We start from the raw sequence: 93,620 nt of genomic DNA, 5'->3' as shown, positions 1-93,620 counted from the left end.
GAGCATTTGCAACGCGGAGGGCGCCCGTTTCCTGGGATCACCCGCAGGGCTTGGGTCCCTGGGGGCGCATGCCGTCGTTGCCGCCTCGTTGTGTGCAGTGAGCACACCGCCTCGGCGGCGCCTCGGCCTGCGCCCCCAGGGATCCAAGCGTGAGGCTCCAAATAGCGTTAACAGGCCCTAGCCGCCTACACCAGCGCCGCGAACTCGGTGTCCAGCCGCTCCCGCTTGGGCGGCACCCAGCGCCGGACCCAGGCGCCGAACTGCTCGTGGGGCATGGGCTGCGCGATGAAGAAGCCTTGCGCCTCGTCGCAGCGCAGGCCTTCGAGCAGGGTCCAGGCCTTGGCGTTCTCCACGCCCTCGGCCACGACGGACAGGCCCAGGTTGTGCGCCAGGTCCACGGTGGAGCGCACGATCTTCGCGTCGTCGAGGTCGCGCTCCATGCTGAGCACGAAGCTCTTGTCGATCTTCAGCTCGTCCACCGGCAGGCGCTTCAGGTAGGCCAGCGACGAATAGCCGGTGCCGAAGTCGTCGATCGACAGCTTGAGGCCGATGCCATGCAGGCGCTCCAGCGTGGCCAGGGCGCGCTGCGGGTCGTCCATGATGGCGCTCTCGGTGATCTCCAGGCACAGCATCGACGGGTCCATGCTGTGCTGGCGCAGCGTCTGCTCGAGCTTGGGCGGCAGGTCCTGGTCGAGCAGGTCGCGCGTGGAGAGGTTGATCGACAGCTTGAGCTTGCGGCCTTCGGCGTGCAGCTGGTGCAGCGCCGCGGCGCCGCGCTCGATCATCCAGCCGGTGAGCACGCGGATGAAGCCGGTGCGCTCGGCAAACGGAATGAACGACAGCGGCGCCACCAGGCCGCGCGTAGGGTGCTGCCAGCGCACCAGCGCCTCGGCGCCCACCACCTCGCCGGTCTGCAGCGCCACCTTGGGCTGCAGGTACAGGCGCAGCTGCTCGCGGTCCACCGCGCGGCGCAGCTCCGACAGCAGCGACAGCGACTCGTCGCTGGCGGAGTCGAGCGCCGGCTCGTACACCACGATGCCGGCCTGGCGGGACTTGGCCGAGTACATCGCGATCTCGGCACGGCTCATCAGCAGGTCGGCCTCGATGCCGTGCGAAGGGCAGCTCGCAATGCCGATGCCGGTGCCCAGGTCCACCGTGTGGTCGTCGAGCTTGAGCGGCGTGTCGAACACCCGCAGCACCCTTTCGGCCACCCGCCGCGCCGCCTTGGCGTCGGCCTCGTTGAGCAGCACCGCGAACTCGTCGCCGCCCAGCCGGGCCACGACGTCGGGGCCGCGCTGCGCCTCTTCGGCCAGGCGCAGCGCCACCTGGCACAGCAGGCGGTCGCCGAAGCGGTGGCCCAGCACGTCGTTGACGTGCTTGAAGCGGTCGAGGTCGAGCATCAGGATCGAGCAGGGGATGCCATGGCGGTTGGCGCGCACGATGGCCTCCCGCAGGTCGGCGCGGAACTGCTCCCGGTTGGGCAGGTGCGTCAGCGTGTCGCGGAACGCGAGGCGGCGGATCTCGCCTTCGCGTTCGCGCATGGCCAGGCGCATGTGCTCGAAGGCCCGGGCCAGCTCGCCGAGCTCGTCGGCCGACTTCACCTGGACCGCGGCGTCGTAGTCGCCCTTGCCGAGCCGCCAGGCCGAGCGCGTGAGCGCAGACAGCGGCGTGGTGATGCGGCGCGCCGCGAGCACGCTGCCCAGCGCGAACAGCAGCACGCCAGCCAACGAAAGCCCCAGCAGGGTCCATTGCAGGCGTCGGGAGGGTGCCACCGCGGCGTCCACCGACTGCAGCAGCAGCGCGCTCGTCTGCTGCGCGCCGTCGTCGGGCAGGGCCACCAGGCGGCCGTCGAAGGCTTCGGGGCCGAGCGGCATCGGCTCCGGCAGGGCTCCGCTGGCCGGCAGGGCGGGCGCCGCATCGCTGAGGAGGCGGCGTTGCAAGGCGTCCGCCTGGGCGGCATCGAGGCTGTGCCCGGTCACCTGCCAGCGGCTCGCGTGCCGGCCGTCCACCGTGCGCACCAGCAGGGCCACATGCAAGCGCAGCATCGTGCGCAGGTCCTGCAGCTCGCTTCTCTCGCGCCGGCGCGCCGCGTCCGTCGCCAGCAAGCGCAGCAGCAGGGGCTCAGCGGCGGCCAACTCCTGGCGGATGGCGGCACGGACGCTGCGCTCGACGCTGCTGCCGATGAGCACGAAGCTCGCGATCTGCACCAGCAGCAGGAGCCCGAGGGACAGCGCGACGAATCGGAACTGGAGGCTGCGCGACAGCAGTTGCCAGAACGACGCGCCCGGGAGCGCCCGGCCGTCCTGACCCTGCCTGCTGGTACCACTGGGGCCACTGGTGCCACTGGTGCCACTGGTGCTGTTGTTGTTCATCGCCCGTCCCACCGCATCCGAGTGAAGGAGAGCCGCGCCGCCGCCTGTCGATCCAGGCGCGACACGGGGCTCGTTCACCGGTTTTCGGCCGTTCCGGCGGACAGATGAAGCCCGGCGCGCGTGACCTGCAGCACGCTCAGGCGGGTCGATCGGTGCGATGGACGGCTCGGCTGTCGGTGGGCGCCTGCTCACGTTCGTGCAGGCCGTAGTCGCGCTGCACCTCTGCCACCCGCAGGCGGTAGTCGGCGAACAGGCCGCCGCGGCCGGCACCTTGCGCCTGACGGTGCAGCGCCAGGTTGCGCCATTGCTGCACCGCAGCCTCGTCGCGCCAGAACGACAGCGACAGCAGCTTGCCCGGCTCGCTCAGGCTTTCGAACCGCTCCACCGAGATGAAGCCGTCGATGCGCTGCAGTTCGTCGCGCAGGCGGGCGGCCCACTGGAAGTAGGCGTCGCGGCCCTCGGCAGTGGGGCGGACTTCGAAGATGACGGCGATCATGATGAGGCGTGCTCCTGGGCGGGTGAAAAGCGGGCGATGCGGGCGTTGGGCAGCGGGTACCAGTGCCGGGCCGGGCCGGTGCGGCGCGGGTCGAGCCCGGCGTCCAGCAGGCCCTGCACGGCTGACGCCGCCAGGCTGCGTGCGAGCGTTGCGCCGGGGCAGGCATGGCCGCCCAGCCCGAAGGCGAACGACACCGGTGCGGCACGCGCCGGGTCGAAACGTTCTGGCGACGGGTTCACCGCCGCATCGTGGCTGGCTGCGCCCAGCAGCACCAGCACCGCGTCACCGGCGCGCAGCGTGTGCCCCAGGAGCTGCGCCTCCTCGGCGAACCAGCGTCGGGTGTTCTGTATCGGCGCGTCGAAGCGCAGCACCTCGTCCAGCAGGTACGGCAAGGGCACCGAGCCGCGCCGGACCGCCTCGCCCAGGCCGGCATCCACGGCCAGACGGTGCAGCGTGTTGGCAACGAGGCCGGCGGTGGCGTCCTGCGTCTGCACCAGCAGGCTCAGCGAATTGGCCGACAACACGGCGGCGTCGACCCCGGCGCTGCGGGCCGCGCTGGCCAGCAGCGTCTGCATCGGCGTGGCCTGAGCCTGCTGCCAATGCTGCTGCAGGGTGCGGGCAGCCGCGTCGCCTCGCTCACGTTGCGCGGCGTCCGCCCGGGGCGAAATGGCGGCCACCACCGCTTGCACCTCGTGGGCCACCGCCTCGGCCGGCGCGAGCCCGAGCAGCTGCGCCATCGCCCGCACCGGCCAGCCGAGCACGAAGGCGTCGAGCGCGGCCGGGCCTTCCAACGCCTGCCGGCAAGCCTCGCCGGCAGGCTGCCAGCGCGGCGCCGGCAACGCGCCGAGCGCGCCTTGCAGCATCGGCTTGACCGCGGCATGTGCGCTGCCGTCGTTCATGCGGGCCCAGCGGCCGAACATCGCACCGACCGCCGAGCCCGCCAGCGGCGCCGGCACCGGCTCCAGAGGCGGCCGCACGCGTGCTGCGGGATGGGCCAGTACCGCGCGCACCGCTTCGGCACTGGCGGCCACCCACAGGCCCAGTTCGGCATCGAACACGAGCGGCGCTCGTGCCACACGCTCGCGATACCAGGGGTAGGGGTCGGGATGCACCACCGCGTCGAGCGCGTGGCGGGGTGGGGGCAGAGGTCGTGGTGTGAGGTCCATGCCTCGCAGCATGCCCCGCCCGCGGCCGCGACACTTCGGTGTGGCCCGAAGTGTGGACGCGAGCCTGGCCCAGAATGGCGCGATGACCGACCCCGACACCCGTCTTGCGCAGCTGGCCGCGGCCGTGGCCGAGCCGGCCCGCGCCCGCATGCTGTGCGCGCTGCTCGACGGCCGCGCCCGCACCGCCACCGAGCTGGCCGCTGCGGCGGACATCGCGGCCTCCACTGCCAGCACCCACATCGCACGACTCGAGGCCAGCGGCCTCGTCCACGTGGTGCGGCAGGGCAAGCACCGCTACGCGCAGCTGGCCGGCCCCGCGGTGGCGAGGGCGCTCGAATCGCTGCTGGTGGTGGCCGGCGTGCCGCGCGCCGCCGGCTTCGAGCCCAGCACGCCGCAGGCCTTGCGCCATGCCCGCAGCTGCTACGACCATGCGGCCGGCGAGCTGGGCGTGGCGCTGCACGACCGCCTGCTGGCGCTGCGCTGGCTGCATGGCGAGCGCGACGAGGGCGACTACACACTCACGCCGGCCGGCAGCACCGCGCTGCAGGCGCTGGGGCTCGACATGGCCGGCCTGTCGCGCACCCGCCGCCGCCTGGCCTGCGCCTGCCTCGACTGGAGCGAGCGGCGCGCCCACCTGGGCGGCGCACTGGGCGCGGCCCTGCTCGAGCTGCTGCTCGCGCGGCGCTGGCTGCAGCGCGACCTCGACAGCCGCGCGCTGCGGCTCACGCCGGCCGGCAAGCGGCTGCTGCGGGAACGCCTGGGGTTGGAGCTCGGCGCCCCGTGATTGGCACGCTCAGGCTCCCAGCACCAGCTTGAGCCCGCCGCCGCTGCGTGCGCCGGCAGGGGCGGCGGTCTGCTCGGCGAGCATGAGCGCCAGGCGCTTCAAGCCTTCCCACGGGTCGACCGGCCAGGCCGGGTGCCGCAGGCCCTTGACGAGGCCGTCGCACACCTGCGCGGCGTCGACCAGGTGGGCCAGCGCCGACTCGCTGAGCAGCGGCACCACGCGCTCGAACAGCCGCTCCTTCACGCCCCACACGCGGCTTTCGCGCAGCGCCATGGGCAAGGGCTTGCCGGCGGCCACCGCGTCCTTCACCCGCTTGAGCGCGCGGATGTCCTCGGCCAGCGTCCAGTGCACCAGCACCGCCGCCTCGCCTTCGGACTGCAGGCCGTCGAGCATGCGCAGCACGCGCGACACCTGGCCGGCCAGCACCGCTTCGCTGAGCTTGAAGACGTCGTAGCGCGCCACGTTCAGCACCGCGGCCTCGACCTCCTCGAAACCGAGCTCGCCCTGCGGATGCAGCAGGCCGAGCTTGGTGATCTCCTGGTGCGCGGCCAGCAGGTTGCCTTCGACCCGGTCGGCAAAGAAGGCCAGCGTGCGCTGGCCTTCCTCGCCTTCGCGCACGCGCTGGCCCTGGGCGGCCAGGCGCTGCGCGATCCACTGCGGCAGCGCGCGGCGCTCGATGGGATCGAGCTTGATGGTGGCGCCGGCGCCGTCGAGGGCGGTGAACCAGGCGCTGGAGAGCTGCGTGCGGTCCAGCCGCGGCAAGGCGACCAGCGTGATGACGTCGTCGCTCAGGCTGTCGCAGTAGCGCTGGATGGCTTCGGAACCGTCCTTGCCCGGCTTGCCCGACGGGATGCGGATCTCGATGAGCTGCTTGTCCGCGAACAGGCTCATCGCCTGCGAGGCACCCAGCAGGCTGCTCCAGTCGAAATGCGCGCCGGCCACGGTGTGCACCTGGCGTTCGGTGTGGCCGGCCGCGCGCGCGGCGGCCCGTATTGCATCGGCGGCTTCCTGCGCCAGCAGGGGTTCGTCGCCGTGGAGCGTGTAGATGGGACGCAGGCCCTGCTTCAGGTGGGCAGCGAGTTGTTCGGCGCGCAGCTGCATCGAGCGTCCGGACTCAGAGCCTGACGGCCGCCAGGCGCCGCATCACCTGGGCCACCACGTCGCTTTGCATCGAGCGGTACAGCATCTCGGACTCCTGCTCCTTGGCCAGCGCGCTGGTTTCGCTGTAGCTCATGTCGCGGCTGAGCAGCAGCTCGGTCGGCCCGATGAGTTCGCGGCCGGACGGCGCGGTGAGCTGGAACCTGAAGCGCAGGCGCAAGGTCAGTTCGCGCACCTGGCCCGCGGCGGTCTGCGCGGCGATGACCTGTTCGCGCTTGTCGCCCAGGGACTCGAGCACGGCCTCGGCCTGCGGCGTGGTTTCGACCACCTGGGTGCCGCCGGACTGCAGCGTGCGCCGGAGTTCGTCAGCCAGGGGCGAACGCTTCTCGAAGCCCTTGAGCATGACCCGCTTGAGCTGCAGCTCGGGCGGACGGCGCAGCTCGAAGCCGCAGGCGGCGAGCAGGGCCGCCGATGCTGCGGCCAGCCAGGCGCGACGCGGGTGGGTCATCAGACCACCACGTTGACCAGGCGCCCCGGCACCACGATCACCTTCTTGGCCGGCTTGCCTTCGCCGAACCTGGCGAACTCCTCGGTGGCCAGGGCAGCCGCTTCGATGGCCGCCTTGTCCGCCGAGGCAGGCACCCGGATGGCGCCACGCAGCTTGCCGTTGACCTGCAGCATCAGCTCGAGCTCGTCCTGCACCAGCGCGGCTTCGTCCACCTGCGGCCAGTGCGCGTCCAGCAGGTCGCCCAGGCGAGCGGCATAACCGAGCTGGGACCACAGCCCGTGGGTGATGTGCGGGCAGGCCGGGTAGAGCACGCGCAGCAGCACCGAATACGCCTCGCGCAGCGCGGCGTTCGAGCCGGCGCTGCCGTCGCCCTTGTAGCCTTCGAGCGCGTTGAGCAGCTTCATCGCACCGGAAACCACGGTGTTGTACTGCATGCGTTCGTAGTCGTAGCTCACCTGCTTGAGCACGCTGTGCACCTCGAAGCGCAGCGCCTTCGCATCGGCGTTCAGGCCGCTGCCCACGTCCTGGGCCGACTGGATGGCGTCGGCATGCTTCTGGCCGAAGCCCCAGACGCGGCGCAGGAAGCGATGCGCACCCTCGACGCCGGAGTCGCTCCATTCGAGCGTCTGTTCCGGGGGCGAGGCGAACATCACGAACAGGCGCGCCGTGTCGGCGCCGTACTGGTCGATCAGGTCCTGCGGGTCGACGCCGTTGTTCTTCGACTTCGACATCGTGGTCATCTCGTGCTCGAGCGGCGTGCCGTCGGCCTTCAGGCGCGCACCGGCGATCTGGCCCTGCTCGTTGGTGACGATGTCGACCTCGTGTTCCCAGTAGTAGTGCTTGCCGCCGCCTTCGGGCTTGTGGAAGAAGGCGTCCTTCAGGACCATGCCCTGCGTCAGCAGGCGGGTGAACGGCTCGTCCACCTTCACCATGCCCAGGTCGCGCATCACCTTGGTCCAGAAGCGGGCGTACAGCAGGTGCAGGATGGCGTGCTCGATGCCGCCGATGTACTGGTCCATCGGCATCCAGTACTGCGTGCCGGCGCCCACCATGGCGCGGTCGTTGCGTGCGTCGCAGTAGCGCATGAAGTACCACGACGAATCGACGAAGGTGTCCATCGTGTCGGTCTCGCGCCGCGCCGGCTTGCCGCACTTGGGGCAGTCGACCTTCAGGAAGGCCTCGCACTTGTTGAGCGGGTTGCCGGAGCCGTCGGGAATGAGGTCTTCGGGCAGCACCACCGGCAGGTCCTTCTCGGGCACCGGCACCGAGCCGCAGCTGTCGCAATGGATGATGGGGATCGGCGTGCCCCAGTAACGCTGGCGGCTGATGCCCCAGTCGCGCAGGCGCCAGGTGGTCTTCTTCTCGCCCAGGCCCTTGTCGGCCAGCGCCGAGGCGATGGCATCGACCGCCGCCTGGTACGACAGGCCGCTGTAGTTGCCCGAGTTGATGGTCACGCCGCGCTGCTTGTCGGCATACCACTCCTGCCAGTGGTCGGTGGTGTAGTGCTCGCCGTCCACCGTGACGACCTGCAGGATGGGCAGGTGGTACTTCTTGGCGAAGGCGAAGTCGCGCTCGTCGTGCGCCGGCACGCCCATCACGGCGCCGTCGCCGTAACTCATGAGCACGTAGTTGCCGACCCACACCTCGACCTTCTCGCCGGTGAGCGGGTGCGTCACGTACAGGCCGGTGGGCAGGCCTTCCTTTTCCTTGGTGGCAAGCTCGGCCTCGGTGGTGCCGCCCTGCTTGCAGGCCTCGATGAAGGCGGCCAGCTTGGGGTTGCCCTGCGCCGCATGGGCGGCCAGCGGATGCTCGGGCGCGACCGCGCAGAAGCTCACACCCATGATGGTGTCGGCACGGGTGGTGAAGACGTACAGCCTGCCGTCCTGGATGGGCTTGCCGTCGGCGCCCTGGATGTCGTGGGTGAAGGCAAAGCGCACGCCTTCGCTCTTGCCGATCCAGTTCTCCTGCATCAGCCGCACGCGCTCGGGCCAGCCGGGCAGCTTGTGCTGCACGTGGTCGAGCAGCTCTTCGGCGTATTTGGTGATGTTGAGGTAGTAGCCCGGGATCTCGCGCTTTTCGACCACGGCGCCCGAGCGCCAGCCGCGCCCGTCGATCACCTGCTCGTTGGCCAGCACGGTCTGGTCGACCGGGTCCCAGTTGACCACCTGGGTGCGGCGCTCGGCGATGCCTGCCTCGAGCATGCGCAGGAACAGCCACTGGTTCCAGTGGTAGTAGTCGGGCGAGCAGGTGGCGACCTCGCGGCTCCAGTCGATGGCCAGGCCCATCGCCAGCATCTGCTTCTTCATGTAGGCGATGTTGTCGTAGGTCCACCTGGCCGGCGGCACCTTGTTCTTCATCGCCGCGTTCTCGGCGGGCAGGCCGAAGGCGTCCCACCCCATGGGCATGAGCACGTTGTAGCCCTTCATGCGCAGCTGCCGGGTCAACATGTCGTTGATGGTGTAGTTGCGCACGTGGCCCATGTGCAGCTTGCCGCTAGGGTAGGGCAGCATCGAGCAGGCGTAGAACTTGGGACGGCTCGCGTCTTCGACGACACGGTAGGCGTCCTTGGCGTGCCAGTGCGCCTGGGCTTGTGCTTCGACCGCGCGATGGTCGTACTGGGTGTTTGAAGTGCTCATGCGGGTGGGCCGGCGCGCGGCAAGGCGGCGCCTCAAGGGATCGGGCGATTATAGGAAGCGACCCCGCGCGAAGGCGCGTGTTCAGCGGGTCGCGGGGCCAGGGTCGGCCACGAAGGCGATGCGGTTGAGCCCGGCCTTCTGGAGGCGGCCGATCAGTTCGGCCACACGGCCGTAGGGCACGCTGCGGTCGGCCCGCAGCTGCACCTCGATGTCGGGCGCACGCCTTGCCGCTTCGGCCACGCGGGCGTCGAAGGTTTCGGCGTCGAGCTTTTCATCGGACAGGTAGAGCGCACCGTCGGGTGTGAGCGCCACCGCGAGCGCTTCGGGAGAGGTGCCGCCCGCCTGCGCAGCATCGCTTTTCGGCAGGTCGAGCTTCAGGCTCGACGTCATGAGGGGCGCGGTGATCATGAAGATCACCAGCAGCACCAGCATCACGTCGATCAGCGGCGTCATGTTGATGTCGCTCATCGGCTGCGGGCCGGTGGTGCGTTCGAGGCGGCCGAAGGCCATGGTCCTGCCCCGCCTTGCTACTCGGCGCGCGGTGCCGCGCCGTGGATGTCGAGCACCATCTCGCGCAGGTCGTGCGCGAAGCCCTCGAGTTCGGCCTCGCAGGCGCCCACCCACTTGCCGAACAGGTTGTAGGCCAGCACCGCCGGTATGGCCACCGCCAGCCCGGCGGCGGTCATGATGAGCGCCTCGCCCACCGGGCCGGACACCTTGTCGATGGACATGCTGCCGCTGGCCGAGATGCCCACCAGCGCGTGATAGATGCCCCACACCGTGCCGAACAGCCCGATGAAGGGGGCCGTCGAGCCGATCGACGCCAGCAGCACCTGGCCGAACTGCAGGTGGTGCAGCACCGCATGAAGCGCATCGCGCAGGCGGCGGGTGAGCTGGGAAGCGAGCTGGCCGGACGCTTCGAGGGTGCGGGGGGTGGCCGTCTGCGTGGCGGCTTCCAGCAGCGGCGCGACGATGCGCTCGCGGTCGAAGGCCGCCAGCTGGGTGCGGCCGGTGTCGATGTCCGGAGCGGCCCAGAAGGCCGGCACGGCACGGGCGATGTCCTTGCGGGCGCGACGCAGCAGCCAGGCCTTCCAGAAGATCACCACCCAGGCGCTCACCGACATGGCCAGCAGCAGCAGCGCCACCGCCTGCGTGATGGCGTCGCCCTCGGACCAGAACTTTCCCAGGCCGGCCATGTCGGGTCAGGCCAGGCCCAGCACGTCGTCCATGCCGAACAGGCCCTTGGACTGCCCGGCCAGGAAACGCACCGCGCGCAGGCTGCCCTGGGCGAAGGTGGCGCGGCTCGACGCCTTGTGCGAGATCTCGATGCGTTCGCCGATGCCGGCGAACAGCACGGTGTGGTCGCCCACCACGTCGCCGCCGCGGATGGTGGCAAAGCCAATGGTGGACGGGTCGCGCTCGCCCGTGACGCCTTCGCGGCCGTAGACCGCGCAGCTCTTGAGATCGCGGCCGAGCGCCTGCGCCACCACCTCGCCCATCTTGAGCGCGGTGCCGCTGGGGGCGTCGACCTTGTGGCGGTGATGCGCCTCGATGATCTCGATGTCGTAGCCCTCGGCCAGCGCGCGCGCGGCCTGCTGCAGCAGCTTGAGCACCACGTTGACGCCCACGCTCATGTTGGGCGCCATCATGACGGCGGTGTCCTTCGCGGCTTCGGCGATCTGCGCCTTCTGCGCGTCGGAAAAGCCGGTCGTGCCGATGACCACCTTCACGCCCAGTTCGCGGCATACCGCCAGGTGCGCCAGCGTGCCCTCGGGGCGGGTGAAGTCGATGAGGAACTGCGAGTTGGCAAGGCCCGCCCGCAGGTCGCTCGTGATGGCCACGCCGCTGGTCCTGCCGAGGAACGCGGTGGCGTCCTGGCCGAGCGCGGGGCTGCCGGCGATGTCGAGTGCGCCGGCCAGCTGGCAGTCGGGCGAGGCGGCAATGGCCTCGATCAGCATGTGCCCCATGCGGCCGGAAGCGCCGGCCACCGCGATGCGCAAGGGCTGGCTCACTTGGTGCGCTCCAGCGGCGGGTAGCTGCGCGCCGGCCCTTGCGGCGCGGCGTCGGCCAGCGTGGCCTCGGGCTTGGGCGGCACCGGCAGGGCCTTGATCTGTTCCTCGGTCAGCTCCAGCACCGGCACCCGGCCGGTCTTGGCCACGTCGATGGAATTGACGAAATCACGCTCGGACGGCAGTTCGGCGGCTTCGAACTTGCTGACCTTGTCTTCCTGGAACAGCACCATCACGTTGCGCTGCTGCGGCTCGGCGCCACGGCGGCGGATGGTGAAGACATAGTCCCAGCGATCGGCGTGGAAGATGTCGGTCAGCAGGGGCGAGCCGAGGACATCACGCACCTGGGCGCGGCTCATGCCGGGCTTGATGAGCGCGGCCTGCTCCTTGGTGACCACGTTGCCCTGCACCACCTCGACGCGGTAGGGCGTGATGACGCCGAGGAAGTTGTCCGAAGACTGCAGCGAACTGCACGCTCCGAGCGACAGGGGGAGAAGCGCCGCCAGCAGCGGCCGCAGGAGAGAGTGCGTCATGAGCGGAGGATTGGGCGGCGTGGCGGCCCAACTCGATATGATGGAAAGATTCTAGCGGGGGCACCTGCCTCCCCCGTTCCTGGAAGCCTCAGGTGGAATCCCCATGTCAAATGCTGAAGACCTCAAGAGCAGCGGCCTCAAGGCCACGCTGCCCCGCATCAAGATCCTGGAAGTCTTCCAGCGCTCCAGCGTGCGCCACCTCACCGCCGAAGACGTGTTCAAGGCCCTGCTGACCGAGGGCTCCGACATCGGGCTGGCAACCGTGTACCGCGTGCTGATGCAGTTCGAGCAGGCGGGCATCCTCTCACGCAACCATTTCGAGTCGGGCAAGGCGGTCTTCGAGCTCAACGAGGGCAAGCACCACGACCACCTCGTATGCGTGGTCTGCGGCCGCGTCGAGGAGTTCTACGACCCGGAGATCGAGCGGCGCCAGCAGGAGATCGCCAAGGAACGTGGCTACGACCTGCAGGACCACTCCCTGGCGCTCTACGTGGTGTGCCGGCGCGAGGGCTGCAAGGGAAAGGGGCAGTGACTGGGTCACCGCTCACTATTTCTCCCCTTGCTCCATCGCCTTGCGGTGGCGCTCGATGAATTCCTTGTAGGTGTCGATGCCGCGCAGTTGCAGCACGGTGTTGCGCACGGCGGCTTCCACCAGCACGGCCAGGTTGCGGCCGGCGTCCACCGCGATGACCGCCTTGCGAACCTTCACGCCCAGCACCTCCTCGTACAGCGGCTCGTAGGGCAGCCGCTCGAACTCGCGCTCCATCGTTTCCTTGCGCACCAGGTGCACGATCAGGCGCAGCCGCATCTTCCGCCGCACCGCCGTCTCGCCGAAGATGGCCTTGATGTCGAGCAGGCCGATGCCGCGCACCTCGAGCAGGTTGATGAGCAGCGGGGGGCAGCGACCCTCGATCGATGTCTGCGACACCCGGTACAGGTCCACCGCATCATCGGCCACGAGGCCATGCCCGCGTGAAATGAGCTCGAGGCCGAGTTCGCTCTTGCCCAGCCCCGACTCGCCGGTGAGCAGCACGCCCACGCCCAGGATGTCCATGAACACGCCATGGCGGGTGAGCCGCTCGGCGAAATGCTGGGCCAGGTGGCTGCGCATCACGTCGATCACATGGCCGGCCGATTCCTGCGTCACGAACAGCGGAATCTCCGCGCGGCCGCAGATGGCGACCAGCTTTTCCGGCGGCGTCTGGCCATCGGCCACCACGATCACCGGCGGCTCCAGGGTCACGATGCGCGAGATGCGCCGCTCCTGGTCTTCGACCACCGCGTCGGAGAGGTAACGCACCTCGCGACGGCCGACGATCTGGACCCGGTAGGGGTGGATGTAGTTGAGATAGCCGACAAGGTCGGCGGCCGACTGGGCGTCGCGCACGGCCACTTCGTCGAAGCGGCGCTCCGGGTGGGCATGGCCGGCGATCCATTCCCACCGCAGCGAATCGCGGTGAGCCTCGAATAGCGCCTCGGCGCTGATGACGGTGGGCTTCATGGGGCCGGTTTTTACCAGCCTGGCCGCTGGTTCAGGCCACCGACTTGAGCGGCTCCCAGTTCGAGATCAGCTCGTGGACCTTGGCAGCTTCGGGCTCGGTCTTCAGGCGCTCGCGCAGTTCACGGTCACTCAGCAGCTCGGCGATCTCGGAAAGGATTTCCAGGTGGCGCTGGGTGGCAGCCTCGGGCACCAGCAGGAAGATCAGCAGCGACACCGGCTCGTCGTCGGGAGCGTCGAACGGGATGGCGGCCTGCACGCGCAGCACGGCGGCCAGCGGGTTCTTCAGCCCCTTGATGCGGCCGTGCGGGATCGCCACCCCATGGCCGAGGCCGGTGGAGCCGAGGCGCTCGCGGGCAAACAGGTTGTCCGTGACCGTGGCACGCGCGATGGCGTGCTGGTTCTCGAACATCAGCCCGGCGTGCTCGAACGCGCGCTTTTTGCTGGTGGCATCCACATCCACCAGCACGTTGGCGACAGGCAGGATGGCGGCAAGACGGTTCATTAGCTCACAGCGTCGGTTTCGGCCGGGCAGGACCTTGGCGGACGCACTTCCAAATGAAGCGGCGGATTATAGGAATCGCCCCCTGAACCAGAAGCGTATACCCAACGCCAGTCGAACAATTGTGCACATCCTGCTGCAACGCAACAAGATGTGCTGAATGCCGCAGATAACGGCGGGCGCCAAAAGCAAAAAGCGGCCCGGGTGGGCCGCTCTTGACGGTTGGCTTGGGTGGCAAGCCGGGAATTCACGGCGCCTCTGTCGCGCCGTTGCGCTTGGGCGAATCGTGGTGGTGATCGTGCAGGCGGTCCTTGTGGCGGCAGACCTGACGGTCGAGTTTGTCCATGAGCTGATCGATTGCTGCGTAGAGGTCCTCGTGGGATTGTTCGACGAAGATGTCACGACCCTTGACGTGCAGATTCACCTCGGCTTTCTGGCGGCGCTCCTTTTCCTTCTGCTTCTCGACGGTGAGCAGCACGTTAATGTCCACCACCTGGTCGAAATGACGTGTCACCCGGTCCAGCTTCGTTAGCACGTACTCGCGCAGAGCCGGCGTCACTTCAAGGTGGTGTCCACTGATCGTCAGATTCATAAGACCTCCTTTCGAGAGGGGTTACGGCAAAGTCCCAAATGCAGGAGTGCCACGCCCACGCGCGGAGCCCTCCTCGCCGAACCAGTTTGCGCCTCGACCGTCGGCATGACAAGCCGATGACAGCCATCGGACTGGCCCGCGTGGAAAAGGCCCCCGCGGCTGGGAAATCGGTTCACAATCCGCGAGGCGACGAAGGGCTCCAGGCTGCTGGCCGGGAGCCCTTTCTTGTGTGTGCGCTGCCTCTGCCTTCCCTGGACTCCCGGAGCATTCGGGTTGCTGCATCGCAAGGCCGAATGACATAATTTTCGTTTTCATCAGCGGAGCATCACTTGGACAGCAGTCACCCTCGGTGACCGTCCACTCCAACCGCAGGGCCTGCGTTAGCAGCAGGTGCCGGGTTCTGGGGTGAGGCGGTACCGGTTCCCCACCCCCAGTTCCTCGCCAGGCCAAGTCACGGCGCGTTGCCGTGATGTTTGTTGGAGCCTCCATGTTGAATGTGTTCACGTTGGCCAGCGGCCGGCTGTTTCAGGAAGAGATCGAAAGCGCCGAGGCTCTGGCGCATGTGAAGCCGGTCTGGGTGGATCTGGAAGCGCCGACGCCCGAGGAAAAGGGCTGGCTCGCCGGCCGCTTCGGCCTGTCGATCCCGGACAACATCGTCGACGACGACCTCGAGGAGTCCGCCCGCTTCTACGAGGAAGACAGCGGCGAACTGCACATCCGCACCGACTTCCTGATCGACGATGAGGAGCGCGGCTCGCGCAACGTGCGGGTGGCCTTCATCCTGCACGACAACGTGCTGTTCTCGATTCACACCGAGGACCTGCCGGTTTTCCGGCTGCTGCGCATGCGCGCGCGCCGCATCCCGGCACTGATCGAGGACGCGAAGGACGTGCTGCTCAAGCTCTACGACGCCGACGCAGAGTACTCGGCCGACTCGCTCGAAGGCATCTACGACGCGCTGGAGATGGTGTCGGCCCGCGTGCTGAAGGAAGAAGTGAACGACCAGGCCGCCGGCGAGGCCCTGGCCGCCATCGCCCGCCAGGAGGACTTGAACGGCCGCATCCGCCGCAACGTGATGGACACGCGCCGCGCGGTCAGCTTCATGATGCGTTCGCGGCTGCTCAATGCCGAGCAGTTCGAAGAAGCTCGCCAGATCCTGCGCGACATCGACTCGCTCGATTCGCACACGGCGTTCCTGTTCGACAAGATCAACTTCCTGATGGACGCCGTGGTCGGCTTCATCAACATCAACCAGAACAAGATCATCAAGATCTTCTCGGTGGCCAGTGTGGCCCTGCTGCCGCCCACGCTGATCGCGAGCATCTACGGCATGAACTTCAAGGCCATGCCGGAGCTGGACTGGTCGCTGGGCTACCCGTTCGCGCTGGCGCTGATGCTCGCGTCGGTGGCCGCACCTTTCATCTACTTCCGCCGCAAGGGCTGGCTCAAGTAGAGGCCAGCACCCGCTCGGCCAACGCCCGGCCGCTCGAGACGGCCCGCTCCACGTCGTTCTCGCCGGCTGCGCCGGACCAGGCGTCGCCGCAGGCGCCCAGTCGCAGTCCGGGGCTCCAGCCGCAGGCGTCGGCCAGGGGCTGCAGCACCCTGGCCTGGCGCCACAGGTGGGCCGCAGCGTACGCAGGCCTCGCCAGGCGCCGTCCGGCCGCCTTGCCGAACGCATCGAGCAGGTGCCGCATCACTTGCGCGGCCGGCACGTCCAGGTTGTTGGCGCTCCAGTAGGGGGTGGCCTGCAGCACCCAGCGGCTCGCGTAGCCGGCGACACGGCCGCTGCCCGGGCTGCGTTCTTCTTCGCGCACCTGGCGCAGCGGGGCATCGCAAACCACCGCCTCCGGTTTCAGGCCGAGCGGCGCAGCCCAGGCTGACACGACGCACCAGCAGGGTTCGCTGCGCACGCCGCGCAAGGCGGCCGACAGTTCACCGGCGGGCTGCAGCAGCACGGCAGCCGGCTCGGGCGGCGTCGCGACGATCACTGCATCGAAAGGACCCTCGGGCGCCCGCCCGGCATGGAAGCGCAGGCGCCAGCGCTCATCGCCCGCCGGCTCGATGGCCGCCACCTCGTGCCGCAGAGACAGCCTGGCAGCCAATGCCCGGACTTGTTCGTCGAAAGCCTCGGCGTGCCCCGCAAACCCGGCCGCCCCGTGATGGAACTGGCCTGCAGGCGTGGACAGGCTTGCGCAACGCCCGCCCGGCCGCTCGCCCTGGTCGAACACTGAGACCTCCACCCCGCAAGCTTGCAGGTGCGATGCACACGCCACGCCGGCCACGCCCGCGCCGACGACCGCAACCCGGCGGGCCGTCATGCGTTCACGCGCCGCTTGAGCCAGCGCATCAGGGCGCCCAGCAGCGGCAGCTTCTCGTACAGCTCTTCAGCGGCGTCCCAGTAGTCGCGATGCATCACCACCCGCCCGTCGGCGGCGAACCGCAAATGGGTGCTGCCGCGCACGATCTGCCCGGCTTGCGAGCGGCCCTTGAACCGGAACAGGAAATCCCACACCAGAAAGCACTCGTCACCCTCTGCCACCGCCGCCTTGACGACGAAGCGGGGCTCATGGACCTGCACGAACATGTGGTCGAACACGCGCTGCACGGCCTGCAGGCCGCGCACGTCGTTGAACGGGTCCTTGAAGGTCGCGTCGTCGCTGTAGTGATCACCCAGGTGCGGCACGTCGGCCCGCTGAAGCGACTCGAACAGGCGGACGACTCGTGCGACACGCGGGTCGGGATGATGGGCGGGAGCGGTGGCATGCATCGGCCGAAGTATCCCGCCTCGTCACAGCCCCGTCGCGCGACGCACCGCCGAGAAGTACCAGCCGTGCCCCATATGCTGCAGTGCCTTCAGCCACCAGGTGAAGCGCCGCGGAAAGTGGATCTCGAAGCGCCCGGCCTCCCACCCGGCCACGATTTCGGCGGCGGCCTGTTCCGGCGTCAGCAGCGCCGGCATCCTGAAGCGGTTCTGTGCCGTGAGCGGCGTCTCGACGAAGCCGGGGTTGATGACCGATACGCCCAGTCCCTTTGGTGCCAGGTCGAAGTACAGCGTCTCGGCGAGGTTGATGAGCGCAGCCTTGGTGGGTCCGTAGGCCAGCCCGTTGGGCAGGCCGCGGTAGCCGGCCACGCTACCCACCAGGCTCAGGTGGCCGCGGCCCGCCTCCTGCATGGCCGGCAGCACCGCATCGAGCATGTGCAGCGCACCGACATAGTTGACCTGCTGGTGGCGCAGCATCTCGCCGAGGTCGAACGCAGCGGCCCGCTGTGCCTTGTAGTGCCCGGCGCAGTACATCGCGAGATCGATGCGGCCGAAACGCCGCCGCAGCTGGGCCTGCGCATGCCGCACCGAAGGTGCATCGGCTGCGTCGAGCGGCAGGCACGTGCTGCCCGGATGGGTCGCCACGAAGGCCTGCAGCGCGTTCACGTTGCGTGCCGACACCACCACGCTGGCCCCCAGCGAGTGCAGTCGCGACGCGGTGGCGCGGCCGATGCCGCTGGAGGCACCCAGCAGCCACACCACCTGGCCGGGCCAATGCTCGAAACGCGGATTGAGGCTTGCCATGGTGGGGGCTCAGGGCGTGGTGAACGGTCGAACCCGCAAGACCGGCGAGGCAGGCGCGTCGGGTGATGCCACGGCGTTCAGGGACGCCTCAAGGTGAACTGCACGACATCGGTGTTGCCTGTCGCAAACGCCGCCTCGCAGTACGCGAGATAGAACTCCCAGATGCGCAGAAAGCGGTCGTCGAAGCCGATGCTGCGCACCTGCGGCTCGTGACGCAGGAACCGCTCGCGCCAGCGCCGCAGCGTCTCGGCGTAGTCGCCTCCGAACGCGAAGGTCTTCTCGACCGCCATGCCCGCGCGGGCTGCCTCGGCATGGAAGGCAGCGATGCTGGGCAGCAGCCCTCCCGGGAAGATGTACTGCTGGATGAAGTCGGTGGACTTCACATAGCGCTCGAACAGGTCGTCGCGGATGGTGATGCTCTGGATGCAGGCGCGGCCGCCCGGCTTCAGGCAGCGCTTGAGCATGTCGAAGTAGCCGGCCCAGTACTCGCGACCCACGGCCTCGAACATCTCGATCGAGACGACAGCGTCGAAGGGCGCATCGCTGATGTCGCGGTAGTCCTGCAGGCGCAGGTCGGCCGGCAGTTGCTGGCGCGCCATGCGCTCGCGCGCCCAGGTCAGCTGTTCCTGGGACAGGGTGACGCCCGTGATGCGGGCACCGAAGTCGCGCGCGGCGACCTCGGCCAGGCCGCCCCAGCCGCAACCCACCTCGAGCACCCGGGCGCCGGCGGTCACGCCGGCCTCTACGAGAGCGCGGCGGACCTTGGCCTGCTGCGCCTGCTCCATCGGCTGGCTGCGGTCTGCGCCGAACCACGCGCTCGAGTAGCTCATCGTGTCGTCGAGCCACAGCCGGTAGAACTCGTTGCCGAGGTCGTAGTGCGCGTGGATGTTCTTGCGGCTGCCGCTGCGCGTGTTGCGGTTGAGCAGATGCTTCGCCCGGTACAGCAGCGAGCCCCACCAGCTGCCGTAGAGCAGCGCCTCGATGGCCTTCCGGTTGGCGATGAGGAGCTCGAGCAGGGTCGTGAGGTCGGGCGCGGTCCAGTCGCCTGCGATGTAGCTTTCGGCGAAGCCGATGTCGCCGGACTTCAGTGCAGCGGCGCAGACGTTCCAGTTGCGCAGCCGGATCACCGCTCGCGGGCCTTCGCCGGTCCCGAAGCGGGTCGTGTTGCCGTCGGGGAGCTGGACCTCCAGCGTGCCGTGCCGCAGCTCGCGCAGAAGCCGGAAGATGACACGGGCCGCAGCGGGAGCGGGCGAAGGCAGCGCCGCCGGTTGCGGGGCGTACAGCGTGTTGTTGTTCATGATCGCGACACAGGCAGCTTGGGCGGTTGCGGCTTGGTGAAGAACGGCACGCGCTTGAGCCACAGCTTCAGCGCCTGCCAGTGGATGCGGGCGATGACGCCGAACGTCATCAGCGGCATGCCGAAGAAGGCGCGTCGCATCGCGGCGGCGTCGAGACGCTGCAGGGCACCGCTCACGCTCGTCTTCAGCAACGGGCCGTGGGCATCGTCATGGTCGATACGCACCACCGTGCGAAGCGGATGCGCCGCGCTGCTGCCCGTGCGCATGAACCGGAAGCGGTAGCTGCCTTCGACACGGCAGAACGGCGAGACGTGGAACGTCTTGTTCGCCTGCAGCTCGCGGCCCCAGGCGAGCTCCGCGCCCGAAAGCAGGTAGCAATGGCGCTCGCCGAAGGTGTTGTTCACCTCGACCACGATGGCCGCGAGTGATTCGTCTTCGCGGTGGCAGTACCAGAAGCTCACCGGCTTGAACGCGTAGCCCAGCACACGTGGATAGGTGTGCAGCCAGACTTCGCCTGTTGCATTTGCCAGCCCTTCACGGGCCAGCAGTTCGTCGAGCCAGGCCAGCGCGTCGGCGCGGCCGTCGCCGTGGTCGGCGTCGAAGAAGCTCACCAGCCCGAAGCGGTTGCGGCACAGCGCCGGGTCGGCGCTTTTGCGCAGGCTGCGCATCGGCAGCATCAGGAAGTAGGTGGGGTACGAGAACTCGTGGCGGGCCGGGCGCAACCGGGTGTGGCTCACGGTTCCGAAGCCGATGAAGGACCTTGCGGCGCCCATTCAGGCCACCAGCCTGTCGACGGATGCGGCGGCAAAGCGGGACTGCAGGCCGCGGGCTGCTGCCAGGCCCGACTTGAGGCCGTCTTCATGGAAGCCGTAGCCGGTCCAGGCGCCGCAGAACCAGCTGCTGCGCCGGCCCTGGATCTCTGCGAGTCTGCGCTGCGCGGCGATGGCCGCGAGGTCGAAGACCGGATGGCTGTAGTCATACTCGCCCAGCACTGCCTCGGCCTTCGGTTCGCGCGCCGGGTTGAGCGACACCAGCAGGGGCTGCGAGAACGGCAGCGGCTGCAGCCGGTTGAGGAGGTAGTGAAGGCAGACGGCCGCCTGCTCGCGGGAATGATCGGTGGAGCGTTCGTAGTTCCATGCCGCCCAGGCGAGCTCGCGGCGCGGCAGCACGCCGGTGTCGGTGTGCAGCAATGCGCGGTTGCGGTGGTAGCGGATGGCGCCCAGCACCTCGCGTTCGGCACGGGTGGCATCGTCGCCCAGCAGCGCAAGCGTCTGGTCGCTGTGACAGCCGAACACGACTGCATCGAAATGTTCGACGCCGGAGGGCGTGAGCACCTCCACGCCGGCCGCCTGCTGCTCGGTGCCGAGCCGGCGAACTCCACGCACCGGCGTGCGCAGGCGGGCGTCGGACAGGCGCGGCAGCATCTTCTGCACGTAATTGCGCGCGCCACCGGTCACCGTGTACCACTGGGGGCGGTTCGCCACCTGGATCAAGCCGTGGTTGTGGCAGAACCGGATCATCGTGCCGAGCGGAAATTGCAGCATCTGGTCGGTCGGGCAGGACCAGATGCAGCCGATCATCGGCAAGAAATACCAGTCGCGGAATTCACTGCTGAATCGATGCGTGGCGAGAAAGTCACCGATCGGCTGCAGCAGCGAGACCTCTTCGTTGCGCTCCGCGATGCCGGTGGCCAGGCGGTTGAAGCGCAGGATGTCGGCCAGCATGCGCAGGAAGGCCGGCCGCAGGAGGTTGCGACGCTGCGCGAACACGGTGTTGAGGTCGCAGCCGCTCCACTCCAGGCCGGTGTCCGGCACCTGCACCGAAAACGACATGTCGGACGCGGCCACATCGACCTGCAGTTCGGCGAAGAGGCGCAGCAGTTCCGGGTAGGTGCGCTGGTTGAACACCAGGAAGCCGGTGTCCACCCCGCATCGGCTGCCCTGCAGGCTCACGTCCACGGTGTGGGTGTGGCCGCCGAAGTAGTCGCCCGCCTCGAACAGGGTGACCCGTACGGCGCTGCCGGGCGCTGCAAGGCTCCAGGCGGCAGACAGCCCCGATATCCCCGAGCCTATGACGGCCACTCGCGTCATGCGGCGGGCCCTCCCAACAGCACAGCGGCGGTGAGACCTTGAGGGTCATCACCGCCGCGGGCTGCTATAGAGAACGCTGCGAAGCGCCCAAGAGCCAAGGAGGGAGGGAGGGAGGAGGAGGAGAGATGCTCTAAGGTTGCAACCGGTCGAACCGGAAGGCTTCGCAGCGGAAAGTTGTCTGAATCACGTTCGGCAATCGCCGTGCCCGCAAGACTCCGCTGCCGGACTGGCGCACCACCAATCAGGACCATTCGAGGGACCCCCCGGTCAGTAGTTCCGTGCTCCATTGTTCGTGTCTGTTACCGGTTGCCCGGACATCCTGCGCAGTTCATTTTTTGAACTGTACAGTTCAATTCACAGACTTTCCAGTATTTTTTCCGCGCTTGCCGCGATCTTCGAACGGTACGCGGGCGAGGCGCCCCCGGATGCAGGCCAAAGCCATGGCGTGACGCGGGCGTGACACATCGGCCGCCTACAATGCCGGGCACTTTGCGAGGGCCGTTGCCATGCTGTATCCCGAACTCTTCAGACAACTCGAAGCCGTCCGCTGGAACATGGACAAGGACATTCCTTGGGACCAGTTCGACGCCAGCAAGCTGAGCGAAGAGCAGGCGCAGACGATCAAGATGAATGCCATCACCGAGTGGGCGGCGCTGCCGGCCACCGAGATGTTCCTGCGCGACAACAAGGACGACAGCGACTTCTCGGCGTTCATGAGCGTCTGGTTCTTCGAGGAGCAGAAGCATTCGCTGGTGCTGATGGAGTACCTGCGCCGCTTCCGCCCCGACCTGGCCCCCACCGAGGCCGAACTGCACGAGATCCGCTTCGAGTTCGACCCGGCACCGGCGCTCGAAACGCTGATGCTGCATTTCTGCGGCGAGATCCGCCTCAACCATTGGTACCGCCGCGCCGCCGAATGGCACACCGAGCCGGTCATCAAGGCGATCTACGAAACGCTGGCGCGCGACGAGGCCCGCCACGGCGGCGCGTATCTGCGCTACATGAAACGTGCACTGCAGAAGTTCGGCGACGAGGCCAAGGCCGCCTTCGCCAAGGTGGGCGTGCTGATGGCCAGCGCCCGTCGCACGGCGCAGGCGCTGCATCCGACCAACCTGCATGTGAACGAAAAGCTGTTCCCGCGCGACACCATCCAGAGCCGCCTGCCCGATCCGGCCTGGCTCGAGGCATGGCTCGACAAGCAGATCAAGTTCGACGCCGTGTGGGAGACCAAGGTGGTCGAGCGCATCCTGCACAACCTGAGCCTGCTGATGGAGCGCAGCTTCTCGAGCGTTCAGGAGCTCAACCGCTACCGCAAGGAGCTGATGACCCAGTTGGCCGCCGCCGGCCGTGCGGCACCCGACGCCAGCCCGGCCTGAGCGTCACGGCCCTCGCCATGAAAACAGCCTGGCGGATGTGTGCGGCGGCATCCCTGGTCGCGGGGCTGGCCGGCTGCCAAAGCATCAGCCTGGTGTCGCAGGCGCCGCTGCTGGGCGTGACCTGGACGCTCGTCGAGCTCGACGGCCGGCCGGCGGGCGGTGGACAGGCCAGCCGGCCCGCCACGCTGATGCTTGACGTCGACACGCCCCGAGCCAACGGCTTTGCCGGCTGCAACCAGTTCAGCGGCAACTACGCGCTGCAACCGCCGTCGCTGCAGATCTCCAGCCTCGTCAGCACGCGCATGGCCTGCGCCGGCGACGGCGATGCGCTGGAGCGCCGCTACCTCGCCGCCTTGAGCGCGGCACGCAGCTACCGGCTCGAAGGCAAGGTGCTGCAGCTGCTCCACGAGCAGCGGGTGCTGGCCCGCTTCGAGCGATAGACCCCTACCCCTGGGCCACCTTGGCCGCGATGGCTGCGGTGCGCTGCTGCTGGTCGGCCTTGCGGTCGGCCGCCACCTTTTGCGCGGCGGGCCGCTCCTCGATGAACTTGACGTAGGGCTTCCAGTCGACGCCGGCCTCGGCGACCACGTCGCGGCCATAGACCGCACGGCTGGCCATGGCCGCCACCGGCAGGTGCACATAGGCCGAGCAGTCGGCCAGCGTGAAGCTGCTGCCCGCCACGTAGGGCGAGAACTTCGCCAGCTGCTTGAACGCACGCAGGCCTTTTTCGAGCTGCCCCAGCACCCGCTCGGTGAACTTCTCCGGCAGTGCCGGCATGCCGAAGAACGCCTGGCCGTACAGCTGGCGCGCCACCAGCTCGACATGCAGTTCCAGCACGATGTTGAGCTCACGCACCTTGGCGGCGGCCCACGGGTCCTGCGGCAGGAGCGCGGGCGCAGGCCAGCGCGCCTCCGCGTACTCGACGATCGCCTGGCTTTCGCACAGCGCGCCTTCGTCGGTCAGCAGGTAGGGCACCTTGCCCATCGGCGAATGTTCGAGCGCGCCGCCGGGCACCAGCACCTCCTCGAACGGCACGCCCTTCTCCAGCAGCACCAGCTTGGCCTTGTTGTGATAGTTGGACAGCGGAAAGCCGCACAGCTTGAGCATGGAACGTCTCCTCGGTTGGATGCGGTGCAGTCTATGAGGCGCCCGCCGCCGCGACTGCCGCGCAGGCGACAATGCGCCGATGAGCGACACCCCCCTGCCGCTGCCGGCTTTCTACGACAAGCTGTGCACCCGCGAAATGCTGGCCGAGCGCATTGCCGGACTGCCCCGTCCGCTGGTCTTCACCAATGGCGTATTCGACATCCTGCACCGCGGCCATGTGAGCTACCTCGCGCAGGCGCGGGCCCTGGGCGCGAGCCTGGTGCTCGGTCTCAACAGCGACAGTTCGGCCAGGTCGCTCGGCAAGGGCCCTGACCGGCCGCTCAACGGCGAGGCCGACCGCGCCGCCGTGCTGGCCGCGCTCGAGAGCGTCAGCCTGGTGACGCTCTTCGACGAATCGACGCCGGTCGAGCTCATCAAGCTGGTGCGGCCCGACATCTACGTGAAGGGCGGCGACTACGACATGGAGACGCTCGAGGAAACGCGGGTCGTGCGTGGACGGGGCGGCCGTTCCCTGGCGCTGCCGTTCGTGGAGGGCTACTCCACCACCGCGCTGGTCCGGCGCATCCGCAGCTGAACCCGTCGCCATGCCGAGGTTTTACGTCGATCTGCCGCTTGCGGCCGGACTCGCCGCCGCCCTGCCGGCCGCCGCGGCCCGCCATGCACAGGTGCTACGTCTGCAACCCGGCGAGGCGCTGACGCTGTTCAACGGCGAAGGCGGCGAGTGGTCGGCCGAGATCACCCACATGGGCCGCAGCGAAGTCGCGGTGCAGGTGGGCCGGCACCACGCGGTCGATCGTGAGCTGCCGCTGCCCATCACGCTCGCCGTAGGCATGCCGGCCAACGACCGCATGGACTGGCTGGTCGAAAAGGCCACCGAGCTGGGCGTGGCGGCGCTGCAGCCGCTGGTGTGCGAACGATCGGTGCTGCGGCTGGCCGGCGATCGCGCCGCCAGGAAGGTCGAGCACTGGCGCGGCATCGCCGTCGCAGCTTGCGAGCAGAGCGGCCGCACCCGGCTGCCGCAGCTTGCCCCGGTCATGACGCTGAGCGACTACCTGTCCAGCCTGGAGGACGCGGCGCCGACCCAGCGGTTCGTGCTGAGCCTGCGCCACGCGCGCCCGTTTGCCGAAGCCCTCAGGCCGGCCCTCCATGCCGAAGCCTGCTCGCTGCTGTTCGTGAGCGGGCCGGAGGGCGGGCTGACCGATGCCGAGGAGTCCCTGGCCGACAAGGCCGGCTGTCGGCCGGTGAGCCTCGGCGCACGGACCTTGCGGGCCGATACGGCGCCCCTCATGGCCGCTGCAGCCTTGGCTGCCCTGTTCTAGGTCCGCCGGAACCCTCTGCACAAACTTCAAGTCCGGCCACCCCCTAACCATGGGGGCGGGGCTGTGAATTGCTTCACGAAATTTGTGTTCGCAAGCAGGCGCGCCCGTTCCATTCTTGCCACTCGTCATGCGCCACATGGTTCAATGGGAAAACATCCCACCTGTCGAGCCGAGTCCTGCCATGCCGCCGTCGTTCCGAGGTTTCACGCTGATCGAGGTCATGATCGTCGTGGCCGTGGTGGCCCTCCTTTCGGCCATCGCCTACCCGAGCTACCAGGAGCACGTGCGTCGCTCGAACCGCTCGGCGGCTCAGGCCTTCATGCTCGATGCGGCGGCCCGGCAGCAGCAGCGCCTCATCGACCTGCGCAGCTATGCGCCCGACCTGGCCACGCTGCGGGTGGCTCCGCCCGCGGACGTGGCGCAGCACTACGACTTCGCCATCGCTTTGGTGGCAGGACCGCCCCCGGGCTTCAGCCTGACAGCCACACCGAAGAGCGCCCAGGCAAGGGACAAATGCGGAACGCTCGGCATCGACAACACCGGCAGCAAGAGCGTCAGCACGGCTGCCACGGGCTGCTGGTAGGAGCATCGACATGGACCAGACCCGTCATGGCCGCACCCGCTCTGCGATGCGCGGTTTCACCTTGATCGAACTCATGGTCGTCGTTGCGCTGGCGGCCATCGTCGGCTCGATTGCCGCTCCCTCGTTCCGCGAACTGACGATCAACTCGCGCACGCGCTCGGCTGCCTCGGCCCTGCACGAAAGCCTGTGGCTCGCCCGCAGCGAGGCCATCAAGCGCAACAAGCCGGTGACCTTCACCCTGACGACGCTCGAAAGCGGCTGGACCATCACGCCTGTGGATGACCCGGACCGGGTGCTGCGCAGGCAGGACGGCATGCAGAACCTGGAACTGCACTTCAACCGCGGTACCAGCGCGACCTTTGAGTACAACTCACAGGGAAGGCTCGCCGATGGCGTGGCCGCACTCAAGATGACGCTGTCCGGCTCGGGTGGCCAGGGCAGCCGTTGCATCAGCTTCGATGCGGCCGCGCGGCCCAAGCTCACGGCGGGGGCCTGCGCATGAGACAGCATCGCTTCCAGGCGCGGTCGCACGGCTTCTCGCTCATCGAGGTGCTGGTCACCATCCTCATCCTCGTGATCGGCCTGCTGGGCATGTTCGGCATGCAAAGCCGCGCCAGCGTGGTCGAAATGGAGGCCTACCAGCGCGCGCAGGCGCTCGCGCTGCTCAAGGACATGGAGTCGCGCATCCGCACCAACCGGGCGCAGTTCGACGCGGCCTTCACCGCCGCCTATGCCGACATGGGCAAGCCGCTGGTGTTCGGCACCAACTCCGCCGTGGACTGCACGGACGCCGTGGGCGCCAAGCGCGAGGTCTGCCAGTGGAGCGACGTGCTGCTGGGCGCCGCCGAGACGCTGTCGGCTGCGCCTGCCACGCAGGTGGGCGCCATGATCGGCGCACGCGGCTGTGTGATGGCCCTGCCCGCTCCGACCAACTCGGCGGTGAGCGAGTTCTTCGTCGTGGTGGTCTGGCAGGGCCTCAACCCCTCCGAGGGACCGGATGACGGCACCCCGGCCGCTGTCTGTGCGCAGGACGTCGACTTCGGCAGGGGCCTGCGCCGCTACGCGACGGCGCGCGTGCTGGTGCCCAAGCTGGAGGGTTGATCGTGGCCGCGAAGCGTTGTGTTTCCTGCCACCGCGCGCCGCTTCGGGCGCAGCGCGGTCTCACCCTGGTCGAGCTGATGGTGGCGCTGGCGCTCGGTCTGGTGCTGCTGGCCGCCATGGTGGCGCTATTCGCCAACACCAGCGCCGCACGGCGCGAGCTCGACCGGTCAGCCGAGCTGCACGAGTCGGGACGCTATGCGCTCGATTTCCTGCGCGACGAACTGCTGCATGCGGGCTTCTACGGGCCGCTCACCAGCATCAGTGGAACCGTCGACGAACCCTGCACGACCGACGTGAACAAGTGGCGCGATTCGCTCGCCCTGCACGTGCGCGGTAGCAACCAGGCTGACGCCGGCACGCAGTTCGATTGCATCAAGGCTGTGCGCAAGGCCGGAACCGACGCAGTGTTCATCCAGCGGGCCTCCACCTGCATGGCCGGCGAACCGGGCTGCGCGCCGCAGACCCCGGGCGTGCCATACCTGCAGGTCTCGGGCTGCGGCGAGGAGTACTCGACCCAGCCGTTCGTGGCCGCGGTGGCCACCGGCGACCCGTCGACGTCACCCTTCACGCTGCGCACGAAGGAGTGCGTGGTCACCAAGCCCGCGCCTGTGCGCCAGTTCCTGCGGCGCATCTTCTACATCGGCACGGACGACACGCTCAACTACGTGGACGTCACGCCCGCCGGGCTCACGGCGCCGGTGCTGGTCACTGCAGGCATCGAGAACCTGCAGATCGAGTACGCCGTGGACAGCAACGGCGACGGTTCGCCGGACGACTACACCTCGGCGCCGGCCGTCGCAGACTGGCCCAACGTGGTGGCGAGCCGCCTGTGGGTGCTGTCGCGCGCGATGGACGCCAGCGCGGGCGGAGAAGGCAAGGCCTTCACGCTCGCGGACACGGTGTTCGTGCCGGCCGACAACGATCGATTCAAGCGCCACGTGTTCTCGAGTTTCGTCACCTTCGCCACCCCGCAAGGCATCAGGGAGTAGGCCATGCGCAGGAAGCCTTACCACCACCGGCCTGCCACGGGCCAGCCGCAGCGCGGCGCCACGCTGGTGATCGGCCTGATCATGCTCGCGCTGATCACGCTGATTGCCGTCGCGGCCATCCGCATGTCCACGACCCATGTACAGGTGGTCGGCAACGAACGCTTCAGAAGCGAGGCCACCACCGCAGCCAACTACGCGCTGGACCTCGTGATCAACAACAAGGATTTCGTCGACGCCAAGCTGTCGGCAAATCCGGTCATGGTGAACGTGCTCGATACGCAGGAACAGGCAGCCGCCGGCGCCCTGACGGCCAAGTACGAAGACCCGAGCTGCTCGCGCTATCGCTACATCAAGAATGCGGAGCTCATCAAGACCGTGACCGACGCGAGCGGCAACTCGGTTGCGGTGCCCAAGAGCAAGACCGACCGGGCCTGCTTCAACAACCCCAAGGTCGACATCACGATCGTGGACGAAGCGGTGACGGGCGACCCCAACGCCAACTCCCTGTGCGTGACCACCATGTGGGACGTGGCCGCATCCGTCGAGGACCCCGACACCGGCGCTGCCGTGACTGTCAACCAGGGCATCGAGATGCGCATGGAGATCACCGACGCCGAGAACAGGTGCAAGCCCTGAGCGGCGCATTCGCTTCGGCCCCGCCAGACAGCAAGACAGAAAGGACGGAGGAAACCACCATGTCCGCGACCCCACTCGTGCGCAGCCTTTGCAGCGCCGCCGCCCTGGCCGGCGCACTGGCTGCCGCTTTGCCGACGGCGCATGCCGAAGACATCGACCTGTACGCCGTGGGTGGCGGCAGGGCCGGCGCGCCCAACGTGCTGTTCTTCCTCGACAACACCTCCAACTGGTCGGCGGCCAGCCAGGCCTGGAACAAGACCGCGGTGCGGGCCAAGTGCGGTGGCGACACCACCTGCCAGGGTTATGTGGACAGCGTGTTCGGCTCGGATACCGACCTGAAGCAGGGCCTCGTCGAGGTGCGCGCGCTCAAGCTGGTGGTCAACGAGCTGCTGTGCGGCACCGGCACCAAGCTGAACGTCAACCTGGGCATCATGCTCATCTCGGACTCGGGCTCCACCGAGTCGAGCTCCTGGGCAGGAGGCTGGTTCCCCAAGGCCATCGAGGGCTACGACTCGCCCGGCGTCTGCACACGGCTGATCCAGGTGCTCAACGACCTGGACGCGAACTTCCAGTCGTCCGACTACAAGGCGCCGTCGAACGCGAGCTACGGCGCGGCCATGTTCGAGGCATTCAAGTACTTCGGCGGCTACACCAACCCGGCACGCGCCGGCTCCGAAGTCGCCGGCACGCCCGTCGCACCCTATGCCTTCGGGCCGCAGCGCTACACGCTGCGCCATGCGCGCGAAGACGCCACCGCCTTCGTCGACGGCACCCCCAGCACCTACAGGAGCCCGATCGACGCCGAGGCCGGCACCTGCGCGAAGAACTACCTGGTGCTGGTGGGCAACACCTGGCCGAACCAGGAGCCGCTGAACGCCGCCAAGTACGACCAGCAGCTGGCTCGCCTGGGCTACACCGGACAGATCAAGAGCTCGACAGCCGCCAACCTGCGCTTCGCCGACGAGTGGGCCAACTTCCTCGCCACCACCGACGTGAGCCCGGCCGCCGGCCAGCAGCCGCTGATCACCTACGCCATCGACGTCTTCAACGCGAAGCAGGACTCCCAGCAGTCGGCCCTGCTGCAGGCCATGGCACGGGCAGCCGGCCTCGACGAAAGCGGCTACTACCGCGTAGGCGGCGACCTCAAGGCATTGATCGACGCCTTCAAGAGCATCTTCACGCAGATCTCCTCCACCAACAGCGTGTTTGCGTCGACCTCCCTGCCGGTGAGCGTGAACGCCCAGGGCACCTTCCTGAACCAGGTGTTCATCGGCATGTTCCGCCCCGACGACAAGGCCCGCCCGCGCTGGTACGGCAACATCAAGCAGTACCAGCTGGCACGCAACACCGAGGGCAACATCTTTTTGGCCGATAAGGACAAGAAGCCGGCGCTCGACAACGCCAACACCGGCTTCGTCGACGCCTGCCGCAGCAGCTTCTGGACCACCGACAGCGGCACCTACTGGTCGAGCGTGCCCACGACGCAGACGCCCCTGAGCACCTGCGAGACCAGCCCCTACGAGCGGACCTCTGACCTGCCCGACGGTGCCCTGGTCGAGAAGGGTGGCGCGGCCCAGCTGCAGCGGGCGGCCTCGCCGTCCACCCGCGTGGTCAAGACCTGCTCCAGCCTGGACTGCAGCTCGGTGGTGGACCTGGACAGCACCAGCCTCACCGCTCTGGCCACAGCCACCGGCGTCGCCGCGCCCTCGGCCGACCTCGCGAAATGGATCCGCGGCTTCAACACCGGCGACGGCCCGAAGACCGCCACCGGCGGCTATGAAACTTACGACGCGCTCGGCTCGAGCGTCGCGCGCCCGACCATCCACGGCGACGTCGTGCACGCGCGCCCGCTGGCGGTGAACTACGGCAGCGGCAGCACCAACGACATCGTCGTGTACTACGGCGCCGGTGACGGCCTGCTGCGCGCGATCAACGGCAGCCAGACCGGTTCCACGGCAGGTGCCGAGTTGTGGTCGTTCTTCGCGCCGGAATTCCTGGGCCGCATAAACCGCCTGCGAGAGAACTCACCGATCGTGGCCTATCCGTCGGTGCCCGCGAGCCTCACGCCCACGCCGCAGCCGAAGGACTACTTCTTCGACGGCTCCATCGGCGCCTACCAGTCGCGCAGCGCCACGGGTGCCATCACCGCAGTGCACCTGTACCCCACGATGCGCCGAGGCGGCCGGCAGGTCTACGCATTCGACGCCACGGCCCGGCCCGATCCCGCGCAGCCGAGCTCGATGCCCACGTTCAAATGGAAGTTCGGCTGCCCGAACCTCACCAACGACACCGGTTGCGGCCCTCAGGCAGGTGACCTGGGCCAGACCTGGTCACTGCCGCGCGTGGTGCGCCTGCGCGGGGACACCAAGCGCTACCTGGTGTTCGGCGCGGGCTACGACAACTGCGAGGACACCAACACCTGCGCCACCGATTCGAAGGGTCGCGGCATCTACGTGCTCGATGCCGACACCGGCGCCTTCGCGGCGTTCATCGACCTCGCAGCCAAGAGCGGTGCGGCCGGCCGCGTGGTGGCCGACGTCGTGCCGGTCGACGCCAACGGCGACGGCTATGCCGACGTGATCTATGCAGCCGACACCCAGGGCAACCTCTGGCGTGTGAACATCAGCGACCCGCGGGCCACCACGCCGTACACCGGCTACGCACCCACCCAGTGGGCCGCACGCACGCACCGCATCGCGCGCGTGGCTGACTGGAGCGGCGCAAGCGCCGCGCAGAAGCGCAAGTTCATGAATGCGCCGGACGTGCTGGTGCTCGGCAGCACGGCCTACATCGCCATCGGCACCGGCGACCGCGAGAAGCCGCTGTGGGAAACCGCGGTCATCGGCGTGAAGAACCGCTTCTACGCACTGCGCGACAACTTCAACGTCGGTGCCTCCGGGGTGGAGGCATCGCCGGAGCTCATCGACGCCACCGACTGCGATGCGGCCGGCGACGTGACCCTCAGTTCGGGATGCACCGTGCTGAATGTCACCAGCACCTCGCTCGACTACAGCGAAACCATGGCGAGCCCCACCGTGCGCGGCTGGCTCATCGACCTGTCGGCCACGGCCGAGCAGGTGGTCACCCCGGCCCTCACCACCGGCGGCGCGGTGTACTTCAGCACCTTCCAGCCCAGCGATCCGGGCGCCAAGGGCCAGGCCTGCAAGCGCGGCACGGCGCGCGGCTATGCGATGGACTTCCTGACCGGCGGCCTGCGTGACGGCGACAAGTCGCGCGAGAGCGTGTTCACCACCGACGGCATGCCGCCGCCGCCGATGGCCGGTGTGGTCGAGATCGACGGCCGCAAGGAGGCCATCATCATCGGCGCGCGGCCGCCCGGCGCCGGCTCCGACATCGAAACCGCCGGCGGCTCGACCATCGAGGCCCGCAAGGTGCTCATCAACCTGCTGAAGGCGCGCAAGAAGATCTACCGCTACCAGAAGATCGACAAGTAGGCGCGGGCCTCAGGCTCGCCTCACGCGCCGCCACCCGGCGGCGGTTCGCGCATCGAGCCGGCCACGAGGTCGAAGCGGAACAGCCGGCATTCGATCGGGCCGTTCCACATCACCGTGCGCCGGCTTTCCTTCAGGCGCATGGCCTGGGGCAGCTTCATGTCGGGGCTCAGCACCCAGGCCGTCCAGCCGGCATAACCGCGCTTCCAGTGCGAGGCCAGGCGGGCAAAAAAGTCGGCTGCTTCGGCGCCGCCTTCGAAACCCTCGCGCGCGGCCGGGGCAGTGCGGGCACCGCGCGAGCCCTTGGGCTCGATGCGCTCGCCATAGGGCGGGTTGAGCATCAGCGTGCCGCGTTCGGCAGGCGCCGGGCGCTGCAGCGCATCAGCGGTCTTGAACTGGATGGCATGGCCCACGCCGGCCCGCTCGGCATTGCGGGTGGCGAAGTCGGTCATGCGAAAGCTCACGTCGCCGGCGAAGACCGGCACCGCCGGTGCATGCACCCTTGCACGGGCTGCCTCGCGCAACTGCTGCCAATCGCGCTGCGTCGCGCGGAAGGGCGCCAGCTTCTCGAAGGCGAAGCGGCGGGCGAGGCCCGGCGCCACGCCGCAGGCGATCTGCGCAGCCTCGATGGCGATGGTGCCGGCCCCGCACACCGGGTCCAGCAGTGGGCCGTCGTCGGCGCGCCCCTGCCATCCGGCGGCGGCCAGCATGGCGGCGGCCAGGGTTTCCTTCAGCGGTGCCTCGCCCTTGTCCTCGCGCCAGCCGCGCTTGAAAAGCGCCTCGCCGGAGGTGTCGACGTACAGGCTCGCATGGTCGGCCGACAGGTGCAGCACGAGGCCGAGGTCGGGCCGTTGGGTGTCGACGCTGGGCCGTGCACCGGTGGCCTCGCGCATCACGTCGCACACCGCGTCCTTGATGCGCAGCGCGGCGAAGTTCAGGCTCTTCAGCGGCGAGCGCTGCGCCGTCACGTCCACCCGCAAGGTGTCGCGCGGCGTGATCCAGTCGGCCCAGCGCACGCCACGCCCCAGTGCGTACAGGTCGTCCTCACCCCGATAGGGCGCCGAGGCGACCAGCCACAACACCCGCTGGGCCAGGCGGCTTTCGAGATTGGCGCGCATCGCCAGAAGCTTCAGCGCGTCGGCCGACGGCGCGCCCACCGCGACACCGCCGCGGGCTTCGTCCACCCGGGCCGCCGCGCCCAGGAGTTGGCGCAGTTCGGCGCCCAACAAGGGTTCGACGCCCTGGGCGCAAGACAGGAAAAGGGAAGGCTGCATGGGGCCGATTGTCGGGGCGCCGGGAGGGTCGGGGCGCGAGCCTGTCACACCTGTCAAGCTTTGTCAGCGAAGCGGGCCCCGGTCAGTGATGGAGTGCCCGCTTCGAACTGCCTCAAATCGAGGCATGCTTGTTGCTCTTGGATAATCCGCGCCGCAGCGTGACTGCTTGTTCCAGAAATTGTTGGGGAGGTAACAAATTGAAACGTAGAAACCTGGTGCTCGCCGGGCCCGGCCTGCTTTTGGGCGGCTTGGGACTCACGGTGCCGGCTGCGGTCCGCGCTCAGGCGACTGTCGTCAAGTTCGGCCAGTCCGCCTCGCTGAGCGGCGGCCAGTCGGCCTACGGCAAGGACGTGCAGGACGGCGTCGCCGCCGCCTTCGCCGCGGCCAACAAGGTCGAAGGCTCCAAGGGCCTGCGCTTCGAGCTGGTGACGCTCGACGACGGAGGCGACAAGGAGCGTTGCAGGCAGAACGTCAAGACGCTGGTCGACCAGGGCGTGTCCGCCGTGGTTGGGCTCACCAGCGGCGCCGCGGCCGAAGCCGCGCTGCCGGTGTTCGAGGAGGCCCAGGTCGCCATGCTGGGCACCGCCAGCGGCAACATGGGCATCCGGGCCGCCAAGCTCACCACCGCCTTCCATGTGCGCGCCGGCTACGACGAGGAATACCGCCGCATGGTGCAGTACGTGAAGGATTACGGCTTCACGCGCGTCGGCTACGTCTACCTCAAGGACACCACCCAGGCCAACCAGCTCGCCATGACGGCGGCGCTCGAGGCGGTGGGCGTGAAGCCGACCGTCACCGTGGCCCTCGACCGCAATGCCAAGGGATTCGAAGCCGAGGCCAGGCAGCTGCTCGACGGCAAGCTCGACTGCGTGCTGTTCACCACCAACGCCGGGCCGATCAACCAGATCGTCGACCTCATGCATGCCGCCCGCTATCCGGGGCTGTACTTCTCGTCGTCGTTTGCCGGCCAGGTGCTGATCGACGAGATGGCCAAGAAGGGCATCTCGGTCATCATGACCCAGGTGGTGCCGCGGCCGCACCAGATCGCACTGCCGGTGGTCAAGCAGTACCACGCCGACCTTGCCGCGGTGAACGGCGCCCGCGTGGGCTACACCAGCTTCGAGGGATACATCGCCGGCCTGGTGGCCGTGGAGGCCGCGCGCGCAGCGGCCAGGAACGGCGGCACCAACAAGGCCCGGCTGAAGGAGGCCCTGGCCGGCCTGCGCACCGACCTGGGCGGCTACAAGATCAATTTCACCGGCAGCAGCACGCGCACCGCTTCGCGATTCGTCGAAGTCGTGGCGCTCGACCGCTACGGCCGCGTGATCGGCTGAACAACAACAAGAGTTTCCCCACGGCCGCTCGCGTTGCTCGACTCCAGAGACGACTCGGCGTGCCACTTTTCGTGACGTCGCAGAAATCAGGAGAGGACATCGATGAGACTCGCTTTGCTCGCACAGGCCTGCACATTGGGCCTGTCTGCCGTTCTGAGCAGCGCCGCGGTTGCACAGACCGCGGAAACCCAACAACGCGTCGAACGCGTCGCCGCCACGCTGGCCGCTGAACTGGCCACCCTGTGCCCGGCGGCCGACGTCGGCGACCAGAACGCCTTCGTGGCGTGCAAGCAGGGCCTGTACAAGGACTCGCAGCTCAAGAAGAGCCTGCCTGACTTCGTACTCTGGGGCCGCCAGCGTGACCCGAAGCTCAGGCTGAAGGACACCAAGCTCACCCAGTTCGGCCCGGACGCCTTCACCGGCCTGTACCTGCCGATGTTCATGTTCAACGGCAAGCAGCGGGTCGAATACATCGAGAGCGAAAAGCTCTACCAGATCCGCTTCGAGACGGCCTTCCGCAACCGCCTGCCGCCCGGCCAGTTCCCGTATCCGTTCTGGCACGAGGCCGAGAAGTGGGCGATGTATGAAAAGGCCAACGAGATCATCGTGTGGTGGGACGCTGCCAAGGACCGCGCCAAGGTGATCCAGTTCACCGTGTTCGGCCCCAACGCGCCGATCGCTTCGCACACCCCGGTGGTGCACAAGTTCGACGGCCAGTGGCTGTGGACCGACGACAGCGGCAAGACCCAGCCGCAGGCCACCGTGTTCGACGGCATGTTCCGCGCCGACAACCCCTACATCGGCAAGCTCGACGCGGCCTACAAGACCTTCGCGCTAAAGATGCGCGACGGCAGCTGCAACCAGTGCCACGTGCCCAACAACCCCGACGGCATGAAGAAGCTGGTGCTGCTGCAGACCCCGGTGCATGCCGCTTCCGAGATCAAGCGGGTGCTGAAGACGGTGCGCGCGGACACCATGCCGCTCGACGAGCTGGGTGTCGAGAAGCCGCTCGACAAGGCCACCAAGGAAGCGCTGCTGAAGGAAGGCGTGATCTTCGACCAGCTGCTCGACGAGGCCAAGGCCTGGGAAGCCGCGCAGGACGCGAAGCTGTCGAAGAACTGATCGTCCGCAGGGCCGGGGCGGTGCGAACCCACCGGCCGGCCCCAGAAAAAGCCGGCGTCGTGGCCGGCTTTTTCATTGGGGCTCAGAGCGATCTGCGCAGGTTGGCAGGCGCGATCTTCAAGGCCTCTCGGTACTTGGCCACCGTGCGGCGCGCCACCTGGATGCCCTGCTCCTCCAGCATCTGGCTCAGCTGGCTGTCCGACAGCGGCTTCTTGGCATCTTCGGCGCTCACCAGCTGCTTGATCAGCGCGCGCACCGCGGTGCTCGATGCATTGCCGCCGGCTTCAGTGTTGAGCGACGAGCCGAAGAAGTACTTCAGCTCGAAGGTGCCGTAGGGGGTGGCCATGTACTTGGCGGTGGTCACCCGCGAGATGGTCGATTCATGCAGGCCGAGCTCGTCGGCGATCTCGCGCAGGACCAGCGGCTTCATCGCGATCTCGCCGTGGCTGAAGAAGTTCTTCTGGCGCTCGACGATGGCCTGCGACACGCGCTGGATCGTCTCGAAGCGCTGCAGGATGTTCTTCATGAACCAGCGCGCCTCCTGCAGCCGAGCGCTCAGGCCCTGGCCGCCTTCGCTGCCGCGGCCCTGCTGCTTCACCGCCAGCGCGTAGAGGTCGTTGATGCGCAGCTTGGGCATCACGTCGGGGTTGAGCACCACCTTCCAGCCGCGCCCCGACTTCTGCACGATCACGTCGGGCACGATGATGTTGGCCTCGGCCCGGGTGAACGGGCGGCCCGGCTTGGGCTCGCACTGCACGATGAGCGCCTGCGCTTCCTTGAGCAGGTCCTCGTCGGCGCCGGTGGCGGCCATCAGCTTCTTCGCGTCGCGCCGCGCCAGCAGCTCCAGGTGGTTCTTGCAGATCAGGATGGCGATCATCTGCGCCTCGCAGCGCGGGCCGGCGCGCAGCTGCAGCGCAAGGCACTCGGCCAGGTCGCGCGCGCCCACGCCGGTGGGCTCCATGCTCTGCAGCCAGCGCAAGGCGCATTGCAGGCGCTCGAGCAGCTCGATGCGGGCCTCCGGGTCCTCATCGCCAGCCAGCCGTTCGGCGATCTCTTCGAGCGGGTCGGCGAGGTAGCCGTCCTCGTTGAGCGACTCGATCAGCACCTGCACCGCGGCCGAGTCCTCGGGCGCCAGGCGCATGCCGCGCAGCTGCTCGCGCAGGTGGTCCGCCAGCGTGGGCGCCACCGTCGAGCGCTCCATCGGGTCGAGGTCGTCGTTGTCGCCGCCCGCACCGCTGCCGGCGCTCGGCGTCTCGCGAATGCCGTCAAAGTCGTCGCGCTCGGTCCCGTTTTCCCAGTCGTCGCGCTCGGTGGCGCCGAACTCCATCGAGTCGACCGCGGGTTCGGCCTCGCCGTTGGCCTCGCCGCCTTCGCTGCCGGACGACCAGTTCTCCTCGGCATCGCTCGCGCTGCGCTCGGAGGCGCTGGTGCGTTCCGGCAGCGGCTGGCTCTCGAAGGGCGTGGGGGATTCCTCCTCCATTTCGAGGAAGGGGTTCTGCTCCAGCATCTGCTCGACTTCCTGGTGCAGCTCGAGCGTGGACAGCTGCAGCAGGCGGATCGATTGCTGCAGCTGCGGCGTAAGCGCCAGATGCTGGGACAGGCGAACCTGCAACGACGGTTTCATCGGCAGGCCCTGCTACATGCGGAAGTGTTCGCCGAGATAGACCTTGCGCACGTCCGGGTTCTCGACGATCTCGCCGGGCGTGCCTTCGGCCAGAACGCGGCCCTCGCTGATGATGTAGGCGCGGTCGCAGATGCCCAGCGTCTCGCGCACGTTGTGGTCGGTGATCAGCACACCGATGCCACGCGACTTGAGGAATCCGATGATGCGCTGGATCTCGATCACGGCGATCGGGTCCACGCCGGCAAACGGCTCGTCGAGCAGGATGAAGCGCGGCTGCGTGGCCAGCGCCCGCGCGATCTCGACGCGCCGGCGCTCGCCGCCCGAAAGCGCCGGCGCCGGGCTCGCGCGCAGCTTCTCGATGCTCAGGTCCTGCAGCAGCGCGTTGAGCAGGTCATCGACCAGCTCGCGCTTGAAGGGCTGGCCCTGCGGGTCGACCTGCAGCTCCAGCACGGCGCGGATGTTCTCCTCCACGGTGAGCTTGCGGAAGATCGACGCCTCCTGCGGCAGGTAGCTCAGGCCCAGGCGTGAACGCTGGTGGATCGGCAGCCGTTCGACCGGGCGGCCATCGATGCGGATCTGCCCGGCATCGGCCCGCACCAGGCCCACGATCATGTAGAAGCTGGTCGTCTTGCCCGCCCCGTTAGGGCCCAGCAGACCGACCACCTCGCCGCTCTTCACCGCCAGGTGCACGTCCTTGACGACCTTGCGGGCGCCATAGGTCTTCTGCAGCCCGGAAGCCTCGAGCCGGCTGCCCTCGGAAGCCTCGATGCGGGGTCGCATGTTCAACGCCGTTCCCCCGGGGGAGACGATGCTTCGGGCGCCGACGCGCTCTGGCGCGGCGCCAGCACGCCGCGCACGCGGCCCGTGGGAGCCGATGCAGCCTCCGACGGCGCCGAAGGTCCGCCCAGCGCCTGGAACACCTCGGTGGTGTTGTCGTAGGTGATCAGGTTGCCGGTCACCTCGTCGGCCAGGGCCTGGCCGCGGAAGCGCCGGAGCACGGCACGGTTGACGAAGCGCACGGTGTCGGAGCGGGCGTCGTATTCGATGCGCTCGGCCTCGCCCTCGATGGTTTCGGCCGTGCCCTCGCGCTTCTGCCGGAACTGCGCGAGCTTGCCGCCCGACGCCGTGACCACCGCCGAGGCATAGCCTTCCGGGCTCTGGCGGATCTGTGCCTGGTCGGAGCGGATCTGGATCGTTCCCTTGGTGATGATGACGTTGCCCTTGAGGGTGTAGACCTGCTTGAGGCCGTCGGCCTCGGCCCGGTCGCCCTCGTAGTGCAGCGGTTGGTAGCGGTCGCCCCTTTCGGCGAAGGCCGGGAGCGCCGCCAGGCACAGCGCCGCCAGCACGGCGGCCAGGGCGGCGCGCGGGTTAACCATGAGACGGAGGGAAGGTGACACGAAGGCGGTCATTGCGGCATGGAACTTGCAGATCATTCTAGCCACAAGACTGCGACACAACGCCGTTGTCGCGCATGAAAAAAGGCGCTGTCGAAGCGCCTTTTCGAGACGCATCCGGATGCATGCGAAAGACTTCAGGCGCCCTTGCGCAACCGGGCCAGCAGCCAGTCGACCACGGCCAGCATGTCTTCATGGCTGACCAGCGAAGCGCTGGTGAAGTAGCGGCCGTTCACGCCCAGCGCCGGCACGGCATCGATCTTGTAGCCGGCCGACTGGCGCGACGCCTCGTTGCAGGCGGTGTTGATGCCCATCGACTGGTACATCTCGAGGAACTGCGCCCGGTCGACGCCGTTGGCGGCCGCGAAGTCGGCCATCGCCTCGGGCGTGTCCAGCGGCTGGCGCTGGCGGTGGATCGCGTTGAAGACCCGCGCGCGCAATTCGGCTTCACGGCCCAGCGCTTCGAGCGTGTAGTACAGCCGCTGATGGGGGCGGTACGGCGCGTTGAGCGCCACGTGCACGCGGCGGAAGGCCACGTCGGCCGGCGCGCGCTTGATCCAGCTGTTGAGCACCGGCTCGAAGGCAAAGCAGCTCGGGCAGCCGTACCAGAAGAACTCGATGACCTCGATCCGGCCTTCCCCGGCCTGCACATGCTGCGCCTGGGGCAGGCGCACGTAGTGGCGCCCCTCCACGGGCCCGCCCTGCGCCGCTGCGCGGCCTGGCAAACCGGCCAGGAGCGCCCCGCCCCACCCCGCGGCAGCCGCCGTCATGGCGGTGAAGTCGCGACGTTTCATCACCTGTCCTTCCTCGTTGTCCGTTCGCTCAGGGCCTTTGCACCCGCACCAGCGCCGAATCGCCGGCGCCGCTCGTGTCGAGCTTTTCCTTCACCGCTTCGGCATCGGTGCGCTTGTCGTAGGGACCCACGCGCACGCGGTAGATGGTCTTGCCGGCCTGGTCACGCTCGGTGATGCGAGCCTCCAGGCCCAGCATCGCGAGCTTGGCGCGCTGCTGCTCGGCTTCTTCGGTGCGGGCAAAGGCACCGGCCTGCACGAAGTAGACGAACGCATCGCTGGCGGCGGCTTGGGTCGCCGGCGTCGCCGCGGCGGCGGCCGGTGCCGGGTCCCTGGCCTGCGCCGGCGCGTTGGCGTTCACGCCGGCAGCCGGCGCAAACGCAGGCGCGGGCCGCGCCGCGGTGCCATTCGCAGGCGTGGGCGCCGACGGGCCGGAGGCAGCCGCTGGTGCCGGTGCTGCCGGCTTGGCGGGGGTCTTGCCGGCCAGCGGCGCGTTGGGGTCCCAGTTCTTGTTCTTTTCCGCCTCGGCCGCGTCCTGCTCGGCCGTGCGCTGAGGCACCTTGTTGACGAAGGGCACCGGCACCTTGGTCACGTACAGCGCCACGGCGAGGGCCAGGGCCAGGCCGACCAGCAGGCCGACGATCATGCCGACGAAAAAACCACCGCGTTGAGATTTCATGGAGGTAGGAGTCGCCTAGAAATGGAGAAGAGCTCTGGATGCGCCGTGCCCGGGCATCACATCTTGTCGGGCGCGCTGACGCCCAGCAGCGCGAGGCCGTTGCGCAGCACCTGCGCGGTAGCCTGCAGCAAGGCGAGACGGGCCCGCGCCAGCGCGGCATCGTCGACCAGGAAGCGCTCGGCGTTGTAGTAGGTGTGGAAGGCACCGGCCAGGTCGCGCAGGTAGAAGGCCACGTCATGCGGGGCCAGGTCGCGCGCGGCAGCCTCGAGCATCTCCGGGTACTCGGCCAGCTTCAGCATGAGCGCGCCTTCCGAAGGCGCCACCAGCAGCGACAGGTCGGCCTGTGCCAGCGACGCGAGCTCACCACGCTGCTGCTCGACGAACTGCTGCAGCACCGAGCAGATGCGCGCATGCGCGTACTGCACGTAGTACACCGGGTTCTCGTCGTTCTTCTTGACCGCCACGTCCACGTCGAAGGTGAACTCGGTGTCGGCCTTGCGGCTGATGAGGAAGAAGCGCACCGCGTCGCGGCTGGTCCAGTCGATCAGGTCGCGCAGCGTCACGTAGCCGCCGGTGCGCTTGCTGATCTTGACCTCCTCGCCGCCCTTCATCACCCGCACCATGGTGTTGAGCACGTAGTCGGGGTAACCCTCGGGAATGCCCAGGCCGGCCGCCTGCAGGCCGGCGCGCACGCGCGCGATGGTGCCGTAGTGGTCGGTGCCCTGGCAGTTGATGACCTTGGTGAAGCCGCGCTCCCACTTGTTGATGTGGTAGGCAACGTCGGGCACGAAGTAGGTGTAGCTGCCGTCGGACTTCCTCATGACGCGATCCTTGTCGTCGCCATAGTCCGTGGTGCGCAGCCACAACGCGCCTTCCTGCTCGAAGGTCTTGCCGGCTTCGACCAGCTTCTTCACCGTGGCCTCCACACGGCCGCTGGTGTACAGGCCCGACTCGAGGAAGTAGTTGTCGAAGGTCACGCCGAAGGCCTGCAGGTCGAGGTCCTGCTCGTGGCGCAGGTAGGCCACCGCGAACTGGCGGATGCCGTCGGCATCTTCGGGGTCGCCAGAGGCGGTGAACTCGCGGTCGTCGGCCTTCACCGTCTTCTTCGCCAGGAAGTCGGCCGCGATGTCGGCGATGTAGTCGCCGTTGTAGGCGCTCTCGGGCCAGCCGGCATCGCCGGGCTTGAGCCCCTTGATGCGTGCCTGGGTCGACGCCGCCAGCGTGGCGATCTGCACGCCCGCGTCGTTGTAATAGAACTCGCGGGTGACGTCCCAGCCCTGGGTTTCGAACAGGTGGCAGATCGAATCGCCCAGGGCGCCCTGGCGGCCGTGGCCCACGTGCAGCGGCCCGGTCGGGTTGGCCGACACGAACTCCACCATGAGGTGCCGGCCGTTGGCCGGCTTGCGGCCGAAGGTGTCGCCATCGGCCAGCACGTCGGCCACCACCGCCTGCTTCGCGGCGGCCTTCAGGCGCAGGTTGATGAAGCCGGGCCCCGCGATCTCCATCGCCTCGACCCAGCGCGCCACGGCCTCGCGGCGCTGCAGCGCATCGATGAGCGACTGCGCGACGGCGCGCGGATTGCTCCGCAGGGGTTTGGCCAGCTGCATGGCAGCGGTGCAGGCGAGGTCGCCGTGTGCGGCCTGCTTGGGCGATTCGAATACGGCGGGCACCCGGTGCTCGGGGGCCAGCTCGGCCAGGGCATCACCCAAGGCGGACAAAAGCTCTTGCTTGGCGCGGATCATCCGCAGATTCTACGGGTGGGGTCTGCCGTCACGAGGCACAGGCAAGGCTCCCCGTACGATGTGACAAATTGCATGACCAACTGGCCGTTATTCCGGATTGTGCGGAGTGCGGCCCGGTGGAAAGATGCCGATGTCTCCCATTCCACCAATGAACGCTCCCGACTCGCTCTCCGGTCCTCAGCAGATCGGCAAGTACCGTGTGATCCGCAAGCTGGGCGAAGGCGCCACCAGCGAGGTCTTCCTCTGCCGCGACGACTTCCATGACCGCGATGTCGCGGTCAAGCGGGTGCGCGCCGGCGCGCTCGACGAAGCCAGCGAAGGCGGCAGCCACATGCATGCACGCTTCTTCGCCGCCGAGGCGGCGCTGGTCGGGCGGCTGCAGCATCCGAACGTGGTGCAGATCTACGACGCGGTGGCCGACCCGGTCGAGCCCTACGTGGTGATGGAGTACGTGGGCGGCACGACGCTGCGGCCCTATTGCCGGCCCGACCAGCTGCTGCCGCTGGAGCTCATCGTCGAAATCGGCTTCAAGTGCGCCATGGCGCTGGGCTACGTGTTCCGCCAGGGGCTCATCCACCGCGACGTGAAGCCGGCCAACCTGCTGGCGGTGATGCACAACAACACCGTCACCGACGTGAAGATCAGCGACTTCGGCAGCGTGCTGAACCTGGCGGCCGACACCACGCAGGTGTTCCGCGTCGGCTCGCTGGCCTACATGTCGCCCGAGCAGCTCGACGGCAGCGCCGTCTCGGCGCAGGCCGACATCTATTCGCTGGGCGCGGTGCTCTATCACCTGATCGCCGGGCGGGCACCGTTCGAGGCGCCCCAGCAGTCGGTGATGATGAACCTCATCTACACCCAGACGCCCGCACCGCTGACGGCGCTGCGCGCCGGCGTGAGCGAGGCGCTCGATGCGGTCATCCAGCGCGCGCTGGCCAAGCGGCCCGACGAGCGATATGCCAGCTGGGACGAATTCGCGCAGGCGTTGTCGGGCCTCATCGCCAACCAGCAGGTGCCGCGCGGGCAGCTGCAGGGCGTGCTCGACTCCGAACGCTTCAACCTGCTGCGCGCGCTCGACTTCTTCTCCCACTTCGGCGACGTCGAGCTGTGGGAGGTGGTGCACCGCGCGAAGTGGCAGCGCTTTCCGGCCGGCTATGCGCTCTACAAGTGCGGCGAGGAAGGCGACAGCTTCCACATCATCGCCACCGGCGGCGTCGAGGTGTTCCGCGACAGCGTGCGCGTGGCGCAGCTCGGCGCGGGCACCTCGGTCGGCGAAATGGCCTACCTCGCGCCCAGCCCCGAGCTGCGGCTGCACAGCACCGACGTGATCGTGACCTCGCCCACCACCACCATCGCCTTCGTGCCGCAGTCGCTGTCGCAGCTGTCCCCAGGCTGCCGGCATCAGTTCGACGAGGCCTTCATCCGGGTGCTGGTGCGCCGGCTGCATGCGGCGCATGAGGCCTTGGCACATCCGCGGCGGATCCTGTAGGGCAGGATCCAGTCACTGTGTCGGTCGCGACACGCTCGCCGCGCCGCTGCTTGCTGCGCGCTGTGGGCCGATGCTTCAATCCCCTGCGGCAACATCGCCCACCAAGGAGAGGAAGCAAATGAGGAAATCGATCACCGCCGTCGCGCTGGCCTGTGCGTGGCTCGCTGCTCCGGCATTCGCCGCCGAAGAGGCCAAGAAGCCGATGACGGCCCAGCAGGGCAAGATGGCCACCTGCAACAAGGAGGCCACCGGCAAGACCGGCGACGAGCGCAAGGCCTTCATGAAGCAATGCCTGTCGGCCAAGAGCATCAGCACCAGCGCCGGCACCAGCACGGCCACGACGGCCGGCGCCGACCCGAAGGCCGCCCAGCAGTCGAAGATGAAGGCCTGCAACAAGGATGCGACCGGCAAGACCGGCGACGAGCGCAAGGCCTTCATGAAGGAATGCCTCAGCAAGTAGGCGCCCCATCAGGAAGAAGGAAAGAAAAAAGCCCGGCGTCGCCGGGCTTCTGTCTGGTGGCTCGGTAGCGCCCGCGCTATCGCACCCACACGCCGCGCGCCAGCATCACCGCCGCCAGCGGGATCAGCAGCATCAGGTGCGCCTGCACCATCACCAGCCGCCGCGTGCTGCGCACCTCGGCCTCGGCGGGCAGGCTGCCGTTGGCGGCCAGCGCCTTCTTCCAGCGAACGAAGGTCAGCGTGGGCTTGATCGACATCAGGCCGATCACCACGAACAGCGTGAACTTGATGTGCAGCAGCGGCTGGCTCCAGTACCACCCGGCTCCCTTCACGCCCCACACCGTGCGCGCCACGCCGGTGAGCAGCACCAGCACCGCCGAGGCGGCATAGATCATGTCGACCCGGGCCAGGCGCTGCACCACGGCGGCATTCATCCATTCCGGCCGGCACAGCGCGGCTTCGCTGGTGATGAACACCACCAGGCTCAGGATGGCCACGAAGTGCGCATAGGCGAGCAAGGATTCGACGAGCATCGGGTTCCTCCGCAATGAAGTGCCCGCGATTATTCATGCGCGGGCACTTCATTGCGAAAGCCGGTGCCTCGGGCCCGGCCCGGGACTCGGGTCTCAGAACGGCACGACGGTGCCGTTCACTTCGATGAACAGGCCCTCGGCCGTTGCGAACAGCCGCCCCACCAGCACGCCGGCGCTGGTGAGCCTCACCTCGCCGGAGCCGCCCAGCAGCACCGGCAGCCCACCGCTGGTGTTGTAGTCGAGCTGGTAGAAGCCTTCGGCCAGGTAGCCGACGCCGCCCACCGAGAAGTTCATCGCCGAGTACTGGTGACGCAGCGTCTTCAGCCGCTCGGTCGCCACCACGGTCACGAAGCGGGTCTGCAGCGACCCGGAATTGAAGGTGGCGAGCAGGCCGGTGGCCTCGTTGCGCAAGGTCGCATTGGCGCCGGGCGTGATGGTGTAGTCGTACGTGCTGTCACCGTTGGCCAGGGTGTTGGCGATGGTGAGGCTCACGCCGCCGTTGGCGGTGAAGTCGCTGCTGTGGGTGATGCGCAGGTTGTTCATCGTGGCCGTGGCGCTGCCGCTGGCCGGCTCGAAGCTCGAGAAGTTGTAGGCCACCGAGCTGCTGCCCTGGTACCGCGCCTCGGCTTCGGTGATGCACTGGCTGAAGCTCGCGGCCAGCGTGCCCGAAGGCGGCAGGGTCACGCCGGCGGCCAGCGTGGCGCCGTTGAGGGTGCCGCTCACCGAACCACCGCCCGGGCACACTGCCGCGCTCGGCAGCGCCTTCATGTCGTCGCCCACCAGTTCGAGCGGCGCCGCACCGGCCTCCAGCAGGCTGCCGGCCAGCGAGAGCAGGCGCAGCAGTGCGAGCTTCTGCTCGGTGTCGTCGGCCGCCACGGTCAGCGTGGCCGCCGCGCTGGTCGTCGCGCCGGCAGCATTGCTGACCACCACGCTGAAGCTGGCGCCGTTGTCGGCCGCGGTGACCGGGGGCGTGATGTAGGTGGCCGAAGTGGCCCCCGCTATGTCGGCACCGTTGCGTCGCCATTGGTAGGTGAACGGCGCCGTGCCACTCGCCGTCACGCTGAACGCCGCACTCTGCCCCACCGGCACGCTGGCGTTGGCCGGCGGCTGGGTGATGGTGGGCGCCACGACGGTGCTCGTCACGGTGAGCAGGGCCGCATCGCTGAGCGTGCTGCCGGCGGCGTTGGACACCCGCACGCTGAAGCTGGCGCCGGAATCCGAGGCGCTGACCGGCCCGAAGCTGTAAGTCGCGGACGTGGCCCCGGCGATGTCCACGCCGTTGCGGCGCCACTGGTAGCTCGCGGCACCCGCCGCAGCGACCGAGAACTGCGCGGTGGCGCCGTCGAGCAGCGTGAGCGGCGCCGGCTGCAGCACGATCACCGGCGCTGTCGCCGCGCCAACCGACAGCAGTGCGCTGGCACTGGCCGACCCCACGTCATTGCTCACCAGCACGGTGTAGGCGCCGGCGTCGTCGTCGGTGAGCGGGCCGCGCAGCAGGAAGGCGTGGGTGGCGCCGGGGATGTCGGCACCGTTGTGGCGCCACTGGTAGCGCAGCGGACCGCTGCCGCTGGCCGACACCTGGAACACCGCCAGGCCGCCGGCCGTGACGGTCTGGTCCGCCGGCGGCACGACGATCTGCGGGGCCATCGGCGCATCGTTGAGCACCAGGCATTGGGTGAGCGTGATGTCGGTGGCCGAGGGGCCGACCTCCACGACGTTGGAGCCCTGGCCTTCGTCGGAGCGCACGGTGGCCCGCCCGTTCTTTCGGATCGGCACCGAGAAGCGCCCCTCGTCGTCGGTGAAGTCGTAGCCCAGGCCCGAATAGTCGATGCCTTCGCTGATCACGCTGGCCCAGGTGGCCGGGCTGCCGTTGGCATGGCGCAGGCAGCCGTGCACATAGATGGTGTCGGCCACCTGGTCGGCGTTCCAGATCGAGAAGTGCGAAACGCTGCCTTCGTAGTACTGGTCCGGCGCGGTGCCCTGCAGCGTGGCGCTGCCTTCTTCGACCCACCGCCCGGTGGTTTCGTTGAAGTGGAACAGCGGGATGGTCGCCGGCGGGTTGGCCGAACGGGTGGCCAGCGGAATGCGCACGGTGGCGCTGCTGCCGGCCTTGAGGTTGAGGCGGTTGCCGGCCGCGTCGGTCAGCACCACGCCCAGCGCGCCGAAGCTCTCGAGCGTGGCGCCGGTGCTGGTGGTGTAGTCGCCCGGCATGCTGCGCGGGTCGCCGGCCGGATCGATGGGCGTGAGGCGTGCCGTCAGCGTGCCGGTGGCGGCGGCACCGCTGCCTTCGACCACCAGGGCGTTGGCCGGCAGCACCACCTGCGCGGTGGACTGCGCCACGCCGAGCGTGGCCGCGGCATCGGCGGCGAAGGTCTGCGGCGGGGCAGAAGGGGCGATGCGCAGCTCGATCGTGCTCGCCTTGCCGGCGCGCACCTCGGCGATGCCGAAGTTCTCGCCATGGCCGCTGGCCTGCGCCTTCACGACGACGCGGGCAGATGCCGGCACGTCCTGCAAGGTGAAGCGACCCTGCGCATCGGTCTGCACGCTGGCGCTGCCGGCCGATACGCTGGCATTGGTGACCGGTGCGCCGTTGGCCGCGGAAACGACCCGGCCCGACACGCTGCCGGTGGACGCCGGCGGGGGGCCGTCACTGCCGCCGCCGCAGGCGGTCAGCACGAAGGCCAGGAAGGCCACGGCCCATGCGGCCGCGGCGCGGCCCATCCCTCTGCGCAAGAACATCGCAACTCCCTGATCTGCTTCGAAAACGCGGCGCAGTGTACGGAGGAGGCGATGTCGGACGCGCCCCCTAACTCGAGCGTTTCGGGGCCCTTGCGGAAGCTTCGCGCGCGTGCTTGCCTGGCCTAGGCAGCAGCATGCGGCGACCAGTAGCCCGTGTCGCCGTAGGTGTGCTTCAGGAAGTCGATCCACAACCGCACCCGCAGCGGCAGGTGCTTGCGCTGCGGGAACACCGCATAGATGCCGTTGGGCGGCGCGGCAAAGTCGTCCAGCACGCTGACCAGCCGGCCTTCGGCCACCTCGCGCTCGACTTCCCAGGTGGAGCGCCAGGCGATGCCCAGGCCCGCCAGGCACCAGTCGTGCAGCACCTGGCCATCGGAGCAATCGAGCCGCGCCGAGGGGCGCAGGTGATGCAGTTCTGCGTCGATGGTGAAAGCCCAGCCGCGGGTCTGGCTCGCGTCGGAGCTGAGCGTGAGGCAGTCGTGGTGGGACAGCTCGTTCGGATGGCGCGGCGTACCGTGGCGGCGCAGGTAGTCCGGCGTGGCCACGCACAGCCGCCGGTTGTCGGCCAGCCGCACGCTCACCAGGCTGGAATCGGGCAGGTCGCCCACCCGCACCGCACAGTCGAAACCTTCGTTGACGATGTCCACCACCCGGTCCGACAGGTTCAGCGAGATCGACACCTCCGGATGCAGCTCCGCGAAACGGGGCACCAGCGGCGCCACATGCCGTCGGCCGAAGCCGGCCGGAGCGGTGAGCCGCAGGTGGCCGCTGGCCTTCACGCCGCCGGCGCTCACGCTGGCTTCGGCATTCGCCAGGTCGGCCAGCAGGCGCTGGCAGTCCTCGAGGAAGGCGCTGCCTTCATGGGTGAGGGTGATGCGGCGGGTGGTGCGCACCAGCAGCTTCACGCCCAGGCGCTCCTCCAGCGCGTCGATGCGCCGGCCGATGACGGCCGGGGCCACGCCTTCGGCATTGGCGGCGGCGGTGAGGCTGCCCTTGGTGGCCACGGCGACGAACGATTCGATCTGCTTCAGGCGGTCCATAGCCCGGGCAGATTAGCCCCTGTTTCGGCAAAGATCAACCGATCCTGGCGATATTTATCGCTACCCAGGTCAGCATTAGAGTGCTCGACTCATGAAGCCCCAAGCCGTGCTTTTCGATGCCTACGGCACGCTGTTCGACGTGTACAGCGTGGCGAGCCTGGCCGAGCAGTTCTATGCCGGCCAGGGCGAGAAGCTGGCTGCGCTGTGGCGCGACAAGCAGATCGACTACACCCGCCTCGTGTCGATGAGCGGACCCGAGCACTACCGGCCGTTCTGGGAGCTGACCCGCTGCGCCCTGCGCTACGCCGCCGAGCGCCTGGCGCTGGCGCTGCCCCCCGAGCGCGAGGACCGGCTCATGAACCAGTACCGGGCGCTGGCTGCCTTTCCGGAAAACAAGGCGGTGCTGCAGGCGCTGAAGAAACGCGGCGTGCCCACCGGCATCCTGAGCAACGGCGACCCCGACATGCTGGGCGTGGCAGTGAAGAGCGCCGGCTTCGACGGCCTGCTCGACCATGTGCTGTCGGTGCACGAGGTGCGCCGCTACAAGACCGACCCGGCCGCCTATGCCCTGGGACCGCAGGCACTGGGCCTGCCGGCAAGGAACATCCTGTTCGTCTCGAGCAACGGCTGGGACGCCCTGGGCGCCACCTGGTTCGGCTACACCACCTTGTGGGTCAACCGCCAGGGCGCGCCGGCCGAGCCGCTGGGCGCGCCCTCGCGCACCGGCACCAGCCTGCGCGACGTGCTGGCCTTCTTTCCCGCTTCCTGACGCTTCGCTTCCAAGACTCCCAGAGAGGTTCATCACCATGACCGCACGCACCACCATCCACCGCCTCCAGGTCGCCAACGAGCTGCATCGTTTCATCGAAGAAAAGGTGCTGCCGGCCACCGGCGTGGCCAGCGCCACGTTCTGGCAGGGGTTCGACGCCATCGTGGCCGACCTCGCGCCGAAGAACATCGCGCTGCTGGCCGAACGCGACCGCCTGCAGGCCGAGCTCGACACCTGGCACCGTGCCAACCCGGGCCCCATCACCGACATGAAGGCCTACCGCGCCTTCCTCGAGCAGATCGGCTACCTGCTGCCGCAGCCCAGCGGCGTGCAGGCCACCACCACCAACGTCGATGCGGAACTGGCGGTGCAGGCCGGCCCGCAGCTGGTGGTGCCCATCCTGAACGCCCGCTACGCGCTCAATGCCGCCAACGCCCGCTGGGGTTCGCTGTATGACGCGCTGTACGGCACCGATGCCATTCCAGAAAGCGGCGGCGCCGAGAAAGGCAGCGGCTACAACCCGGTGCGCGGCGCCAAGGTGATCGAGTTCGCCCGCAACGTGCTCGACCAGGCGGCGCCGCTGGCCCAGGGCTCGCACAAGCAGGCCACCGGCTACCGCGTCGAAGGCGGCAAGCTGGTGGTGGCGCTGGGCAGCGGCACCACCAGCCTGGCCGACGGTTCGCAGCTCGTGGGCTACCAGGGCGATGCCGCTGCGCCGTCGTCGGTGCTGCTCAGGCACAACGGCCTGCACATCGACATCCGCATCGACCGCGCCACGCCCATCGGCAAGACCGACCCGGCCGGCATTGCAGACGTGGTGCTCGAAGCGGCGCTGTCCACCATCCTCGACCTCGAGGACTCGGTGGCGGTGGTCGATGCCGAGGACAAGGTGCTCGCCTACGGCAACTGGCTGGGCATCCTGCAAGGCACCCTCACCGAGCAGGTCGCCAAGGGCGGCAAGACCTTCACCCGCGGCCTCAACCCGGACCGGCAATACACCGGCGCCGACGGCGGCAAGCTCACGCTGCACGGCCGCTCGCTGATGTTCGTGCGCAACGTCGGCCACCTGATGACCAACCCCGCCATCCTCTACGGCGAGGGCCGCGAGATCCCCGAAGGGATCATGGACGCGGTGATCACCGTGACCATCGCGCTGGTCGACCTGAAGCGCCGTGCCAACTCGCGCACCGGCTCGATCTACATCGTGAAGCCCAAGATGCACGGGCCCAAGGAAGTGGCCTTCGCCAGCGAGCTATTCGGCCGCGTGGAACAGCTGCTCGGCCTGCCGGCCAACACGGTGAAGCTGGGCATCATGGACGAGGAGCGCCGCACCAGCGTCAACCTCATGGCCTGCATCGAGGCCGCCGCGTCCCGCGTGGCCTTCATCAACACGGGCTTCCTCGACCGGACCGGCGACGAAATGCACACCGCCATGCTGGCCGGCCCGATGTTCCGCAAGGGCGACATGAAGACCAGCGCCTGGATCCAGGCCTACGAGAAGAACAACGTGCTGGTCGGCCTGTCGGCCGGCCTGCGCGGCCGCGCCCAGATCGGCAAGGGCATGTGGGCCATGCCCGACCTGATGGCCGCCATGCTGGAGCAGAAGATCGCCCACCCGAAGGCCGGCGCCAACACCGCCTGGGTGCCCTCGCCCACCGCCGCCACGTTGCATGCGCTGCACTACCACCAGGTCGAGGTGAGCGAGGTGCAGAAGGCGCTGGAAAAGACCGACGCGCATGCCGAGCGCGACAACATCCTGGCCAACCTGCTGCAGATCCCGGTCGCACCCGAGGCGAAATGGACCGCCGCCGAGCGCCAGCAGGAGCTCGACAACAACGTGCAGGGCATCCTCGGCTACGTGGTGCGCTGGATCGACCAGGGCGTGGGCTGCTCCAAGGTGCCCGACATCCACAACGTCGGCCTCATGGAAGACCGCGCGACGCTGCGCATCAGCAGCCAGCACATCGCCAACTGGCTGCACCACGGCGTGGTGAGCGCCGAGCAGGTGCACGCCACCTTCGAGCGCATGGCCAAGGTGGTGGACCAGCAGAATGCCGGCGACCCGCTGTACCAGCCGATGGCCGGCCGCTTCGACACCTCGGCCGCCTACAAGGCGGCGCTCGATCTCGTGTTCAAGGGCATGGCCCAGCCCAGCGGCTACACCGAGCCGCTGCTGCATGCCTGGCGCCTGAAGGTCAAGGCCGGCCAGGCCTGAGCGCCCGGGCCGCCTGCGGCCCGCTCCCGAAAGGGGATACGCAAAGGAAAACGGCGCCCGAGGGCGCCGTTCTTCATGAGGGGCCGGGCGGGCCTGCAGGGGCTGGAGAGAGCAGTCCCGCCGCAGGCCGCCGGCTTTCTTCTGACCTTACTTGCGCTCGCCGCGCACCGAGCCCTGGGCTGCGCTTTCGGCGCCCACGCCGGCGCTGGCCGAACCGCGCTGGGTGCTCAGGCCTGCCTCGGCTGCAGCGCTGCCGGCGCCGCCGGCTTCGACGCTCGCATTGCGGGCGCGTTCTGCGGCATCGCGGGCCACGCCCACGCCGGCTTGCGCGCCGGCCTGTGCGCCGGCCCGGCCGGTCGCGGCCGCTTCGGCACCCTGCTGCATGGCGGCGTCGCGGCCGCTCTTCACCGTGGTGGCCGCGCGCTGCGCAGCGTTGCCGGCCTTCTGCGCCGCCTTCTCGATGCCACGCTCGGCACTTTCGCTGCGAACGGCGCCGTGGGCCGAGCCTTGTGCGGCACCACCCACGCCGACCGCCACACCACCTCGCGAGCCGCTTGCATTCACGCCGCCGGAGAGGCCCCCGCCGGCGGCACCCGCACCGCCAACGCCGCCCTGGCCACCACCGTTGAAGCCGCCACCCAGGCCGCCTCCCAAGCCACCGCCGAGACCACCGCCCACGCCGATGGCGTGCGCCGGCCATGCGGCCGCGAGGGTGGCGGCCAGACCCAGGGTGACGAACCAGTGATTGCGCTTCTTCATGACGAACTCCTGTCTCAGTGTTGTGCCGCGTTCACCTGCGCGCCTCGCCGGGCGCCGCAGAGCCACGAACTGCGGCCTCATGAGCAACAACGACAGGGCCGGCGGATTTCTTCCGGTCACCGGAAACGAAGACGCAAGCGGGTGTAACAGCGCCGCTCACTGCCGCTGGAGCAGGCGGTGCGCGGCGGCCTCGTCGGCACGCGCCAGGCGGGACGGGTCGATGCGCAGCGCCTGGCCCACCAGGCCGTGGCCGAACACCGCGTCGCGCCCGCTGGCCCCCAGATCGACAGCCGTGGCTGCGAGTTCATGGACCGCACGCTCGGCGAGCAAGGTGTCGGGCCGGGGCAGCCGGGCCGCCAGCAGGCCGGCCACCAGCGGCGCGGCGAACGAGGTGCCGCGTGCAGCCACATAACCGGCGTCACCCACCGCCGCCACCGCCACCTCGGCACCAGGCGCCGCGAACGCCACATGCGGCCCCTGGCCGGCTTCGGGCAGCACGCGGCGACGCGCATCCACGCCGGTGACCGCCACCACGCCGGGATAGGCTGCCGGGTACAGCGGTGGTGCCGCCGGGCCGTCGTTGCCGACGGCCGCCACCACGAGGTGCCCTCGTGCCAGCAACGCCGAAACCACGCGCTCCAGCAGGCGGTTGGGCGGCCCCACCAGGCTCATGTTGACCACCGGCACGCGTTCGCGCGCCATCCACGCGAGCGCCTGCGCGATCGCATCGGCGGCTCCGCCGGTGGCTTCTGCGCAATACACGTCGGCGGCAAACAGCATGGCACCGGGCGCGGCCCCGGTGAAGCGGCCTTCGCCTCCCACCAGCAGCGAGGCCACGGCGGTGCCGTGCGCGCTGGGCACCGGCTTGTCTGCGCAGCCATGGGTCTGCAAGGCGATGCCGCGCAGCGACGGATGGCCACGGTCCACGCCGCCGTCGACCAGGCCGATGCGCAGCGACGGCTCGCCCGGCGCAGCCTGCGCCGGTGCGGCGGCCTTGTTGCCGGCCGCCGCCGTGCCGCTGCGAAGGTAGACATGGTTGTGGTCGTACTGGCCTTGCGGGTCGAGCGCGCGCAACTGCTGCAGGGCGGCCCCGGTGTCGAGCCCAGGCGGCGCACGCAGCACCACCACGCGTTCGCCCAGGCCCTCGAGCACCTGCTCGCGGGCGATCACGAAACCGGCCGCCCGGGCCGCGGCCAGCGCCGCGGGCGTGGGCGACACCGCCACCACCTCGCTGCGCACCGCCAGCTCGCCGGCAGGGTCGCGCTCCAGCCGGTCCGGGGCGCGGCGCAGCAGCTCGCCCACGGTGCGCTGGCGCAGCTCGCGCAGGTCGATGCGCTGCGACGACAGCTGGTTCAGGCCGCGGTCCACCCGATCGACCGGCACGGAGGGCAGGCTCGGCACTTGCGGGACTTGCGGCAGGCGCAGCTGCGCCACCGCGGGAAGCGCCATGGTGCAGGCGAGGGCAACGAGGATCTTTTTCATGCAGGTCGGTCAACGCGCCGGCGGATGACCCTGCCGACAACAGCAACAACGTCCGGGCCATGGAAGAAAATCCGCCGCTCCGACGTTTTGTCCAATATGACATGAGCGCATCGAGCGAGCTGGTACGTGAGCAACTCGCCGGCCTGCTGCCGCGGCTGCGGCGTTTCGCGCGCGCGATCACGCGCCACCGCGAAGACGCCGACGACCTGGTGCAGCTGGCGGTGGAGCGCGCACTCGTGCGCTGCGACCAGTGGCAGCCGGGTACCCGGCTGGACAGCTGGGTGTTCAGGATCATGAAAAACGCCTGGATCGACGAGGTGCGGGCACGGGCTCGGCGCGACGAACTCTTCGCGCCCGAGGAGGCCGGCGAACACGTCGGCGATGCGGTGATGGAAAGACGCACGGACATGATGGCGGTACAGCAGGCGATGGCCACACTCAATGACGACCAGCGGCTGGTGGTCGGTCTCGTACTGGTCGAGGGGTTGCCCTACAAGGAGGCGGCCGAGGTGCTCGACATCCCGATCGGCACCCTGACCAGCCGCCTGGCACGTGCCCGCGAAGCGCTGCAGGCCGCTCTGCTTGGAGGTACCGCGCGATGAACACAGCGCCCCGCTACACCGATGAAGTGCTCATGGCCTATGTGGACCATGAACTCGACGCGGCCGCCAGCCGGGAGATCGAGGCGGCGATGTCGGCCGACGCCGAGCTGGCTGCCCGGGTGGCGCGCCAGCGCGCCCTGCGGGGCGTGCTGCATGGCGCGTTCGACGCGGTGCTCGACGAGCCGGTCCCCGAGCGACTGCAGGCGGTGCTGCGCGGCGACACCGCAGTCGAGGCACCCGGCAAGGTCGTGGCCATCACCGCAGCGCCGCGCCGCCGCATGCCGCTGTTCGACAGCCGCTGGGGCCAGTGGGGCATGCTGGCTGCCAGCCTGATGCTGGGCGTCTGGCTGGGCCGCAGCCAGTTCGCCGCGCCGTCGGATGCCATGTGGGCGCGCGCGGAGGACGGCCGGCTGGTGGCGCAGGCCGAACTCGCGCAGGCCCTCACCAGCCAGCTGGCCAGCCAGCAGCCGGGCGATGCGCGGGTGCGGGTCGGCGTCAGCTTCGTCGCCCGTTCGGGCGACTACTGCCGCAGCTTCACCCTGCCGGCCGGCCTGGCCGGCCTGGCCTGCAAGCCGGGCACCGGCGGCGACTGGCAGCTGCCGCTGCTGGTGCAGCAGGGCGCCGGCGAGGCGGGCGCGGGTGCACAAGGGGCCTACCGGCAGGCCGCCAGCAGCACCACACCGGCTGCCGTGCTGCGCGCGATCGACGACCAGATCGACGGTGCGCCGCTCGACGCCGCCGGCGAACGTGATGCCGTGCAGCGCGGCTGGCAGCGCGCCCGCTGACGCCGCCGCCCATGCCGCAGCCGCTCGAGACCATCGCCGAACTGCGGCAACGCTTCGGCGAGCGCTATCGCTGGCGCGTGCTGCTCACCGTGATGCTGGGGACCATGGCATCGATCATGGCCTCCACCATCGTCAACGTGGCCGTGCCCGACATGAGCCGCCATTTCACGCTGGGGCAGGAACGTGCGCAGTGGCTGTCGGCCGGGTTCATGGCCGCCATGACGCTGTCGATGCTGCTCACGCCCTGGCTGCTCGCGCGCTTCGGCTACCGGCGCACCTATCGCGGCGCCGTGCTGCTGCTCATGGCGGGCGGCATGGCCGGCGGCCTGTCGAACGTCTACGAACTCGTGCTCGCGATGCGCGTGGCCGAAGGGCTGGCCGCGGGCGTGCTGCAGCCCATTCCGGGAATCATCATCATGCGGGCCTTCCAGCCGCACGAGCAAGGCCGCGCGATGGGCATCTTCGGCTTCGGCGTCGTGCTCGCGCCGGCGCTGGGCCCCAGCATCGGCGGGGTGCTCGTCGAATGGTTCGGCTGGCGCTCGATCTTCTTCGTGGTGGTGCCGTTCTGCGTCGTCGCCTTCGCGCTGGCACGCCGCTACCTCGCCACCACCGGGCCGGGCGACCAGCCTGCCGGCCGGGACACGCCGCCGCTGGACCTGCCCGGCTTCGTGCTGGTAACGCTGGCGATCCTCGCGCTGCTCAACGGCCTGGTCGAGCTGCACGGCCGCACGCCGCAGGCCGGCCTGGTGCTGCTGGCGGTGGCGTCCGCCTCGCTGCTCGGCTTCCTGTGGCACCAGCGGCGCACGCCGCATCCGCTGGTGCAGCTGGCGCTGTTTCGCCACCGGCCGTTCGCGATGGGCAGCTGGGTCGCCTTCAGCTACGGCATGGCGCTGTTCGGCTCGACCTACCTGGTGCCGGTGTTCATGCAGATCGGCCTGTCGCTGCCGCCTTCGCAGGCCGGCGCGGTGCTGTTGCCGGCCGGGCTGGTACTGGCCGCCACCATTCCGGTGGCCGGGCGGCTGGCCGACCGCTGGGCGGTGAACCGGCAGGTGAGCGCCGGCCTTGCGCTGCTGGCCCTTTCATTCCTGCTGATGGTGGGCGTGGGCCCGGGCACGGCGCTGGCGCTCATCACCGTGTGGGCCATCGTTGGCCGCATCGGGCTCGGGCTCATCCTGCCTTCACTCAACCTCGGCGCGATGCGCGGGTTGCCTCAAGGGCTGATCTCGCAGGGCTCGAGCACCATCAGCTTCGTGCGGCAGTTGGGCGGTGCGGTGGGCGTGAGCGCGACCGGCATCGTGCTCGAGTGGCGCCTGCAGGTACACGGCGGCAATGCCACGCGCGCCTTCCATGAAACCTTCGCGCTGGTCGCCCTGGTGACCGCAGTGGCCATCGTCGCGGCCTGGCGCATGAGCCCGCGGCCGGCCCGAGGCGGCGAAAATCCGGCGCCATGACCCCGCTCCAGAAGCCTCTCGCTCCGATCCCTGCCCTGTCGCAACCGCCCGCGCGCTGCGACGTGCTGGTGGTCGGCGCCGGTCCGGCCGGCAGCGCCACCGCCATGACGCTGGCACGCGCCGGCGTCGACGTGGTGCTGGTCGACCAGCACGACTTCCCGCGCGAAAAGGTGTGCGGCGACGGGCTCATTCCGGATGCCCAGGCCGCGCTGCGGCGCCTGGGCGTCTTCGACGAGGTGATGGCGAGCGCGCAGCGCGCCTCGCATGTGGCCTGCATCGGCCCGCGCGGCGGCCGGCTCGAGGTGGCCGGCGCCCTGGCGGTGCTGCCCCGGCGCGAGCTCGACCACATCCTGTGCCGCGCGGCGGTTGCGGCCGGCGCGAAGCTGGTGACGCCGGCAAGGTTCGATGCAGCGCTGGAGGCCGACGGGCGGGTGGCGGGCGCGCGCCTGCAGATGGGCGGCGCGAGCCACGAAGTGCAGGCGCAATGGGTGGTGCTGGCCACCGGCGCGTCGCCCCAGGCGCTGCAGGCCACCGGCATGTGCACCCGCCGCACGCCCAGCGGGATGGCGCTGCGAGGCTACGTGAAGAACGATGCGATGGCCGGGCGCATCAAGGCGCTCGAGGTGGTGTGGCACCCGAAGATGAAGCCCGGCTACGGATGGATCTTCCCGGCCCCCGACGGCCGCTTCAACATCGGCGTGGGCATCGCGCCCAGCCACGTGAGAACCGCCGACGGCCGCTACGAGATGCGCAACCTCAACCTGCGCGAGGTGTTTGCGGCCTTCACCGAGTGCTATGCCCCGGCACGCGAACTGATGCAAGGCGGCCAGCTGCAGGGCGAGCTGAAGGGCGCGCCGCTGCGCTTTTCGCTGGAAGGCGCCCACTGGTCGCGCCCGGGTCTGCTGGTCACCGGCGAGGCCGCCGGCAGCACCTATGCCTTCACCGGGGAGGGCATCGGCAAGGCCATGGAAACCGGCCTGCATGCTGCGGAGGCGCTGCTGGCCGGCCGTTCGCAGGGGCAGTCCGATGCGGACATCCGTGCGGCCTACGAGGCGCGGCTGGCCGCCCTGCGGCCTCGCTTTGCCATCTACGAGCGGGCCAACCGGGTCAACAAGCATCCGTGGATCGCCGACCTGGTGGTGTGGAGCGCCAGGCGCAGCCCGCAACGACTCAAGCGCATGGAAGGCGTGCTGGCCGAGACCCACATCCCGAGTGACGTGGCATCGCTGGGCGGGGTGCTGCGGCTACTGTTCGACCGCCGCTGAGTCCGCATCCCGGCCGGCTGCGTTCACGAGCACGTGGATGAACTGCAGCTTGGCAACGGCAGGGCGAGGCAGCACGAAGGGGTAGAAGTCGTGCTGGCCCATCGCGCGTGACAGCTCGTTGAGCACCGCGGTCAGCTCCACCCAGGCATTCAGGAAGCTCAGGAATTCCGCCGCGCCCTGCGCCTTTGCATCCCACAGGTCGTCCTTGCCGAAGGGCTCGGCGCTCAGGTCGACGTCCTCGCCGTCGATGCCGAAGCTGAGCGCCGTGTCGACCGTGTCGACCATGTGCAGGTAGTGCGCCCAGGTCTCGGCCCAGTCTTCCCACGGGTGCACGCTGGCATAGGCGCTCACGCAGCGCTGTGCCCAGTCGGGCGCCGGGCCGTTGTCGTAGTGATCCTTGAGCGCCGCCGCATAGTCTGCACGCTCGTCGCCGAACAGCTCGCGAAACGGCTCCAGCCAGGCCGTGCCGTTGACCAGCCGTTCCCAGTAGTAGTGGCCGACCTCGTGGCGCAGGTGGCCCAGCAGCGTGCGGTAGGGCTCATGCATCTGCGCGCGAATGCGCTCGCGGGTGGCGTCGTCGGCTTCCTCGATGTTGATGGTGATCACGCCGCTGGCATGGCCGGTGGTGACCGGCGCATCCGGCAGCGGCCGCAGGAAGTCGAACACCAGGCCCTTCTCGGGGTCGGCATCCGGCGCCCCCTCGACGCCGGACGCGACCGGCAGGCGCAAGGCCAGCAGCTGCGACACCAGCTGGCGCTTGGCCAGCTCGATGCGGCGCCAGGCTTCGCGGTTCTCTTCGAGCGTGAGGTCGGGGATGGTGCGGTTGAGCCGGCAGGCCACGCACAGCGGCGCATGCTTTCCCTCCGCCTCGGCGGGCACCAGCCAGTTGCAGCCGGCGGCACTGCTGAAGTTGCCGCAGCGCCAATACTGCGCGGCGTCCGGCGGGCTGCCGTGGAACTGCCAGGGGCCCAGCACGTCGGCCTGTGCATCGTCGACCCCCGGCGGGCGCTGCAGCGGCAGCACCCGCGCCTGCCCGGTGTCGTATCCGAGCTGCGTGCCGCAGGCCAGGCATTGGCTGTTGCGGAAGAAGACCGGGCGGCCGCACTGGCAGCGATAGGCCCGGGCCGCGCGCGGCTCGGCGCTGCGCAGGTCCGGCTTCCAGGCCAGGCCGAGGCGCCGCGTGACGAGTTCGAACAGCGTGGCCATGCCGGGCTCCTGTTTGCAGTCCCGGTGAGTCTGGCACGCGTTAAGCTCGTCGCGCGTCAGACTTCATCACCCTCGATTCCCGGCCCCACCATGTGCCAGCTGCTCGGCATGAACTGCAACACGCCCACCGACGTGATGTTCAGCTTCACCGGTTTCGCCACGCGTTCGGTCGAACACAAGGACGGCTTCGGCATCGCCTTCTTCGAAGGCAGGGGCGTGCGCCTCTTCGTCGACGACCAGCCCGCCGCGGCCTCCCCGGTGGCCGAGCTGGTGAAGCGCTACCCCATCCGCAGCGAGAACGTCATCGCGCACATCCGCAAGGCCACGCAGGGCCGGGTCGGCCTCGAGAACTGCCACCCCTTCGTGCGCGAGTTGTGGGGCCGCTACTGGGTGTTCGCCCACAACGGCGACCTCAAGGGCTTCTCGCCCAAGCTGCATGCGGCCTTCCGCCCGGTGGGCGACACCGACAGCGAACGCGCCTTCTGCTGGCTGCTGCAGGAGCTGGCCAAGAACCATGCCTCGGTCCCCACGGTCGAGGCGCTGACGCAGACGCTGCACGAGCTGGTGCCGCAGGTGGCCGCCTATGGCACCTTCAACTTCATGCTGAGCAACGGACAGGCGCTGTGGGCCCATTGCTCCACCCACCTGCACTGGCTTGCGCGCCAGCACCCGTTCAGCCACGCGCGGCTGCAGGACGAGGACCTCACCGTCAACTTCGCCGAGGTGACGACACCCACCGATCGCGTGGCGGTGGTGGTGACCGAGCCGCTGACGCGCGACGAGGCCTGGGTGCGATTCGCGCCTGGCGAGCTGCGCGCCTTCGTCGACGGCGCACCGCTGCCCGATTGACGATCGAACCGGGCCCGCGCGCCGGCTCGAAATGCAAGCAGCACATCCCCCCGAAATGAGGGCCCGCGGCCTGTAAGCCCTGGCAGGTGCGGGGCAGCAGGCTTCCCCCACAATGAGGACTCCGCGGCAATCGCACCGCGTCGATCCACTGCCCAGCCCATGCACGCCCGTTCGTCGAGCGCCCCTCCAACCGCCCTGGTGGCGGACGATGAAGAAGCCCCTCGCGCGCAGCTCATGGACGCCTTGCAGCGTCTGTGGCCGCAGCTGCATGTGGTGGCCGAAGCGCAGAACGGCGTCGACGCATGGGACGCCTTCCTCGAGCATTCGCCGCAGGTGTGTTTCCTCGACGTCCGCATGCCCGGCTTCACCGGCATCGACGTGGCACGCCGCATCGCCGGGCGCGCCCATGTGGTGTTCATCGCGGCCCCGGGCGACCATGCGCTGGCGGCATTCGAGTCGGGCGCCGTCAGCTACGTGCAGAAGCCTGTCGATGACGAGCGCCTCGCGCCGGTACTCGCTCGCCTGCGCGAGCAGCTGGCGCGCCCCCCGGCCGACCTGCACGGCCTGCTCGACAGGCTGATGGGCCAGGTGCGCAAGCCCGCGCCGCTCGACATGGTGCAGGCGAGCGTGGGCCGCGAGGGCAAGATGATCCCGGTGGAAGACGTGGTGTATTTCGAGGCCGATGCCCGCTACACCCGCGCGGTCCACCTGGGCGGCGAGGACCTCATCCGCCAGCCGCTGAAGGACCTGCTCGCCGAACTCGACCCCGAGCTCTTCCTGCAGATCCACCGCTCGGTGATCGTCAACCAGCGGCACATCGCCGGCGTGTCGCGGTCTGGCGACAACGACATGGTGGTGAACCTGCGCGGCCGCTCCGAGCGCCTGCCGGTGGCCCGGCACTTCCAGCCGCTGCTGCACGGCCGCTGACCCCCGCTGCTTCCTGCATGAACGGGCGCGCCGTTACACGCGCTCACAGCCCGGCTTTGTGTCGGCGCGATAAATGGGATAACTTCCCACTATTCGAGCCAACGCCTTTTGGAGAGTCGGTCATGTCCAACTCAAGCACCCGAGTTCCCCGCGCCGCCAGGTGGCTGCCTGCGCTGATCGCCGCCGTGCTGGCGGCCTGCGGCGGCGGTGGTGACGCCCCCGCCACCGGCACGATGCGCGTGTCGCTGACCGATGCGCCGGCCTGCGGCTACGACGCCGTGCACGTGACCGTCGAGAAGGTGCGCGTGCACCAGAGCGGCACCGCGGCCGATGCCGACGGCGGCTGGCAGGAGCTGGTGCTGGCGCAGCCGCGCCGTGTGGACCTGCTCTCGCTCACCAACGGCGTGCTGGAAGACCTGGGCAGCACCACGCTGCCGGCCGGCACCTACACCCAGGTGCGCCTGGTGCTGGCCGACAACTCCGCAGCCGACCCGATGGCCAACAGCGTGACGCCGACCGGCGCGGCCGAAGTGGCGCTGGACACGCCCAGTGCCCAGCAGAGCGGCCTCAAGATCAAGACGAACTTCACCGTCGCGCCCACCCAGGTGGCCGACCTCGTGCTCGACTTCGACGCCTGCAAGTCGGTGGTCAAGCGCGGCACCACCGGCCGCTACAACCTGAAGCCGGTGCTCACCGCCATCCCGGTGTTTGCCGCGGCGGGCAATGCAGTGCAGGGTTATGTGGCGCAGGCGCTGGCCAACGGCAGCACCGCGGTATCGGTGCAGCAGGCCGGGGTGGTGGTGAAGGCCACCGCACCCGACGCAGCCACCGGCAGGTTCGTGCTGTCGCCGGTGCCGGTGGGCAGCTATGACCTCGTGCTCACCGCCGACGGCCGCGTCACCAGCGTGATCACCGGCGTGCCGGTCATCGACACCGCCCGCACCACCATCGGCAGCGAAACCGCCCGCCTGGATCCCCCGGCCAGCACCATGCGCACCGCCAGCGGCACCGTGCTGTTCTCCGGCGGCGGCACCACCATCCCCGACGCGATGGTGCGCGCCCTGCAGAAGCTGACCGGCGGGCCGACCGTCGAGCTGATCGCCCGTCCCACCGACGCCGTCACCGGCGCCTTCAGCTACGCCCTGCCGGCCTCCGCTCCCCAGCGCGGCGGCTACGTGGCCGGCCCCGCGCTGCCCACCTTCACCGCCGACACCGGCGCGGCTGCCAAGTACACGCTCGAGGCACTGGTGCCCGGCAAGCCCGCCCAGACGGCGGACATCGATCTCAGTGGAGCAGACGTCACCACGCTGTTCACTGTCGCCCCCTGACCGGCCCTCCAGTGGTCAGTTTCACGGCGCCTTCGGGCGCCGTTTTTTTTGCTGTTGCGTCCGGGCACCGGTCCTTCAAAATGCGCGCGGCCCGGCCGCCACGAGCGGCATGCGCCTCGTCCCGTTGTTGCCGACCCAGCCCGCCATGACGACACAGAACACGCCTCGCCTGCCAGCCCCCCGCTTCGACCGCTTCCATCGCTACGACGAACTCGTGGCACTGCTTCGTGCCTATGCCGAGGCCAGCCCGCAGCTGGTGCAGCTGCGCTCGATCGGCAAGAGTCACGAGGGCCGGGACATCTGGCTCGTGGCGCTCACCAACCGGGCCACCGGCGACGATGCCGACAAGCCGGCCTTCTGGGCCGACGGCAACATCCACGCCGCCGAGCTGACCGCCAGCACCGCGGTGCTGTACTTCCTGCACCAGCTGGTGACCGGCTACGGCAGCGACCGCGAGATCACGCAGCTGCTCGACACGCGCGCCGTCTACCTCGTGCCGCGCCTGAACCCCGACGGCGCCGAGCTCGCGCTGGCCGAGCGGCCGCGCCACATCCGCAGCTCGACCCGGCCGTATCCGTTCGACGAAGACCCGGTCGACGGGCTCACCGCCGAAGACATGGACGGAGACGGCCGCGTGCTGTTCATGCGGGTGCGCGATCCGCACGGCACCTACAAGAAATACGCGGCGGATCCGCGGCTCATGGTGCCGCGCGAGCCGGGCGAATTCGGCGGCGAGTACTACCGGCTCATGCCCGAAGGGCGGCTCGAGAACTACGACGGCCTCACCGTGCAGGTGAACCGCGACAAGGAAGGCCTGGACCTGAACCGCAACTTCCCGGGCTCGTGGCGCCAGGAACACGAGCAGCTGGGCGCCGGTCCGTATCCGACCAGCGAGCCGGAAGTGCGCGCGATGGTCGACTTCATCGTGAAGCATCCGAACATCGGCGCCGGCGTGAGCTTCCACACCCACAGCGGCGTGATCCTGCGGCCCATGGGCACCGAGCCCGACGATGCGATGGCCCCCGAGGACCTGTGGATGTACCAGCGCCTGTCGAAGCTGGGCGAGCAGCTCACCGGCTACCCGGCCGTCAGCGTGTTCCACGACTTCAAGTACCACCCGAAGGAAGTCATCACCGGCACGCAGGACTGGGTGTACGAACACCTCGGCGCCTTCTTCTGGGTGGTGGAGATCTGGTCTCCCAACAAGGAGGCCGGCATCACCGACTACAAGTGGATCGACTGGTACCGCGACCACCCGGTCGAAGACGACCTGAAGCTGCTGAAGTGGAGCGACGAACAATGCGGCGGCCAGGCCCATGTGGACTGGTATGCCTTCGAGCATCCGCAACTCGGCCCGGTGGAGCTGGGCGGCTGGGACAAGATGAACTTCTGGCGCAATCCGCCCCCGGCGCTGCGCGAACGGGAGGCGGCGCGCTTCCCGAAGTGGCTCACCACCCTGGCCTTGTCGCTGCCGAAGCTCGAGCTGCTGGCAGCACGGGCAGAGCCGCTCGGCGAGCAGCACGGCGTGATGCATTGGCGCATCACCGTCGACGTGGGCAACGCAGGCTACCTGCCAGCCTACGTGAGCCGGCGTGCACTGGCACGCGAACAGGCCCGTGGGCTGGTGTTCGAACTCGACCTTCCGGCCGGCGCCACGCTGGTGACCGGCAAGCCCCGCGTCACAGGGCCCCACCTCGAAGGACACGCACCGAAGTCATCGCTGCAGGCCTTCCTGCCCACCCGTGAGATCACCGCCGACCGCGCACGCGCCGAATGGATCGTGCGTGCGCCGGCCGGCGGTGCAGTGAACGTGACGGCCAAGGCAGATCGTGCCGGCGTGCTGCGCGTCACCATCGGCCTTGACCACTGAGCAACGCTACTCGGGCAGCGGCTCCGGCTCGACCTGGGTGGTGCTGCTGAGCCCCGGCTCGCCGGCAGCCGGCGCGTAGACCTCCAGGTACTCGTCGTAGGTCATCTCGCCGCTTTCCACGGTCTCGGCCATCGCAACCTGCTGCTGCAGGTCCAGCGCGGCCTGGCGCTCATGCTCGGCCTGCAGGTTGGCCGCGACGATCTCTTCATACTGCTGCGCATTCTTCGCCTCGCGGCGCGCCAGCACTTCCGGCGACGGGCCGGAGCTGCTGTCGTCCAGCAAGCCCTCTTCGCGCGCCTGCAAGTACTCCGCCTTCACCTCTTCGCGGGTCAGCTGGCCGGCCACCGGCTGCGCCACCACTTCGAGACGCCCGGTTTCCTCACCCATCGAGGGGGTCCAGCCCATCGCACGGGCGGCTTCCAGCTCGGACACCACCTCGGCGCGGGTGCGCGGTGCCTGGTCGGTCTCGGTGTTGTCTGCCGCGGCAAAGGCCACGGGAGCCGACAAGGCACCAAGCACCGCCGCCATCACCATCGATCGTTGATATCGGCGCAACATCAGGAACTCCTTTCCGTTGTTGAAACGAGGGCAGCCGCGCGGCCGCCGTGTCTTGTGGGATACAGGCGTTTTCCCCAAGGTTTCGCAACCGGATCGAAGAGATGTTGGGGCTTGCAAGGAAGCCGGTGCACGGGTCCGACGCGCGTCGTGCGCGCCGTCCGACAAGCGGGCCACCACCTCTGCCGCCCCGCCTCCTAACCTTGCGCGGCGATCTGCCGCAACGCCTGCTCGAACACCTCGGGAGGCTGGCCGCCCGAAATGAGGTGCCGGTCGTTGACGATCACCGCCGGCACCGAATGGATGCCATGGTCGAGGTAAAAGCGCTCGCGCTGCTTCACCTCGTCTGCATAGGCCCCGCTCGCGAGCACCTCGCGCGCACGCGCCGCATCGAGCCCGACGTCGGCTGCCAGCTGCACCAGCACCTCGTGGTCGCCCGGATTCCTGCCGTGGGTGAAGTAGGCCTCGAGCAGCGCATGCTTGAGCGGCAGCTGGCGGCCCTCGAGTCCGGCCCAGTGCAGCAGCCGGTGCGCGTCGAAGGTGTTGTAGGTGCGCGAGCGCTTGTCCATCTCGAAGCGGAAGCCCACCGAGGCGCCGCGCTCGCGGATGTTGTGCTGGTTGCGCTCGATCTGCTCGGCGTCGATGCCGTACTTCTGGCTCAGGTGCTCGACGATGTCCTGCCCCTCGGGGCCCATCTGCGGATTCAGCTCGAAGGGCTGGAAGTGCAGCTCGGCGCTCACCTGACCGTCCAGCCGGGCCAGCGCTGTCTCCAGCGACTTGAGCCCGATGGCGCACCACGGGCACACCACGTCGGACACGATGTCGATCTTCATTGCGTTCATGCGGTTCTCGTGACGAATTGGACGCGCGAGGGTAGCGCGTGAGGGTTCCCCCCGGGGTTGAGTGGGTGCTCGGGCGCCACGGGGCACTAGGCACGGGGGCCGGATAGGCGCACATTGGCGCCACGCCGCCGCGTGCTCCCATGAAACACTCCGCCATTGCCTCCGCCCACCGGCTCGCAGCCCTAGCGGCCTGCTGGGTGTTCGCCTGTGCTGCCGCCGCGGCACCGCAGCAGGCGCCCTCGGTCGAGCACACGGCGCAGCTGATGCAGCAGCTGCGCGCCGGCGGCTACGTGGTGGTGGTGCTGCATGGCGCCACCGAACGGCAGGACCGCCAGGCGCTGTCCGACACCGGCCGGCTCAACGCCTCGGGCATCGGCAAGCTGCTCGCGGCCGAAACGGTGCCGGTCGGCCTCGTGTACGCCAGCACGGTGGGCAGCAGCGCCGAGACCGCCGAGCGCATCGCCGTGCGCGTGCAGAGCGGACGCTGGCGCGTCAGCAAACTCAGGGAGCTGGCGCCGCCGCCCCAGGCCAGGACGGAAGTGCTGCGAACCCTTGCCGCCACCCAGCCGGCCCCTGGCACCAACACGCTGGTCGTCACCCACCGCGCCAACCTCGCCTCGGCCTTCGGCCCGCGCTTCGCCCAGGCAGGCCCCGGCGAACTCGCGGTGTTCAGGCCGGCGATCAAGGCGTCGGGTTATGAGCTGGTGTCGCGCGTGCCCTTGCCGGTGCTTGCGGCCTATCACGGCGCGGTACGCAGGCGCAGTGACTGATGGTTGCTGTCGCCGTGACGCGACAGCTGCTGGGGAATCCTCCCCAGACGAGCGGGACCCCCTGGCAGAGAATGCCGGCTCGCACTCCGAGGGAGCCCCAGCCATGCAGCTCAACATCAACGGGCGCCTTTTCGACCTGCCCGACGCTCAAGTCGACCCCGCGATGCCCTTGCTGTGGGCCCTGCGCGACGTGTTGCAGCTCACCGGCACGAAGTTCGGCTGCGGGGTGGCCGCCTGCGGCGCCTGCACGGTGCGCCTCGACGGCGAAGCGGTGCGCTCCTGCGTCACGCCGCTGGCCTCGGCCCAGGGCCGCGCGATCCAGACCATCGAGGGCCTGTCCGACCCGCAGACCGCCGCCGCCAAGGGCTCGCCTGCCGGCCCGGCGCTGCAGCGGGCCTGGGTGCAGCACCAGGTGCCGCAATGCGGCTACTGCCAGAGCGGCATGCTGATGGCGGCCGCTTCCCTGCTCGACAGGAACCCGAAACCCACCGACCGCGACATCGACGCGGCCATCACCAACCTGTGCCGCTGCGGTACCTACCCGCGGGTGCGGGTGGCGATCCACAGCGCGGCGCAGGAACTGGCCAAGCCGGCCGGCGCCAGGAAGGCCCTCGCATGAAACGCCGCCACCTGCTGCTCGGCGGCGCCGCGGCGGGCGGCGCGCTGCTGGTGGGCTGGGGGCTCCTGCCGCCGCGCTCGCGGCTGGGCGGCCGCGACCTGCTGGCCACCGCGCAAGGCGAGATCGCGCTCAACGGCTGGGTCAAGATCGCAGCCGATGGCCGGGCCATGCTCGCCATGCCGCGCAGCGAGATGGGCCAGGGCATCCACACCGCGCTGGCCCAGCTGGCGGCCGAGGAGCTGGGCGTTTCGCTCGAGCAGCTACAGCTGGTGCAGGCCGGGCATGACGCGCTGTACGGCAACGTCGAGATGTTCGTCGGCAGCCTGCCTTTCCATCCGCGCGACAGCGAGCCGGGCCGCGAAACCGACATGGTGAAAGCCGGCCGCTGGTTCGTGGCCAAGCTGGCCCGCGAGCTGGGCGTCAATGCCACCGGCGGCTCGTCGAGCGTGGCCGATGCCTGGGAGCCGCTGCGCTGGGCCGCCGCCACCGCGCGCGCCCAGATCGTCAACGCCGCATCGCTGCGCTGGAAGCTGCCGGCCGACGAGATCGAGGTGACCAGCGGCATGGTCAGCCATGCCTCCGGGCCGAAAGCTCATTTCGGCGAGCTGGTGAAGCAGGCGTCGGCCACGCCCGCCGGCACGGTGACGCTCAAGCCGCGCGAGCACTGGCGGCTGATCGGCCGGCCGCTGCCGCGCATCGACGTGCCGGCCAAGAGCAGCGGCCGGGCCGTCTTCGGTCTCGACGTGCGGCCGCAAGGGCTGGTGCATGCCGCGGTGCGCATGTGCCCGATGCTGGGCGGTGCGCCGCGGCGCATCGTCAACGAAGACGAGGTGCTGCGCCGTGCCGGGGCGCTGCGGCTGGTGCGGCTGCCACCAGCCGCGGGCTCCACAGCCGGCGTCGCGGTGATCGGCACCACCACCTGGCATGCACGCCAGGCAGTCGAGGCGCTGCAGATCGAGTGGGCGCCGCCGCCGGCCGGCACGCTCGATTCCGCAGCCATCGTGCAGCGGCTCGAGGCGCAAGCCCGCGAGGCCTCGTCTCAGGAGGGCGGCTTCGCCTTCCACCAGCGCGGCGACGTGGCGGCTGCCGAGGCCGGCGCGCCGCGCACCCTCGAGGCGGTGTACCGCGCGCCCTACCTCGCGCATGCCGCGATGGAGCCGATCAACTGCACCGCCCAGGTGAAGGACGGGCACGTCACCGTGTGGGCACCCACGCAGGTGCCTGGTTTCGCCCGCGCCGCCGCGGCGCGGGCGGCCGGTGTGCCGGAAAGTGCGGTGACCGTCCATGTGACGCTGCTCGGCGGCGGCTTCGGGCGCCGGCTCGACATCGACTTCGTCGCGCAGGCCGTCACCGTGGCCCAGGAAGCGGGCGGCCAGCCGGTGCAGCTGGTGTGGTCGCGCGAGGAAGACACCACCCACGACTTCTACCGGCCTGCCGGCGTGGCGGTGCTCAAGGCCACGCTTGATGCACAGGGCCAGCCGCAGAGCCTGCGCTTCTCGAGTGCGGGCGACGCCATCACGCCGCGCTGGCTCGAACGGGGCCTGCCTTCGCTGGCCGGCCCGGTGGACATGCCCGACAAGACCGCCATGGAAGGCCTGTTCGATCTGCCCTACGACGTGCCGCACCAGCGCATGGCGCACGTGGCCACGAAAAGCGGCGTGCCGATCGGCTACTGGCGCTCGGTCGGCCACTCGCACAACGCCTTCTTCAGCGAAGGCTTCTTCGACGAGCTGGCCCACGAGGCGAAGCAGGACCCGGTGGCCTTTCGCCTGTCGCTGCTGAAAGGCATGCCCCGCCATGCCGCGGTGCTGCGGCTGGCGGCCGAAAAGGCCGGCTGGAACGCACCGCTGCCTCCGGGCCGGGCCCGCGGCGTGGCGCTGCACGAAAGCTTCGGCTCCATCGTGGCCGAGGTGCTGGAGGTCTCGCTCGACGAGACGGGCAGGCAGCCGCGGGTGCACCGGGTGGCGTGCGCCATCGACTGCGGCACCGTGGTCAATCCGAACATCGTGGCGCAGCAGATGGAAAGCGGCGTGATCTTCGGGCTCACCGCAGCGCTGCACGGCCGCATCGACATCGCCGGCAGCGTGGTGCAGCAGACCAACTTCCCGAGCAACCCGCTGCTCGCGCTGAAGGACACGCCGCTCATCGAAACCCACATCGTGCCCAGCACGAACTCACCCACCGGCGTGGGCGAACCGGCCACGCCACCGGTGGCGCCGGCACTGGCCAATGCCCTGTTCAAGCTGACCGGGCGCCGGCTGCGCGAGCTGCCGCTGCGGCTCTGAGGCCGCGACACCCGTCCCCGCAGAACCAGCCGCCAATCAAGGCGGCTTTTTTCATAGCGCTCGAAAACCCTGGCATCTTTCAGCTTGATTGAACCCATATTTTGTATACAACATATGGGTACGAGCGGTGCCATACCGTCGCCGACCGGACCGGGTGGAGGAGACAAACCCCCGGGACCGAACCGCCCCAAGCTGCGAGGATTGCAATGAACACCACAGCCCTGGCCGACAGCGCGGCAAGCGCCCAGCCCACCCCGGCGCACCCCGCTCACGAGAGCAACGCCTTGATCAAGCCCGGCTACCACGACCGGCTCACCAACGAAGACCTGGCGCCGCTGAAGAAGCAGACCTGGGGTCAATACAACATCTTTGCGTTCTGGATGTCCGACGTGCACAGCGTGGGCGGCTACATCACCGCCGGCAGCCTGTTCGCGCTCGGCCTGTCGAGCTGGCAGGTGCTGGTAGCGTTGCTGGTGGGCATCTGCATCGTGCAGTTCTTCTGCAACCTGGTGGCCAAGCCCAGCCAGGTGACCGGCACGCCGTATCCGGTGATCTGCCGCGCCTCGTTCGGCGTGCTGGGTGCCAACATCCCGGCGGTGATCCGCGGCCTCATCGCGGTGGCCTGGTACGGCATCCAGACCTATCTCGCCTCGGCCGCCTTCATGGTGGTGGCGCTGCACTTCTTCCCGCAGTGGACGCCGTATGCCGACGTGTCGCAGCACGGCTTCGCCGGCCTGTCGACGCTGGGCTGGGTCGCCTTCATGGTGATGTGGGTGCTGCAGGCCTTCGTGTTCTGGCACGGCATGGAGTCGATCCGCCGCTTCATCGACTGGGCCGGCCCGGCGGTCTACGTGGTGATGGGCGTGCTGTGCGGCTGGCTGGTCTGGAAGGCCGGCTGGAGCAACATCAACATGAACCTGGGCGGCATCAAGTTCGAAGGCTGGGACGCGCTGCCGGTGATGCTGTCGGCGATCGCGCTGGTGGTGAGCTACTTCAGCGGCCCGATGCTCAACTTCGGCGACTTCTCGCGCTACTCGAAGAGCTTCGACGCGGTGAAGAAGGGCAACTTCTGGGGCCTGCCGGTCAACTTCCTGTTCTTCTCGCTGCTCACCGTCATCACCACTGCCGCCACGCTGCCTGTGTTCGGCGAACTCATCACCGACCCGGTGCACACCGTGAGCAGGATCGACAGCACCACCGCTGTCGTGCTGGGCGCGCTGACCTTCATGGTGGCCACCATCGGCATCAACATCGTCGCCAACTTCGTGTCGCCGGCCTTCGACTTCTCGAACGTCGCGCCGCAGCGCATCAGCTGGCGCACCGGCGGCATGATCGCCGCGGTGGGCTCTGTGTTCATTACGCCCTGGAACCTCTACAACAATCCCGAGGTGATCCACTACACGCTCGACGTGCTGGGCGCCTTCATCGGGCCGCTGTTCGGCATCCTCATCGCCGACTACTACCTGGTGCGCGGCCAGCGGGTCAAGGTCGACGACCTGTATTCGATGAGCCCCAAGGGCGAGTACTGGTACCGCAACGGCTACAACCGCCGCGCCATCGCCGCGCTCGTGCCCGCCGCCCTGGTGCCGATGCTGTGCGTGTTCATCCCGGCCTGGCGGCCCGCCGCGAACTACGCATGGTTCATCGGCATGGGGCTGGGGTTCGTGTTCTACGCCCTGCTCAATGCCAAGCGCTGAGGGACGCACGACCGTGAAGATCAGGATCATCAATCCCAACACCACCTGGAGCATGACCGAGAAGATGGCCGCGAGCGCGCGTGCCATCGCGCGGCCCGGCACCGAGGTCGTGGCCGTGAGCCCGTCGATGGGGCCGGCGTCGATCGAGAGTCACTACGACGAGGCGCTGGCGGTGCCCGGCCTGCTGCAGGAGGTGGCGCGCGGCGAACGCGAAGGTGTCGACGGCTACGTGATCGCCTGCTTCGGCGACCCGGGCCTGCTCGCCGCGCGCGAGCTGGCGCGCGGCCCGGTGGTTGGCATCGCGGAGGCCGCCATGCACATGGCGAGCTTGATCGGCAGCCGCTTCAGCGTGGTCACCACGCTGGGGCGCACCACCGGCATCGCCTGGCACCTGGCCGAGGCCTACGGCATGAAGCGCTTCTGCGCCAAGGTGCGGGCGTGCGAGCTGCCGGTGCTCGAACTAGAGCGGCCGGGCTCGAATGCCCGGGCACTGATCACCGACGAGTGCCGCCGCGCCCTGGAGGAAGACGGGGCCGACGTGATCGTGCTGGGCTGCGCCGGCATGACCGACCTGTGCGAAGCGATCTCGCACGAGATCGGCGTGCCGGTGATCGACGGCGTGACTGCCGCCGTGCAGCTGGTGGATTCGCTGGTGAGCCTGGGGCTGCGCACCTCGAAGCGGGGGCCGCTGGCGGCGCCGCCGGTAAAGGCCTACAGCGGGGTGCTGCAGGGGTTTGCCTTGCAGGACGGGGGGTTGAAGCAGGTGGCTTGAGTTCAGCCTGTTGCTTGAGTGACGGGTGGTGTGTGTCTGAGAGAGCCTGCCCGATCCCTAAAATCCCGGGCATGCCGCGCAAGCCAGCCGCCCCTCCGCAGCCTCCCACCGACGACGAGCCGGAAGCCCCCGAGCGCGGCCCCACCGTCGAAGCCATCGCCACCGACATCGCCGCGGCCATCGTCGACAAGCGCCTGCCGCCCGGCACCCGCCTGCGCGAAGAAGCCCTCGGCCGCGTCTATGCGGTGAGCCGCACCAAGATCCGCGCCGCCCTGCTGGTGCTGTGGCGCGACAAGCTCATCGAGATGGTTCCGGACAAGGGCGCCTATGTGAGCAAGCCCAGCGTCGAGGAAGCGCGCCAGCTGTTTGCCGTGCGCCGCGTGCTCGAAGCTGAGGTGGTGCGCCTGTTCGTGGCCCGCGCCAAGCCGGCCGACTACCGCGAGCTCGAGCAGCATGTGCGCTTCGAGCGCAATGCGCTCGGCTCGCATGCCACCGCCGCCACCGCCCCGGCGCGCGAGCGCCTGCTGGGCGACTTCCATGTGCTGCTGGCCGAAGCCTGCGGCAATCGTGTGCTGGCCGAGATGGTGCGCGAACTCGTGGCGCGCAGCTCGCTGATCGCCATGCTCTACCAGAGCAGCAACGACGCCAGCTGCTCCACCCATGAACATGCCGACTTCCTGCAGGTATGCCGCAAGGGCAACGTCGAGGCGGCGGTGCGGCACATGACCGAGCACCTCGACCGTGTGGAAGCCACCCTGCGGCTCGACCCAGCCGACGCGCCCGCCGGCCGCAGCACCGACCTGGTGAAGGCGCTGCTGAGCTGAAACGACCAGGCCTGCCCCCTCGAGGGGGAGCGCCGAAGGCGCTACGGGGGTGGGCGACGCACCCAGCGCAGCACCACGTCCCTGAGCCGCTGCGACTCGATCGGCTTGGTGACGAAATCGTTCATGCCCACCGCCAGCGCATGCTGCTGTTCGGCCACCAGTGCCGCGGCGGTGAGCGCGACGATGGGCAGCGCCTGCGCATCCCAGCGCTCGCGCAATCGCACCGTGGTCTCGTCGCCCGACAGGCGCGGCATGTGCACGTCCATCAGCACCAGGTCGAGCCCGCGTCCGCCGGGTTCGCCGCATTCGCGGCCCACCACCTCGATGGCTTCGTAGCCGTCGCCGGCCTTCAGCACCTCGACGCCCCATTGCCGCAGCATCGAATCGGCGATGAGCATGTTGACCGGGTTGTCCTCCACCACCAGCACGCGCGCGCCCTCGAGTGCACGATCATTGCTGCCGTTGCCCTCGGCCAGGGTGCCGTCGGCCGCTGGAGGCACCGCCATCGCATCGGCCGCGGGCGCCGGCGGCAGGGGCAGCTCGACCCAGAACTCGCTGCCCTCATTCGGCGCGCTGACGACACCCACCTCGCCGCCCATGAGCCCCGCCAGCTCGCGGCAGATGGCCAGGCCCAGGCCGGTGCCGCCGTAGCGCCGCGTCACCGATTCGTCGGCCTGCACGAAGGGCTGGAACAGGCGCGCCTGCGTGGCCGTGTCGATGCCGGGGCCGCTGTCGCGCACCATGAAGCGCACCCGCTCGCCGCCGGCCGGCTGCACCTGCATCGACACGCTGCCGTGCAAGGTGAACTTGAGCGCGTTGCTCAGGAAGTTGTCGAGGATCTGCCGCAGGCGCACCGCATCGCCCAGCACCCGCTCGGGCAGCGCCTCGTCGAACGAGACCGAGAGCACCAGCCCGCGCTGGTGGGCCACCGGCTCCTGTGCATAGGCCACGGTGGTGCACAGCGCCTTCAGGTCGAAGGGCTGGTATTCGAGGTCCAGGCGGCCGGCCTCGATCTTCGACAGGTCGAGGATGTCGTTGATCACGGCCGACAGCGCACGCGCACTGTCGACCAGCCGCGCCAGGTATTCGGCGCGGCGGGCCTCGGGCAGCTCCGGGTTGCGCGCCAGTTCGGCCAGCCCCATGAGGCCATGCAGCGGCGTGCGGATCTCATGGCTCATGTTGGCCAGGAAGGCACTCTTGGCCCGGCTGGCCGCCTCGGCGGCATCGCGCGCGCTGGCGAGTTCGCGGTCCACCCGGCGGCGCTCGGTGACGTCCTCGAGGATCCAGATCGTGCCGCCGCGCCGGCCGTTGTCGGCGCCCACGCTCTGCGCCCGCACACGGCACCAGAAGCGGCTGCCGTCGCGCCGGTGCATGTGCCATTCGCCGTCGAGCGGGTGGCCTTCGGCGAGCGCGGCGATCGAGCGGGCCTCGACCTCGGCATGTTCCTGCGGGCCGCTCCACAGCGCCGCCACCGGCTGCCCGGCCAGGCTGCCGACGGGCCAGCCCAGCATCTCCTCGAAGCGCCGGTTCACCCGCCGGAACTGCCGGTTGCGCGTGAAGGCGATGCCGACCGACGCATTGGCGAGGATGGCTTCATGCTCGCTGCGTTCGGCTTCGCGTTCGGTCACGTCGCGGGCGATCGCCACCAGGCAGGGCTGGCCGTCGAGGTCGAACACCGCGGCCGACACGCTCACCGCGAGGTCGCGGCCCGAGCGGGCGTGGTAGACGGTGGGCAGGTCCTGCACCAGGCCGTTGCCGGCCTTCAGCGCCGAGACCAGGCGCTCGCGTTCATGCGGCGTCAGCAGGCCCAGCTCCAGCGGCGTGCGGTTGAGCACCTCGGCAGCGCCATAGCCGCTGACGCGCTCGAACATCGGGTTGACCAGCAGGTAGCGGCCGGTCGCCAGCACGGTCACGGTGATGATGTCGGGGCTGGCCGTGATGAGCCGCGACAGCATGGCACCCGAACGCAGCAGCGCGCGCTCGTTGTGGCGCAGCTCGCTCACGTCGAGGTAGATCGACTCGCAGGCCGGGCCGTCGTCGAGTTCGACGCGCGAGCTGGCCACGGTGACGTACACGCTGCTGCCGTCGCAGCGGATGAGCCTGAAGTCGGCCGGCTCGATGGTGCCGCCCGGCGGCAGGCTCATGGCACGCGCCAGCCGCTGGCCCATCCTTTCATGGTCGGCGCCTTCGTAGTGGATCTGCAGCGGGTGGCCCACCAGGTCGGAGGCCCTGGCATAACCGAGCAGGCGCAAGGCCGCGTCGTTGGCCATCAGCACCCGGCCGTCGCGGTGGGTCACGACCGCCAGCGGCGAGCAGGCGAACAGGTTGCTGTAGCGCAGGTCGCGCAGGTGCATCTGCGCCGCGCTGCTCTTGAGCACCGCATCGATGAGGAAGGCGGTGGCCGCGCCGCAGGCGATGGCGAACAGGTGCCACACCGCACGCGCCCAGCCGGACGACACCGGCCCCACGAGCGTACCGGGGCGCGGCTCCCACAGCGCCAGGGCCAGCACCAAGGCGGCCGACACCCATGCGAGCACAGTGGCGTGCGCACGACCGACCAGCAGGCCTGCGAGCGCGACCAGCAGAGGCAGCAGGCCCAGGGCCGCCATCTGCAGGCCTGCGCCTGTGATGACGGCAATGGCCGCGAGGGTCAGCGTGGAGGCCACCAGCGCGGCCATGAAGGCCGGCGTCTGCCGCTGCGGCAGCACGGGCTTGCGGCCATACGAGGCCAGCACCAGGCCCAGCAAGGCCACCGGTGCCGCGGTCAGCAGGCGCTTGTCGATACGCAGGGCGTCGAGCGTCCACAGGATGAGCAGCGCGCTGAGGACCGCGAGGGCGGCGCCGAGCAGGAAGAACGACCGGGCAACCTTCGGCGGGATGAAGAAGCGCGGCGCCGGGAACTGCGAGATGCGCGGGAACGGCATGGTGACCTGCGGCATGGGCCCCAAAAGGCCGGGTCAGTGTATCGGCGGGCCTTTCGGCAAGACCCTGTGCATTACCCGCAGCGTCGCAGTCGCGGCGTCACATGCCCCGGCGCGCTTCGTTGAGGATGTCACGCGTGCCCCGCGCCGCTTCGCGTGCCGCTTCGGCGAAGTCGTCGCCGCTGCCGGCATACAGCACGGCGCGCGACGAGTTCACCGCGATGAGGCCGCTGCTGCCCTGGCCGCCGCGCAAGCCGGCGCGCACGGTGGCTTCGGCATCGCCGCCCTGCGCGCCCACGCCCGGAATCAGCAGCGGCAGGTCCGGCGCCAGCTCGCGCACGCGGGCGATCTCGCCCGGGAAGGTGGCCCCCACCACGAGGCCGAGCTGGCCGTTGGTGTTCCATTGCGTCTGGGCCAGGTGGGCGATGTGCTCGTACACGCGCGGCTGGCCGGCGACGTCGTGCAGACGCTGGTTCTGCAGGTCGGACCCGCCGGCGTTGGAGGTGCGGCACAGCAGGATGGCGCCCTTGCCGGGGTAGCGCAGGTAGGGCTCGATCGAATCGAAGCCCATGAAGGGCGACAGCGTCACCGCATCGGCCTGGTAGCGCTCGAAGGCTTCCTTCGCGTACTGCTCGGCGGTGGAGCCGATGTCGCCGCGCTTGGCATCGAGGATCACCGGCACGTCGGGCGCGACGCGGCGCATGTGCGCCATCAGCTGCTCGAGCTGGTCTTCGGCTCGGTGCGCGGCGAAGTAGGCGATCTGCGGCTTGAAGGCCAGCACGAGGTCCTTGGTCGCATCGACGATGCGCGCGCAGAAGTCGTAGATGCGTCCGGGATCGCCCTTCCATGCGCCCGGGAACCTGCCCGGTTCGGGGTCGAGCCCGACGCACAGCAGCGAATCGTTGAGACGGGAGGCTTGTTGGAGTCGGGCGAGGAAGCTCATGGGGCGCCATTGTAGGAACCCGCGCGCCGCGGGCGGGTTCAGCGGCCCGGCGGCGCGTTGAATGGCGCCAGCAGGTCGCGCCACGGCTTGCGCGCCAGCGCCTTGACCTTGTCGCCCACCCACAGCTGCGGGTTGGACGGCGGCGTGAGCTGCAGTGCCTTCTCGCGCTCGGCCACGCGTGCGGCGCCGCGGGCGAACCACTGTTCGATGTTCTGCGAGGCGTCCAGCCCGTCGTCGAACAGGGCCTCGACGAAAAACGTGTTGCGGCTGTCGGCCTCGCAGCCGAACGACGAAGTGCGCTCCGACGCGGCCGTGACGATGATGCGGTTGGGCTGCTCCAGCAGCGGGATGAGCGATCCCGAATAGCAGGCCGAGACGATAAGCAGGGTGGGCGTGGTCTCGCCCAGCGGCGCCAGCCACTCGCGCAGCTCGCTCACATGCACGCTGCTGTTGTCGCTGGCATGGCGGGCGGCCGACAGGTAGCCCACATGACCGTGCGAGGTGAGCAGCACCACGACCAGCGAGCCGGGCGCGGCTTCACCGGCCACCAGCGTGCCGGCCAGCGTGAACATCTGGCGCATCGAGCGCGCCGTCGCATCCGGTCCGGCCTGGCGGCGCAGGCCGTTGGCCAGGTGCAGCACGCTGGCCGAGCGCGGCACCTGTGCACGAAACGCCTGCTCGAACAGCTTCACGTCGCCGACGAAGGCGGTGGACGAGGCATCCATCGCGGCGCCGGCCAGCACGAGGCGGTGGTGGCCGGCCTTGTCGGCCACGGCGCGCGCCTGCTCGTATTGCGAAGCCAGCGACACGCCATGGTGCGCCGAGGCCGGCACGGCGGCCAGCAGGCCCGGCAGGCATGCGGCGACGAGCCGGCAAACCAGCAGCGCGCTGCGCAGGGGGCCGGCCGCTCGCGTGATCGCCATGCCGCTCGTCTGCGCGGGTGTCTCAGCGGATGCGCCGCGCCAGCTCGGCCGCACGGCCGATGTAGTTGCCCGGCGTCATCTCGCGCAGCCTGGCCTTTTCGGCTTCGGGCAGCTCCAGCGTCTCGATGAAGGCGGCGATCGCCTCGCGCGTGATGGCCTTGCCGCGGGTGAGCTCCTTCAGGCGCTCGTACGGGTTGGGCAGCGCATACCGGCGCATCACGGTCTGGATGGGCTCTGCCAGCACTTCCCAGGCGGCATCGAGGTCGGCGGCCAGCGCGGCTTCGTTCACCTCGAGCTTGCCCAGGCCGCGGGCCAGCGAGTCGTAGGCCAGCACGGCATAGCCGAGCGCCACGCCCATGTTGCGCAGCACGGTGGAGTCGGTGAGATCGCGCTGCCAGCGGCTGATGGGCAGCTTCTGGCTCAGGTGCGCGAGCAGCGCATTGGCCAGCCCGAGGTTGCCTTCGGCATTCTCGAAGTCGATCGGGTTGACCTTGTGCGGCATCGTCGAGCTGCCGATCTCGCCGGCCTTGGTGCGCTGCTTGAAGTAGCCCAGGCTGATGTAGCCCCACACGTCGCGCGACCAGTCGATCAGGATGGTGTTCGTGCGCGTCACCGCGTCGAACAGCTCGGCCATGTAGTCGTGCGGCTCGATCTGGATGGTGTACGGGTTGAACGAAAGACCGAGCTGCTGCTCGACCACGCGCCGGCTGAAGGCTTCCCAGTCGACGTCCGGGTAGGCCGACAGGTGGGCGTTGTAGTTGCCCACCGCGCCGTTCATCTTGGCCAGCAGCTTCACCTCGGCGATGCGCATGCGTGCGTGGCGCAGGCGCGCCACCACGTTGGCGATCTCCTTGCCCACGGTGGTGGGGCTGGCGGTCTGGCCATGGGTGCGGCTGAGCATCGGCAGCGCGGCCAGCTGCTCGGCCATGCCGGCCAGCGTGTCGATCAGGCCGTCGACGGCCGGCAGCAGCACCGCCTCGCGCGCCGCCTTGAGCATGAGGCCGTGACTGGTGTTGTTGATGTCCTCCGAGGTGCATGCGAAGTGCACGAATTCGCTGGCCTTCTGCAGCTCGGGCTGGCCTTCGAACCGGGACTTGATCCAGTACTCGACCGCCTTGACGTCGTGGTTGGTGGTCTTCTCGATGTCCTTGATGGCCTGCGCATCGGCTTCGCCGAAACCGCTCACCAGCGCGCGCAGCTGCCGGCGGCTCGCCTCGCCCAGCGGCGCGAACTCGGGCAGGCCGGCATCGGACAGCGCGATGAACCATTCGATCTCGACCTGCACGCGGCGGTGCATCAGGCCGTATTCCGACAGCAGCGGGCGCAGCGCGGACACCTTGGCGGCATAGCGGCCATCGAGCGGGGACAGGGCGGTGAGGGCGGACAGAGGAGCGGTCATGGCAGGAGCGCGCGAGAAGGCGCGGCGTAGCGGCGGCACAAGCGGAAAGCGAGCCCGAATTGTAGGCGGCGCCCCGTTGGGGCCCGGGCGCGCCGCCATCGGCGGCTGGACTGCGCTGTCTGCGAGTCCTTCACACAGGGTTACCCGAAAACCGCTGGCAAACCCGGTGGCACGGCGCGGCATCGGTCCTGGATTCCGCGGCGACCACCACCACAGCCAGGGAAGGATCGAAGATGAAGTGCTTGCGCTGCCCAACGGCCTGGCCGTCACCCAGGACGGCCGGCTGCTGTTGGCCGACTACAGACTGCCGGGCGCCGCGGGTGTCGCCCGGGTGGCGCTCGACCTCACGGGCGAGCGGCCGCGCATCACCGCCTCCGAGCGCGACTGGCTCGCCGCAGCACACGGCATCGGCCACCCCAACAGGGTGCGCGTGCTGGGCCGCGAGTTGTTCGTGAGCGACTTCTCCTTCGTGAAGCGCTACCTGTTCGACGACCGCGCCGAGGTGCCGCTGTCGCTCACCTTGCCCGGCGGCGTCACGGTGAAGAACGAGGTGCGGGTGTTCCAGGGCGCCACCGCGGTGGACGACATCGAACCCTTCTGCTGCTCGGTGAAGCTCGGCCGTGCGCCGCTGTTCGACGGGCACGACGTTCTGATCACCGAAAAGGGGCTGCTCGGCGAATTCAGCAGCGACTACGGCAACCGGCTCTCACGGGTGAAGGCCGGCACCGACCTGTCGGACCCGGCCGCCTGCGCCAGCCTCAACGCCCGATAGGCGTGGGCATCGCCCGCGCCGCCTCGCGGAAGCGCGCAATGCGCTCCGCGTCGGCCGGGTGGCTCGAGAAGGCGATGCCCAGCAGCGACTCCTCACGGGCCTGGCCCGGCTCGGGCTTGCGCTCGCCCTCCTTGCGGCCGGCCTTGCCGGCGGCCTTCTCGTCGGCCCAGGCGCCGATCCTTTCGAAGAACACCACCATGGCCTCGGGCGATACGCCGGCCTTTTGCATGATGCGGATGGCTTCGCCGTCGGCTTCGCGCTCGGCGTCCCGCGAATAGCCGGCATGGCCCAGCAGCACCGGCAGGCCGGCGAACAGGCCGCTGAAGTCGCCGAAGGCCAGGCTCGAGACGGCGCCCAGCACCGTGACCTGCACCAGCGCACGCATGCCGTGCCGGTGGCGCACATGGCCCAGCTCGTGCGCCAGCACGCCGACGATGGCATCTTCGCGGCCGGCCACCAGCGTCACCAGCTCGTCGGTCATGACGATGGTGCCGCCCGGCAGTGCAAACGCATTGGGACCCAGCCCGCTCTTGTGGAATCGCAGCGTGTAGGCCGGAGCCTCGCCGGGCACGAACGCGGCCGCCACCGCCCGGTCGAAGGCGGCGCGCAATCGCTGCTGCTGGTCGGCGGGCAGCCGGGTCGGTTCGAGCCAGCCGTCGGGCAGCGACTCCAGCGCCACCTCGCCGACCTTTTCGTCCACCGACAACGGCACCAGCGCCACCACGCCGCGCGACAGCCACGGCAGACCCCAGACGTACAAGCTGCCCACCAGCAGCACGAGCGCCGCGACCGCACCGAAGACCCAGCGCCAGCTGCCCTCGACACGGGCCACCATCGAGGCCTCGAGTCCCGAAGCCGCCGCCCAGGCGTCCCATGCCGCGCCGTCTGCGCATTGCAGCGAGGCGCCGCTCGCAAAGTGCGCAAGGCGGGCGCCGCGCTGGCCGGCGGGCGGCCACTGCACCTGCGCCAGCGGCACGGCCAGCGCGATGCCGTTGCCGCGCAGGTAGAGCTGGCCGCCGCTCACATGGGCGCGCACCCGGTGCGCGCGAGCCTGGCGGCCGTCGAAGTAGTCGGCCTCGACGTGCGGCGAGGCCGTGGCTGCGGCGACGGCGCTCACCAGCCGAAGTCCAGGCCGAAAAGCTCTTCGCCCATCTCGGCCGCGGCGTCGCCGGCCTTCGGCCGCACGGCCATGGCCAGCTCCTCCGGCTCGACGCGCGACACCACCGTGATGGCCGCCAGCCGCATGCGGCGCGTGCTCACCACCGCCCACGGCCAGTAGAAGCCCATCGAGAACATCACCAGCAGCCAGTTCACCAGCTGCAGCTTGATGTAGGGGCCGAGCGCGAGCTGGCTGCGCAGGCGCACGTAGCGGTTGCCGGTTTTCGTCCAGGCCAGGTTCTGCATGCGCACGGTGAAGTAGGCCGGCGCCACGAGGTACACCACCACCACGCCGGCGAGCATCAGCGCGAACATGAGCGGCAGCAGCAGCACCACGCCGGCGCCGAACGAACTGCCGGCGCTGATGCCGGCCATGCCCGCCACGATCAGCACGATGGGCACGAGCACGATGCCGAAGGCGCGCAGGCACAGGGCATACACCGCGCGCAGCTCGCCTTTCCACTCGGTGCGCAGCTGCCCGAGGCGGAAATGGCTGTGCTGGTAGCGCTTCAGGCGCCAGAGGAAGTAAGGCAGGCCCAGCAGCATCAGGACGGCCGCGATCACCACGATGGCGTCGAGCGCCTGCAGCGTGGCCGGCGCGAGCCCCAGGTCGGCCTCATGGAACGCGGCCAGCGTGGCCGGCAGCAGGAACAGCAGCAGCGGCGGCGCCACCGCAGCGTAGGCCTCGCGCACCGAGCCCGAGAAACTGAAGCGCAGCCCGCACCAGCTGGTGTTGGCCAGCCGGAACTGCAAGGCGGCGCGCAGCATCAGCGGCCACAGGCCCGCGACGACGGCCGCCGCCAGCAGCCCGGAGAGGGGGGAGAACTCGCCCGCCACGCTGTAGGCCACCACCAGCAGCCCGGCCAGCATCGTGCCTCGCAGCATCTTGCGTGGTTCGCCGTGGAAGTCGAAGGCATGGCCGGCCAGTTGCGTGTGGCCATAGAACCAGCGCAGCTTGCGCACCTTGGCCCACGGGTAGTACAGGCCCAGCGTCACCAGCGTGAGCAGCAGGTTGACGATCCAGATGCGGAAATACTCACCGCCGGTTCCGCCGAACTCGATCGGCAGGTGATGCGCCTGCTGCGCCGCGCGCACGCGGCCGAACAGCGGCGCGGGCGACGTGGTCGGGTCGGCCGATACGCCGATGGAGCTCACCATGCCCACGACGTCGGAGCTGTCGACCACGATGCCGCCGATGTCGCTGACGCTGTCGGCCCCGCCGAAGCGCCCGCCGTGGGACGCGGGAAAGCTCGAATTCGCGCCGGCGCTGGCGGGATAGGCGCTGCTTGCGGGCATGTTCTTCATGGTGAGGCGCGATCTTGCACGCGCGTGCCGTGGCGGGACTCCCCCCGGAATAGGGAGACTGTAGCGGCCCGCCCACAGGCCTCCGGGAGACGGCGCAACACTAGAATGAATCGCTCGATTCCCTCCTGCGGGGTCTCTTCCCGCCCACGACATGAAACTCATCGGTTCGCTCACCAGCCCCTATGTGCGCAAGGTCCGCATCGTGCTGGCCGAGAAGAAGCTGGACTACCAGTTCGAACTCGAAGACGTGTGGTCGCCCAGCAGCACCATCGCGACCGCCAACCCGCTGGGCAAGGTGCCTTGTCTCGTGATGGAAGGCGGCGAGGCGATCTTCGACTCGCGCGTGATCGTCGAATACATGGACACCCTCTCGCCGGTCGGCAAGCTGATCCCGCCGACCGGGCGCGAGCGCGTGGAGGTGCGCACCTGGGAAGCGCTGGCCGACGGACTCATGGACGCGGCCATCCTCGCCCGCCTGGAACAGACCTGGAACGGCCGCACCGAGCTGCAGCGCTCGCCCGCCTGGGTGACGCGCCAGATGGACAAGGTGCACGCCTGCGTGCAGGCCATGGGCAAGGGCCTGGGCGACCGCGCCTGGGCCGCCGGCGGCCACTACACGCTCGCCGACGTAGCGATCGGCTGCGCGCTGGGCTACCTCGACTTCCGCTTCTCGCACATCGACTGGCGCGGCGCGCACCCCAACCTCGCGAAGCTGTACGACAAGCTGATGCAGCGGCAGAGCTTCATCGAGACCGCGCCGCCTGCCGCGGCTTGACTAGGCCGTACCAGCCTCGCCGAGCGGAATCCTCACCGACACTTCCCAGCCCTCTTCCTGCGGGCCGATCTCGAGTTCGGCCTTCAGGCTCTGGGCGCGCCGCCGGATGTTCGCCAGGCCGCGACCGCCGCCGGGCGCTGCCAGCGGCTCGCGTGCCGCGCCGGGCTCGGCCGACTGCGCTGCGCCGTTGTCCACCACGCTCAACCGCAGCTGCCGGCCTGCGGCGCCCATCAGATGTTCGAGGTGTTCGAGCCGCAGCCACACCGTGTTGGCACGCGCATGCTTGATCACGTTGGTGAAGGCCTCGCGCACGATGCGCAGCACATGCAGCGTGTCGGCCGCCGACAGCGTGACGTCACTGGCCGCCTCGTCGACCTGCCACACCACCCGGATGCCGGCGGCACGCAGCGACGGCTCGACCCGGAAGCGCAGCTCGGCCAGCGCCTCGACGACCGGCTGGGCCTCCGTCTCGAGCGAGTCGAGCGCCAGCCGCAGCTCGGTGAGGCAGTCGTCGAGGGCGAGCTTCAGCTCGCGCAGCGCTTCGGCCGGCTCCAGCGGCCCCGCACGCTGGGCCAGCGCCAGCGCGGCCACCAGCCGCCCGCCCAGGCCGTCGTGCATCTCGCGCAGGATGCGGTCGCGTTCGGCCAGCGTCGCCTGCTCGCGCTCGCGCAGGCGCGAGTTCTCGAAGGCCACCGCCAGCTCGTGCTCCTTGGCGGCGATGCGGTCGCGCAAGCCGCGGTTCAGCTCGCGCAGCCGGGCGCCCGAACGGGCGAAGTCGTTCACCAGCATCCAGGCGAGCGCCGCCATCAGCAGCACGATGGTGTAGCGCGCCCAGGTGTAGGCACCGTAGTCGTACTGCACCCGGAACACGTAGAAGTCGCGCGCGCCGACCACCACGCAGATGGCTGCGCAGGCGGTGAGCAGCAGCGCCGGGGTGGTGCGGTCGTGCACGGCCGCCTGCGCGAGCCGCACGAACAGCCACACCGCCAGCACCAGCATGCCCATCAGCACCAGCGAGCGCGGCCATGGCCAGCCGCCGGCCACGCCCAGGGTGGTGAGCGCGACGGCGGCCAAGCCCCCCAGCAGCAGCCAGCGCCGCACGCGCGGCCCTTCGCGGCCGACCATGGCCAGCGCATACAGCGACATCAGCACCACGAAGCCGACGTACGACACCTGGAAGCTCCAGTGCCGCAGTGCGAGCCAGGGCCCGCCGTCGCTGTTGAACAGCGCCGTCACGCGCCAGGCCCACAGCAGGCTCGCGATGCCGAACCAGGCGTAGCGCGCCTCGCGCGTGCGCCAGCCCAGCAGCAGGGCCAGCAGGCCCATCGCGGCCGAGGCCGATGCGACGAACCAGGCGCTGCGCACCTGCGCGGCCACGGCCCTCTGGTACAGCGGCTCCAGCTCGTGCAGCGGGCCCACCCACACTTCCGACAGGCCGGGCTCGCGGCCGGCCTCTCCGGTGACGTCGATGCGCAGTTCATTGCCGGTGGCCGCCACCAGCGCCTGCGGCAGCAGCACCAGCACCGGCTCGCGGCTGTAGTCGGCCTGCGGTGCATGCGCGCCGCCGTAGGACACGATGGCTTGGCCATCGAGCGACAGGCGGAACATGTTGCCGGCCCGGCGAATGAACACGGCGGACTGTTCGCCCTGGACGGCCGCGTCGGGCAGCGGCAGCCGGTAGGTTGCGGTGCCGCTGCGGGCCGGCGCGGTGGACTCCCAGGCATCGGGCAGGGCCACCACCTTGGGGGCGCCTCCTTCCGCCGGCTGCATCGACGCACTGCGGATCTCGACCGCCGCATCGACCCGGACCGGCGCCGGCGTCAGCAGCCAGGCCGCCAGTGCCAGGGCGGCCAGCCACAGTACCGCCGCCCAGGCGATGGCCGGGGTCGACCAGCGCCGGCGCGGCGGGCCGTCAGGCTCGTGCGTGCGGGGGGACACGCTAGCGTCGCGCCGCCGGCTGGCGCTGAGCCGCCAGCGACCGCTTGCCGAGCTGCAGCTTCTGGTAGATGTCGCGGATATGGGTGGCGACCTCGTTGGCCGAGGTGCGCAGCCGCTCGCCGATCTCTTCGGTGACGTAGCCCTGCGCCACGAGCTTGAGCACCGCGGCCTCGCGCTCGCTCAGCGTCGAGGCGCTGCCGGAGCCGGCATCGAGCTCGCCGAAGCCGGACTCGGCGAAGGCCGGGTCGCGAAAGCGCTTGAGCACGTAGCGGGCAATGGCCGGCGAGATGGGCGACTCGCCGCGCGCCGCCTGCTGCACCGCACGGATGAGCTCGTCCGAGGTGCAGCCCTTGAGGAAGTAGCCGTCGGCACCGGACTCGATGGCGTTGATGACACGCGACTCGTCGCCGAACACCGAGAACACCAGGATGTGCGGATGCCAGCCCGGTGTGCCGCCGGCCTGGTGGGTGTGGTGGTGATGGTCGAGCTCGCCGATCAGCTCGGTGCCGTCGCCGTCGGGCAGTCCGAGATCGGACAGCAGCACGTCGGGCTTGCACTGGGGCAGCTGGCTGCGCGCGGTGGCCAGCCGGTCGGCATGGCCGACGCAGCGGATGCCTTCGGCGGCGTTGAGCGCGTCCTGGACATGCCGCGAAACAAGAGGGTCGTCTTCGACGAGGTAGACGGTGAGCACGTCCTGTGAGGCCATCGGGGCCGTCCTGCTGGGTTGGTCGCGCGGATTCTGCGGACCGGGCCAGGCAGCGGCCACCCCACGAGTGAGGGGCGAGCCCTACGCAGGCACGGGAATCGTGCCGAGTGCCGCGGGCGCCGCGGCCAGGGCGCCGGCCACCGCGAAGCTCTCGGCCCGTGCCATGGGCCAGTAGAGGCGGTACACGTTGTGCGGCCAGTCGGCCTCGCCGCGGTCGGCTGCCAGCAGCGCCCCCGGTTTCACGAACGGCAACAGGTTCGACAGCAGCCGGACCTCGTGGTCGGCGGTGCGGCGCACGATGTGGGCGGCGGTGATCTCGCCGGGATGCCTGAGCCCGGCCGCCTGCACCAGCTCCTTCAGCGCCTCGAGCGTCTGCTCGTGGAAGCGGTACACGCGCTCTGCCTTGCCCGGCACCACCAGCGCGCGCTGGCGCAGCGGGTCCTGGGTGGTCACGCCGGTCGGGCAATGGCCGGTGTGGCAGCTTTGCGCCTGGATGCAGCCCAGCGCGAACATGAAGGCGCGGGCCGAATTGCACCAGTCGGCGCCCAGGGCCATCAGCCGGGCGATGTCGAAGGCGCTCACCACCTTGCCCGCGCAGCCGATGCGGATGCGGTCGCGCAGGTTCAGGCCGACCAGCGTGTTGTGGACCAGCAGCAGGCCTTCCTGCAGCGGCGCGCCCACATGGTCGGTGAACTCCAGCGGCGCGGCGCCGGTGCCGCCCTCCGCGCCGTCGACCACGATGAAGTCCGGCGTGATGCCGGTGGCCAGCATGGCCTTCGCCATCGCGAACCATTCCCACGGGTGGCCGATGCACAGCTTGAAGCCGGTGGGCTTGCCGCCCGAGAGTTCGCGCAGCCGTTCGATGAACCGCATCATCTCGATGGGTGTGTCGAACGCGCTGTGGCGCGAGGGCGAGATGCAGTCGACCCAGGGCGGCACGCCGCGCGCCGCCGCGATCTCCAGCGTGACCTTGGCACCGGGCAGCACGCCGCCATGGCCGGGCTTGGCGCCCTGGCTGATCTTCAGTTCGATGAGCTTGACCTGCGGGTCTCGGGCGTTTTCGGCAAAGCGTTCGGCGTTGAAGCTGCCGTCGTCGTTGCGGCAGCCGAAGTAGCCCGAGCCGATCTCCCAGATCAGGTCGCCGCCGTGTTCGCGGTGGTAGCGCGAGATGCTGCCTTCGCCGGTGTCATGCGCGAAGCGCCCCTTGCGGGCGCCGGCATTGAGTGCCCGGATGGCATTGGCCGACAGCGAGCCGAAGCTCATGGCCGAGATGTTGTAGATGCTGGCGCTGTAGGGCTGCGCGCGGGTTTCGCCGATGGTGAGGCGGAAGTCGTGCGAGTCCAGCGTGGTGGGCGCGATGGAGTGGTTGATCCATTCGTAGCCGTGCGCGCCCACGTCCATCTGCGTGCCGAACGGACGCTTGTCGGCGTCGCCCTTGGCGCGCTGGTACACCAGCGAGCGCTGGGTGCGCGAGAACGGCGCCGCCTCGTTGTCGCCCTCGATGAAGTACTGCCGCATCTCGGGGCGGATGAACTCCAGCAGGAAGCGCAGGTGGCCGATGACCGGGTAGTTGCGCAGCACCGAGCGCTGGGTCTGCTGCACGTCGTGGAAGCCGGTGATGACCAGCGCGGCGAACAGCAGCGTCCAGAACACCGCGTCGCCGATGGCGACCCACACGAGTGCGCTGAGGAAGAACCCGACCGCGCAGAGCAGCCAGGCGGCATAGCGGATCGGGAAGTGCTCGTTGAGCTTCAGCAGCCAAAGCGGCATGGGCGCTCCTTCTCCTGGAAGAGAGCGCCCATGCTAGCGGCGACAGGGCCTGCCGCCGCTCAGGGTTGTTGCCGGCTACTGCGTCGACAGCATGACGTTGCGCACCTGGAAGTGCACACCCTGCTGGCTGTCCCACACCGGGAAGATGCCGAAGGGCACCGAGATGTTCTCCAGGCTGAAGCACTCGTTGTTCTTCTGCGCGGCCACGTCGGCAACATTGAGGACCAGGGAGTGGAACTGCCCGTCGGCCGGCACCGAGGCCTGCGGCACGATGTAGTCGACGTTGCGGCAGCCGTCGCCCGGGCTTTCCATCTTGATGGCCAGGCCCGCGGTGTTGCTCCCCCAGCTCAGCACCTTCACCTCGAAGCTCAGCTTGCCGGCGGCGGCATAGTTGGCCAGGTTGATCGGACCGCCGCCGCCGATGGTGACGATGCCGTTGCCGCCGTCGGCCAGGAACTGCAGGTCCATGACCCCGGTCGTGGTGGCCGCGTCGGCCACCACGTGCGTGCCGTTGGTGGACCAGGTGCCCAGCGAGAAGCCGGCCAGGAAGCTGCCGTCGGTGCCGAACAGCGTGGCGCTCGGCCCGGGCAGCGGGTCGATCACCGGCGGGGGAGGCGGCACGAGCGCGTCGCAGGCCAGCGCATCGGCGTCCTTCGCCGCGTTGATCTGCCAGCGGATGTCGGCGAAGGTCGCGGTGAAGGGCTTGTCGGTGAAGACCAGGAAGGGCACGTCGATGCCGGTGAAGTCGGTGCCTTTGGCAAGGAAGCAGGCCAGCGGGATCTTCAGCGTGCGCCTGGTGTCCAGCGGCAGCCCCTTGAGCACGGTGGTCGCGTCGAGTTCGCCGATGCACGGGTAGGTGCAGTCCACGCGCATCTTCACGTTGCCTTGCGGCGCCTGGTTCACCGACACGTCGAACACCAGCGCCGCCTCGGCGGTGAGGTAGCCCGAGTAGTCGGTCTTCACGCCGACGGACTGCGCCATGAACTGGCCGGTGGAGGTCCAGGTGACCTTCTTCGCGTCCTGCTGGACGTTGAGCTGCGCGGTCTCGACCTTCACATGGCCGTCGCTGGTGACCACGGCGTTGTTGAGGTCCGAGCCCACCGGCAGCGACCAGTTGGGCGGCGAGCCGATGTAGAGCTTGTGCAGCGGACTTTCGACCTGGCGGAACACGACGAGGTCTTCGGTGGCTGCCGGGCCGTTGGGCGTGGTCTGGCCGCAGCCGAGGGCGGGCGTGGTCTCGTCCAGCGCTGGCACGCTGCCGCCGCTGCCATAGGACAGGCCATAGCCGTAGGCGAACAGCGGGTCGTAGCTGGCGTCGCCCTTGTTCAGCGGCACCTGGCAGGCCGCCTTGGGCCACGAGAACGACAGCCTGCCGGTGAAGTCGAAGTTCACCGAGCCGTCGGCCTTGCGGAACAGCACGTCGGCGATGCCCTTGCCTTCGGTGCCGGGCAGCCAGGCGGCCACGAACGCATCGCTGCGGTTGAGTTCCTTGTTGGCCCACACCGGCCGGCCCGCCAGCAGCACCGTCACCACCGGCACGCCCTTGCCGGTCACCAGGTCGAGCACGGCCAGGTCTTCCGGGTAGCGCCGGGCATGCTCCAGCGTGCCGGACTTGCCGATGTCGCCCACGCCTTCGGCATAGGGCGTCTCGCCGATCACCGCGATCACCGCCTTGAAGTCGGCCACGTTCACGCCATTGCCGGTGGCCGAGTAGACGACGTTGGCATCGCCCGCGGCCTCGCGGATGCCGGCCAGCACCGAGTCGGCGTTCGGGAAGTCGGCGTTGGTGTTGCTCGTGCCCTGCCAGGTGAGCGACCAGCCGCCGTTCTGGTTGGACAGGTTGTCGGCGTTCTTGCCGACCACGAGGATCTTCTCGCCGCGTGCCAGCGGCAGCACGCTGTTGGCGTTCTTCAGGAGCACCAGCGACTTGCGCACCGCCTCGCGGGCGAGGTCGCGGTGCTGCAGGGCGGCAGCGTCGCCGGCGCCGCTGCGCAGCGAGGGCTTCGTGGAGACGGTCTGTCCGTTCTCGATCTTCATGAGCCCCGAACGCAGCTTCACCCGCAGGATGCGCTTGACCGCATCGTCGATGCGGGCCATCGGGATCTCGCCGGCCTCGACCGAGGCGATGGTGTTGGCGATGAAGGCCTTCCAGTCGTTGGGCACCATCACCAGGTCGATGCCCGCGTTGATGGCCACCGGGCACGACGAGTTGGTGCACTGGCGCTCGACGCCCTGCGCATCGGTGTACTTCACCTGGCCGATGCCGTCCCAGTCGGAGACCACCAGGCCGTCGAAGCCCATCTTCACCTTGAGCACGTCGGTCAGCAGGTACTTGTTGCCGTGCATCTTGGTGTTGGCGAAGTTCAGGGCGGTGCCGTCGGGCGCCGTGCCCTGGAAGGTCCAGCTGTTGAACGAAGCCATCACCGTCTGCGCACCGGCGGCGAGCGAGGTGTAGTAGCCCGCGCCATGGACGTTGATCATGTCGGTGAGGCTGGCCTTGTTCTCGCCCTGGTCCTTGCCCTGGTCGGTGCCGCCGTCGCCGATGTAGTGCTTGGCGGTGGCCACGACGGTGGGCCGGCCCGAGGCGGCGAAGCGGCCCTGCAGGCCGGTGGTGTAGCGCCCGCCGTAGCTGGCCACGATGGCCGGATCTTCCGAGAAGCCTTCGTAGGTGCGGCCCCAGCGATCGTCGCGCACCACGGCCAGCGTGGGCGCGAAGGTCCAGTCGATGCCGGTGGCCACCACCTGCTTCGCCACCGCCGCGCCGATGCGCTCGATCAGCTCGGGGTCGTTGGCCGCGCCCAGGCCGATGTTGTGCGGGAAGAGGGTGGCGCCGAAGACGTTGTTGTGCCCGTGCACGGCATCGGTGCCCCAGATCACCGGGATCTTCACCGCCATGTCGGTGTTCATGGAGGCCTGCCAGTAGGCGTCGGCCAGCGCCAGCCAGTCGGCTGCGGTGGCCCGCTTGTCGTTGTTGGGCCAGGCGCCGCCGCCGTTGAGCACCGAGCCGATGTAGTACTGCGTCACCTCTGCCGGCGTGATGGCGGTGATGTTGGGCTGGGTCATCTGGCCCACCTTCTGCGCCAGCGTCATGCCCGCCACGATGGTGCCGATCTGCGCCTCCTGCGCCGCCTCGGGCGCGATGGCGCTGGTGATCCTCGGCCAGTCCGACAGGCCGGAGGACGGCGGTGGCGCATCGTCATCGCCGCCGCCGCAGGCAGCCAGCGCCGCGGCCAGCGCCAGCGAGAGCGCGCCGGCCTGCAGCTTCCATGTGTTCTTCATGCTGTCTCCTCGAATCGTGGCCCGCCGTGGAACCGATTCCACCGCGGGAGCCGAACTCTAGGAGTTCTTATCGAAGCCTTTCCACTAGGTTAACTACTTATTAAAGGTGGACCGACACTTGCCCGATGCTGCACCTCCTTCATGAAACCGCAGTCTTCAAGGGTTAGCCCCCATACGCCAGGGCGCATCGACTGCTCCAATCGCACAAACTGGAATCGGTTCCAGTTAACGAAAGGTTAAGTTTTGGACCAGGCCGTGCTGTCTTCTGCCTCGGGTGTGGCACCGCCCGAGGGCTCTGCCATGTGGCGCCGCGATTTCCTGTTCGGCGCCGCCACCGCCGCCTACCAGATCGAGGGCGCCGCCGGCGAAGACGGCCGCCTGCCCTCGATCTGGGACACCTACTGCGCCACGCCCGGCCGGGTGGTCAACGGCGACAGCGGCGCGGTGGCCTGCGACCACTACCACCGCTGGGAGTCCGACCTCGCGCTGCTCAAGCAGCTGGGCTTCGACGCCTACCGGCTGTCGATCGCCTGGCCACGGGTCATCGGCCTGGACGGCCAGCTCAACCCGCGGGGCGTGGACTTCTACAAGCGGCTGCTCGACCGCCTGCAGCAGCAGGGCCAGAAGGCCTTCGTGACGCTCTACCACTGGGACCTGCCGCAGCACCTGCAGGACCGCGGCGGCTGGCTCAACCGCGACACCGCCCACCGCTTCGCCGACTATGCGGAGCGCATCGGCCGCGAGCTGGCCGGCCGGGTGAGCGCCTGGACCACGCTCAACGAGCCCTGGTGCTCGGCCCATCTGGGGCATGGCGAAGGCCGCCATGCGCCGGGCCTCGCCGACACCCGCTATTCGGTCGAGGCCATGCACCACCTGCTGCTGGGCCACGGCCTGGCCTGCGCGGCCCTGCGCAGCAGCGACCGGGCCCCGGTCGGGCTGGTGCACAACATCAATGCGGTGAGTGCCGCCAGCGACAGCGCGGCCGACCGCCAGGCGGCCCGCCTCGCGCACGCCTGCTCCAGCCACTGGGTGCTGGACCAGGTGCTGCTGGGCCGCTACCCGGAGGCGATGCGCGAGCTGTGGCCGCTGGCCGAGCCGCCGGTGCGCGACGGCGACATGGAGACCATCCGCGCGCCGCTCGACTACCTGGGCATCAACTACTACTTCCGCCAGGTGGTGAAGAGCGACGGTGCCCACGGTTTCGTCGACGCGCCGTTGCCCGGCGTGGAGCGCACGCAGATGGGCTGGGAGGCCCACCCCGACGGCCTGCGCGACCTGCTGGTCGAGTTCAGGCAGCGCTATGCGAACCTGCCACCGATCTACATCACCGAAAACGGCATGGCCAGCGACGACCACGTGCAGGCCGGCCGCGTGCACGACGAGCAGCGCACCCGCTACCTGAAGCGACACTTCGCCGCGGTGGACGAAGCCATGCGGCAGGGCGTGGACGTGCGCGGCTATTTCGTCTGGTCGCTGCTCGACAACTTCGAGTGGGCGTTCGGCTACGAAAAACGCTTCGGCGTCGTGCACGTGGACTACCAGACCCAGCAACGCACGCCCAAGGACAGCGCGCTGGCGCTGCAGGCATTCTTCACGCGCCGCGCGCAGACGGCGTGATCCCAACCGAGAGGAGACGAACATGACGAAACTGCACACCCTGGCCGCGGCCCTCGGCCTGGCCTTCGCGGCGGCGTCCGGCGCCCAGGCGCAGGCCCGCGCCGAGGTGATCCACTGGTGGACCTCCGGCGGCGAATCGGCCGCCGTGAAGGAGTTGGCCGAGGCCTACAGGAAGGCCGGCGGCACCTGGGTGGACAGCGCGGTGGCCGGCGGCGAAGCAGCCCGCGCGCAGGCCATCAACCGCATCGTCGGCGGCACGCCGTCCACCGCGGCCCAGTTCAACACCTCCAAGCAGTTCCACGACGTGATCGACGGCGGCCTGCTCAACAACGTGGACGAGGTGGCGAAGCAGAACAACTGGGACCAGCTGCTGCCGGCCCCGATCCTCAACTCGATCAAGGTCAAGGGCCACTACTACGCGGTGCCGGTGAACATCCACATGCCGGCGTGGTTCTGGTATTCGAAGGCCGCCTTCGCCAAGGCCGGCATCAAGGACGAACCCAAGACCCCCACCGAATTCTTCGCCGCGCTCGACAAGCTCAAGGCGGCCGGCGTGGTGCCGCTGGCGCTCGGCGGCCAGCCATGGCAGGAGAAGCTCACCTTCGACGCGCTGCTCGCGCACATGGGCGGCGCCGAGCTGTACCTCAAGGTCTACCGCGACCGCGACGCGAAGGCAGTGCAGAGCGACGCCTTCAAGAACGTGCTGGCCTCCTTCAAGCGCCTGAAGAACTACGTGGACCCGGGCTCGGCCGGCCGCAACTGGAACGACGCCACCTCGATGGTCATCGCCGGCAAGGCCGGGGTGCAGATCATGGGCGACTGGGCCAAGGGCGAGTTCCAGGCGGCCAACCAGACGGCGGGCAAGGAGTTCGGCTGCTTCCCCGGCTTCGGGCCGAAGTCGCCCTACATCATCGCGGGCGACGTCTTCGTGTTCCCGAAGACCAGCGACGCCAGCCAGATCAAGGCCCAGCACCTGCTGGCGACCACCTTCACCTCGCCGGCCACGCAGGTGGCCTTCAACAACAAGAAGGGCTCGATCCCGATCCGCACCGACGTCGATGCGAAGTCGATGGACATCTGCGCCCAGGCCGGCCTGCAGGTCATGAAGGACGCCTCGCGCCACCTGCCCAACCCGGAGATGCTGGTTTCACCCGATGTGAACGGCGTGATGCAGGACATCATCACCAAGTTCTGGAACACCAACCAGTCGACCGACGAGGTGGCCAAAGCCTTCGCGTCGGCAGTGAAAGGCAGCTGAACCCGACATGCGACGACCCCGCCACCTGGCCGCCCACGCGGCGCTGCTGCCGATGGCGGCCACGGTGATCCTGGCCTACCTGGGCACGGTCGCGTGGTCGGTGCGCATTTCGTTCAGCGGTTCGCGCACGCTGCCGCTGTCCGACTTCGTCGGCCTCGCGCAGTACGAGCGCCTGTTCGGCACCGAACGCTGGATCCTTTCGCTGCAGAACATGGCGCTGTTCGGGGTGCTGTTCATCAGCGCCTGCCTGGTGCTCGGCTTCCTGCTCGCGGTGTTCATCGACCAGCAGGTCCAGGGCGAGGGCCTGCTGCGCACCGTCTTCCTCTACCCGTATGCGATGAGCTTCGTCGCCACCGGCCTGGTGTGGCAGTGGATGCTCAACCCGGAGCTGGGCCTGCAGTCCACCGTGCGGGGGCTGGGTTTCGAGGGCTTCACCTTCGACTGGATCGTGCGGCAGGACGCGGTGATGTACGCCATCGTGCTGGCCGCCGTGTGGCAGGCCTCGGGCCTGGTGATGGCCCTGCTGCTGGCCGGCCTGCGCGGCATCGACGAAAGCCTCTGGAAGGCCGCCCGCATCGACGGCATCCCGAAGTGGCGCTTCTACCTGAGCGTGGTGCTGCCGATGCTGGGGCCCTCGTTCGCCACCGCGCTGGTGCTGCTGGCGGTGGCGGTGGTCAAGGTGTTCGACGTGGTGGTGGCCATGACCCAGGGCGGCCCCGGCCTGGCCAGCGAGGTGCCGGCCAAGTTCATCATCGACCACCTGTTCGGCCGCGCCAACATCGGGCTCGCCTCGGCCGCCTCCACCGTGCTGCTGCTCACCGTGCTCGCGGTGGTCACGCCGTGGTGGTACGCCAGGCAGCGCGCGGGTCGCGGGGTTGGACGATGAGACGTTCACGGGCCGAGCGCCGGGCCGCTCCCAAGCCGGCCCGCATCCCCTTCTATGAGACCCGCTTTGTCAAGCGCGTCGTTCATGGGGGTTTGTTGGAGGATGTCGTTGGGGTTTGCCTTCCCGCTGGCCGGAAGGGGCGCAGGGGATGGGTGGTGGGGTGGATCT

Annotated in this window: 83 protein-coding genes; 38 read left to right on the top strand and 45 right to left on the bottom strand. The window is 69.3% G+C overall.

Going from position 1 to position 93,620, the window contains the following annotated elements; genetic code table 11:
• Positions 1–185: 185 nt before the first annotated feature.
• The 3 genes from E8D38_RS15985 to E8D38_RS15975 form a co-directional block, all read right to left on the bottom strand.
• Positions 186–2,372, bottom strand: coding sequence for a putative bifunctional diguanylate cyclase/phosphodiesterase (locus E8D38_RS15985; protein ID WP_140632873.1), 2,187 nt, complete (start codon positions 2,370–2,372; stop codon positions 186–188).
• A gap of 136 nt (positions 2,373–2,508) precedes the next feature.
• Positions 2,509–2,868, bottom strand: coding sequence for an antibiotic biosynthesis monooxygenase family protein (locus tag E8D38_RS15980; protein ID WP_140632870.1), 360 nt, complete (start codon positions 2,866–2,868; stop codon positions 2,509–2,511).
• On the bottom strand, positions 2,865–4,034 hold the full coding sequence (locus tag E8D38_RS15975) for a cytochrome P450 (protein WP_140632867.1): 1,170 nt from the start codon (positions 4,032–4,034) through the stop codon (positions 2,865–2,867). The genes E8D38_RS15980 and E8D38_RS15975 overlap by 4 nt, the downstream gene beginning before the upstream one ends.
• A gap of 82 nt (positions 4,035–4,116) precedes the next feature.
• On the opposite strand from E8D38_RS15975, the gene E8D38_RS15970 reads away from it, so the two are divergent.
• Positions 4,117–4,818, top strand: a complete 702-nt coding sequence (locus tag E8D38_RS15970) for a helix-turn-helix domain-containing protein (protein ID WP_140632864.1) — start codon at positions 4,117–4,119, stop codon at positions 4,816–4,818.
• A gap of 9 nt (positions 4,819–4,827) precedes the next feature.
• Here E8D38_RS15970 and holA read toward each other — a convergent pair whose 3' ends face one another.
• From holA to E8D38_RS15935, 7 genes are all read right to left on the bottom strand, one after another.
• Positions 4,828–5,919, bottom strand: coding sequence for a DNA polymerase III subunit delta (gene holA, locus E8D38_RS15965; protein WP_140632861.1), 1,092 nt, complete (start codon positions 5,917–5,919; stop codon positions 4,828–4,830).
• A gap of 13 nt (positions 5,920–5,932) precedes the next feature.
• Positions 5,933–6,424, bottom strand: a complete 492-nt coding sequence (locus E8D38_RS15960) for an LPS-assembly lipoprotein LptE (RefSeq protein WP_140632858.1) — start codon at positions 6,422–6,424, stop codon at positions 5,933–5,935.
• Positions 6,424–9,060, bottom strand: a complete 2,637-nt coding sequence (gene leuS, locus E8D38_RS15955; RefSeq protein WP_140632855.1) for a leucine--tRNA ligase — start codon at positions 9,058–9,060, stop codon at positions 6,424–6,426. Before leuS ends, E8D38_RS15960 begins: the two co-directional genes overlap by 1 nt.
• An 81-nt stretch (positions 9,061–9,141) precedes the next feature.
• Positions 9,142–9,570: an ExbD/TolR family protein gene (locus E8D38_RS15950; protein ID WP_140632852.1), complete on the bottom strand. Its 429-nt coding sequence runs from the start codon at positions 9,568–9,570 to the stop codon at positions 9,142–9,144.
• Positions 9,571–9,587: 17 nt separating this feature from the next.
• Entirely contained in the window at positions 9,588–10,256 is a 669-nt protein-coding gene (locus E8D38_RS15945; RefSeq protein ID WP_140632849.1) for a MotA/TolQ/ExbB proton channel family protein, read from the bottom strand.
• A gap of 6 nt (positions 10,257–10,262) precedes the next feature.
• Complete coding sequence (gene dapB / locus E8D38_RS15940) at positions 10,263–11,072, bottom strand: 4-hydroxy-tetrahydrodipicolinate reductase (RefSeq protein ID WP_140632846.1); 810 nt, start codon at positions 11,070–11,072, stop codon at positions 10,263–10,265.
• Positions 11,069–11,602: an outer membrane protein assembly factor BamE gene (locus E8D38_RS15935; protein WP_140632843.1), complete on the bottom strand. Its 534-nt coding sequence runs from the start codon at positions 11,600–11,602 to the stop codon at positions 11,069–11,071. The genes dapB and E8D38_RS15935 overlap by 4 nt, the downstream gene beginning before the upstream one ends.
• A 103-nt stretch (positions 11,603–11,705) precedes the next feature.
• Between E8D38_RS15935 and fur the strand changes: the two genes are divergently transcribed.
• Positions 11,706–12,134 (top strand): ferric iron uptake transcriptional regulator, encoded by a 429-nt coding sequence (fur, locus tag E8D38_RS15930; RefSeq protein WP_140632840.1) that lies wholly within the window; start codon positions 11,706–11,708, stop codon positions 12,132–12,134.
• 15 nt (positions 12,135–12,149) lie between these two features.
• On the opposite strand, the gene hprK is transcribed toward fur, so the two are convergent.
• From hprK to hpf, 3 genes are all read right to left on the bottom strand, one after another.
• Positions 12,150–13,103 (bottom strand): HPr(Ser) kinase/phosphatase, encoded by a 954-nt coding sequence (gene hprK, locus E8D38_RS15925; RefSeq protein WP_140632837.1) that lies wholly within the window; start codon positions 13,101–13,103, stop codon positions 12,150–12,152.
• Positions 13,104–13,134: 31 nt separating this feature from the next.
• The gene (locus E8D38_RS15920; protein ID WP_140632834.1) at positions 13,135–13,605 is read right to left on the bottom strand and encodes a PTS sugar transporter subunit IIA; all 471 of its coding nucleotides are present in this window, start codon (positions 13,603–13,605) and stop codon (positions 13,135–13,137) included.
• 244 nt (positions 13,606–13,849) lie between these two features.
• Positions 13,850–14,194: a ribosome hibernation-promoting factor, HPF/YfiA family gene (gene hpf, locus E8D38_RS15915; protein WP_140632831.1), complete on the bottom strand. Its 345-nt coding sequence runs from the start codon at positions 14,192–14,194 to the stop codon at positions 13,850–13,852.
• A 487-nt stretch (positions 14,195–14,681) separates the two neighbouring features.
• Here hpf and corA point away from each other — a divergent pair, with 487 nt between their 5' ends.
• Positions 14,682–15,647: a magnesium/cobalt transporter CorA gene (gene corA, locus E8D38_RS15910; RefSeq protein WP_140632828.1), complete on the top strand. Its 966-nt coding sequence runs from the start codon at positions 14,682–14,684 to the stop codon at positions 15,645–15,647.
• Here the strand turns inward: corA and E8D38_RS15905 are convergent.
• The 6 genes from E8D38_RS15905 to E8D38_RS15880 form a co-directional block, all read right to left on the bottom strand.
• Entirely contained in the window at positions 15,640–16,512 is an 873-nt protein-coding gene (locus E8D38_RS15905) for an FAD-dependent oxidoreductase (RefSeq protein ID WP_140632825.1), read from the bottom strand. The genes corA and E8D38_RS15905 overlap by 8 nt on opposite strands.
• A complete protein-coding gene (locus E8D38_RS15900) occupies positions 16,509–16,961 on the bottom strand; it encodes a nuclear transport factor 2 family protein (RefSeq protein ID WP_140632822.1) in 453 nt (150 codons plus the stop codon). The genes E8D38_RS15905 and E8D38_RS15900 overlap by 4 nt, the downstream gene beginning before the upstream one ends.
• A gap of 21 nt (positions 16,962–16,982) precedes the next feature.
• Entirely contained in the window at positions 16,983–17,759 is a 777-nt protein-coding gene (locus E8D38_RS15895; protein ID WP_140632819.1) for an SDR family NAD(P)-dependent oxidoreductase, read from the bottom strand.
• Between the two features lie 77 nt (positions 17,760–17,836).
• Positions 17,837–19,057 carry an SAM-dependent methyltransferase gene (locus tag E8D38_RS15890; RefSeq protein WP_140632816.1) on the bottom strand — a complete coding sequence of 407 codons (1,221 nt, stop codon included), beginning with the start codon at positions 19,055–19,057 and terminating at the stop codon, positions 17,837–17,839.
• Positions 19,054–19,830 (bottom strand): DUF1365 domain-containing protein, encoded by a 777-nt coding sequence (locus E8D38_RS15885; protein WP_140632813.1) that lies wholly within the window; start codon positions 19,828–19,830, stop codon positions 19,054–19,056. Before E8D38_RS15885 ends, E8D38_RS15890 begins: the two co-directional genes overlap by 4 nt.
• A complete protein-coding gene (locus E8D38_RS15880) occupies positions 19,831–21,147 on the bottom strand; it encodes an NAD(P)/FAD-dependent oxidoreductase (protein ID WP_140632810.1) in 1,317 nt (438 codons plus the stop codon).
• Between the two features lie 506 nt (positions 21,148–21,653).
• On the opposite strand from E8D38_RS15880, the gene E8D38_RS15875 reads away from it, so the two are divergent.
• Positions 21,654–22,523, top strand: coding sequence for a ferritin family protein (locus tag E8D38_RS15875; RefSeq protein WP_140632807.1), 870 nt, complete (start codon positions 21,654–21,656; stop codon positions 22,521–22,523).
• Between the two features lie 17 nt (positions 22,524–22,540).
• Positions 22,541–22,963: an META domain-containing protein gene (locus tag E8D38_RS15870; RefSeq protein WP_140632802.1), complete on the top strand. Its 423-nt coding sequence runs from the start codon at positions 22,541–22,543 to the stop codon at positions 22,961–22,963.
• 4 nt (positions 22,964–22,967) lie between these two features.
• On the opposite strand, the gene E8D38_RS15865 is transcribed toward E8D38_RS15870, so the two are convergent.
• The gene (locus E8D38_RS15865) at positions 22,968–23,630 is read right to left on the bottom strand and encodes a glutathione S-transferase family protein (protein ID WP_140632797.1); all 663 of its coding nucleotides are present in this window, start codon (positions 23,628–23,630) and stop codon (positions 22,968–22,970) included.
• A gap of 79 nt (positions 23,631–23,709) precedes the next feature.
• Here E8D38_RS15865 and rfaE2 point away from each other — a divergent pair, with 79 nt between their 5' ends.
• The 8 genes from rfaE2 (at position 23,710) to E8D38_RS15825 (ending at position 31,713) form a co-directional block, all read left to right on the top strand.
• The gene (rfaE2, locus tag E8D38_RS15860) at positions 23,710–24,204 is read left to right on the top strand and encodes a D-glycero-beta-D-manno-heptose 1-phosphate adenylyltransferase (protein ID WP_181179171.1); all 495 of its coding nucleotides are present in this window, start codon (positions 23,710–23,712) and stop codon (positions 24,202–24,204) included.
• Positions 24,205–24,214: 10 nt separating this feature from the next.
• Positions 24,215–24,949: a 16S rRNA (uracil(1498)-N(3))-methyltransferase gene (locus tag E8D38_RS15855; protein ID WP_140632794.1), complete on the top strand. Its 735-nt coding sequence runs from the start codon at positions 24,215–24,217 to the stop codon at positions 24,947–24,949.
• Between the two features lie 181 nt (positions 24,950–25,130).
• The gene (locus tag E8D38_RS15850; RefSeq protein ID WP_140632790.1) at positions 25,131–25,532 is read left to right on the top strand and encodes a type IV pilin protein; all 402 of its coding nucleotides are present in this window, start codon (positions 25,131–25,133) and stop codon (positions 25,530–25,532) included.
• A 10-nt stretch (positions 25,533–25,542) separates the two neighbouring features.
• A complete protein-coding gene (locus E8D38_RS15845) occupies positions 25,543–26,034 on the top strand; it encodes a GspH/FimT family pseudopilin (RefSeq protein ID WP_140632787.1) in 492 nt (163 codons plus the stop codon).
• On the top strand, positions 26,031–26,633 hold the full coding sequence (gene pilV, locus E8D38_RS15840) for a type IV pilus modification protein PilV (RefSeq protein WP_140632784.1): 603 nt from the start codon (positions 26,031–26,033) through the stop codon (positions 26,631–26,633). Before E8D38_RS15845 ends, pilV begins: the two co-directional genes overlap by 4 nt.
• A 2-nt stretch (positions 26,634–26,635) precedes the next feature.
• Positions 26,636–27,622 carry a PilW family protein gene (locus E8D38_RS15835; RefSeq protein ID WP_140632781.1) on the top strand — a complete coding sequence of 329 codons (987 nt, stop codon included), beginning with the start codon at positions 26,636–26,638 and terminating at the stop codon, positions 27,620–27,622.
• A gap of 3 nt (positions 27,623–27,625) precedes the next feature.
• On the top strand, positions 27,626–28,258 hold the full coding sequence (locus E8D38_RS15830) for a pilus assembly PilX family protein (protein ID WP_140632778.1): 633 nt from the start codon (positions 27,626–27,628) through the stop codon (positions 28,256–28,258).
• 59 nt (positions 28,259–28,317) lie between these two features.
• Entirely contained in the window at positions 28,318–31,713 is a 3,396-nt protein-coding gene (locus E8D38_RS15825) for a pilus assembly protein (protein ID WP_140632775.1), read from the top strand.
• 20 nt (positions 31,714–31,733) lie between these two features.
• On the opposite strand, the gene E8D38_RS15820 is transcribed toward E8D38_RS15825, so the two are convergent.
• The gene (locus E8D38_RS15820; RefSeq protein WP_140632772.1) at positions 31,734–32,984 is read right to left on the bottom strand and encodes a THUMP domain-containing class I SAM-dependent RNA methyltransferase; all 1,251 of its coding nucleotides are present in this window, start codon (positions 32,982–32,984) and stop codon (positions 31,734–31,736) included.
• A gap of 197 nt (positions 32,985–33,181) precedes the next feature.
• Between E8D38_RS15820 and E8D38_RS15815 the strand changes: the two genes are divergently transcribed.
• Positions 33,182–34,318 (top strand): ABC transporter substrate-binding protein, encoded by a 1,137-nt coding sequence (locus E8D38_RS15815; RefSeq protein WP_181179169.1) that lies wholly within the window; start codon positions 33,182–33,184, stop codon positions 34,316–34,318.
• 102 nt (positions 34,319–34,420) lie between these two features.
• Positions 34,421–35,440: a hypothetical protein gene (locus tag E8D38_RS15810; RefSeq protein ID WP_140632766.1), complete on the top strand. Its 1,020-nt coding sequence runs from the start codon at positions 34,421–34,423 to the stop codon at positions 35,438–35,440.
• An 82-nt stretch (positions 35,441–35,522) separates the two neighbouring features.
• Here E8D38_RS15810 and E8D38_RS15805 read toward each other — a convergent pair whose 3' ends face one another.
• The 6 genes from E8D38_RS15805 to argS form a co-directional block, all read right to left on the bottom strand.
• A complete protein-coding gene (locus E8D38_RS15805; RefSeq protein WP_140632761.1) occupies positions 35,523–37,064 on the bottom strand; it encodes an RNA polymerase factor sigma-54 in 1,542 nt (513 codons plus the stop codon).
• 12 nt (positions 37,065–37,076) lie between these two features.
• Positions 37,077–37,844, bottom strand: coding sequence for an LPS export ABC transporter ATP-binding protein (gene lptB / locus E8D38_RS15800; protein ID WP_140632758.1), 768 nt, complete (start codon positions 37,842–37,844; stop codon positions 37,077–37,079).
• Between the two features lie 2 nt (positions 37,845–37,846).
• The gene (gene lptA, locus E8D38_RS15795; RefSeq protein ID WP_342779545.1) at positions 37,847–38,461 is read right to left on the bottom strand and encodes a lipopolysaccharide transport periplasmic protein LptA; all 615 of its coding nucleotides are present in this window, start codon (positions 38,459–38,461) and stop codon (positions 37,847–37,849) included.
• A gap of 134 nt (positions 38,462–38,595) precedes the next feature.
• On the bottom strand, positions 38,596–39,252 hold the full coding sequence (locus tag E8D38_RS15790; RefSeq protein WP_140632752.1) for a thiol:disulfide interchange protein DsbA/DsbL: 657 nt from the start codon (positions 39,250–39,252) through the stop codon (positions 38,596–38,598).
• A 28-nt stretch (positions 39,253–39,280) separates the two neighbouring features.
• On the bottom strand, positions 39,281–39,928 hold the full coding sequence (locus E8D38_RS15785; protein WP_140632748.1) for an SPOR domain-containing protein: 648 nt from the start codon (positions 39,926–39,928) through the stop codon (positions 39,281–39,283).
• 56 nt (positions 39,929–39,984) lie between these two features.
• Positions 39,985–41,670 (bottom strand): arginine--tRNA ligase, encoded by a 1,686-nt coding sequence (gene argS / locus E8D38_RS15780; protein WP_140632746.1) that lies wholly within the window; start codon positions 41,668–41,670, stop codon positions 39,985–39,987.
• Between the two features lie 148 nt (positions 41,671–41,818).
• Between argS and E8D38_RS15775 the strand changes: the two genes are divergently transcribed.
• Complete coding sequence (locus tag E8D38_RS15775) at positions 41,819–43,159, top strand: serine/threonine-protein kinase (protein ID WP_246099520.1); 1,341 nt, start codon at positions 41,819–41,821, stop codon at positions 43,157–43,159.
• A gap of 118 nt (positions 43,160–43,277) precedes the next feature.
• On the top strand, positions 43,278–43,619 hold the full coding sequence (locus E8D38_RS15770) for a PsiF family protein (protein WP_140632739.1): 342 nt from the start codon (positions 43,278–43,280) through the stop codon (positions 43,617–43,619).
• 76 nt (positions 43,620–43,695) lie between these two features.
• Here the strand turns inward: E8D38_RS15770 and E8D38_RS15765 are convergent, their stop codons facing one another.
• From E8D38_RS15765 to E8D38_RS15755, 3 genes are all read right to left on the bottom strand, one after another.
• Positions 43,696–44,151: a DUF2214 family protein gene (locus tag E8D38_RS15765; RefSeq protein ID WP_140632735.1), complete on the bottom strand. Its 456-nt coding sequence runs from the start codon at positions 44,149–44,151 to the stop codon at positions 43,696–43,698.
• Positions 44,152–44,244: 93 nt separating this feature from the next.
• Positions 44,245–46,890: a carboxypeptidase regulatory-like domain-containing protein gene (locus E8D38_RS15760; RefSeq protein ID WP_140632732.1), complete on the bottom strand. Its 2,646-nt coding sequence runs from the start codon at positions 46,888–46,890 to the stop codon at positions 44,245–44,247.
• A 122-nt stretch (positions 46,891–47,012) separates the two neighbouring features.
• On the bottom strand, positions 47,013–47,930 hold the full coding sequence (locus E8D38_RS15755; protein WP_140632729.1) for a LysR family transcriptional regulator: 918 nt from the start codon (positions 47,928–47,930) through the stop codon (positions 47,013–47,015).
• A 91-nt stretch (positions 47,931–48,021) separates the two neighbouring features.
• Between E8D38_RS15755 and E8D38_RS15750 the strand changes: the two genes are divergently transcribed.
• Positions 48,022–48,699: a haloacid dehalogenase type II gene (locus E8D38_RS15750; RefSeq protein WP_140632726.1), complete on the top strand. Its 678-nt coding sequence runs from the start codon at positions 48,022–48,024 to the stop codon at positions 48,697–48,699.
• A gap of 37 nt (positions 48,700–48,736) precedes the next feature.
• Positions 48,737–50,914, top strand: coding sequence for a malate synthase G (locus tag E8D38_RS15745; protein WP_140632723.1), 2,178 nt, complete (start codon positions 48,737–48,739; stop codon positions 50,912–50,914).
• A gap of 147 nt (positions 50,915–51,061) precedes the next feature.
• On the opposite strand, the gene E8D38_RS15740 is transcribed toward E8D38_RS15745, so the two are convergent.
• Both E8D38_RS15740 and E8D38_RS15735 read right to left on the bottom strand, forming a co-directional pair.
• Positions 51,062–51,673: a hypothetical protein gene (locus tag E8D38_RS15740; protein WP_140632720.1), complete on the bottom strand. Its 612-nt coding sequence runs from the start codon at positions 51,671–51,673 to the stop codon at positions 51,062–51,064.
• 156 nt (positions 51,674–51,829) lie between these two features.
• On the bottom strand, positions 51,830–53,155 hold the full coding sequence (locus tag E8D38_RS15735) for a S8 family serine peptidase (RefSeq protein ID WP_140632717.1): 1,326 nt from the start codon (positions 53,153–53,155) through the stop codon (positions 51,830–51,832).
• A 59-nt stretch (positions 53,156–53,214) separates the two neighbouring features.
• Here E8D38_RS15735 and E8D38_RS15730 point away from each other — a divergent pair, with 59 nt between their 5' ends.
• The 4 genes from E8D38_RS15730 to E8D38_RS15715 are packed head-to-tail and all read left to right on the top strand — an operon-like array spanning position 53,215 to position 57,258.
• On the top strand, positions 53,215–53,757 hold the full coding sequence (locus tag E8D38_RS15730; protein ID WP_246099519.1) for an RNA polymerase sigma factor: 543 nt from the start codon (positions 53,215–53,217) through the stop codon (positions 53,755–53,757).
• Positions 53,754–54,542, top strand: a complete 789-nt coding sequence (locus E8D38_RS15725) for an anti-sigma factor family protein (RefSeq protein ID WP_140632714.1) — start codon at positions 53,754–53,756, stop codon at positions 54,540–54,542. The genes E8D38_RS15730 and E8D38_RS15725 overlap by 4 nt, the downstream gene beginning before the upstream one ends.
• Positions 54,543–54,553: 11 nt before the next feature.
• Complete coding sequence (locus E8D38_RS15720) at positions 54,554–55,993, top strand: MFS transporter (protein WP_140632711.1); 1,440 nt, start codon at positions 54,554–54,556, stop codon at positions 55,991–55,993.
• Positions 55,990–57,258 carry an NAD(P)/FAD-dependent oxidoreductase gene (locus E8D38_RS15715; RefSeq protein ID WP_140632708.1) on the top strand — a complete coding sequence of 423 codons (1,269 nt, stop codon included), beginning with the start codon at positions 55,990–55,992 and terminating at the stop codon, positions 57,256–57,258. The genes E8D38_RS15720 and E8D38_RS15715 overlap by 4 nt, the downstream gene beginning before the upstream one ends.
• On the opposite strand, the gene E8D38_RS15710 is transcribed toward E8D38_RS15715, so the two are convergent.
• On the bottom strand, positions 57,238–58,464 hold the full coding sequence (locus E8D38_RS15710; protein ID WP_140632705.1) for a zinc-binding metallopeptidase family protein: 1,227 nt from the start codon (positions 58,462–58,464) through the stop codon (positions 57,238–57,240). The genes E8D38_RS15715 and E8D38_RS15710 overlap by 21 nt on opposite strands.
• A gap of 90 nt (positions 58,465–58,554) precedes the next feature.
• Between E8D38_RS15710 and E8D38_RS15705 the strand changes: the two genes are divergently transcribed.
• The 4 genes from E8D38_RS15705 (at position 58,555) to E8D38_RS15690 (ending at position 63,438) form a co-directional block, all read left to right on the top strand.
• Complete coding sequence (locus E8D38_RS15705) at positions 58,555–59,313, top strand: class II glutamine amidotransferase (RefSeq protein WP_140632702.1); 759 nt, start codon at positions 58,555–58,557, stop codon at positions 59,311–59,313.
• 159 nt (positions 59,314–59,472) lie between these two features.
• Positions 59,473–60,240 (top strand): LytR/AlgR family response regulator transcription factor, encoded by a 768-nt coding sequence (locus tag E8D38_RS15700; RefSeq protein ID WP_140632699.1) that lies wholly within the window; start codon positions 59,473–59,475, stop codon positions 60,238–60,240.
• Between the two features lie 122 nt (positions 60,241–60,362).
• Complete coding sequence (locus tag E8D38_RS15695; RefSeq protein WP_140632696.1) at positions 60,363–61,568, top strand: DUF4382 domain-containing protein; 1,206 nt, start codon at positions 60,363–60,365, stop codon at positions 61,566–61,568.
• A gap of 145 nt (positions 61,569–61,713) precedes the next feature.
• Complete coding sequence (locus E8D38_RS15690) at positions 61,714–63,438, top strand: M14 family metallopeptidase (RefSeq protein WP_140632693.1); 1,725 nt, start codon at positions 61,714–61,716, stop codon at positions 63,436–63,438.
• Between the two features lie 6 nt (positions 63,439–63,444).
• Here the strand turns inward: E8D38_RS15690 and E8D38_RS15685 are convergent, their stop codons facing one another.
• Both E8D38_RS15685 and E8D38_RS15680 read right to left on the bottom strand, forming a co-directional pair.
• Complete coding sequence (locus E8D38_RS15685; protein ID WP_140632691.1) at positions 63,445–63,996, bottom strand: DUF4148 domain-containing protein; 552 nt, start codon at positions 63,994–63,996, stop codon at positions 63,445–63,447.
• 194 nt (positions 63,997–64,190) lie between these two features.
• A complete protein-coding gene (locus E8D38_RS15680; RefSeq protein WP_140632688.1) occupies positions 64,191–64,835 on the bottom strand; it encodes a DsbA family oxidoreductase in 645 nt (214 codons plus the stop codon).
• Between the two features lie 140 nt (positions 64,836–64,975).
• On the opposite strand from E8D38_RS15680, the gene E8D38_RS15675 reads away from it, so the two are divergent.
• From E8D38_RS15675 to E8D38_RS15650, 6 genes are all read left to right on the top strand, one after another.
• A complete protein-coding gene (locus tag E8D38_RS15675) occupies positions 64,976–65,605 on the top strand; it encodes a histidine phosphatase family protein (RefSeq protein WP_140632686.1) in 630 nt (209 codons plus the stop codon).
• Positions 65,606–65,708: 103 nt separating this feature from the next.
• A complete protein-coding gene (locus E8D38_RS15670) occupies positions 65,709–66,224 on the top strand; it encodes a (2Fe-2S)-binding protein (RefSeq protein ID WP_140632684.1) in 516 nt (171 codons plus the stop codon).
• On the top strand, positions 66,221–68,509 hold the full coding sequence (locus E8D38_RS15665; protein ID WP_140632681.1) for a xanthine dehydrogenase family protein molybdopterin-binding subunit: 2,289 nt from the start codon (positions 66,221–66,223) through the stop codon (positions 68,507–68,509). Before E8D38_RS15670 ends, E8D38_RS15665 begins: the two co-directional genes overlap by 4 nt.
• 206 nt (positions 68,510–68,715) lie before the next feature.
• Positions 68,716–70,206: an NCS1 family nucleobase:cation symporter-1 gene (locus tag E8D38_RS15660; RefSeq protein ID WP_140632678.1), complete on the top strand. Its 1,491-nt coding sequence runs from the start codon at positions 68,716–68,718 to the stop codon at positions 70,204–70,206.
• Between the two features lie 13 nt (positions 70,207–70,219).
• Positions 70,220–70,978, top strand: coding sequence for an aspartate/glutamate racemase family protein (locus E8D38_RS15655; RefSeq protein ID WP_140632675.1), 759 nt, complete (start codon positions 70,220–70,222; stop codon positions 70,976–70,978).
• Between the two features lie 71 nt (positions 70,979–71,049).
• Complete coding sequence (locus tag E8D38_RS15650) at positions 71,050–71,802, top strand: GntR family transcriptional regulator (protein WP_140632672.1); 753 nt, start codon at positions 71,050–71,052, stop codon at positions 71,800–71,802.
• 41 nt (positions 71,803–71,843) lie between these two features.
• On the opposite strand, the gene E8D38_RS15645 is transcribed toward E8D38_RS15650, so the two are convergent.
• From E8D38_RS15645 to purB, 4 genes are all read right to left on the bottom strand, one after another.
• Positions 71,844–74,726, bottom strand: a complete 2,883-nt coding sequence (locus E8D38_RS15645; protein WP_140632669.1) for a PAS domain-containing hybrid sensor histidine kinase/response regulator — start codon at positions 74,724–74,726, stop codon at positions 71,844–71,846.
• Positions 74,727–74,823: 97 nt separating this feature from the next.
• Positions 74,824–75,666: an orotidine-5'-phosphate decarboxylase gene (pyrF, locus tag E8D38_RS15640; protein ID WP_140632666.1), complete on the bottom strand. Its 843-nt coding sequence runs from the start codon at positions 75,664–75,666 to the stop codon at positions 74,824–74,826.
• A 38-nt stretch (positions 75,667–75,704) separates the two neighbouring features.
• Positions 75,705–76,589 carry a C13 family peptidase gene (locus tag E8D38_RS15635; protein ID WP_140632663.1) on the bottom strand — a complete coding sequence of 295 codons (885 nt, stop codon included), beginning with the start codon at positions 76,587–76,589 and terminating at the stop codon, positions 75,705–75,707.
• A gap of 22 nt (positions 76,590–76,611) precedes the next feature.
• On the bottom strand, positions 76,612–77,988 hold the full coding sequence (gene purB, locus E8D38_RS15630) for an adenylosuccinate lyase (protein WP_140632660.1): 1,377 nt from the start codon (positions 77,986–77,988) through the stop codon (positions 76,612–76,614).
• 238 nt (positions 77,989–78,226) lie between these two features.
• Here purB and E8D38_RS15625 point away from each other — a divergent pair, with 238 nt between their 5' ends.
• On the top strand, positions 78,227–78,760 hold the full coding sequence (locus E8D38_RS15625) for a hypothetical protein (protein WP_140632657.1): 534 nt from the start codon (positions 78,227–78,229) through the stop codon (positions 78,758–78,760).
• Here E8D38_RS15625 and E8D38_RS15620 read toward each other — a convergent pair.
• Together E8D38_RS15620 and E8D38_RS15615 are read right to left on the bottom strand one after the other, a co-directional pair.
• Positions 78,747–79,877, bottom strand: a complete 1,131-nt coding sequence (locus tag E8D38_RS15620) for a M48 family metallopeptidase (protein WP_140632654.1) — start codon at positions 79,875–79,877, stop codon at positions 78,747–78,749. The genes E8D38_RS15625 and E8D38_RS15620 overlap by 14 nt on opposite strands.
• Positions 79,874–81,223, bottom strand: a complete 1,350-nt coding sequence (locus E8D38_RS15615; protein ID WP_181179165.1) for a YjgN family protein — start codon at positions 81,221–81,223, stop codon at positions 79,874–79,876. Before E8D38_RS15615 ends, E8D38_RS15620 begins: the two co-directional genes overlap by 4 nt.
• Positions 81,224–81,374: 151 nt before the next feature.
• Between E8D38_RS15615 and E8D38_RS15610 the strand changes: the two genes are divergently transcribed.
• Complete coding sequence (locus tag E8D38_RS15610) at positions 81,375–81,998, top strand: glutathione S-transferase N-terminal domain-containing protein (protein WP_140632648.1); 624 nt, start codon at positions 81,375–81,377, stop codon at positions 81,996–81,998.
• Here the strand turns inward: E8D38_RS15610 and E8D38_RS15605 are convergent, their stop codons facing one another.
• From E8D38_RS15605 to E8D38_RS15590, 4 genes are all read right to left on the bottom strand, one after another.
• Positions 81,999–83,936 (bottom strand): sensor histidine kinase, encoded by a 1,938-nt coding sequence (locus E8D38_RS15605; protein ID WP_140632645.1) that lies wholly within the window; start codon positions 83,934–83,936, stop codon positions 81,999–82,001. It abuts the gene before it with no gap.
• A 1-nt stretch (position 83,937) separates the two neighbouring features.
• Positions 83,938–84,642, bottom strand: a complete 705-nt coding sequence (locus E8D38_RS15600) for a response regulator (protein ID WP_246099518.1) — start codon at positions 84,640–84,642, stop codon at positions 83,938–83,940.
• An 81-nt stretch (positions 84,643–84,723) separates the two neighbouring features.
• Positions 84,724–86,412, bottom strand: coding sequence for an FMN-binding glutamate synthase family protein (locus E8D38_RS15595; RefSeq protein WP_140632642.1), 1,689 nt, complete (start codon positions 86,410–86,412; stop codon positions 84,724–84,726).
• A 75-nt stretch (positions 86,413–86,487) separates the two neighbouring features.
• Positions 86,488–89,691 carry a glycoside hydrolase family 3 N-terminal domain-containing protein gene (locus E8D38_RS15590; protein WP_140632639.1) on the bottom strand — a complete coding sequence of 1,068 codons (3,204 nt, stop codon included), beginning with the start codon at positions 89,689–89,691 and terminating at the stop codon, positions 86,488–86,490.
• A 300-nt stretch (positions 89,692–89,991) separates the two neighbouring features.
• Between E8D38_RS15590 and E8D38_RS15585 the strand changes: the two genes are divergently transcribed.
• The 3 genes from E8D38_RS15585 to E8D38_RS15575 are packed head-to-tail and all read left to right on the top strand — an operon-like array spanning position 89,992 to position 93,452.
• Positions 89,992–91,308 (top strand): GH1 family beta-glucosidase, encoded by a 1,317-nt coding sequence (locus E8D38_RS15585; RefSeq protein WP_140632636.1) that lies wholly within the window; start codon positions 89,992–89,994, stop codon positions 91,306–91,308.
• Positions 91,309–91,330: 22 nt separating this feature from the next.
• Positions 91,331–92,566 (top strand): ABC transporter substrate-binding protein, encoded by a 1,236-nt coding sequence (locus E8D38_RS15580; protein WP_140632633.1) that lies wholly within the window; start codon positions 91,331–91,333, stop codon positions 92,564–92,566.
• Positions 92,567–92,573: 7 nt separating this feature from the next.
• The gene (locus E8D38_RS15575) at positions 92,574–93,452 is read left to right on the top strand and encodes a carbohydrate ABC transporter permease (protein WP_140632630.1); all 879 of its coding nucleotides are present in this window, start codon (positions 92,574–92,576) and stop codon (positions 93,450–93,452) included.
• Positions 93,453–93,620 lie beyond the last annotated feature (168 nt).

The sequence above is a fragment of the Methylibium rhizosphaerae genome (genome assembly GCF_006386545.1).
Taxonomy (GTDB): Bacteria; Pseudomonadota; Gammaproteobacteria; order Burkholderiales; family Burkholderiaceae_C; genus Pseudorivibacter; species Pseudorivibacter rhizosphaerae.
This window is presented reverse-complemented; position numbering and strand designations above follow the sequence as displayed.

Bases quoted from the DNA above. Each gene is read 5' to 3' on its own strand.
- E8D38_RS15985 (WP_140632873.1), bottom strand. From the start codon at position 2,372: ATGAACAACAACAGCACCAGTGGCACCAGTGGCACCAGTGGCCCCAGT.
- E8D38_RS15980 (WP_140632870.1), bottom strand. From the start codon at position 2,868: ATGATCGCCGTCATCTTCGAAGTCCGCCCCACTGCCGAGGGCCGCGAC.
- E8D38_RS15975 (WP_140632867.1), bottom strand. From the start codon at position 4,034: ATGGACCTCACACCACGACCTCTGCCCCCACCCCGCCACGCGCTCGAC.
- E8D38_RS15970 (WP_140632864.1), top strand. From the start codon at position 4,117: ATGACCGACCCCGACACCCGTCTTGCGCAGCTGGCCGCGGCCGTGGCC.
- holA (WP_140632861.1), bottom strand. From the start codon at position 5,919: ATGCAGCTGCGCGCCGAACAACTCGCTGCCCACCTGAAGCAGGGCCTG.
- E8D38_RS15960 (WP_140632858.1), bottom strand. From the start codon at position 6,424: ATGACCCACCCGCGTCGCGCCTGGCTGGCCGCAGCATCGGCGGCCCTG.
- leuS (WP_140632855.1), bottom strand. From the start codon at position 9,060: ATGAGCACTTCAAACACCCAGTACGACCATCGCGCGGTCGAAGCACAA.
- E8D38_RS15950 (WP_140632852.1), bottom strand. From the start codon at position 9,570: ATGGCCTTCGGCCGCCTCGAACGCACCACCGGCCCGCAGCCGATGAGC.
- E8D38_RS15945 (WP_140632849.1), bottom strand. From the start codon at position 10,256: ATGGCCGGCCTGGGAAAGTTCTGGTCCGAGGGCGACGCCATCACGCAG.
- E8D38_RS15935 (WP_140632843.1), bottom strand. From the start codon at position 11,602: ATGACGCACTCTCTCCTGCGGCCGCTGCTGGCGGCGCTTCTCCCCCTG.
- fur (WP_140632840.1), top strand. From the start codon at position 11,706: ATGTCAAATGCTGAAGACCTCAAGAGCAGCGGCCTCAAGGCCACGCTG.
- hprK (WP_140632837.1), bottom strand. From the start codon at position 13,103: ATGAAGCCCACCGTCATCAGCGCCGAGGCGCTATTCGAGGCTCACCGC.
- E8D38_RS15920 (WP_140632834.1), bottom strand. From the start codon at position 13,605: ATGAACCGTCTTGCCGCCATCCTGCCTGTCGCCAACGTGCTGGTGGAT.
- hpf (WP_140632831.1), bottom strand. From the start codon at position 14,194: ATGAATCTGACGATCAGTGGACACCACCTTGAAGTGACGCCGGCTCTG.
- corA (WP_140632828.1), top strand. From the start codon at position 14,682: ATGTTGAATGTGTTCACGTTGGCCAGCGGCCGGCTGTTTCAGGAAGAG.
- E8D38_RS15905 (WP_140632825.1), bottom strand. From the start codon at position 16,512: ATGACGGCCCGCCGGGTTGCGGTCGTCGGCGCGGGCGTGGCCGGCGTG.
- E8D38_RS15900 (WP_140632822.1), bottom strand. From the start codon at position 16,961: ATGCATGCCACCGCTCCCGCCCATCATCCCGACCCGCGTGTCGCACGA.
- E8D38_RS15895 (WP_140632819.1), bottom strand. From the start codon at position 17,759: ATGGCAAGCCTCAATCCGCGTTTCGAGCATTGGCCCGGCCAGGTGGTG.
- E8D38_RS15890 (WP_140632816.1), bottom strand. From the start codon at position 19,057: ATGAACAACAACACGCTGTACGCCCCGCAACCGGCGGCGCTGCCTTCG.
- E8D38_RS15885 (WP_140632813.1), bottom strand. From the start codon at position 19,830: ATGGGCGCCGCAAGGTCCTTCATCGGCTTCGGAACCGTGAGCCACACC.
- E8D38_RS15880 (WP_140632810.1), bottom strand. From the start codon at position 21,147: ATGACGCGAGTGGCCGTCATAGGCTCGGGGATATCGGGGCTGTCTGCC.
- E8D38_RS15875 (WP_140632807.1), top strand. From the start codon at position 21,654: ATGCTGTATCCCGAACTCTTCAGACAACTCGAAGCCGTCCGCTGGAAC.
- E8D38_RS15870 (WP_140632802.1), top strand. From the start codon at position 22,541: ATGAAAACAGCCTGGCGGATGTGTGCGGCGGCATCCCTGGTCGCGGGG.
- E8D38_RS15865 (WP_140632797.1), bottom strand. From the start codon at position 23,630: ATGCTCAAGCTGTGCGGCTTTCCGCTGTCCAACTATCACAACAAGGCC.
- rfaE2 (WP_181179171.1), top strand. From the start codon at position 23,710: ATGAGCGACACCCCCCTGCCGCTGCCGGCTTTCTACGACAAGCTGTGC.
- E8D38_RS15855 (WP_140632794.1), top strand. From the start codon at position 24,215: ATGCCGAGGTTTTACGTCGATCTGCCGCTTGCGGCCGGACTCGCCGCC.
- E8D38_RS15850 (WP_140632790.1), top strand. From the start codon at position 25,131: ATGCCGCCGTCGTTCCGAGGTTTCACGCTGATCGAGGTCATGATCGTC.
- E8D38_RS15845 (WP_140632787.1), top strand. From the start codon at position 25,543: ATGGACCAGACCCGTCATGGCCGCACCCGCTCTGCGATGCGCGGTTTC.
- pilV (WP_140632784.1), top strand. From the start codon at position 26,031: ATGAGACAGCATCGCTTCCAGGCGCGGTCGCACGGCTTCTCGCTCATC.
- E8D38_RS15830 (WP_140632778.1), top strand. From the start codon at position 27,626: ATGCGCAGGAAGCCTTACCACCACCGGCCTGCCACGGGCCAGCCGCAG.
- E8D38_RS15825 (WP_140632775.1), top strand. From the start codon at position 28,318: ATGTCCGCGACCCCACTCGTGCGCAGCCTTTGCAGCGCCGCCGCCCTG.
- E8D38_RS15820 (WP_140632772.1), bottom strand. From the start codon at position 32,984: ATGCAGCCTTCCCTTTTCCTGTCTTGCGCCCAGGGCGTCGAACCCTTG.
- E8D38_RS15810 (WP_140632766.1), top strand. From the start codon at position 34,421: ATGAGACTCGCTTTGCTCGCACAGGCCTGCACATTGGGCCTGTCTGCC.
- E8D38_RS15805 (WP_140632761.1), bottom strand. From the start codon at position 37,064: ATGAAACCGTCGTTGCAGGTTCGCCTGTCCCAGCATCTGGCGCTTACG.
- lptB (WP_140632758.1), bottom strand. From the start codon at position 37,844: ATGCGACCCCGCATCGAGGCTTCCGAGGGCAGCCGGCTCGAGGCTTCC.
- E8D38_RS15790 (WP_140632752.1), bottom strand. From the start codon at position 39,252: ATGAAACGTCGCGACTTCACCGCCATGACGGCGGCTGCCGCGGGGTGG.
- E8D38_RS15785 (WP_140632748.1), bottom strand. From the start codon at position 39,928: ATGAAATCTCAACGCGGTGGTTTTTTCGTCGGCATGATCGTCGGCCTG.
- argS (WP_140632746.1), bottom strand. From the start codon at position 41,670: ATGATCCGCGCCAAGCAAGAGCTTTTGTCCGCCTTGGGTGATGCCCTG.
- E8D38_RS15775 (WP_246099520.1), top strand. From the start codon at position 41,819: ATGAACGCTCCCGACTCGCTCTCCGGTCCTCAGCAGATCGGCAAGTAC.
- E8D38_RS15770 (WP_140632739.1), top strand. From the start codon at position 43,278: ATGAGGAAATCGATCACCGCCGTCGCGCTGGCCTGTGCGTGGCTCGCT.
- E8D38_RS15765 (WP_140632735.1), bottom strand. From the start codon at position 44,151: ATGCTCGTCGAATCCTTGCTCGCCTATGCGCACTTCGTGGCCATCCTG.
- E8D38_RS15760 (WP_140632732.1), bottom strand. From the start codon at position 46,890: ATGTTCTTGCGCAGAGGGATGGGCCGCGCCGCGGCCGCATGGGCCGTG.
- E8D38_RS15755 (WP_140632729.1), bottom strand. From the start codon at position 47,930: ATGGACCGCCTGAAGCAGATCGAATCGTTCGTCGCCGTGGCCACCAAG.
- E8D38_RS15750 (WP_140632726.1), top strand. From the start codon at position 48,022: ATGAAGCCCCAAGCCGTGCTTTTCGATGCCTACGGCACGCTGTTCGAC.
- E8D38_RS15745 (WP_140632723.1), top strand. From the start codon at position 48,737: ATGACCGCACGCACCACCATCCACCGCCTCCAGGTCGCCAACGAGCTG.
- E8D38_RS15740 (WP_140632720.1), bottom strand. From the start codon at position 51,673: ATGAAGAAGCGCAATCACTGGTTCGTCACCCTGGGTCTGGCCGCCACC.
- E8D38_RS15735 (WP_140632717.1), bottom strand. From the start codon at position 53,155: ATGAAAAAGATCCTCGTTGCCCTCGCCTGCACCATGGCGCTTCCCGCG.
- E8D38_RS15730 (WP_246099519.1), top strand. From the start codon at position 53,215: ATGGAAGAAAATCCGCCGCTCCGACGTTTTGTCCAATATGACATGAGC.
- E8D38_RS15725 (WP_140632714.1), top strand. From the start codon at position 53,754: ATGAACACAGCGCCCCGCTACACCGATGAAGTGCTCATGGCCTATGTG.
- E8D38_RS15720 (WP_140632711.1), top strand. From the start codon at position 54,554: ATGCCGCAGCCGCTCGAGACCATCGCCGAACTGCGGCAACGCTTCGGC.
- E8D38_RS15715 (WP_140632708.1), top strand. From the start codon at position 55,990: ATGACCCCGCTCCAGAAGCCTCTCGCTCCGATCCCTGCCCTGTCGCAA.
- E8D38_RS15710 (WP_140632705.1), bottom strand. From the start codon at position 58,464: ATGGCCACGCTGTTCGAACTCGTCACGCGGCGCCTCGGCCTGGCCTGG.
- E8D38_RS15705 (WP_140632702.1), top strand. From the start codon at position 58,555: ATGTGCCAGCTGCTCGGCATGAACTGCAACACGCCCACCGACGTGATG.
- E8D38_RS15700 (WP_140632699.1), top strand. From the start codon at position 59,473: ATGCACGCCCGTTCGTCGAGCGCCCCTCCAACCGCCCTGGTGGCGGAC.
- E8D38_RS15695 (WP_140632696.1), top strand. From the start codon at position 60,363: ATGTCCAACTCAAGCACCCGAGTTCCCCGCGCCGCCAGGTGGCTGCCT.
- E8D38_RS15690 (WP_140632693.1), top strand. From the start codon at position 61,714: ATGACGACACAGAACACGCCTCGCCTGCCAGCCCCCCGCTTCGACCGC.
- E8D38_RS15685 (WP_140632691.1), bottom strand. From the start codon at position 63,996: ATGTTGCGCCGATATCAACGATCGATGGTGATGGCGGCGGTGCTTGGT.
- E8D38_RS15680 (WP_140632688.1), bottom strand. From the start codon at position 64,835: ATGAACGCAATGAAGATCGACATCGTGTCCGACGTGGTGTGCCCGTGG.
- E8D38_RS15675 (WP_140632686.1), top strand. From the start codon at position 64,976: ATGAAACACTCCGCCATTGCCTCCGCCCACCGGCTCGCAGCCCTAGCG.
- E8D38_RS15670 (WP_140632684.1), top strand. From the start codon at position 65,709: ATGCAGCTCAACATCAACGGGCGCCTTTTCGACCTGCCCGACGCTCAA.
- E8D38_RS15665 (WP_140632681.1), top strand. From the start codon at position 66,221: ATGAAACGCCGCCACCTGCTGCTCGGCGGCGCCGCGGCGGGCGGCGCG.
- E8D38_RS15660 (WP_140632678.1), top strand. From the start codon at position 68,716: ATGAACACCACAGCCCTGGCCGACAGCGCGGCAAGCGCCCAGCCCACC.
- E8D38_RS15650 (WP_140632672.1), top strand. From the start codon at position 71,050: ATGCCGCGCAAGCCAGCCGCCCCTCCGCAGCCTCCCACCGACGACGAG.
- E8D38_RS15645 (WP_140632669.1), bottom strand. From the start codon at position 74,726: ATGCCGTTCCCGCGCATCTCGCAGTTCCCGGCGCCGCGCTTCTTCATC.
- pyrF (WP_140632666.1), bottom strand. From the start codon at position 75,666: ATGAGCTTCCTCGCCCGACTCCAACAAGCCTCCCGTCTCAACGATTCG.
- E8D38_RS15635 (WP_140632663.1), bottom strand. From the start codon at position 76,589: ATGGCGATCACGCGAGCGGCCGGCCCCCTGCGCAGCGCGCTGCTGGTT.
- purB (WP_140632660.1), bottom strand. From the start codon at position 77,988: ATGACCGCTCCTCTGTCCGCCCTCACCGCCCTGTCCCCGCTCGATGGC.
- E8D38_RS15615 (WP_181179165.1), bottom strand. From the start codon at position 81,223: ATGAAGAACATGCCCGCAAGCAGCGCCTATCCCGCCAGCGCCGGCGCG.
- E8D38_RS15610 (WP_140632648.1), top strand. From the start codon at position 81,375: ATGAAACTCATCGGTTCGCTCACCAGCCCCTATGTGCGCAAGGTCCGC.
- E8D38_RS15600 (WP_246099518.1), bottom strand. From the start codon at position 84,642: ATGGCCTCACAGGACGTGCTCACCGTCTACCTCGTCGAAGACGACCCT.
- E8D38_RS15595 (WP_140632642.1), bottom strand. From the start codon at position 86,412: ATGCCGCTTTGGCTGCTGAAGCTCAACGAGCACTTCCCGATCCGCTAT.
- E8D38_RS15590 (WP_140632639.1), bottom strand. From the start codon at position 89,691: ATGAAGAACACATGGAAGCTGCAGGCCGGCGCGCTCTCGCTGGCGCTG.
- E8D38_RS15585 (WP_140632636.1), top strand. From the start codon at position 89,992: ATGTGGCGCCGCGATTTCCTGTTCGGCGCCGCCACCGCCGCCTACCAG.
- E8D38_RS15580 (WP_140632633.1), top strand. From the start codon at position 91,331: ATGACGAAACTGCACACCCTGGCCGCGGCCCTCGGCCTGGCCTTCGCG.
- E8D38_RS15575 (WP_140632630.1), top strand. From the start codon at position 92,574: ATGCGACGACCCCGCCACCTGGCCGCCCACGCGGCGCTGCTGCCGATG.